The 88628-nt window shown below is 64.5% G+C and carries 87 protein-coding genes, 1 tRNA gene, 1 pseudogene and 1 riboswitch (1 of these 90 running past the window's edge); of the genes and pseudogenes, 46 read left to right on the top strand and 43 right to left on the bottom strand.

Going from position 1 to position 88628, the window contains the following annotated elements:
• On the top strand, positions 1 to 1024 hold the 3' portion of the coding sequence (locus tag EJ074_RS21505) for a M23 family metallopeptidase (protein WP_165349994.1). The gene continues 956 nt to the left of window position 1, outside the view; only the last 1024 of its 1980 coding nucleotides appear in the window; its start codon lies off the left edge, out of view; the stop codon is at positions 1022 to 1024.
• Positions 1025 to 1083: 59 nt separating this feature from the next.
• On the opposite strand, the gene EJ074_RS21500 is transcribed toward EJ074_RS21505, so the two are convergent.
• From EJ074_RS21500 to EJ074_RS21460, 9 genes are all read right to left on the bottom strand, one after another.
• Positions 1084 to 2631 carry an MFS transporter gene (locus EJ074_RS21500; RefSeq protein ID WP_129553744.1) on the bottom strand — a complete coding sequence of 516 codons (1548 nt, stop codon included), beginning with the start codon at positions 2629 to 2631 and terminating at the stop codon, positions 1084 to 1086.
• A gap of 226 nt (positions 2632 to 2857) precedes the next feature.
• A complete protein-coding gene (locus EJ074_RS21495; RefSeq protein ID WP_129553743.1) occupies positions 2858 to 4396 on the bottom strand; it encodes a L,D-transpeptidase family protein in 1539 nt (512 codons plus the stop codon).
• 121 nt (positions 4397 to 4517) lie between these two features.
• Positions 4518 to 4877, bottom strand: a complete 360-nt coding sequence (locus tag EJ074_RS21490) for an MmcQ/YjbR family DNA-binding protein (RefSeq protein ID WP_095804917.1) — start codon at positions 4875 to 4877, stop codon at positions 4518 to 4520.
• 122 nt (positions 4878 to 4999) lie between these two features.
• A complete protein-coding gene (gene clpB / locus EJ074_RS21485; protein ID WP_129553742.1) occupies positions 5000 to 7606 on the bottom strand; it encodes an ATP-dependent chaperone ClpB in 2607 nt (868 codons plus the stop codon).
• A 261-nt stretch (positions 7607 to 7867) separates the two neighbouring features.
• Positions 7868 to 8869 (bottom strand): DUF4167 domain-containing protein, encoded by a 1002-nt coding sequence (locus EJ074_RS21480; protein WP_129553741.1) that lies wholly within the window; start codon positions 8867 to 8869, stop codon positions 7868 to 7870.
• 310 nt (positions 8870 to 9179) lie between these two features.
• Positions 9180 to 10049 (bottom strand): peptide chain release factor N(5)-glutamine methyltransferase, encoded by an 870-nt coding sequence (gene prmC / locus EJ074_RS21475; RefSeq protein WP_129553740.1) that lies wholly within the window; start codon positions 10047 to 10049, stop codon positions 9180 to 9182.
• The gene (prfA, locus tag EJ074_RS21470; RefSeq protein WP_129553739.1) at positions 10042 to 11121 is read right to left on the bottom strand and encodes a peptide chain release factor 1; all 1080 of its coding nucleotides are present in this window, start codon (positions 11119 to 11121) and stop codon (positions 10042 to 10044) included. The genes prmC and prfA overlap by 8 nt, the downstream gene beginning before the upstream one ends.
• A 201-nt stretch (positions 11122 to 11322) precedes the next feature.
• Positions 11323 to 13593, bottom strand: a complete 2271-nt coding sequence (gene ptsP, locus EJ074_RS21465; RefSeq protein WP_095804439.1) for a phosphoenolpyruvate--protein phosphotransferase — start codon at positions 13591 to 13593, stop codon at positions 11323 to 11325.
• A gap of 82 nt (positions 13594 to 13675) precedes the next feature.
• A complete protein-coding gene (locus tag EJ074_RS21460) occupies positions 13676 to 14929 on the bottom strand; it encodes an aspartate kinase (protein ID WP_126089711.1) in 1254 nt (417 codons plus the stop codon).
• Positions 14930 to 15142: 213 nt separating this feature from the next.
• Between EJ074_RS21460 and EJ074_RS21455 the strand changes: the two genes are divergently transcribed.
• Together EJ074_RS21455 and ubiG are read left to right on the top strand one after the other, a co-directional pair.
• The gene (locus EJ074_RS21455) at positions 15143 to 15439 is read left to right on the top strand and encodes a hypothetical protein (protein ID WP_129553738.1); all 297 of its coding nucleotides are present in this window, start codon (positions 15143 to 15145) and stop codon (positions 15437 to 15439) included.
• A 132-nt stretch (positions 15440 to 15571) separates the two neighbouring features.
• Positions 15572 to 16321 (top strand): bifunctional 2-polyprenyl-6-hydroxyphenol methylase/3-demethylubiquinol 3-O-methyltransferase UbiG, encoded by a 750-nt coding sequence (gene ubiG, locus EJ074_RS21450; RefSeq protein ID WP_129553737.1) that lies wholly within the window; start codon positions 15572 to 15574, stop codon positions 16319 to 16321.
• A gap of 10 nt (positions 16322 to 16331) precedes the next feature.
• Here the strand turns inward: ubiG and EJ074_RS21445 are convergent, their stop codons facing one another.
• The gene (locus EJ074_RS21445) at positions 16332 to 17246 is read right to left on the bottom strand and encodes a DMT family transporter (protein WP_129553736.1); all 915 of its coding nucleotides are present in this window, start codon (positions 17244 to 17246) and stop codon (positions 16332 to 16334) included.
• A 92-nt stretch (positions 17247 to 17338) separates the two neighbouring features.
• Between EJ074_RS21445 and EJ074_RS21440 the strand changes: the two genes are divergently transcribed.
• On the top strand, positions 17339 to 17833 hold the full coding sequence (locus EJ074_RS21440; RefSeq protein ID WP_165349993.1) for a MarR family transcriptional regulator: 495 nt from the start codon (positions 17339 to 17341) through the stop codon (positions 17831 to 17833).
• Positions 17834 to 17875: 42 nt separating this feature from the next.
• Here the strand turns inward: EJ074_RS21440 and EJ074_RS21435 are convergent, their stop codons facing one another.
• From EJ074_RS21435 to EJ074_RS21420, 4 genes are all read right to left on the bottom strand, one after another.
• On the bottom strand, positions 17876 to 18301 hold the full coding sequence (locus tag EJ074_RS21435) for a DUF1178 family protein (RefSeq protein WP_129553735.1): 426 nt from the start codon (positions 18299 to 18301) through the stop codon (positions 17876 to 17878).
• Entirely contained in the window at positions 18298 to 19158 is an 861-nt protein-coding gene (locus EJ074_RS21430) for a carbon-nitrogen hydrolase family protein (RefSeq protein WP_129553734.1), read from the bottom strand. The genes EJ074_RS21435 and EJ074_RS21430 overlap by 4 nt, the downstream gene beginning before the upstream one ends.
• A 3-nt stretch (positions 19159 to 19161) precedes the next feature.
• The gene (gene grxC / locus EJ074_RS21425; RefSeq protein WP_095804446.1) at positions 19162 to 19431 is read right to left on the bottom strand and encodes a glutaredoxin 3; all 270 of its coding nucleotides are present in this window, start codon (positions 19429 to 19431) and stop codon (positions 19162 to 19164) included.
• Positions 19432 to 19514: 83 nt separating this feature from the next.
• The gene (locus EJ074_RS21420) at positions 19515 to 20315 is read right to left on the bottom strand and encodes a ComF family protein (protein ID WP_129554076.1); all 801 of its coding nucleotides are present in this window, start codon (positions 20313 to 20315) and stop codon (positions 19515 to 19517) included.
• A gap of 65 nt (positions 20316 to 20380) precedes the next feature.
• Between EJ074_RS21420 and EJ074_RS21415 the strand changes: the two genes are divergently transcribed.
• A complete protein-coding gene (locus tag EJ074_RS21415) occupies positions 20381 to 21253 on the top strand; it encodes a methyltransferase domain-containing protein (protein ID WP_129553733.1) in 873 nt (290 codons plus the stop codon).
• Positions 21254 to 21282: 29 nt separating this feature from the next.
• Here EJ074_RS21415 and EJ074_RS21410 read toward each other — a convergent pair whose 3' ends face one another.
• The 6 genes from EJ074_RS21410 to EJ074_RS29815 all read right to left on the bottom strand — a co-directional run bounded on the left by EJ074_RS21410 (position 21283) and on the right by EJ074_RS29815 (position 24947).
• The gene (locus EJ074_RS21410; RefSeq protein WP_095804449.1) at positions 21283 to 21471 is read right to left on the bottom strand and encodes a Flp family type IVb pilin; all 189 of its coding nucleotides are present in this window, start codon (positions 21469 to 21471) and stop codon (positions 21283 to 21285) included.
• A 105-nt stretch (positions 21472 to 21576) separates the two neighbouring features.
• Complete coding sequence (locus EJ074_RS21405; RefSeq protein WP_095804450.1) at positions 21577 to 21885, bottom strand: hypothetical protein; 309 nt, start codon at positions 21883 to 21885, stop codon at positions 21577 to 21579.
• Between the two features lie 225 nt (positions 21886 to 22110).
• Entirely contained in the window at positions 22111 to 22533 is a 423-nt protein-coding gene (locus EJ074_RS21400) for a (deoxy)nucleoside triphosphate pyrophosphohydrolase (protein ID WP_095804451.1), read from the bottom strand.
• On the bottom strand, positions 22530 to 23303 hold the full coding sequence (locus tag EJ074_RS21395; RefSeq protein WP_245454744.1) for a GNAT family N-acetyltransferase: 774 nt from the start codon (positions 23301 to 23303) through the stop codon (positions 22530 to 22532). Before EJ074_RS21395 ends, EJ074_RS21400 begins: the two co-directional genes overlap by 4 nt.
• A gap of 5 nt (positions 23304 to 23308) precedes the next feature.
• The gene (argJ, locus tag EJ074_RS21390) at positions 23309 to 24550 is read right to left on the bottom strand and encodes a bifunctional glutamate N-acetyltransferase/amino-acid acetyltransferase ArgJ (RefSeq protein ID WP_095804452.1); all 1242 of its coding nucleotides are present in this window, start codon (positions 24548 to 24550) and stop codon (positions 23309 to 23311) included.
• A 244-nt stretch (positions 24551 to 24794) separates the two neighbouring features.
• Positions 24795 to 24947 (bottom strand): hypothetical protein, encoded by a 153-nt coding sequence (locus EJ074_RS29815; protein WP_165349992.1) that lies wholly within the window; start codon positions 24945 to 24947, stop codon positions 24795 to 24797.
• 28 nt (positions 24948 to 24975) lie between these two features.
• Here EJ074_RS29815 and EJ074_RS21385 point away from each other — a divergent pair, with 28 nt between their 5' ends.
• Positions 24976 to 25539 carry an RHS repeat-associated core domain-containing protein gene (locus EJ074_RS21385; RefSeq protein WP_165349991.1) on the top strand — a complete coding sequence of 188 codons (564 nt, stop codon included), beginning with the start codon at positions 24976 to 24978 and terminating at the stop codon, positions 25537 to 25539.
• Between the two features lie 179 nt (positions 25540 to 25718).
• On the opposite strand, the gene EJ074_RS21380 is transcribed toward EJ074_RS21385, so the two are convergent.
• On the bottom strand, positions 25719 to 26801 hold the full coding sequence (locus tag EJ074_RS21380) for a transposase (RefSeq protein ID WP_129553731.1): 1083 nt from the start codon (positions 26799 to 26801) through the stop codon (positions 25719 to 25721).
• Between the two features lie 472 nt (positions 26802 to 27273).
• On the opposite strand from EJ074_RS21380, the gene EJ074_RS21375 reads away from it, so the two are divergent.
• Positions 27274 to 27672, top strand: a complete 399-nt coding sequence (locus EJ074_RS21375) for a hypothetical protein (protein ID WP_129553730.1) — start codon at positions 27274 to 27276, stop codon at positions 27670 to 27672.
• A gap of 107 nt (positions 27673 to 27779) precedes the next feature.
• The gene (locus EJ074_RS21370; RefSeq protein WP_095804456.1) at positions 27780 to 28715 is read left to right on the top strand and encodes a hypothetical protein; all 936 of its coding nucleotides are present in this window, start codon (positions 27780 to 27782) and stop codon (positions 28713 to 28715) included.
• A 68-nt stretch (positions 28716 to 28783) separates the two neighbouring features.
• Here EJ074_RS21370 and EJ074_RS21365 read toward each other — a convergent pair whose 3' ends face one another.
• Positions 28784 to 29701 (bottom strand): peptidylprolyl isomerase, encoded by a 918-nt coding sequence (locus EJ074_RS21365; protein ID WP_129553729.1) that lies wholly within the window; start codon positions 29699 to 29701, stop codon positions 28784 to 28786.
• Positions 29702 to 29965: 264 nt separating this feature from the next.
• Between EJ074_RS21365 and secA the strand changes: the two genes are divergently transcribed.
• The 3 genes from secA (at position 29966) to EJ074_RS21350 (ending at position 35507) form a co-directional block, all read left to right on the top strand.
• Positions 29966 to 32698 carry a preprotein translocase subunit SecA gene (gene secA / locus EJ074_RS21360; RefSeq protein WP_129553728.1) on the top strand — a complete coding sequence of 911 codons (2733 nt, stop codon included), beginning with the start codon at positions 29966 to 29968 and terminating at the stop codon, positions 32696 to 32698.
• Between the two features lie 125 nt (positions 32699 to 32823).
• Positions 32824 to 34227, top strand: coding sequence for a lipopolysaccharide biosynthesis protein (locus EJ074_RS21355; RefSeq protein WP_095804459.1), 1404 nt, complete (start codon positions 32824 to 32826; stop codon positions 34225 to 34227).
• Positions 34227 to 35507 (top strand): GNAT family N-acetyltransferase, encoded by a 1281-nt coding sequence (locus EJ074_RS21350; protein WP_129553727.1) that lies wholly within the window; start codon positions 34227 to 34229, stop codon positions 35505 to 35507. The genes EJ074_RS21355 and EJ074_RS21350 overlap by 1 nt, the downstream gene beginning before the upstream one ends.
• Positions 35508 to 35579: 72 nt before the next feature.
• On the opposite strand, the gene EJ074_RS21345 is transcribed toward EJ074_RS21350, so the two are convergent.
• On the bottom strand, positions 35580 to 35834 hold the full coding sequence (locus tag EJ074_RS21345) for a DUF1127 domain-containing protein (RefSeq protein WP_129553726.1): 255 nt from the start codon (positions 35832 to 35834) through the stop codon (positions 35580 to 35582).
• A 120-nt stretch (positions 35835 to 35954) separates the two neighbouring features.
• Between EJ074_RS21345 and EJ074_RS21340 the strand changes: the two genes are divergently transcribed.
• Positions 35955 to 37475, top strand: coding sequence for a winged helix-turn-helix domain-containing tetratricopeptide repeat protein (locus tag EJ074_RS21340; protein ID WP_245454743.1), 1521 nt, complete (start codon positions 35955 to 35957; stop codon positions 37473 to 37475).
• A 133-nt stretch (positions 37476 to 37608) separates the two neighbouring features.
• On the opposite strand, the gene EJ074_RS21335 is transcribed toward EJ074_RS21340, so the two are convergent.
• The gene (locus tag EJ074_RS21335; protein ID WP_129553724.1) at positions 37609 to 38001 is read right to left on the bottom strand and encodes a GFA family protein; all 393 of its coding nucleotides are present in this window, start codon (positions 37999 to 38001) and stop codon (positions 37609 to 37611) included.
• 209 nt (positions 38002 to 38210) lie between these two features.
• On the opposite strand from EJ074_RS21335, the gene EJ074_RS21330 reads away from it, so the two are divergent.
• The gene (locus EJ074_RS21330; protein ID WP_129553723.1) at positions 38211 to 38681 is read left to right on the top strand and encodes a nucleoside deaminase; all 471 of its coding nucleotides are present in this window, start codon (positions 38211 to 38213) and stop codon (positions 38679 to 38681) included.
• Between the two features lie 138 nt (positions 38682 to 38819).
• Here EJ074_RS21330 and EJ074_RS21325 read toward each other — a convergent pair.
• Positions 38820 to 38904 (bottom strand) — tRNA-Leu (locus tag EJ074_RS21325).
• 331 nt (positions 38905 to 39235) lie between these two features.
• On the opposite strand from EJ074_RS21325, the gene EJ074_RS21320 reads away from it, so the two are divergent.
• The gene (locus EJ074_RS21320; RefSeq protein WP_129553722.1) at positions 39236 to 39826 is read left to right on the top strand and encodes a YqaA family protein; all 591 of its coding nucleotides are present in this window, start codon (positions 39236 to 39238) and stop codon (positions 39824 to 39826) included.
• Positions 39827 to 39849: 23 nt separating this feature from the next.
• Positions 39850 to 40368 carry a disulfide bond formation protein B gene (locus tag EJ074_RS21315; RefSeq protein ID WP_129553721.1) on the top strand — a complete coding sequence of 173 codons (519 nt, stop codon included), beginning with the start codon at positions 39850 to 39852 and terminating at the stop codon, positions 40366 to 40368.
• 164 nt (positions 40369 to 40532) lie between these two features.
• On the opposite strand, the gene EJ074_RS21310 is transcribed toward EJ074_RS21315, so the two are convergent.
• Both EJ074_RS21310 and EJ074_RS21305 read right to left on the bottom strand, forming a co-directional pair.
• Entirely contained in the window at positions 40533 to 41090 is a 558-nt protein-coding gene (locus EJ074_RS21310; protein ID WP_095804476.1) for an HNH endonuclease, read from the bottom strand.
• A gap of 111 nt (positions 41091 to 41201) precedes the next feature.
• Entirely contained in the window at positions 41202 to 41861 is a 660-nt protein-coding gene (locus EJ074_RS21305; protein WP_129553720.1) for a DNA-3-methyladenine glycosylase, read from the bottom strand.
• Positions 41862 to 41967: 106 nt separating this feature from the next.
• Here EJ074_RS21305 and gluQRS point away from each other — a divergent pair, with 106 nt between their 5' ends.
• Entirely contained in the window at positions 41968 to 42843 is an 876-nt protein-coding gene (gene gluQRS / locus EJ074_RS21300) for a tRNA glutamyl-Q(34) synthetase GluQRS (RefSeq protein ID WP_129553719.1), read from the top strand.
• A 101-nt stretch (positions 42844 to 42944) separates the two neighbouring features.
• Here the strand turns inward: gluQRS and EJ074_RS21295 are convergent, their stop codons facing one another.
• The gene (locus EJ074_RS21295; protein ID WP_095804478.1) at positions 42945 to 43232 is read right to left on the bottom strand and encodes a hypothetical protein; all 288 of its coding nucleotides are present in this window, start codon (positions 43230 to 43232) and stop codon (positions 42945 to 42947) included.
• Positions 43233 to 43392: 160 nt separating this feature from the next.
• Between EJ074_RS21295 and EJ074_RS21290 the strand changes: the two genes are divergently transcribed.
• Positions 43393 to 44328: a DMT family transporter gene (locus EJ074_RS21290; protein ID WP_129553718.1), complete on the top strand. Its 936-nt coding sequence runs from the start codon at positions 43393 to 43395 to the stop codon at positions 44326 to 44328.
• 71 nt (positions 44329 to 44399) lie between these two features.
• Here EJ074_RS21290 and EJ074_RS21285 read toward each other — a convergent pair whose 3' ends face one another.
• Positions 44400 to 45251 (bottom strand): YihY/virulence factor BrkB family protein, encoded by an 852-nt coding sequence (locus EJ074_RS21285; RefSeq protein ID WP_095804480.1) that lies wholly within the window; start codon positions 45249 to 45251, stop codon positions 44400 to 44402.
• A 58-nt stretch (positions 45252 to 45309) separates the two neighbouring features.
• Between EJ074_RS21285 and EJ074_RS21280 the strand changes: the two are divergent.
• From EJ074_RS21280 to EJ074_RS21250, 7 genes and pseudogenes are all read left to right on the top strand, one after another.
• Positions 45310 to 46175: pseudogene (locus tag EJ074_RS21280) on the top strand (SDR family oxidoreductase).
• 24 nt (positions 46176 to 46199) lie between these two features.
• The gene (locus EJ074_RS21275) at positions 46200 to 46391 is read left to right on the top strand and encodes a twin transmembrane helix small protein (protein ID WP_095804482.1); all 192 of its coding nucleotides are present in this window, start codon (positions 46200 to 46202) and stop codon (positions 46389 to 46391) included.
• A 16-nt stretch (positions 46392 to 46407) separates the two neighbouring features.
• Positions 46408 to 46989 (top strand): cob(I)yrinic acid a,c-diamide adenosyltransferase, encoded by a 582-nt coding sequence (locus EJ074_RS21270; RefSeq protein ID WP_095804483.1) that lies wholly within the window; start codon positions 46408 to 46410, stop codon positions 46987 to 46989.
• A gap of 25 nt (positions 46990 to 47014) precedes the next feature.
• Complete coding sequence (locus EJ074_RS21265) at positions 47015 to 47824, top strand: rhomboid family intramembrane serine protease (protein ID WP_095804484.1); 810 nt, start codon at positions 47015 to 47017, stop codon at positions 47822 to 47824.
• A 161-nt stretch (positions 47825 to 47985) separates the two neighbouring features.
• Positions 47986 to 48735 carry an electron transfer flavoprotein subunit beta/FixA family protein gene (locus EJ074_RS21260; RefSeq protein WP_095804485.1) on the top strand — a complete coding sequence of 250 codons (750 nt, stop codon included), beginning with the start codon at positions 47986 to 47988 and terminating at the stop codon, positions 48733 to 48735.
• A 23-nt stretch (positions 48736 to 48758) separates the two neighbouring features.
• Entirely contained in the window at positions 48759 to 49688 is a 930-nt protein-coding gene (locus EJ074_RS21255; RefSeq protein WP_095804486.1) for an electron transfer flavoprotein subunit alpha/FixB family protein, read from the top strand.
• A 269-nt stretch (positions 49689 to 49957) separates the two neighbouring features.
• Entirely contained in the window at positions 49958 to 50836 is an 879-nt protein-coding gene (locus EJ074_RS21250) for a 3-hydroxybutyryl-CoA dehydrogenase (RefSeq protein WP_095804487.1), read from the top strand.
• An 18-nt stretch (positions 50837 to 50854) separates the two neighbouring features.
• On the opposite strand, the gene EJ074_RS21245 is transcribed toward EJ074_RS21250, so the two are convergent.
• The 3 genes from EJ074_RS21245 to EJ074_RS21235 all read right to left on the bottom strand — a co-directional run bounded on the left by EJ074_RS21245 (position 50855) and on the right by EJ074_RS21235 (position 54133).
• A complete protein-coding gene (locus EJ074_RS21245) occupies positions 50855 to 52816 on the bottom strand; it encodes a PAS domain S-box protein (protein WP_245454742.1) in 1962 nt (653 codons plus the stop codon).
• A gap of 139 nt (positions 52817 to 52955) precedes the next feature.
• Entirely contained in the window at positions 52956 to 53594 is a 639-nt protein-coding gene (locus tag EJ074_RS21240; protein ID WP_095804489.1) for an NrsF family protein, read from the bottom strand.
• Positions 53591 to 54133 (bottom strand): sigma-70 family RNA polymerase sigma factor, encoded by a 543-nt coding sequence (locus EJ074_RS21235; protein ID WP_095804490.1) that lies wholly within the window; start codon positions 54131 to 54133, stop codon positions 53591 to 53593. Before EJ074_RS21235 ends, EJ074_RS21240 begins: the two co-directional genes overlap by 4 nt.
• Positions 54134 to 54336: 203 nt before the next feature.
• On the opposite strand from EJ074_RS21235, the gene EJ074_RS21230 reads away from it, so the two are divergent.
• From EJ074_RS21230 to EJ074_RS21215, 4 genes are all read left to right on the top strand, one after another.
• The gene (locus tag EJ074_RS21230; protein ID WP_095804491.1) at positions 54337 to 55344 is read left to right on the top strand and encodes an iron ABC transporter substrate-binding protein; all 1008 of its coding nucleotides are present in this window, start codon (positions 54337 to 54339) and stop codon (positions 55342 to 55344) included.
• Between the two features lie 172 nt (positions 55345 to 55516).
• Entirely contained in the window at positions 55517 to 57094 is a 1578-nt protein-coding gene (locus EJ074_RS21225) for an iron ABC transporter permease (RefSeq protein WP_129553717.1), read from the top strand.
• Positions 57091 to 58173 (top strand): ABC transporter ATP-binding protein, encoded by a 1083-nt coding sequence (locus EJ074_RS21220; protein WP_095804493.1) that lies wholly within the window; start codon positions 57091 to 57093, stop codon positions 58171 to 58173. Before EJ074_RS21225 ends, EJ074_RS21220 begins: the two co-directional genes overlap by 4 nt.
• A gap of 178 nt (positions 58174 to 58351) precedes the next feature.
• Positions 58352 to 60790 (top strand): EAL domain-containing protein, encoded by a 2439-nt coding sequence (locus EJ074_RS21215; protein WP_129553716.1) that lies wholly within the window; start codon positions 58352 to 58354, stop codon positions 60788 to 60790.
• Between the two features lie 50 nt (positions 60791 to 60840).
• Here the strand turns inward: EJ074_RS21215 and EJ074_RS21210 are convergent, their stop codons facing one another.
• Positions 60841 to 61521: a TlpA disulfide reductase family protein gene (locus EJ074_RS21210; RefSeq protein WP_095804495.1), complete on the bottom strand. Its 681-nt coding sequence runs from the start codon at positions 61519 to 61521 to the stop codon at positions 60841 to 60843.
• A gap of 35 nt (positions 61522 to 61556) precedes the next feature.
• Here EJ074_RS21210 and argH point away from each other — a divergent pair, with 35 nt between their 5' ends.
• From argH to EJ074_RS21175, 7 genes are all read left to right on the top strand, one after another.
• Complete coding sequence (gene argH / locus EJ074_RS21205; RefSeq protein ID WP_095804496.1) at positions 61557 to 62957, top strand: argininosuccinate lyase; 1401 nt, start codon at positions 61557 to 61559, stop codon at positions 62955 to 62957.
• Between the two features lie 11 nt (positions 62958 to 62968).
• Positions 62969 to 63232 carry a hypothetical protein gene (locus EJ074_RS21200; RefSeq protein WP_095804497.1) on the top strand — a complete coding sequence of 88 codons (264 nt, stop codon included), beginning with the start codon at positions 62969 to 62971 and terminating at the stop codon, positions 63230 to 63232.
• An 87-nt stretch (positions 63233 to 63319) separates the two neighbouring features.
• A complete protein-coding gene (locus EJ074_RS21195; protein ID WP_095804498.1) occupies positions 63320 to 63526 on the top strand; it encodes a lipoprotein in 207 nt (68 codons plus the stop codon).
• 52 nt (positions 63527 to 63578) lie between these two features.
• The gene (lysA, locus tag EJ074_RS21190; RefSeq protein ID WP_095804499.1) at positions 63579 to 64847 is read left to right on the top strand and encodes a diaminopimelate decarboxylase; all 1269 of its coding nucleotides are present in this window, start codon (positions 63579 to 63581) and stop codon (positions 64845 to 64847) included.
• A gap of 57 nt (positions 64848 to 64904) precedes the next feature.
• Positions 64905 to 65843 carry a threonine/serine dehydratase gene (locus tag EJ074_RS21185; RefSeq protein ID WP_095804500.1) on the top strand — a complete coding sequence of 313 codons (939 nt, stop codon included), beginning with the start codon at positions 64905 to 64907 and terminating at the stop codon, positions 65841 to 65843.
• A 115-nt stretch (positions 65844 to 65958) separates the two neighbouring features.
• Entirely contained in the window at positions 65959 to 68547 is a 2589-nt protein-coding gene (locus tag EJ074_RS21180) for a TIGR02302 family protein (RefSeq protein WP_095804501.1), read from the top strand.
• 75 nt (positions 68548 to 68622) lie between these two features.
• Complete coding sequence (locus EJ074_RS21175; RefSeq protein WP_095804502.1) at positions 68623 to 69225, top strand: 2-hydroxychromene-2-carboxylate isomerase; 603 nt, start codon at positions 68623 to 68625, stop codon at positions 69223 to 69225.
• 26 nt (positions 69226 to 69251) lie between these two features.
• Here the strand turns inward: EJ074_RS21175 and EJ074_RS21170 are convergent, their stop codons facing one another.
• Positions 69252 to 70127, bottom strand: coding sequence for a LysR substrate-binding domain-containing protein (locus EJ074_RS21170; RefSeq protein ID WP_129553715.1), 876 nt, complete (start codon positions 70125 to 70127; stop codon positions 69252 to 69254).
• 226 nt (positions 70128 to 70353) lie between these two features.
• Here EJ074_RS21170 and EJ074_RS21165 point away from each other — a divergent pair, with 226 nt between their 5' ends.
• Positions 70354 to 71304: a DMT family transporter gene (locus EJ074_RS21165; RefSeq protein ID WP_095804504.1), complete on the top strand. Its 951-nt coding sequence runs from the start codon at positions 70354 to 70356 to the stop codon at positions 71302 to 71304.
• Positions 71305 to 71412: 108 nt separating this feature from the next.
• Here the strand turns inward: EJ074_RS21165 and EJ074_RS21160 are convergent, their stop codons facing one another.
• The 3 genes from EJ074_RS21160 to EJ074_RS21150 form a co-directional block, all read right to left on the bottom strand.
• A complete protein-coding gene (locus EJ074_RS21160) occupies positions 71413 to 71784 on the bottom strand; it encodes a response regulator (protein WP_095804924.1) in 372 nt (123 codons plus the stop codon).
• A 157-nt stretch (positions 71785 to 71941) separates the two neighbouring features.
• Entirely contained in the window at positions 71942 to 72484 is a 543-nt protein-coding gene (gene hpt, locus EJ074_RS21155) for a hypoxanthine phosphoribosyltransferase (RefSeq protein ID WP_095804505.1), read from the bottom strand.
• Between the two features lie 90 nt (positions 72485 to 72574).
• Positions 72575 to 73213: a hypothetical protein gene (locus EJ074_RS21150; protein ID WP_095804506.1), complete on the bottom strand. Its 639-nt coding sequence runs from the start codon at positions 73211 to 73213 to the stop codon at positions 72575 to 72577.
• Positions 73214 to 73394: 181 nt separating this feature from the next.
• Between EJ074_RS21150 and ftsE the strand changes: the two genes are divergently transcribed.
• From ftsE to EJ074_RS21130, 4 genes are all read left to right on the top strand, one after another.
• Positions 73395 to 74054: a cell division ATP-binding protein FtsE gene (gene ftsE, locus EJ074_RS21145; RefSeq protein ID WP_095804507.1), complete on the top strand. Its 660-nt coding sequence runs from the start codon at positions 73395 to 73397 to the stop codon at positions 74052 to 74054.
• A complete protein-coding gene (locus tag EJ074_RS21140) occupies positions 74047 to 75036 on the top strand; it encodes an ABC transporter permease (protein WP_095804508.1) in 990 nt (329 codons plus the stop codon). The genes ftsE and EJ074_RS21140 overlap by 8 nt, the downstream gene beginning before the upstream one ends.
• 77 nt (positions 75037 to 75113) lie before the next feature.
• Positions 75114 to 75863: a YdcF family protein gene (locus tag EJ074_RS21135; protein WP_129553714.1), complete on the top strand. Its 750-nt coding sequence runs from the start codon at positions 75114 to 75116 to the stop codon at positions 75861 to 75863.
• 165 nt (positions 75864 to 76028) lie between these two features.
• A complete protein-coding gene (locus EJ074_RS21130) occupies positions 76029 to 76823 on the top strand; it encodes a 1-acyl-sn-glycerol-3-phosphate acyltransferase (RefSeq protein ID WP_095804510.1) in 795 nt (264 codons plus the stop codon).
• 6 nt (positions 76824 to 76829) lie between these two features.
• Here the strand turns inward: EJ074_RS21130 and EJ074_RS21125 are convergent, their stop codons facing one another.
• From EJ074_RS21125 to EJ074_RS21115, 3 genes are all read right to left on the bottom strand, one after another.
• Positions 76830 to 77450: a LysE family translocator gene (locus EJ074_RS21125; RefSeq protein WP_095804511.1), complete on the bottom strand. Its 621-nt coding sequence runs from the start codon at positions 77448 to 77450 to the stop codon at positions 76830 to 76832.
• Positions 77451 to 77564: 114 nt separating this feature from the next.
• Positions 77565 to 78512, bottom strand: a complete 948-nt coding sequence (locus tag EJ074_RS21120; protein ID WP_095804512.1) for an aldo/keto reductase — start codon at positions 78510 to 78512, stop codon at positions 77565 to 77567.
• 225 nt (positions 78513 to 78737) lie between these two features.
• Positions 78738 to 79274 carry a gamma-glutamylcyclotransferase gene (locus tag EJ074_RS21115; protein ID WP_095804925.1) on the bottom strand — a complete coding sequence of 179 codons (537 nt, stop codon included), beginning with the start codon at positions 79272 to 79274 and terminating at the stop codon, positions 78738 to 78740.
• 123 nt (positions 79275 to 79397) lie between these two features.
• On the opposite strand from EJ074_RS21115, the gene EJ074_RS21110 reads away from it, so the two are divergent.
• On the top strand, positions 79398 to 80396 hold the full coding sequence (locus EJ074_RS21110; RefSeq protein WP_095804513.1) for a DUF2125 domain-containing protein: 999 nt from the start codon (positions 79398 to 79400) through the stop codon (positions 80394 to 80396).
• 8 nt (positions 80397 to 80404) lie between these two features.
• The gene (locus tag EJ074_RS21105; RefSeq protein ID WP_129553713.1) at positions 80405 to 81331 is read left to right on the top strand and encodes a sugar kinase; all 927 of its coding nucleotides are present in this window, start codon (positions 80405 to 80407) and stop codon (positions 81329 to 81331) included.
• Positions 81332 to 81346: 15 nt separating this feature from the next.
• On the opposite strand, the gene EJ074_RS21100 is transcribed toward EJ074_RS21105, so the two are convergent.
• A complete protein-coding gene (locus EJ074_RS21100; RefSeq protein ID WP_176478325.1) occupies positions 81347 to 82285 on the bottom strand; it encodes a prephenate/arogenate dehydrogenase family protein in 939 nt (312 codons plus the stop codon).
• Positions 82286 to 82290: 5 nt separating this feature from the next.
• Positions 82291 to 83394 carry a histidinol-phosphate transaminase gene (gene hisC, locus EJ074_RS21095; RefSeq protein ID WP_165349989.1) on the bottom strand — a complete coding sequence of 368 codons (1104 nt, stop codon included), beginning with the start codon at positions 83392 to 83394 and terminating at the stop codon, positions 82291 to 82293.
• Between the two features lie 152 nt (positions 83395 to 83546).
• Positions 83547 to 83624, top strand: a riboswitch (SAM riboswitch).
• Between the two features lie 96 nt (positions 83625 to 83720).
• On the opposite strand from hisC, the gene EJ074_RS21090 reads away from it, so the two are divergent.
• The 4 genes from EJ074_RS21090 to EJ074_RS21075 all read left to right on the top strand — a co-directional run bounded on the left by EJ074_RS21090 (position 83721) and on the right by EJ074_RS21075 (position 87804).
• The gene (locus EJ074_RS21090) at positions 83721 to 84890 is read left to right on the top strand and encodes a homoserine O-acetyltransferase (protein ID WP_095804517.1); all 1170 of its coding nucleotides are present in this window, start codon (positions 83721 to 83723) and stop codon (positions 84888 to 84890) included.
• Positions 84891 to 84981: 91 nt separating this feature from the next.
• Positions 84982 to 85596 (top strand): methionine biosynthesis protein MetW, encoded by a 615-nt coding sequence (gene metW / locus EJ074_RS21085; RefSeq protein WP_095804518.1) that lies wholly within the window; start codon positions 84982 to 84984, stop codon positions 85594 to 85596.
• Positions 85597 to 85643: 47 nt separating this feature from the next.
• Positions 85644 to 86636: a glycosyltransferase family 2 protein gene (locus EJ074_RS21080; RefSeq protein WP_095804519.1), complete on the top strand. Its 993-nt coding sequence runs from the start codon at positions 85644 to 85646 to the stop codon at positions 86634 to 86636.
• 232 nt (positions 86637 to 86868) lie between these two features.
• A complete protein-coding gene (locus tag EJ074_RS21075) occupies positions 86869 to 87804 on the top strand; it encodes a glycosyltransferase family 2 protein (RefSeq protein ID WP_095804520.1) in 936 nt (311 codons plus the stop codon).
• 13 nt (positions 87805 to 87817) lie between these two features.
• On the opposite strand, the gene EJ074_RS21070 is transcribed toward EJ074_RS21075, so the two are convergent.
• Positions 87818 to 88618 (bottom strand): DUF1194 domain-containing protein, encoded by an 801-nt coding sequence (locus EJ074_RS21070; RefSeq protein WP_095804926.1) that lies wholly within the window; start codon positions 88616 to 88618, stop codon positions 87818 to 87820.
• Between the last annotated feature and the right edge of the window lie 10 nt (positions 88619 to 88628).

Here is an 88628-nt window from a genome sequence, read left to right as displayed (position 1 = left end):
GCTGCGCGTCGGCCTGGAGGTCCGCGGCGATATCGCCAAGGTCGTCCGCACCAGCGTTTACGATCGCACGACCCACATCGTCACCATCGCGCTCGACGACCGTGGCCAGTATGTGCCGGCGCAGGAGCCGGAACCCAATCCCGAATTGCTGACCGCCTTCGACGATTCCCCGCCCGTGGTGGTGCGCGGCAACCTGCCCAATGTCTATGACGGCATCTACCGCGCGGCCTATTCCTACGGCATGTCGAAATCGATGACGCAGCGGCTGATCAAGCTGCTTGCTTCCGACGTCGATTTCCAGTCGCGGCTCTCACCGTCCGATCGCCTCGAAGTGCTGTTCTCGCAGCCCGACGGCGACGACCAGACCTCCGACAGTTCCGAGCTTCTTTATGTGTCGGCCACCTTCGGCGGGCAGACGCGCAATTTCTACCGCTTCCAGATGCAGGACGGCAGCACCGACTATTTCGACGAGAACGGTTCGAGCGCCCAGCAGTTCCTGCTGCGCAATCCGCTGCCCGCCGGCAAATTCCGCTCAGGCTTCGGCGCCCGCCGGCACCCGATTCTCGGCTATGTGCGCATGCATACCGGCGTCGACTGGGCAGCGCCCATCGGCACGCCGATCATTGCGGCCGGCAATGGCGTCGTCGAGAAGGTCGGCTGGGCAGGCGGCTACGGAAAGCAGATCATCATCCGCCACGCCAATGGCTACGAGACTTCCTACAATCACCAGAGCGCGTTCGCCAAAGGCATGCAGCCCGGCATGCGGGTGCGCCAGGGCCAGGTCATCGGCTACCTCGGCCAGACCGGCCTCGCCACCGGCCCGCATCTTCACTACGAGCTGATCGTCAACGGCACCAAGGTCGATCCGATGCGCGTGCGCCTGCCGGTGGGCAAGGTGCTGAGGGGCGACGACCTGGTCGCCTTCAAGCGCGAGCGCGACCGCATCGACGACCTGCTCAAGCAGGAAGACGGCAATTCGCTGAAGGTCGCCAGCGCCAAGACGGATTCGCAGGTTCCGAACTGAGCAGTTCCACGAAAGGCGAGAAACCGGCTTTGCCCGGCATAGCATAAGACGCGGACTGCCTATCCGCGCTCCGTTTGCTGCGGCCAGGGCGACGCCTGGCCGGGCACCGTGAACCAGGCGGTGATCGCGGACAGCAGGCAGAGCAGCGCCGTGACCGCCGCCACCGCGGCAAAGGCCGAATCGCTCGCGGCGATCCTCGACGCATCGAGATTGGCTGCCAGCCCGGACGCGGGCTCGCCGAAGCCGGGCATGCCGGCGGGATTGCCGGTCAATCGCGCATAGACGAAAGCCGCCAGGGAACCCATCGCCGCCACCGCGATCAGCCCGCCGATGCGCGAGACGGCGTTGTTGATGCCTGAGGCCGCACCCGTATCCCGGTCCTCGACGGAGGTCATGATCGCCGTCGACAGCGGCGACACGACCAGCGCCATGCCAAGCCCCATCAACGCCATCAGCGGAAAGATCCCGGTCCAGAACCGGTGGATGCCGGCATGGCTGAGCAGGGCGAGACCGGCAAAGGCGACGGCGACAATCAGGCTCCCCGCGGCAATCGGCAGGCGCGGACCGATTCGGTCGGACCAGTGGCCGACCGGCCCCGAAAGCAGCGCGATCAATGCCGAGAGCGGCACGAAGATGACGCCGACCTCGGCCGAGTTCAGGCCCCAGCCGGCGATCAGAACCATAGGCAGGTAGAAGAGGTTGGCCGAAAGCGCGAAATAGAGGAAGAAAGTTGCAAGGTTGGCGCCGGCGAAGGCGCGGTTGCGAAACAGGCCGAGATCGATCATCGGCTCGCGCTGCCAGCGCTCGTAGAGGACGAAGACGATCAGCAGGACGACACCGGCGCCGATCGCCGGCCCTGCCATCACGCCGCCGCCCTCGGCGTTCATCGCCGTCAGCCCGTAGGCCAGCGATCCGAAGGCGAGCGTGGCGAGCCCGGCACCGCCGAGATCGAGGCTGCGTTTCTCGGTCGGCTGGTCGGCCGGAATCTTGGCGAGCAGCAGATAGATCGAGACCAGTCCGAGCGGCAGGTTGACGGCGAAGATGGCGCGCCAGACGCCGTTGCCGAAGGTCGACAGCACCAGGCCGCCCAGCACCGGACCAAGCGCCGTCGTCAGCGCCGACGCCGCTGCCCAGATGCCGATCGCCCGGCCGCGCTCCTTTTTCGGATAGGCCTTGGCGATGATGGCAAGGCTGCCTGGCACCATGATCGCGGCGCCGATGCCCTGGACGGCGCGAACCGCGATCAGCACCGCCGGATTGGGCGCCAACGCGCAGGCGAGGGAAGAGACGATGAAAAGCGCGATGCCGGTGACGAAGGCGTGCCGCAGTCCGAATCGGTCGCCGGCGGCACCACCTGCGAGAATCAACGCCGAGAGCGTCAGCGCATAGGCATTGGAGATCCACTGCGCTTCCGCCAGGCTGGCGCCCAGGTCGACGCGCAGCGCCGGCATGGCGATGGCCAGCACAGAGCCGTCGATGAAGCCGAGCGCCGAGGCCAGGATCGCCGCGACCAGCACGAACTTGCGTCGCGCCTGAGGACAGAACGTGCCGTTCGCGCGCTGCGCGGTCGAAAGCGAATCGGCGGTGTGTTCGTCCGAAGCTGACATGACAGCCTGCTTAGCTCTGCGATGCACTCGCAACAACGAGCCACAGGATTGCGGTTCTTGAAACAGATTGTGCTGGCACACGGCCAGCGGGCGACAGTCATGAGACAAACGAACCGGCCTGCGTCAGGTTCCGGTCCCCCCGGGCGCTGTCCGTTCAGACCTGGCCCCAGGGTCGCCTTTATCGTGCGTGCTGGCGCGGCTTTTCTATGCCGCCGCGCCGCGCGCCTCACTGCTGCACAAAATCATCGGTTGCGGTCCCGCCGACGTCAGCGATTGTTGGTCCGCCGACGAATTCCACGGTAACGCCCGGCGACACGAGCTTGGCGAGTTCGCGTGCATCCCAGTTGGTCAGTCGCACGCAGCCATGGCTTTCGGTCTTGCCGATCTTGGAAGGGTCGGGCGTGCCGTGAATGCCATAGGTCGGCTTGTCCAGCGCGATCCAGACCGAGCCGACCGGACCGTTCGGCCCCGGCGGGATGGTCAGGATCTTGTCGTTCTGGCCTTGCTTGAAATTGATGTTGGGATTGTAGGTGTAGTTGGGGTCGAGCGCGATGCGGGACACAGTGTGGATGCCCGACGGAGAAGGCGTGTCGGACGAGCCGATGGTGGCCGGGTAAGCCGCGACCAGCTTGCCGCCGGCATCATAGGCGAAGACTTCCTTCTTGTCCTTGTCGGCAACGATGCGTGCAACCGGTGTCGACACCAGCTGTCCGAAATTGGCGACCTTGATGATCGTGCCCGGGCGATTGAAGTCGAGGCCCTTGTTGATCGACTTGAGGTAGTTCTCATCCATGTGGAAGCGCTCGGCGAGCGCCTCGGTGACGGAGGTGTAACCCATGCGATCGAGCTTGGCCTTCTGGCTGTAGTCTTCCGGGATCGACGCGACATAGGGGCCTGCCACGTCCTCGGGGGTGATCGTGTAAGAGGCGAAAGCGTCGCCGCCCGATTGAGCGAGGGCGGCCTCGATTCCGGCCGCATCGGTCGATTTCAGATTGCTGCCGGTGATCTGATTGTAGGCGGCCAAAGCCTTGTCGACATTCGAGCCGAAGCGCCCGTCGATGACCCCCGGCGAAGCGCCGCCGCGGTCGAGCAGCACCTGAAGCGCGGCAACGTCCTGGCGCACGCCGAGCGACAACGATGGATCGACGCTGGCCTTGCCGCCGGTGTCCGGCGGCAGCGAGGCCTGCGTTTCCGGATTGACCTGCAGCACTTCTCCCTGGCCAGGCTGCGCCGGCTCGATCGACGCCTCGTCCAATGGCTGGCGCTTGATCGTGTCCGAGTTTGGTGACTGCGGCAAAGTGGCGGTTTCGCCCTCATCGTTCGGCGCCGGCGGATAGGCATCGATGAAATTTTCGCCATACGGATCGTTTTCATCGACCGGCGGCGGAATCACCCTGCCCTCTTCTTCCAACTGCCTGCGGCGGAAGCGCGCCATGTCTTCGGGATCGTCGAGATAGTAGCGATCATCCTCGGCCGGAGCGCGGCCAAGTTCCTGCATGCGCAACTGACGGCGAAGCGCCCTGCGGTCGAGCCTGGTCCCGGGCGGCTGGATGGCGATCACCTTGCCGGTCTCGGCATCGACAAGCACCCGGTTGCCCCTGCCGTCATAGTAGATGTCGATATCGCCTTCCTGGGCGAGCATTAGCCCGCCGTGCTGCGCTGGCCGGGCGGCACTCTGCCCGCCGTCCACGCTCGGCGCCGCGAAGGCACTGGAAGTCACCAGCCCGGCCGCGAGTGCCGAAAGGGAAAGGATCGTGCGCAGCATGTAGGTCAAGCTCTCCGGTCGACGTGGTCTTGGCAGGCGAACCCTTCGCCAGCAAACCAGTTACCAAAACTAAGGTTCCAACATGAACCGGGCATGAAGATGGCGGATTCCCGGCGTTTCATCAGCCCAGCCCCAACTCGCTGCGCACCTGCCTGGTCAGCTTGAGGACAACCAGCCGATGGCTCTCGCGTACATAATCCTTCAGCGCGCCATCATCCACGCTCTGGCTTGTCTGGCGCTGGATCCATTTCATCCCGCGCGAGGCAAGATAGGGCGCGGGCCGGCAGCCCGGCTGCTCCTTCAGCACGTCATAGGCCAGGTCGGAACATTTGAAGGTGACGAAGACCTGCCCCTCCCGGTCATGCCCGCCGATCGCGAACACCTTGCCGCCGACCTTCCACACATGCGCGCCGCCCCACTGCACGACATGCGTCGCGGCCGGCAGCCCGGCGCAGAAGCCGTTGTAGTCCTCAAGCTTCATCCGAGCCACCTCCACGGCCTTCAAGTTCGGCCGCGGATTTGCAATGCGGTCGGATAAAAAAGCAAGAGCGCGCCGCATCCATGTGATGCGACGCGCTCCGGTTCATGCGCCCTGGTCCGGGCTCAGGCCGCGGCGTCGGTCGCCACAACCGAGGGCTTGGAGCGGAAGTTCAGGCGGTCGGAGCCGGCAGTGACCTTGACGGTCGAGCCGTCGAGGATCTCGCCCAGCAGTATCTGCTCCGCCAGCGGATCCTGCAGTTCCTTTTGCATCACCCGCTTCAGCGGCCTTGCGCCATAGGCCGGATCATAGCCCTTCGAGGCCAGCCACTCGATCGCCTCATGATCCAGCGACAGGCTGATCTTGCGATCGGTGAGCAGGTTCTCCAGCCGCTTGAACTGGATTTCGACGATGCGGTCCATATCGTGCCGACGCAGCCTGTGGAACAGGATCACTTCGTCGACGCGGTTGAGGAACTCCGGCCGGAACGAGGCTCTCACCACGCTCATCACTTCGTCGCGAACGGCATCGACATCCTGGTCTTCGCCAAGGTTGACCAGATATTCGGCGCCGAGGTTGGACGTCATGATGATCAGCGTGTTGCGGAAGTCGACCGTACGGCCCTGGCCGTCGGTCAGGCGGCCGTCGTCGAGCACCTGCAGCAGCACATTGAAGACGTCGGGATGCGCCTTCTCGATTTCGTCGAACAAGACGACCTGATAAGGCCGGCGCCGCACCGCTTCGGTCAGCGCGCCGCCTTCCTCATAGCCGACATAGCCGGGAGGCGCGCCGATCAGCCGGGCGACCGAGTGCTTTTCCATGAACTCCGACATGTCGATGCGCACCATGGCGCCCTCGTCATCGAACAGGAAGTTGGCCAGCGCCTTGGTGAGCTCGGTCTTGCCGACGCCGGTGGGCCCAAGGAACATGAACGAGCCGATCGGCCGGTTTGGATCCTGCAGGCCGGCGCGCGCGCGCCGCACGGCCTTGGAAACCGCCTGCACCGCCTCGCCCTGGCCGACGACCCGCTTGCCGATCTCGTCTTCCATGCGCAGCAGCTTCTCGCGTTCGCCTTCCAGCATCTTGTCGACCGGAATGCCCGTCCAGCGCGACACGATATGAGCGACGTGGTCGGGCGTGACCACCTCCTCCACCATGCCGCCCTTGCCGTCCTGCGCCTCGGCTTCGTTCAGCCTCTTTTCCAGTTCCGGGATCTTGCCATAGGCAAGCTCGCCGGCGCGCTGGAACTCGCCCTTGCGCTGGGCAATCGCCAGTTCGTTGCGCGCTTCGTCGAGCTGCTTTTTCAGGTCGGCGGCGAGGCCGAGCTTCTGCTTTTCGGCCTGCCACTTGGTGGTCAGTTCGGTCGACTGCTCCTCGAGGTCGGCGAGGTCCTTCTCCAGCCGTGCAAGCCTGTCCTTCGAGGCGTCGTCCTTTTCCACCTTCAGCGCCTCGCGCTCGATCTTGAGCTGCATGATGCGGCGGTCGATCTCGTCCAGCGCCTCCGGCTTCGAATCGACCTGCATCCTCAGCCGCGAGGCGGCCTCATCGACGAGGTCGATCGCCTTGTCCGGCAGGAAACGGTCGGCGATGTAGCGGTTGGAAAGCGTCGCAGCCGACACCAGGGCCGAATCGGAGATGCGCACCTTGTGGTGCTGCTCGTACTTCTCCTTCAATCCGCGCAGGATCGAGACGGTGTCCTCCACCGTCGGCTCGTCGATGAAGACAGGCTGGAAGCGGCGGGCAAGCGCGGGGTCCTTCTCGACATGCTTGCGATACTCGTCGAGCGTGGTCGCGCCGACGCAGTGCAGCTCTCCGCGCGCCAGCGCCGGCTTCAACAGGTTCGAGGCGTCCATGGCGCCATCCGCCTTGCCAGCGCCGACCAGCGTGTGCATCTCGTCGATGAACAGGATGATGTTGCCGCTGGCGGCCGTCACCTCGTTGAGCACGGCCTTCAGCCGCTCCTCGAACTCGCCGCGATATTTGGCCCCGGCGATCAGCGCGCCCATGTCGAGCGCCATCAGTTGCTTGTCCTTCAGCGATTCCGGCACATCGCCATTGACGATGCGCAGCGCCAGGCCTTCGGCGATCGCCGTCTTGCCGACGCCCGGCTCGCCGATCAGCACCGGATTGTTCTTGGTGCGGCGCGACAGCACCTGGATCGTGCGGCGGATCTCGTCGTCACGGCCGATGACCGGATCGAGCTTGCCGGAGCGGGCGTCCGCGGTGAGGTCGCGCGCATATTTCTTGAGCGCGTCATAGCCCTGCTCGGCATTGGCCGAATCGGCGGTGCGGCCCTTGCGGACGTCGTTGATGACCTGGTTCAGCGCCTGCGCGGTGACGCCGGCCTTGGCCAGTATGTCGGCGGTCTTGGCCGACTTTTCCATGGCGAGCGCCTGCAGCAGGCGCTCCACGGTGACGAAGCTGTCGCCGGACTTCTTCGCCAGTTCCTCGGCGGTCGAGAACACTTTGGCGAGCGGCTGGGCGAGGTAGAGCTGGCCGTTGCCGCCTTCGACCTTGGGCATGGCTTCCAGCGCCGCCTCGACGCCGAGCTTGACGTCGCGCGCACGACCGCCGGCGCGCTCGATCAGGGAAGCGGCCAAGCCCTCGTCGTCGTCGACGAGCACCTTGAGCATATGTTCGGGAGTGAATTGCTGGTGGTTGCGCGAGAGCGCCATCGTCTGCGCGGACTGGATGAAACCGCGCACGCGCTCCGAATATTTTTCGAGATTCATATCTGTCTCCTTCCGTCACCGGCCCGCTTTGCGGCACCGGATCAGATTGCGGTGACGGACCCGCTCATTCGAGCCGGGCCCTGTTCAGCCGAGATATGGTGTATGGGCCCAAGTCTCTCAAGACACGTTGATATTGGTCAACGCAGATTATTCCGATGCGGGTCGCCCATAAGTGTGCAGACACGGCGGCTTTTGGGCGCGCACAAACGAAAACGGCGGAGATGTCTCTCCGCCGGTCAATGTCTCATGATCAGGTCTGGATCAGTCGTTTGCTGCGACGACCGCAGGTTCGCTCGCCGGCTCGCCAGCACTGTTGTCGCCGGCGTTGTTTTCGGTCGACGGCGCGGCATTAGTCTCCTCGCGCGCAGTGGCTACGGCGTCGTTGCCCTGCCCTGCCGCCTCACGTTCATCGGCCGAGGCGTTCGCCTGGTCGCTGTTTCCCTGCTCGGCATTGCCGCGCTGGCGGCGCGGACGCCGCGGGCGGCGACCGCCACCATTGTCCATGGCGGCCTCGTTGAGTTCAGCCTGGGCAGCAAGAGCGGCCGGCGAAAAACTGCCGAACAAAGGCGCCTGCTCGGCCGGGAGACCAGCCTCGCTGGAGGCGGCCGCTTCCGGCTGCGCGGCCTGTGCCTCGCCGCGGCGGTTCTGGTCGAACTGCTGCCCGCCATGCTCGCCACGCTGGCCCTCGCCGCGCTGTCCATTATCGCGCTGGCCATACTGGCCATAGCCGCCATTGCGGCGGTCGCGGTGTCGGTCGCGGCCACTGTTGTCGCGCTGGTTGTTGTCGCGGCGATTGTTGTCGCGGCCGTTTTCCTGGTTGTAAGCCAGTTCGGCCGGCGTGCCCTCGATCACGGGCTGCGGACCGGACCCGGTCGCCGCGGCCGGCTGCTCGCCGGCATTGGTGTTGCCGATGCTCTCGAAATCGTCGCGATCCTCATCGACCTCGTCGTCGAAATCGTCGCGGTTCTGCTGGACGTTCTGGATCGGCATCTGCGCCTGCGCAGCGGCAATGATGCGATTGTAGTGTTCGGCGTGCTGGAGATAGTTCTCCGCCATCACCCGGTCCCCGGAGCTTTGCGCGTCACGGGCGAGTGCGGCATATTTTTCGGCGATCTGCTGAGCCGAGCCACGGATCTTCACGTCCGGACCGTTGCTCTCGTAGTTGCGCGTCAGGGGATTGGGCCCCTTGCGGTTGTTGTTGTTGCCACCGCCGCCATTGTTGTTGCGACCGCGCATGCGCCTGTTCTGCTGTTGTGGCCTCATTCGACTCTCTTCGATGTGAAAATATCAAATCTCTCGCGACCGGTGGCGCTCATGCAGCCAGCCGTTTCGCTTCTTCACCGGCGTTCGCCCGCATCGATTGCGTTGGCGCCACGTGCCATCCTGTTCCGGTTACATCACTTGCCGGACGATCCCCGCACGAAGCTTGGGCGTCGTTTTCGCAAGAAGGCAGCTATTTCCAAGGAAAACCGAATCGCTAGGAGCACTGCCTGCTTCGTCTCATCCGGTCAAGCTGGACCCTAGCTGTATTCCCTTGCATTGCCAAGCGTTTTTTCGCATTGCACCAAGGCTTTCAACGCTCGAACACCAGAACCCTGTCGTTTCCACCGAGATCGCGATACGCGCCTGCCGGGCTGTAGCCTTCTGTGGTGAATATCCCGGTAACCTCGTCTCGCTGCGTGTAGCCGATCTCGACAGCTACCTTGCCTTGCATTTCAAGAAATGGGCCCGCCTCGCGGGCAATGATCCTGTAGGGTGCCAGACCGTCCGCGCCGCCATCTAGGGCCAGTCGCGGATCGAAATCGCGGACCTCGTCCTGCAGATTTCCAATGTCTCGACTGCGTATATAGGGAGGGTTCGCGACAATTACATGGTATCGGCCGGAAACTTTTTCGAACCAGTTGGAATGCAAGGCTTTGAACCGGCCGTCGAGCCCGAGATCCACGGCGTTTTGCATGGCAGTGGCCAAGGCGCCGGGGGAGACGTCGACGCCGGTCGCGGTGGCGACGGCAACGGCGCTGAGCAGCGCCAGCGCGATGGCGCCGGTTCCGGTGCCGAGGTCGAGGATCCGGCACTCTCCAAGGCGCTCCGCCGTCGTCTTCACAAAGGGCAGGATCGCCTCGACCAGCGTTTCGGTGTCGGGCCGCGGCTCCAGCGTTTCCGGCGAGAGCGACAGTCGCAGGCCGTAGAATTCGCGATAGCCGAGGATGCGATGCACCGGCTCACCTGCGACGCGACGCCTCAGGGCGGCGTCAATGGCAGTGAGGGCAGTTGCGTCGACCGGATGACCTGGCTCGGCGATCGCCTGGACGCGGGTCGCGCCCGAGAAATGCTCGACGATCAGTCGGGAATCGAGCGCCGGATCGGCAATGCCGGCGGCAGCGAGCCGTTGCCTCGCCGCGCGCAGCAGCGAACCGAGCGCGGCGGGCAGCGCATCAGCCATCAGGGCTCATATCGGCAAGCAGCTTCGACTGATGGTCGGCGATCAGCGCGTCGATCACCTCGTCGAGCTCGCCCATCATCACTCGGTCGAGCTTGTAGAGCGTGAGGTTGATCCGGTGGTCGGTGACCCGGCCTTGCGGGAAATTATAGGTGCGGATGCGCTCCGACCGGTCGCCCGAACCGACCTGCGATTTGCGCGACTCCGAGCGTTCTTCGTCCGCGCGGCTGCGTTCGAGGTCGTAAAGCCGAGCCCGGAGGATCTGCATGGCCCGCGCCCGGTTCTGATGCTGCGACTTCTCTGCCTGCACCACCATGATGCCGGTCGGCAGATGGGTGATGCGCACCGCCGAGTCGGTGGTGTTCACATGCTGGCCGCCGGAACCCGAGGCGCGCATCGTGTCGATGCGGATGTCCTCGGGCCGGATCTCGATGTCGACCTCCTCGGCCGCCGGCAGCACAGCGACGGTCGCCGCCGAGGTATGGATGCGTCCGCCGGCCTCGGTTTCCGGCACGCGCTGCACGCGGTGCACGCCCGATTCGAACTTCAGATGCGCGAACACGCCCTTGCCCGACACCGAGGCGATGATTTCCTTGTAGCCGCCGACTTCGCCCTCGCTGGCCGAGACGACCTCGAAGCGCCAGCCGCGCGCGGCGGCGTAGCGCTCATACATGCGGAACAGGTCACCGGCGAACAAGGCCGCCTCGTCGCCGCCGGTGCCGGCGCGGATTTCAAGGATAGCGTTCCTGTCGTCGGCGGCGTCCTTGGGCAGCAGCAGGATCTGGATGTCCTTCTGCAGCGCCTCGATGCGGTTTTCCACCTCGGGCAGGTCGGCCTCGGCAAGCGACCGCATCTCGGCGTCGGTGCCCTTGTCGGCAAGCATCGCTTCCAGATCGGCCTGCTCCTGCTCGGCGGCGCGCAACGCCCGGATCTTGCCCACCATCTCCTGGATGTCGGCATATTCCGAAGCCATCTTTACATAGGCATCGGCCGCCGGCCCAGCCGACATCTGCGCTTCAAGCATGTCGAAACGCTTGACGACTTGGTCCATGCGGTCGCGGGGCAGGTTGATCATGGTCTTGGAACTTCGATGGAATTCACGCCAGAGCTAGTCGAAAATGGCCGGTTTCGAGACCGGAGTGTACATTTAGGTACATGAGCACCGGCCTACGCCGGCCATAGCCTTAATTCAACTGCCGCGCCACTCATGAATACTGCGGCCGGCTGAGGCCGGAAGCGCAGAAAATTGCCGTTTGCAGACCGCCCTCACGTGAAGCTAGAGCGGAATGGAGCGGTCGTCGGCAAAGGCCTGCAGCAGCGCCCGCATTGGGATTCCTTGCGCAGGCGCCATCAAATTGTCCTTGAAGAAGGCCTCCAGTTCCTGCAGCGGCAGTTCGGTCAGCATCGCCTTGACCGGTCCGATCGAGGCCGGCGACATCGAGATCGAGCGAAAGCCCAAGCCGATCAGCGCCATCGCAGAGATCGGCTTGCCGGCCAATTCGCCGCACAGCGTCACCGGCGTGTGGTTGCGCGCGCCGGCATCGGCGATCGACTTCAGCACGCGCAGGAACGGCACCGACAGCGTGTCGAAACGGTCGGCAAGCTGGGTGTTGCCGCGATCGACCGCCATCATGAACTGGAAGAGATCATTGGAGCCGACCGAAACGAAGTCGACCGCCTTCATCAATTCGTCGAGCTGGAACAGCAGCGACGGCACCTCCAGCATCGCGCCGAGCTTGAGGCTGGTCGGCAGATGATGGGCGAAGCGCGACAGATGCCGGACCTCGCGATCGATGATCTCGCGCGCCTGCGCAATCTCCGACAGCTCGGTCACCATGGGCAGCATCAGCTTCAGCTCACGGCCGCCGCAGGCCTTGAGCAAGGCGCGGATCTGAGTCCTCAGCAAGCCTGGACGGTCGAGGGTGAGCCGGATCGCCCGCCAGCCAAGCGCCGGGTTTTCTTCCTGAAGGGCGCCCTTGAAATAGGGCAGCACCTTGTCGCCGCCGATGTCGATGGTTCGGAACGTCACCGGCTTTCCGCGCGCGGCGTCCAGCACGTCGCGGTAGAGCCGCTCCTGCGCCTCGGCGCGCGGGAAGGTCGAGGCGACCATGAACTGCAATTCGGTGCGGAACAGGCCGATGCCGGCAGCGCCCGATTCGGCAAGCTGCGGCAGGTCGACCGCGAGCCCAGCATTCATCAGCAGATCGACATGGACGCCGTCCTTGGTCAGCGACGGCTTCTTGCGCAGTTCGCGGTAGACCTCCTGCCGCCGGGCGCGGAAGCGGACCTTCTCGGCATAGGCGGCTTCGAGATCAGCCTGCGGCCTGAGATGGATCGTGCCTTCGTCGCCGTCGACGATGATGGCATCGCCGTTCTCCGCCATGGAGACGGCGCCCTTCATCTGGCCGGCGACGGGTATGCCCATGGCCCGCGCGACGATGACGACATGGCTGGTGGCCGCGCCGTCCTCCAGCACCACGCCGCGCAATTTGTCCCTGGGGTAATCGAGCAGTTCGGCCGCACCCATCGAGCGGGCGACAAGGATGGCATCCTTGGGCAGCGAAGCGGCCACGTCCTCCGGACCGCGCCCCATGAGCTGGCGCAGGAGCCGGTTGGCGAGGTCATCGAAATCGCTCATCCGCTCGCGCAGGTAAGGATCGGTCATGTGCAGCATGCGGGCGCGCATGTCGCTCTGCACCTTTTCGACCGCCGCTTCCGCCGTCAGGCCGTTGCGGATCGCCTCTTCCAGCCGGCGCACCCAGCCGCGATCGTTGGCGAACATGCGATAGGCTTCCAGCACCTCGCGATGCTCGCCCTCGAAGGCGACGTCGCGCCGCTCCAGCATGTCGTCGATGGAGAGCCGCAGCGAACCGAGCGATCGGTCGAGGCGGCGCACCTCCTCCTCGCTGTCCTCGTTGAACAGGTTGGTAACGACGATGCGCGGCTCGTGCAGCACGACATGGCCGAGGCCGACGCCTTCGTTGAAGGAGAGGCCGGTGAAGCTTACCGGGCGACTGAGATCGAGCTCGAGCCCCGGCCGGGTCAGGCGGGCGAGATCGCCGGTAGCGATCATCTCGGCGATCACCATCGCCGTCGTTTCCAGCGCCTCGACCTCGTCGTCGCGATAATGGCGCATGGTCTTGTTCTGCACCACCAGCACGCCCAGCGTGCGCCCTGCCCTCAGCACCGGCACGCCGAGGAAGGAATTGTAGATCTCCTCGCCCGTCTCCGGCAGGTAGGCGAAGGCCGGATGCTCCTGCGCATTGGAAAGATTGAGCGGCCGCGCGCTGGCGGCAATCGTGCCGACGAGACCCTGTCCGAGCCGCAACTGGGCCAGGTGGACCGCGTTGGGGTTCAGACCCTCGGTGGCGTAGAGCTCGAGCACCGAATCGGCGCGCAGCACGTAGAGCGAGCACACTTCGGCGACCATGTTGGAGGCAATGTCGCGCACGATACGGTCGAGCCGCTCCTGCGGCTCCAGCGGCTCTTGCATGAGCTCGCGGAGCCGTTTCAGCAGAACGCGCGGGCCACTGGCCGTATCACGCATCGCGGCTTCTTCTCCAATAGAGTCCTTGCCGGCGCAGTTTCGGCTGCGCCCGGCTCTCACGCAACAACTGACTCAGTTCTAGCTATTGCTTATCGAGACCGTAGACGGAATGCAAAGTGCGAACCGCAAGTTCCGTATAGGGACCATCGATCAGTATCGAGATTTTGATTTCGGACGTCGTGATGGCGCGGATATTGATCGCCTTGTCGGCCAGCGCCTTGAAGGCGGTGGCGGCGACGCCGGCGTGGCTGCGCATGCCGATGCCGATGACCGAGACCTTCGACATGCCGGCTTCCGACTGCACCACGTCATAGCCGACATCGGCCTTCAACCGCTCGAGCACGGCCAGCGCCTTGTCGACGTCGCCCGAAGGCACGGTGAAGGTCATGTCGGTGAACTTGCCGTCCTCGGAGATGTTCTGGACGATCATGTCGACATTGATGTTGGCCTCGGCCAGCGGGCCGAAGATGCCAGCGGCCACGCCAGGGCGGTCGCCGACGCGGCGCAGCGAAATCTGCGCCTCGTCCTTGGCGTAGGCAATTCCGGTGACGACCTGCTGTTCCACGATCTCTTCCTCGTCGCAAATAAGCGTTCCGGGCGGATTGAGCAAATCCCCCATTCCGGGCGCATCGGGATCGTCGAAGGACGACCGCACGAAGGTACGCACCCTGTGCACCATGGCAAGCTCGACCGATCGCACCTGCAGCACCTTGGCGCCCAGCGAGGCCATTTCGAGCATTTCCTCGAACGAAATCTTGGCCAGCCGGCGGGCTTTCGGCTCGATGCGCGGATCGGTCGTGTAGACGCCGTCGACATCGGTGTAGATGTCGCAGCGGTCGGCCTTGACCGCCGCGGCGATGGCCACGGCGCTGGTGTCGGAGCCGCCGCGGCCGAGCGTCGCGATGCGGTTATCCGGGCCGATGCCCTGGAAGCCGGCGATCACCGCCACCTGGCCCTCGCCGAAGCGCTTGACCAGGAACGCGCCGTCGATGTCGAGGATCCGCGCCGCGCCATGCGCGTTGTCGGTCTTGATCGGGATCTGCCAGCCTTGCCAGGAGCGGGCGTGCACGCCCATGTTCTGCAGCGTGATCGCCAGCAGGCCTGCGGTGACCTGCTCGCCGGACGCGACGACGGCGTCGTATTCGCGCGCGTCGTGCATCGGCGAGGCTTCCCGGGTCCAGGCGACCAGCTCGTTGGTCTTGCCGGCCATGGCCGAAACCACCACGGCAACCTCGTGGCCTGCGTCGACCTCGCGTTTGACATGGCGCGCCACATTGCGGATGCGAGCGATGTCGGCGACCGAGGTTCCGCCGAATTTCATCACGATGCGCGCCATGGAAGCGAAATGCCTTTGACTGAAGCCGGCTCAAGGCCGGAGATGCGAAAGTTGCGCCCGGCAAGCCGAGCCGCGGAAATGCGCGGCCTCCTTAGCCAAATCGGCCAGGCTTCGCAAGCGATGGCCGACAAAGAAGGATCGTGCCAGGCATCCTGACAGCTTTCTTGCGGCCGGCATGCGATAGGATGGGAAATCAAACTCGCGGAGGAATTCATGACCGAGACCCTCGAAATCGTCAGCTTCCGTCTCAAGCCGGGAGCTGCGGCCGATTTTGTCGCCAGCAACGGCGTTGTCACCGACTGGCTTGCGCGGCAGCCCGGCTTTCTCAGCCGTCAGCTCGGCGAACGCGAAGATGGGGAGTGGATCGATGTCGTGCGCTGGCAAAGCCTCGAACAGGCGCAGTCCGCGGCTCAGCGCATTATGCCCGAGATCGGCGACTGCAAGGCGATGCAGGCGATCGAGCCGGCCAGCGTCACCATGAGCCATGTCGCTGTTGCGCTGTCGCGTTAGGCTCGATTGCCCTTTTGACCGAGAGGTTTGGCAGCGAGTGGCGGCAGCAGCGGAAAAACCTGCCTTGACTTTCGCTGCCGGGGACCCGACTTCCTAGCGTTCCCCGATTTCGTAGTGTTCGAGGAGTCCCCCATGCCAGAGCCCCGCCGATCGACCATCGACGCCGGAGAAGTCGAGCGCTTCTCCGCCCTTGCCGCCGAGTGGTGGAACCCGAATGGCAAGTTCCGCCCGCTGCACAAGTTCAATCCGGTACGGCTCGCCTATATCCGCGACCAGGTGGCAGCGCGCTTCGGCCGCGATCCGCGCGCCGCGCGGCCTTTCGAGGGCCTGCGCTTCCTCGACATCGGCTGCGGCGGAGGTTTGCTGTGCGAACCTATGGCGCGACTTGGCGCCGAGGTTGTCGGCGCCGATGCTTCCGCCACCAACATCGAAGTCGCCAAGCTCCATGCGGCCGAGGGCGGCGTCAGCATCGACTACCGCGCTACCACCGCCGAGGCGTTGGCGGACGCCGGCGAGACGTTCGACGTCATCCTCAACATGGAAGTGGTCGAGCATGTCGCCGACGTCGATCTGTTCGTCGCCAAATGCAGCGAGATGGTCCGGCCTGGCGGCATCATGTTCGTCGCCACCATCAACCGCACGCTGAAGGCGCTGGGACTCGCCATCATCGGCGCCGAATATGTGCTGCGCTGGCTGCCGCGCGGCACGCATCAGTTCGGCAAGCTGGTGCGGCCCGAGGAATTGGGAAAGGCGCTTGTCGCGGCCGGACTCACGATCATCGATCGAACCGGCGTGATCTATCATCCGCTGGCCGACCGCTGGCAGAAATCGAAGGACATGGACGTCAACTACATGGTGCTGGCCGAGAAAGCTTCGGTCTGACCCTTGCTTGTCAGGCCGGCTGGTTCTGCACCTTCATGCTCGTCTGGTTCTGCGCCTTGGTCGTGATGAAGACGCCGGCCGTGATGATGACCGCCCCCAGCCAGGTCAGCAGCTGATAGTGCTCGCCAAGGAAGATCGTGCCGGCAAACAAGCCGACCGCCGCCGCGACATAGCCGATCTGGCTGAGATAGACCGGCCCGCCGACCGACTGCAGCCGGAAGAAGAAAGCGAACATCGCCGAAGCCGAAGCGATCTGTCCGGCAGCCACCAGCGGCACGCCACGAAGCGGCGCAAACGCCTGCCAGCCGAACAGCGTCAGGATACCGATCAGCAGCAAGGTCGCCGAAGCGAGATGACTGCCGACCGCAAGCTCGATCGGGCCGGTGTTTTCCGGCCAATCGATTGTGCGGTAGATGTTGCCGACCGCGAGGCTTACCGGAATGAGCAGCCCCACAGCCACCCAGAAATAGTCGGCCGGCTGGCCGGCTTCGCCCCGCGTCAGGGCAACCATCGCCGCCCCGGCAAAGCCCACTGCGATGCCGATGACGCCGAGCAGGTTGGGCCGCCGCACGCCGAGCAGGATCGAGAAGACCAGCGTGATCACCGGGGACAGCGTGAACATGATGCCCGTGTAGCCGGCGCCCAGATGCGGGATGGCCGAGAACATCAGCAGGTTGGGAAAGGCGTAGGAAACGGCGGCGGTGACGAAGAAATAGCGCAGCTTGCGCGCAGTCAGCCGGATGCGCCGACCGCCGAGCAGCAACGCGCACAACAGCACGCCGCCGGCGCCGAACGAGATCACGAAAGCCCAGACCATCGCCGGCACTCCGGAGGCGGTCGCCAGCTTGCCGAAGGGCAGCGTCATGCCGAGCAATCCGCCGGTGACGATCAGGAGGCCGGCTGCCGAATCCCAAAGAAATTTCATCGAATGGGTCCATTCTTCACAGTCGGCGCTTGGCCGCCACGATATCTTGCGTTAATATACTGCCAAGATTCTTAACGTCAAGATACTTTTAAATGAGACACATCGATCGCGCGAGCAAGGCCATCGAGCAATGGCGGAAGGAACGGCCGGACCTCGACGTCTCGCCTATGGGCGTGATCGGGCGGTTGAATGAAGTGTCTTCGCTGATCGCACGCGACCACCTGGCGCCGGTCTTCGCCCGTTTCGGCCTGCAGCAGGGCGAATTCGACGTGCTGGCCACGCTTCGCCGCTCCGGCGCGCCTTACGCGCTGACGCCGACCGACCTCTATGAGGCGACGATGGTCACATCGGGCGCCATGACCGCCCGCCTCGACCGGCTGGAGAAGGCCGACCTGATCCGACGCGCGCCGCATCCCAGCGACCGGCGCGGGATTGTGGTGCAACTGACCACGAAAGGCCGCGAGCTTACTGACCAGGCGCTTAACGCCCATGTTGCCAATGAACACCAGATCCTCGCCGGCCTGACACGTGAGGAGCGGGAAATTCTGGCGAGTTTGCTGCAGAAACTGATTGGAAGCCTGGGCTAAGCAATTCCAGGAAATGCGAGCCGCTTTTGCCAAGGGGCATCCTTAGTGCCGGTCCTCCGGAAAGCTCGGGATCGGCATGAACTCGACCCCGTCCTCGGCGAGGCTCTTTGCCTCCTCGGGCGTCGCCTCCCCATAGATGCCGCGCGGATCGGTTTCGCCGAAATGGATCTTGCGCGCTTCCTCGGCGAACTTGTCGCCGACATAGTCGGCGTTCTCGCGCACCTTGTCGGCCAGCGTCTTGAGCTGCTCCAGCGCCTGCTTCTGCGCCTCGCCCATGGCAAGTGCGACCTTTTCCTGTTTGCGCGACGTCGAGACGGCCGGCGCCATCAGCGCCTTTTCGACCTTATGCGAACCACAGGTCGGGCAATCGACGAAGCCGCGCTTCTTCTGCGTGTCGAAATCGTCATTGCTGCGAAACCACGCCTCGAATTCGTGCTCGCGCTCGCAGATGAGGGAAAAGCGGATCAAGAGGCCGCACCCCTGAGGCGCGGTGCCTCGCCGGCACTGACGCTGAACTCGCGCGCGTTCTTGAGATTGGGGATTTTCCTGCGCGCGGCGAGCGACTGGGCCGGATCGATCTCGGCGACGATCACCGCCGGCTCGTCATGCGCGGCTTCGGCGATGACACGGCCCCACGGGTCGACGATCAGCGAATGGCCGTAGGTCTCGCGGCCGTCCTCGTGCAGGCCGCCTTGCGCGGCCGCCACGACATAGGCGCCGTTTTCGATCGCGCGCGCCCTCAACAGCACATGCCAATGCGCCTCGCCGGTTTGACGCGTGAAGGCGGCCGGCACCGACAGCACATCGGCACCCGCCAGCGCCTCGGCGCGGAACAGCTGCGGAAAGCGCAGGTCGTAGCAGACGGCAAAGCCGAGTGTTGCGCCGTCGATCCCGGTGACGACCGCCTCGGTGCCCGGCTCGTAGGCGGCGGACTCGCGCCAGCTTTCACCATTGTCGAGATCGACGTCGAACATGTGGATCTTGTCGTAGCTGGCGAGCGTTTCGCCGTCCGGCGACAACAGCAGCGCGCGGTTGGCGAGCTTGCCGTCGGCGCGCAGGATGGCGGTCGAGCCGATATGCAGGAAGATGCCGAGTTCCTTGGCAAGCCTGCGCGCCGTCGCGACGATGACGTCCTTGTCCTCCGAGGTGAAGGACGCGGCCCGCGCCTCCTTGTCGCGCACCAGCGCGCCGGTCATTTCCGGCGTCTGGATATAGGTCGCGCCTTGGCTCGCCGCCTCGCGCACCAGTCGCTCCAGGTCGACTGCGTTGCGTTCGGGGCTCGTGCCGGAACGCATCTGGACTGCCGCCGCTTTGAAAACACCCATTGATCAGGCCCTCGAACCGTTGGCGAGCAGCGTGTCCAACCGACCCTGAGCCTCCAACTCGTGGAGATCATCACAGCCGCCGACATGCGTGTCGCCGATGAAGATTTGCGGAAAGGTGGTGCGCCCATGCGCGCGGGAAATCATTTCCTGGCGCAACTCCGGCGAAAACGACGCGTCATGCTCGGTATAGGCCACGCCCTTGCGCTCGAGCAGCCGCTTGGCTGCCGTGCAATAGCCGCACATCATGCGCGTGTAGATCGTCACATCGATCATCAGCTCAACGGTCCTGCCTGTGCATGTCTTCCCAAAATGCGCAGCAATTGCTGGATACATGCACAAAAACAACGATTTCAACCCTATATAGTTGCGGACTCGTCGGCCCGGAAGTCCCCCGGCAGGACACGCGCGAAGGTAAGCACGTCGACGGCCCCCGCGCCGCCCCTCTTCAGCGCCTTGGCCGCCGCCCGCGCTGTAGCTCCGGTAGTGTAGACATCGTCGATCAACAGCACCCGACGCCCGGCGATCACGATCTCGGCCTCGGGAGGCACGCGGAACGCAGCGCGCACATTCTCCTCGCGTTCATGCCGCTCCAGCCCGACCTGCTGGCGGGTGAGCTTCACGCGTCGCAGCGCCGCGGGAGAGAAAGGCAGGCCGCTCAGTTTCGAGACCGCCCGCGCCAGCTCCGCCGATTGGTTGAACTGCCGCCGGAAGAAGCGGCGCCAGTGCAGCGGCACCGGCACGACGACGTCGGCTTCGGCAATCAGCTCGGCGCCGGCGCGCATCATCCAGCGCGCCATCCATGGCGCAAGGTCGGTTCGATCCTGGTACTTCAGCCCTTGTACCATCTGCCGCGCGACTCCCGAATAGACCACCGCCGCCCGTGCCCGCTCAAACGGCGGCGGATCGGCGATCGCCTCGGCGGAAAGAAACCCTTCGCCCATGTCGTGGGTGAATGGCGTGCCCATCACCGGGCACCAGGGCTTCTCCAGCAGCCTGAGCTTCGGCCAGCAGGCGCCGCACAGCGCGCCGGGCTGTGAGACGTGGCGCCGGCAGCCGGCGCAGACCGGCGGAAACAGGATGCGCGCCGGCCAGCCCAGCGCCTGCCGCGCCAGGCTGCTGATCGCCATGGTCTTGATCTTCCGCACCGGATCGGCCACGTGACTGAAACCCCCGCGCCACCATAGCATCACTCCACTATGCGCGGACAACAGGAACCCGCCCGTTGCAGCCCTTGATCGATCCGCAGCTCTGGCTCGCGCACAAGCGCCGGGCGCTCGCTCGCCCTGTCGGGGGTGCTGATTTTCTCATGCTGCGCGCGGCGGAAGACCTCGCCGACCGGCTCGGCGCCGTCGAGCGCCGCTTTGGCAAGGCGGCGGCGCTTTTCTGCCAGACGCCGGCCGCGGCCGAAGTTCTCGCCGGCAGTGGCAAGGTGTCCGACATCGTGCGCGTCGAGATGGACGCAGCCTTCCTGGCTGGCGGCGCCGGCATCGTCGCCCGGCCGGAAACCGTGCCCTTCGAGCCCGAAAGTCTCGATCTTGTCGTCTCGCTGCTGTCGCTGCAGGCGGTGAACGACATTCCCGGCGTGCTTGCCCAGGTCCGCCGCGCGCTGAAGCCCGATGGGCTTTTCCTTGGCGCCTTGGCCGGCGCCGGAACGCTCGCCGAATTGCGCGAAAGCCTGCTTGCCGCCGAGACCGAGCTTTATGGCGGCGCCAGCCCGCGCGTCCTTCCTTTTACCGATGTCCGCGATGCCGGCGCGCTCCTGCAGCGTGCCGGCCTGGCACTGCCGGTCGCCGATGTCGAGACGGTCACGGTACGCTACGATTCACTGTTCGGGCTGGCCGCCGATCTGCGCGCCATGGGCGAGACCAACCCGCTTTTCGACCGCAGCCGACGGCCTGGCGCCCGGCGCCTGTTCGCCCGCGCCGCCGAAATTTACGCCGAACGCTTTTCGGATCCCGACGGCAGGGTCAGGGCGAGCTTTTCGATTGTCTGGATGTCCGGTTGGGCCCCCGATGCCTCGCAGCAGAAACCGCTGAAGCCCGGATCAGCCAAGGTCTCGCTGAAGTCGGTGCTGGAGAAGCCCACGAGGCCCTAATCGCCCCACCTATTGCCTGACCAAGCCGGTCAGTGCTGGGCGAAGGCGTTGACGAGCCTGCTGTTGTTGTCGCTGAACAGCCACTGGATTGCGTTTGCGGCTTGGCCGACACCACCGATGATAGCAAGCGACAGCACCGCAGCGATCAGACCATATTCAATAGCCGTGGCACCGGTCTCGTCTCTGGCAAATTGCTGCAGCAGGTTTTTCATGGTCATCGATCCCTCTTGCCGGGAACCATAGTGCCTACCCGTTAAGAAAGGTTAATTTCAAAAGCTTAACAGGCGGTGAAACGGCCGCTTCTCGCTGAAATTATTAACCAATTAGCAATCGCCGTGACGGCTGCCATCGTTTCGTATGACGCAGATCGAACTTGGCAGCGGCTGCAGCACGCTGCGGCGCAGCGTATAGGTGTCGCGATGGCCGATCGAGCCGGTGCTCGCCATGTCGAGGCCGCCGTCGCGGGCGATTTGCTGCCGCGTCTGGCTGTCGAGGAACGGCGTTGCGACCAGCGCCAGCGCCACGGCCGCCGAGCCAAAGAGCAGCGTGATGCGTAGCATGCCCATGCCGGCATCCGCGACGCGAAAACTGCGCTCCGGGCGGATCGAATCCCAATCTCTGTCGAGGCTCATGGAATGGCTCCAAACAAATCGACGTGCCGCCGCGCGGACGATTCTGCCTCAATTTTCCACGCTGAGATAAATCTTCCATTAACGCTGCCTAAAACAGACGGGGAGCGGCCGGTTGGAGCGTTTCCAAGGAAGTGCGCAGTGGCTTTCCGTCCAGATCGCGCGAAACACAAATGGTCGGAGCGGAAGGCGCTTCCGTGCAAAGCTCAACTGTCTCTAGTTGTGTAGTCACAGAAGATCGATGAGAAACTGGATCAGCGGCGCGTCGGCCGGCGGCATCGGGTAGTCGCGCATCTGCCGCGGCCTGACCCATTTCAGGCCCTGCCCTTCCTTCGGCTGGGCAATGCCTCGAAAGCGGCGGCAGATATAGAGCGGCATCAGCAAATGAAAATCGTCGTAGCTGTGGCTGGCGAAGGTGAGCGGCGCCAGGCACGGTATTTCGGTCTCGATGCCGAGTTCCTCATGCAGTTCGCGGATCAGGCACTCTTCGGGCGTCTCGCCGGGTTCGACCTTGCCGCCGGGGAATTCCCACAGGCCGGCAAGCTGCTTGCCTTCCGGGCGCTGCGCCAAAAGCACCCGTCGGTCGGTGTCGACCAGCGCGCAGGCCGCGACCAGGAGCAGGCGCTTGCCAGGGGGCTTGAGCGCGCTCATGCGCCGGGCGGCCGGCGATAGTGGTAGCGATAGACCTCCTCGAAGCCGAGCGCGCGATAAAGCGACAGCGCAGGCAGATTGCCGGCCTCGACCTGCAGCCAGGCTTCGCGCGCGCCACGCAGCCGCGCCCATTTGAGTGCCGAGGAGATGAGATTGCGGCCATGCCCCTTGTTGCGTGCCGCCTTGTCGGTGGCGATCTCGAACAGGCCTGCCAAATCGCCGTCATGAACGCAGATCAGCGTCGCCAGCGGCTCGTTTCCGTCTTCAAGGGCGAACAATCCCGCTTCCGGCTGGATGGCGCCGATGATCTCCGATAGGCCGGGCCGCAGCGAGGCGTCCGAGCCGCTGACCTTGAGCGAGGCGCCGATGAAACGGCTGATGTCCTTGAGCGGGATCTGGTCCATGGCGGCATCGAGCCGCGCGTCGGCCAGCGGCAGCCGCATCACCAGCGACTCGTCGAAGCTGCTCCAGCCGGCGTCGTCGAGATGCCTGGACAGGACCTGCCCCGACAGCGGCGACACGCGGAAAGTGAGCGGCCGGCCATAGGCCTCGAAGCGGCGGCTGGCGCGGCCGATGCGCTCGGCAATGTTGAGCGTGTCGCCCGGATCGAGCGGATTGACCGAATTCAGCCGCTTTGCCGGGTGGCCGGCGGTAAGCCGCACCACCCAGGTTCCGTCATAATGCACGGCTGCCGCCGGCCAGGCGCGAAAGCCCGCCGCCTCGTATCGGCGAACGGTCGCGAGCACGCTTGCCGGATGTCCGGACACCAACGTTCTCAGCTCCGATAGTCGCCGTTGATGGCGACATATTCCTTGGTGAGGTCGCAGGTCCACACCGTCGCCTTGCCGCGGCCGATGCCGATATCGGCGCGGATGCGGATGTCGTCGCGCTTCATGTAGGCCGAGGTTGCTTCCTCGGAATAGCCCGGGTCGCGCTCACCCTCGAACGCCAGCCTGTTGTCGCCGAACCAGATCGACAGCCGGTCGCGGTCGGCCGGCTCGCCGGCCTTGCCGACGGCCATGACGACGCGGCCCCAATTGGCGTCCTCGCCGGCGACCGCCGTCTTGACCAGAGGCGAGTTGGCGATGGCGAGCGCGATGCGCTTGGCCGAGCGTGCCGACTTGGCGCCGGTGACGGTGACCTCCACCTGCTTGCGTGCGCCTTCGCCGTCGCGCACCACCTGCAGCGCCAGCGACTTCAATATCTTGGCCAGCGCACGGCGGAACGCGCCGAGCCTTGGGTCCTTGGCATCGCTGATTTCCGGCGCGCCGCGGGCGGCGGCCTTGCCGGTGGCGAACAGGAGCAGCGTGTCGCTGGTCGAAGTGTCGCTGTCGACGGTGACGGCGTTGAAGGTCTTGGCCGTGCCGCGCGACAGCAGTTCCTGCAGCACAGGCGCGGCGATCGGCGCGTCGGTGGCGATGAAGGACAGCATCGTCGCCATGTCGGGTGCGATCATGCCTGCGCCCTTGGCGATGCCATTGATGGTGACGTCTGCATCGCCGAGCTTCACCGTCTGCGTCGCCACCTTCGGATATGTGTCCGTGGTCATGATGGCCTTGGCCGCTTCGGTCCATTGATCCGGCTTGCCGTTCTTCACGAGGCCGCCGAGCAGATGGCTGAACTTGTTGGTGTCGAGCGGCTCGCCGATGACGCCGGTCGAGGCCAGGAACACTTCGCTTTCACCGCATCCCGCTGCCTTTGCCGCCGCCTCGCCGGTCAGAGCCGTCGAAGCCTTGCCCTTTTTGCCCGTGAAGGCATTGGCATTGCCGGAATTGACCACCAGCACGCGCGCCTTGCCGGCCGGCAGGTTCTGCCGGCAGTAGTCGACCGGTGCCGAAGGACATTTCGAGCGCGTGAAGACACCGGCGACGGCCGTGCCCGCATCGAAGACCATGGCGAGCAGGTCGGTGCGATTCTTGTATTTGATCCCGGCCTCGGCGGTAGCGATGCGCACGCCCTCGATGACCGGCATCTTCGGGTATTTCTTCGGCGCGAGCGGCGAGATCGTTGCGGACATGGGCACCCCGGAGCGGCAGGAACGCGAAAGGAAGGCCGGTTTGCCCGATAGCGCGCCCTGGCGCAAGGGCGTTCTGAGGATGTGGGCGACCCCTTCGCAATGACGGTTTCGTAGACCACCGATACATTTGGCCGCACCGCAACCTTCGCCTGATCCAAGTTCTGTCTCAAGCTTGCCGAACATCGCCGGGTCGTTACCGTTGCCGGAAGCGGTCCAAGAGATCACCTTCTGGATGGAACCAAGCTCATCTACACCTGCGATCGTCCGGAAAGCGTGGCCGCGCCGTCGTCACCTCGAGCGACGTCCACTCGCTGCAGCCGGGCTCGAACCGGCTGACCGGCATCGTCACCGACGGCACGCCGAGCCGCGGCTTCCAGTCGGACCTTTCCGGCAACATCAGCCAGGACGCCACCGTCACGCCGGCGGTGACCAAGGCCTACAGCTACAATGCCGCCGGCCAGCTTGCCGGCGCCACCAGCAACGGCGCGGCCAGCGGCGCCTATGTCTATGACTACCTGTCGCGGCTGGTCTCGCGCAGCATCAGCGCCACCTCGACGACGCTGCACATGGTGCACGATCTCGACGGCAATGTGATCGCCGAATATGACGCCTCGGGCGCGCTGGTCACCGAATACATCGCGGTCGACGGCCGGCCGCTGGCCATGATCGACGCCGCCGGCACGGCGCCGGTCCTCTACTATGTGCTCACCGACCATCTCGAACGCCCGATCATGATGACCGACGAGAGCCGCGCCATCGTCTGGCAGGCGAGCTATCTGCCCTATGGCGAGGTGCGCACCATCACCGGCAGCGCCACGCTCAACCAGCGCTTCCCCGGCCAGTGGTTCCAGATCGAGACAGGGCTTTCCTATAACTGGCATCGGCATTATGATCCAAGCACAGGCCGCTATCTGCAGCCCGACCCGCTTGGTATGCCCGATGGGCCGAGCAGGTTTGCCTATGTCAGAAACAGCCCCTTGATGGCATAGGCGCTAAGATAGCGTTGGCATGGACTGGAATTTGCGTTTTCGTGGTGGCTCGCGCCAACGATGTCGCAAGGCATGGAGATTTTGGCGCAGGGTTGCCAGGGGCGGTTGCGTAAAGATCGCTGCGATCAGGGAGGCGACGATCTGGCGGGTAGCGCGCCACAGCAGCGGGCGCCCGTCGCTCAAGGGGGAGAGACACCCAACTCCTGCGAGAGGGGTTCGGTCACAAGCGCGATGAGGAAGTGGGCAAGAATCCAAGGCTTTGCGATCCTTGGGTCTTTGGCGGGAGGCGCGCGCAGTCCGATCAGGCTCTTCAGACGCTTGAAGGCGAGCTCGATGCGCCAGCGCATGCGATAGAGCTTGAGAACCGTGCCGGGGGGAAACGCCTCCCGGTCAAGCGAAGTCACAAGGATGACGAAGCCGGCGGCAATCAGCGTCTGCGGTTGAACCTTGTTGCCCTTGGCCTTGGCTTCCTTGTTGATTTTGCGCCGCGCTTCCTGTGCCGCGGCCTCGGATTTGCGCAAGGCGATCAGGCGCATCTTCACAGGCTCGCCCTTCTTGAGACCTAGCCGGACAGGCGTTTCGAAGACCTCCTCCCGGCAGCTCTCCAGGTGGCCGATGAGATCGAACGCCTCGCCGTTGGCGTCGAGCCATCGCGCATTCTTCCACGACGCGCGCACGACAACGTCGCCGCCTTGCGCCATGACCTTTGCGATCCGCTCGGCCTGCAGATAGACGCGGTCGCCGATGCGGATCTCGCCCGCCACCACCGGCACCCGGTCGATCAGCTCGGCCTCGCTCTGGTCGGTGATCTCGAGGAAATCGAACTGCTCGCGCTCAAGCTCGAAGGCGCAGTGCATGCGCCAAAGGCCATTGTTCTTCTTCTCATGCGCACCGGCCTTGGCAACCGCCGTCGCATCGAGGATGCGGATCAGCCGGCCCTTGGCCAAGCCTGCCTCCTCGCGCTTCAAAAGATGTCCGATCAACTGCTGCAGCCATGGCCCTGCATTGCGCAGCCGGCCGAGCAAGGCCACGTCCGAGATGTCGGCTATCCCGCTCGCCGCCGCCCAGGCCACGACGCCCCGCATGCCCACCTTGCCGAGGCAGTAAGCCAGCGTCAGGCGCAGCAGATCGCTCGCCGACCGGATGCCGCGCGGGCGCAGGAACGCCTTCGTCTCGCGCGCGCTCCCGGCGATCAACTCTTCGCCGCCGAGAAGCTCAATCGTCTCGGCCCAGCCGTCATCAACAAGCGATTCGTGTGTCATCCTCAGCGTAGAATCACAACCGATTCCGCGCCGCAATACCTATCGTCGAGGGGTGTCGATCCGGAAGGGTTGGCATGGAAGCAGACTAGGTTGGGCAGAATGTGGTGCTATGGGCCATGGAGCTGCATACCGGCGCCCCCCAGTACCGCAGTCGTGCGATGCTGGCACCTATAACCCCAATGCGTACCCACCGCTGCTTCCTTTGCCGATGTCGCAAGGGCCGCCCGGTTCGACTTACGAAGATGAAGAAGGCAGCCGAAGATATGGACCTGATAGATATCCCGAGGTAGATCGCGATAGACCGCACCCCGGACATCCACCCGGATCATTGGGAACGGGAGATCATTCCCATGATTGGGGCAGGCCGGCAGACGGTACTCCGCCGACACACAAGGATCGTGGCCCTCATAGGTTACCAAAGCCAACGGACCCTCCGCCACCAAAAGCTAATAACGATAGGAGCGACTGACCAATGGAAAAACAGCACGATATTGAGTTTGTCGGCGATCCTAAGACAGTACGCGGCTACATTCACGATGCTGTCATTGTAGAGTTTCATTTGGAGCGCAAAGACCGTTTTACAGTATGGCTTGAATACGAGGGTGAAACCCGACGAATCTCATTTGTGGGTAACGTCAGGGTTGGAATTGTGAATTTCACTAGCCTTACAATCGTTGGCGATATGTACGTGTATTTTCCAAATGATGATATCCCAGACGAGGTTTTGAAAGTATTGTATGGTCTTGTTCACATAGGTAATGAAAGTATTCATATTTGTAAAGATAATATACGAAATAACAATCAGAAGATATGTTACATTAATTCGTCATATGGGGGTGAGATCGCAATTCAATTCTCGGATTTTGGATGATATGGTGCTTGTAGATAATACCGTTGCCAATATAATAGCACGGGTCCCTCGTTACTTCGGGTATCTGGAATTGCGGTGACGCTGCACTTTTATTCTTGGGATTCACTGTGATCGAGGCAAAGCCCGATAACTCAACGGCCTTGTGCGAGCCGCAATACTCCGGCTTCGCCCTCGTCGCCGTCCTCGTCTTCCTCCTCGTCGTCTCCGCCATCACCTCCACCTTCGCCCTGGCCGCCTGGACCCGCCGCACCGTCGCGGCGAACGAACTGCAGGTCCAAAGGTTCAGCTTGCTTGCCGAAGGCCTCACCAATGTGCTTGCCGCCCGCCTGGGCGAGGGCGCCGAAACAAAGCTGCCCTTGAATTTCGAACCTGTTGCCTGCAGGACAAACGATCTGGCGATCGTGACGCGGCTTCAGGGCCATGCCGGGCTGATCGATCTCAACGCTGCGGACCGCAACCTGCTGACGCTGGGATTTGCCTCGCTCGCGCTCAATGCGCAAACGTCCGGCGACCTGTCAATCGCGGTCGAATATTTCCGCAGCGGCGCCAGCATCTTTGCCGCCGCTGCCAAGGCGAACGTCGAGATCGCAGGCGGCTACAAATTCGCCCGCTTCGAATCGGTGGCCGAGTTGCAGGATTTTGCTCCGCTGCGCGCGGTACCCTTGGCCGCCCTCTACCGGACGTTCACCGTCAATTCGCGCAGCGGCGCCTTCGACCCGGCCGAGGCGCCGGCCGTGCTTGCCGCCGTGGCCAGCAACGGAATGCCGGAGAGGGCATCGATGGCGCACAGGGCAGCAGAGGCGGCCTTCACCATCCAGGTTGCGATCATGCGGCGCGGCTCTCCCATCGTCGGCTCCGCCGGCTACATTTTCGAAAACCGCTCCAATGCCGGCTTGCGCCGCAGCGCGATCGATCCGGCGGCCGTTCCGGACGAGTCGGCGTTTGCGGGCGTGTCGGCTTCGTGCGACGCGCTCTTTGCGGGCACGATGCTGCGATGGAGGCGAGGCGACGATCGGTCCGTCATATCACGCGCACAATGCTGATGCGCTGATCGCGAAATCAAAAGGGCACCCGACGGCGCCCTTTGCAACATACCTGGATCGGCAGCGAATCACTTGCCGCTTTCCATCGTCTCGACTGCGGCCTTCAGCTTCGCGTCGGCGATTTCGACCTTGGCCGCCGCGCGCAGCTCCTTGACCATGGCGAAATACTTGTCGCGGATCACTGCCTGCTTGGCCTGGTCCTTGACGTCGTCGAAGGCCGGCGGCTGCTTGGCGCGCTTGTCTTCGACCTTGATGACGTGCCAGCCGAACTGCGACTGCACCGGCTCCTTCGAATATTTGCCGACCTCCAGCGCAAACGCCGCCTTGTCGAACTCCGGCACCATCTGTCCGGGACCGAACCAGCCGAGGTCACCGCCGCTGGTCTTGCCGCTCGGGTCGCTGGTGTGCTCGTTGGCGAGCTTCTGGAAATCGGCGCCGCCGTCGAGCTGCTTGATGATCGCCTCGGCCTCTTCCTTCGTCTTCACGAGGATGTGACGGGCATGGATTTCGTTGACCGGGGGCGTGTTGGCGATTTCCTGGTCGTAGCGCGCGCGGATTTCGGCGTCCGTCACCTTGCCGACAACGTCCTTCTCGACCACTTCGCCGTGCAGCGCCCGCTGCTGCAAAAAGGCCATGCGGCGCTGGAAATCGGCATCCTTGTCGAGGCCGCTGTCGATCGCCTTCTTGGCCATGACGCGGATCTCGATAGCCGCCGAAAGGGCTGCCGCGCGGCGCTGTTCCGGCGGCAGCTGCGCGAATTGCTGCGACAGCTCGCCTTCGGCGAGGGCAAGATCCGCCTCGGTCAGCTTCTCGCCGTTGATGGTTGCGACCACCGCATTCGGATCGACCGGAGCGGCAGCGGGAGCGGCGGTGTCGGGCTGGGCCGGCTTCGTCTCCTGCGCCATCAGGGGCGAGAGTGAAAGAGCCGAAAGGCCGAAGGCCAGGCCGACGCTGGCGAGCGACACGCGGCGGAACGACAGGGACATCTAGATAAACTCCAATGGGGATTGCCAATACGGATCGCTTGCGCGGAAGGGTTCCAGATCAGCCGGATTGTGGCGGAATTTGGCGCTGCCCATAGGGCTAACGCGGCGTTGACATCAGTTGAGCCCCCTCTTATCTGTCCAACGACTTGGCGTCCAGAACCGTTTTCCGGGCGCTTTTTGCGTTTGTCCGCCTTCACGCGGATTTGATGGGCCCGCCAGGCGCCTGTCGCAAACGACCAAAATTGCTATCGAAAGGGCCATTGGATGGTCAGTCTCGGCGGTCTCGCCCGTAAGGTTTTCGGCTCTTCCAACGATCGCCGCGTCAAGGCGACCCGGCCCCGCGTCGAGGCCATCAACGCCATGGAAAACGAGATGCGGGCGCTCTCCGATGCCGAGCTGCAGGCCCGCACTGGAAAATTCCGCCAGGATCTCGCCAACGGCGCCTCGCTCGACGATCTGCTCGTGCCGGCCTTCGCCACCGTGCGCGAGGCGGCCCGCCGCGTGCTTGGCCTGCGTCCTTTTGATGTGCAGTTGATCGGCGGCATGGTGCTGCACAATGGCGGCATCGCCGAAATGCGCACCGGCGAGGGCAAGACGCTGGTCGCGACCCTTCCGGTCTATCTCAACGCCTTGGCCGGCAAGGGCGTTCACGTCGTCACCGTCAACGACTATCTGGCGACGCGCGACTCCGAATGGATGGGCCGCATCTACAAGTTCCTCGGCCTCACCGTCGGCGTCATCGTCCACGGCCTCTCCGACGAGGAGCGCCGCGCCGCTTACGGCGCCGACGTCACCTATGCCACCAACAACGAGCTCGGCTTCGACTATCTGCGCGACAACATGAAGTATGAGCGCTCGCAGATGGTGCAGCGCGGCCATGCCTACGCCATCGTCGACGAGGTCGATTCCATCCTGGTCGACGAGGCGCGCACGCCGCTGATCATTTCCGGTCCGCTCGAGGACCGTTCGGAAATGTACAACACCATCGACGCCTTCATGCTGAAGCTCGGCCCGGCCGACTACGAGGTCGACGAGAAGCAGAAGACCACCATCTTCACCGAGGACGGCACCGAGAAGCTGGAAAACATGCTGCGCGCGGCAGGCCTGCTGAAGGGCGAGTCGCTCTACGACGTCGAGAACGTCGCCATCGTCCACCACGTCAACAACGCGCTCAAGGCGCACCTGCTGTTCCAGAAGGACAGGGACTACATCGTGCGCAATGGCGAGATCGTCATCATCGACGAATTCACCGGCCGCATGATGCCCGGCCGCCGCTATTCCGAAGGGCTGCACCAGGCGCTCGAAGCCAAGGAGCATGTCACGATCCAGCCGGAGAACCAGACGCTGGCCTCCGTCACCTTCCAGAACTATTTCCGCCTCTACAAGAAGCTCGCCGGAATGACCGGCACGGCGCTCACCGAAGCGGAGGAATTCGCCAACATCTACAACCTCGAAGTCACCGAGGTTCCGACCAACCTGCCGGTCGCCCGCAAGGACGAGGACGACGAGGTCTACCGGACGGTGGACGAGAAATACAAGGCGATCATCAAGGAGATCCGCGACGCCCGCGAGCGCGGCCAGCCGATCCTGGTCGGCACCACCTCGATCGAGAAGTCCGAGCAGCTCGCCGAGCGCCTGCGCAAGGAAGGCTTGAAGAATTTCGAGGTACTGAATGCCCGCCACCACGAGCGCGAGGCGGCCATCGTCGCCCAGGCCGGCAAGCCGGGCGCCATCACCATCGCCACCAACATGGCCGGCCGGGGCACCGACATCCAGCTCGGCGGCAATGCTGACATGCGCATCGCCGAGGAGCTTGCGGACGTTCCGGCCGGACCGGAGCGCGACGCGCGGGAAAAGCAGATCCGCGACGACATCGCGCAATTGAAGGAAAAGGCGCTGGCCGCCGGCGGCCTCTACGTGCTCGCCACCGAGCGCCACGAGTCGCGCCGCATCGACAACCAGCTTCGCGGCCGTTCAGGACGCCAGGGCGACCCTGGCCGCTCGAAATTCTTCCTGTCGCTGCAGGACGATTTGATGCGCATCTTCGGCTCCGAGCGCATGGACGGCATGCTGCAGAAGCTCGGCCTCAAGGAAGACGAGGCGATCATCCACCCCTGGATCAACAAGGCGCTGGAAAAGGCGCAGAAGAAGGTCGAGGCGCGCAATTTCGACATCCGCAAGAACCTCCTGAAATATGACGACGTCTCGAACGACCAGCGCAAGGTCGTGTTCGAGCAGCGCATCGAGCTGATGGACGGCGAAGGCCTGTCGGAGACGATCGCCGAGATGCGCGAAGGCGTCATCGAGGAGATCGTCGCCAAGAACATCCCCGAAAACGCCTATGCCGAGCAGTGGAACGTCGCCGGCCTCAAGGAGGAAGTGGCGCAGTACCTCAATCTCGACCTGCCGGTCGAGGAGTGGGTCAAGGAAGAAGGCATCGCAGAGGACGACATCCGCGAGCGCATCTCCGCTGCCGCCGAGACCGCCGCCAAGGAGCGTGCCGAGCGCTTCGGCCCGGATGTGATGAACTATGTCGAGCGCTCCGTGGTGCTGCAGACGCTCGACCATCTGTGGCGCGAGCACATCGTCAACCTCGATCATCTGCGCTCGGTGGTGGGTTTCCGCGGCTATGCCCAGCGCGACCCGCTGCAGGAATACAAGGGCGAGGCCTTCGAGCTGTTCCAGGCCATGCTCGGCAATCTGCGCCAGGCCGTCACCGCGCAGCTGATGCGCGTCGAGCTGGTGCGCCAGGCCGCCGAAGCACCGCCGCCGGAGGCGCCCGACATGTTCGGCAGCCACATCGACGGCACCACGGGCGAGGACGATTTCCAGGGCGGCGAGACCGCGCTGCTGATCCGCCAGGACCAGAACGCCATCGTCGCGCCGGAAAACCGCGATCCGAAGAACCCGGCGACCTGGGGCAAGATCGGCCGCAACGAAGCCTGTCCCTGCGGCTCCGGCAAGAAATACAAGCACTGCCACGGCGCCTTCGCCTGACGCCTTCTTCCTTCTCCCCGTCTCTATGGCGTCGTCGCGGGAGAACGAAGCCTCACCCAACCGTTTCTTAAGGGGTTTTCGCTAGACCGGAACGCTGGAAAGAGGCGGAAAACGGAGAGTTTTGGGTGCGCTTTTCCGCGGCGACGACTGCCGGGCGGTTGCTGCCGCAGCGCTGGGCGCTGCGGATGCGACCACTGCTTGGCCGCATCGACGCCGTCCTCTTCACCGCCGACGAGCGCGGGCAAGCCGGCCGCATGTCGCTGATCGCGTTTTCGATCCGCATCGTCAGCGCCGTCATCGCCTTCGTCAGCCAGGTGCTGATGGCGCGCTGGATGGGCTCGTTCGAATACGGCATCTTCGTGCTGGTCTGGGTGACGATGGTGATCGTTGGCAACCTGGCCTGCCTCGGCTTCCACACTTCCGTCATCCGCTTCATCCCGGAATATCGCGAGCGCGGCATGCTGGCCGAGCTGCGCGGCATCGTGCTGGCGAGCCGCCTTTTCGTGATCGCCGCCTCGACGCTGATTGCCGGCCTCGGCGCGCTCGGCGTGTGGCTGTGCTCGGGCTGGATCGAGGCCTACTACGTCATCCCCTTCATCCTCGGCATGATCTGCCTGCCGATGATTGCGATGGGCGACCTGCTGCAGGGACTGGCGCGCGCCAATTCCTGGGCGCTGTTCGCGCTGTCGCCGACCTATCTGGTGCGGCCGGTGCTGATCCTGGTTTTCATGGCGGCAATGCTCGCCTTGAACTACGCGCCCGATGCCAAAACCGCCATTTTCGCCTCGATCGCCGCCACCTACGTGACAACGCTCGGCCAGCTGATTGGCGTCACCTCGCGCATGCAGCGCAAGGTTCCGGCCGGGCCGATGACCGTGCATTTCGGCCGGTGGTTCCTGGTGTCGCTACCGATCTTTCTGGTCGAGAGCTTCTTCTTCCTGCTCACCAATGCCGACGTGCTGATGGTCGGCGCCTATCTCGATCCCAATGACGTGGCCGTCTATTTCGCCACGGTGAAGACGCTTGCCCTGGTGCATTTCGTCTATTTCGCCGTCAAGGCCGGCGTTGCCCAGCGCTATGCGCAATTCACCCATGGCGAGCCCGAACGCCTCGCCGCTTTCGCCCGCGAGACGGTGTCCTGGACCTTCTGGCCCTCGCTGGCGATGGCGCTGCTGGTCCTGGTGCTCGGCGAGCCGATGCTGGTGCTGTTCGGCCCCGAATTCACGGCCGGCTATCGGCTGCTCTTCCTGCTCGTGCTCGGCGTGGTGGCGCGCGCCGCCGTCGGCCCGTGCGAGAGCCTGCTCACCATGAGCGGCAACCAGAACATCTGCGCCGCCGTCTATGCCATGACGCTCGCCCTCAACATCGGCCTCAACGTGATGCTGATCCCGTTCTTCGGCCTGTGGGGCGCCGCGATCGCCACCAGCCTGGCCATGGTCTTCGAGGCGAGCGCACTGTCCTTCACCGTCTGGCGCAAGCTCGGCATCGTCATGGCGGTCTTCGTGCCTGCAAAGAAGGAAACTGCCTGATGGCCGCCGTCCCGTTGCTCGAGGAGACCAGCGGCGGCCCCGCCGGCGCCATGGTGTCCGGCCTTGCCGGCCTGGCGCGCGAGGTCGATCCCGCCCATATCGAGCTCTTCGCCAACAACCGGCCCGAGCGTAAGCTCGCCATCTATCCGGCATCGGCCGGCTTCGATCTGGTCGACGAGCTCGATTATCTCTGTACCCGCACGATCGAGCCCAACGTCTTCTTCAACCCGCGCTTCCTGGCGCCCGCCATGCCGCGGCTGGAAGATCGCGAGGTGCGGCTGGCGGTGATCCGCGACGGCGACGAGTTCCGCAGCCGGCTGCGGCTTCTGGTGCCGTTCTCGGTCGAGCGCCCGGGCATCCCCCTCGGCGTCCCCGTCATGCGCACCTGGTCGAGCCCGTTCGGCCCGCTCGGCACGCCGCTCGTCGACCGCGACGACCCGGTGGAAGTCATCGAGGATTTCTTCGCGATGCTTTCGCGGCCGCATCTCAAGCTGCCGAAGGTCTTCGTGCTGCCGGACATCAGGCTGGACGGCCCGGTGGCGAGCCTGTTGACCTCCTTTGCCGACAGCCGCGGACTGACCCTGGTCACCACCGGCAGGATCGAGCGGCCGGTGCTCGAAAGCGACGCCGACGGCGAGGACTACCTCAAAGCCTCGCTGCGCTCGCACCATTACCGTGAGTTCCGCCGGCTGAAGCGCCGCCTTGCCGATCTCGGCAAGCTCGAGCACGAGGTGGCGCGCGGGCCGGAGGAGATCCGCCACGCCATCGAGAGCTTCCTGACCCTTGAGGCCGCCGGCTGGAAAGGGCGGGAACGCACGGCCATGGCGATCGACCGCTATCGCGCCGCCTTCGCCCGCGAAGCCGTGCACGGGCTGGCCGAGCAGGACATGTGCCGCATCCATTCGCTGACGCTCGACGGCCGCACCGTCGCCTGCCTCATCGTCTTCGTCGAGGCGGGTGTCGCATACACCTGGAAGACGGCCTATGACGAGACGTTGTCCGCCTATTCGCCCGGCACGCTGCTGATGATCGAGGTGACAAAGCAGCACCTCGACGATCCCAACATCGTGATGAGCGATTCCTGCGCGGTGCCCGACCACCCGGTGATGAGCCGCCTGTGGAGCGAGCGCAAGCCGTTCGGCACGCTGGTCGTCGGACTGACGCCCGACGCCGACCGCCAGACCCGCCAGGCCGCATCGCAACTGCATCTCTACCGCGAGACCCGCAACATGGCGCGTCTCCTGCGCAACCGCATGCGGAGCCTGCTGAAAAGGCGCTAGATGAGAAGCCTTGCGCAGGCGATGGCATCCGGCGCTGGCCTGCTTGCCATTTCCATGAAGCGGTGAACCGCTCTACCGCTGCCAGAAGGGCAGCTTGGCGATCTCCTCCTCGGCCTGCTCTCTCGTCAGGCCGATATCGTCGATCAGATGCGGATTGGTCTCCGACATCCGCTTGAGATCCCGGCGGAAATAGGCCCGCGCGCGCCAGGACGCGATGATGCTTCGCAGGGCGGCCAGGGTGTTGCGCCGGCGCGAGGGCCGTGCCGCGGGCGTTCCGGTCCGCGCTGCCTGATGCGGGGCTGACGCCAGGGTGCAGGTATCATTCATGGCAACCTCCATACGGGCCCGGAGGCCTCCGATCTGAAAGAGGTTGAATTCTGAAGCATGCAGACGGCGCCGTAATTAAGCGCTCCCAAATAGTTCTCAAAACTTCCAAATTGGCTATAGATGCCCCGTATGCAGGGATCGCGCTTTGCCTTTGGTCCGTTTGTGCTTGATCCGGATGCGGGAACGCTGCTTCGGAATGATGTTCCCGTTGCCGCCGGCTACCGGGGGCTGAAGTTGCTTTCGGCGCTGGTAGCGCGGCCCGGCGAAATCCTCGGCAAGGCCGAATTGATGGATGCCGCGTGGCCGGACACGGCCGTCGAGGAAGGCAACCTCACCGTTCAGATCGCGCAGCTCAGGAAGCTGCTTGGCCCGGCCGCCGATGGCGGTGAGTGGATCGCCACGGTTCCGCGCGTCGGTTACCGCTTCACGGGGGCGATCGAACAGCGCGACGGGGGCACGAAGCGAAAACCCTTGGCGCTGCCCGACAAGCCGTCGATAGCCGTGCTGCCCTTCGTTGCGTTCAGCAACGATCCCGAGCAGGAATCCTTCGCCGATGGCTTGACCGAGGACCTGATCACCGACCTGTCCAGAATCGGCGGCCTGTTCGTCATCGCCCGCAACTCGGCCTTTGCCTACAAAGGCAGGGCCATGGACGTGCGCAGGATAGCCGAGGACCTTGGCGTTCGCTACTTGCTGGAGGGGAGTGCCAGACGCGCCGCGGGGCGCGTGCGCATCAATGCCCAGCTGGTCGATGCGGTGAGCGGCGAACATCTGTGGGCCGAGCGCTTCGACCGCAGCCTCGAGGATATCTTCGCCGTCCAGGACGAGGTGACGGCCAAGATCGTGGAGGCGCTGCTTGGCCGGCTGCGCGCGCCGCCGCCGCGCAATCGGCCCAGGAATCTCGAAGCCTACGATCTCTGCGTGCGGGCCCGCAAGCTGATCGACGACTCGCCGCAGTCGGCCCGCGAAGCGCATCTGCTGCTGACGCGCGCGGTGTCGCTCGACCCGGACTACGCCGAGGCCTATCGCTGGCTTGCCATGAACCACTGGATGTCATGGGTGCACTGGGGGGAACCCGTTGAGCCGAACCGCAGTATCGCGCTGGAGCTGGCGCACAAGGCCGTGGCGATCGATCCCAACGATGCCGGCTGCCGCTGGGTGCTCGCCAACCTGCTTGCATATGAACGCCGCTTCGAGGAGTCGGATGCCGAGTTCGCCAGGGCGATCGAGCTCGACCCGAACGAGGCTGACATCTGGGCGACACTGTCCGACATCGTGGTCCTGGCCGGACATGTTGATGAAGGCCTCGAGCATATTCGCAAGGCGTTCCGGCTGAACCCCTATCCGGCCAGCTGGTATTATCTGACGCTCGGCGCGGCGCAATATGCGGCCCACGACTACGAAGCCGCCATCGAGACGCTGCGCACGGACGAGACTTATCGCACAAGCTCGCGCCGTTTCCTGGCGGCAAGCCTTGCCCAGCTCGGCCGGCTCGACGAGGCCCGCGCGGAGGTCGAGATGTTCCTCGTCGCCAACCCGCATTTCACCACCAGCCACTGGGTCTGGACCGAGCCGTTCCGCGATGCCGCCACGCAGCAGCATTTCGTCGACGGCTTCCGCAAGGCCGGCCTTCCGGAGTGACGCGCCGGCTCCGACGCGGAAAATGATGCGACCTAGGGCAATTCCAGGAAAAGTGCGTAGCGGTTTTCCGTCCGGAATTGCGCAAAATCAAGAACTTAGAGCGGTCAGCGATTCTGTGAAAAGCTGAACCGCACTAGGGCTCGAACGGACTCGCGGCGTCGCGGTCGCGCTCGTATTGCGTCGCGACCGGAAATGGCGGCAGCCACGACTCGCGACGGATGGTCCAGCTTTCATAGGTCGGCTTCAACTGGTCAGGGGCGTCCAGGGATCCCAGGTGCACTTCGATCTCGTTCGCCGTGCGTGCGAAAACAGACGAGCCGCAGCGCGGACAGAAGAACCGCCCGGCATAGTCGCGGGTCTCGCCTTCGACCGTCACCGCATCCTGCGGGAATACCGCGGCGGCATAAAAAAGCGCCCCATGATGCTTGCGGCAATCGAGACAGTGACAGATGCAGACCCGGTATGGGCGTCCCGACGCCACAATCCGCACATTGCCGCACAGGCAACCGCCAGTGAGCCGGTCCATGCAGCGCCTCCTCTGAAATCAAGCGACGAGGAATGTTTAGAACGAGCCGCAGGCAGGGTCCATGACGACTCTCAAATCGAACGTCGATCCTGCGACTGCGGCCTTGGCCGCGCAAGGCGTGGCGCCCGGCTATGGCCCCGAACAGATTCGTATCGAGATAACTTGCCCGCCCCTTCCCATGCGGCCTCACGCGCCTTAGGCTGGGCGATATGACGCGCGACCAGATGATCGCTCACCTTTTCGCGGCCGATGCCGTTGCCCGCGGCGTGGTCGCGCATGGCCATCACCCATTCGGTGCGGTGCTGGTCGGGCCCGACGGCGCGATCCTCATGCGCCAGGGTAATATCGACACGGTGCATCACGCCGAGACCGAACTCGCGCGGCGCGCGGCGGATGCCTATTCGCCGGAGTTTCTCTGGACCTGCACCCTGGTCTCGACCGGTGAACCCTGCGCGATGTGCACCGGAACGCTTTACTGGGCGAACATCGGCCGGCTGGTCTACGGCTACGAGGAGAGCAAGCTTCTCGCGCTGACCGGCGACCATCCCGAAAACCCGACGATGAGCCTGCCCTCGCGCGTCGTGCTTGGCTCTGGCCAGAAGAAGATCGAGGTTCACGGCCCCTTCCCCGAAATTGAGGACGAGCTTCTCGCTGCGCATCGCGACTTCTGGCGACGGTAAAGTGGCGACCAGGGCGCCGGCTTAGGATTGCTGATCCACGAACGTCGCTGGATCAAATCCGTCGACGGTCCTGCACCAAGGCATCGCAGTCTAACCATCTTTGAGTGGCCTGCCACCCGAAGCTCGGAGAGCGAAGGGTGGTGCCCCTAGCCGGGATCGAACCAGCACTCCTTGCGGAACTCGATTTTGAGTCGAGCGCGTCTACCAATTCCGCCATAGGGGCTCAGGCCGGGCGGCCTGGATGGGCGCGGACTATACGGTCGGACGGGTCTTCGTCAACTGGCCCGTTGCCGATTTGCCAGCGCCAATCGCACCGGATGCCCCGTCATTCGGTTTGAAAACGGCATCGCCATTGTCCGGCGCGGAGAATCTTTCTAGACAGGCGAGCTATTGGGCTGCCCCGGCGAAAGCCTGGCTGCGGCGCTTTGGGTGCTTGTTTCGTGCCTGCCGGTGGCCGAAAACCACGGCAGTGTTGTCGGGCGACCAGAGCAATTGCAGGAAAAGTGCGCGGCGGTTTTCCGTCCGGAATTGCGTCAACCGCATTAGGAGAGCCGATGCTTCGCGGACTTTACGACTGGACCCTGTCGCTGGCGGCGCGCAAATCGGCCGAATGGTGGCTGGCCGTCATCGCTTTCGTCGAAAGCTCCGTCTTCCTGGTGCCGGCCGACGTGCTCTATCTGCCGATGGCCCTGTCCAAGCCCGAGCGCGCCTATCGCTATGCGCTTGTCGCAACGGTCGCCTCGGTGCTCGGCGGCGTCGCCGGCTGGTTCATCGGCCACTATGCCTACGAGGCGGTCGCCAAGCCGATCCTGGAATTCTACGGCAAATATGATGAGTTCGAGCAGTTGCGGACCTCGTCGGGCGTCGGCTTCATCATCCTGATGCTGATCACTTCGGGCGCCGCCCACCTGCCGCCGATCAAGGTGGTGACGATCCTGTCGGGCGTCATCGGCGTCAATCTCCTGCTTTTCATCGGGCTGGCCATCGTGGCGCGCGGCGCCCGTTTCCTGCTGCTCGCGTGGCTGCTGCGCCGCTATGGCGAGTCGATCAAGGAGTTCATCGAAAAGCGTTTGGGATTGATTGTCGGCGCCGGCGCCGCTGCCCTTATTTTGCTCTATATGCTCGTCAGATACGCCCACGCGTAAGCGTAACGAACGGACCGAAACCGATGACAGCGACGATGACTGCCGACACCGCGAACCAGCAGACGCGCGCCGCACTGTTTCTTGCCGTCGCCATGGCGGCGACCGTCGGTTCGGCGCTCGCGTTCCAATATATCGGCGGCTACATCCCCTGCCATCTCTGCCTGGAGCAGCGCACGCCCTACTATATCGGCGCGCCGCTGATGGTGGTGGCGGTGATCGCGTCCGTGCTGCGCGCGCCGGCCTGGGTGACGCGCGGGCTGCTGGCCATCGGCGGCTTCTTGATGCTCTATGGCCTCTATCTCGGCGTCTATCACTCCGGCGTCGAATGGGCCTGGTGGCCGGGTCCAGCCGATTGCACCGCGGGCGCGGGCCCGGTCGACACTGGCGGCAAGGGCGTGCTCGATGCCCTCGACAAGTTCGTGCCGCCCTCCTGCGACAAGGCGGCCTTGCGCATCCTTGGCCTGTCGCTCGCCGGCTGGAATGCCATCGCCAGCTTCATCCTGGCCGCCGTCGCCTTCCGCAGCGCGCTGTCGCCCGATTGAGCCAATTCGATTGAGTGGCACGACGCAGAGTTCGGACAAAATTCGGCAGGCTGAGTCGGATGGCGCGGCTTTCGAGAACCGGAGCGGAGCGTACTTGAGTACGTGAGCACCGGAAGCGCAGAAAGCTGCGTCAGGCGGCCAGCATGGCGGATTTGTGCCGAACTCTACGGCTCCAGCTCGACATCCCAGTAGAGATAATCCATCCAGCTTTCATGCAGATGGTTGGGCGGGAACAGGCGACCGTTGTTGTGCAGGTCGTGCACCGTCGGCTGATACGGCTTCTGCAGCGGCCACATCTTGGCCTGCGCCGGCATCATGCCGCCTTTTCTAAGGTTGCAGGGCGAGCAGGCGGCGACGACGTTGTCCCAAGTCGTCGCCCCGCCGCGATGGCGCGGGACGACATGGTCGAAGGTCAGGTCCTCGGTCGTGCCGCAATACTGGCATTGGAAGCGGTCGCGCAGGAAGACATTGAAGCGGGTGAAGGCGGGATGCCGCGACGGCTTCACATAGGCCTTCAGGCTGACCACGCTCGGCAGCTTCATCGAGAAGGTCGGCGAGGAGACCGCATGCTCGTATTCGGCGACGATGTTGACCCTGTCGAGGAAGACCGCCTTGATGGCGTCCTGCCACGACCAGAGCGACAAGGGGTAATAGCTGAGCGGACGGTAGTCCGCATTCAGCACCAGTGCGGGAAGCCCATCCGGAGATACGGCAACCGTCACGTCGTTGGCCTCCTTCGCTCTAGAACCGAACGCCGCGGATACTGTAAGCCCGACATGACAGGGATGTGAAGCGGATTGTCACGCGCCCGAGATGTCCAAAAGGCGCGATTTTCAGGCTTTTTTGACGGTTTGTTCGACGGGTGCGGCGTCTTTGCCCTTCAATTCGCGGTAGTAGGCCCAGAAAAGCCGCGATGCGACCCCTCGCCAGGGGCTCCATGATTCGGCCAGCCGGATGAGCATTTTCTCCGGTGGACGCGGCTCGATGCCGAGCGCATGACCGACCGCTCTCTGCAGCGCGACGTCGCGCGCGGGGAAGACATCCGGATGGCCGGCGGCGAACAGGAGGTAGCATTCCGCCGTCCACGGGCCGATGCCGGGCACCGCTGTCATTGCCGAGATCGCCTCGCCGGCATCGACCGAGCAGAGGTGATCGAGATCGAGCCCGCCGGCCACCGCTTGCGCGACCGCGATCAGCCCGCGCTGTTTCGGCCGCGACAGGCCCGCCTCGCGAAATATGTCTTCGCCGGCGCACAGAATCCCTTCCGGCGTCAACGGATCGACCAGCTTGGTCAGCCGGCCGAAGATGGCGTCGGCGCTGGCGCGCGACACCTGTTGCGAGACGATGATCGAGGCGAGGCTGCCGAACCCCGGCTCCGACAGCCTGAGCGGCACTTCGCCCGCCCTGTCGCGCACCTGCTCCAGTCTCGGATCGATGCGGCAGAGCGCGTCCAGCCCTGCCGCAATGTCGTCGAGCGAGGCGATGCGTTGCACGTTGCTTGTTCCCAGGGCGCCCGCGAAGTGGCAATTGATGGCTGGAGACCGTTTCCAAAACTATCAACCGGCTGAAGCGCCTGACAACCCGAATGCCGCCTTGGACATGACACTGCTGACATTCCGCTTCGCGCCGAGCCCCAATGGCGAATTGCATCTCGGCCATGCCTATTCGGCGCTGCTCAACCAGCAGATGGCGGCGCGAGCGGGCGGGCGCCTGCTGCTGCGCGTCGAGGACATCGACGTCACCCGCTGCACGCCGGAATTCGAGGCCGGCATTTTTCGCGACCTGGAATGGCTGGGGCTGGCCTGGGAGAAGCCGGTTCGGCGCCAGTCGGAGCATTTCGCCGAATATGGCACCGTGCTCGACCGGCTGATCGCCGAAGAACTGGTCTATCCTGCCTTCATGAGCAGAGGCGAGATCCGCGCCTTCATTGCCGAGACCGAAAAGCAGGGCCGTGATTGGCCGCGCGACCCCGATGGCGTGCCGCTCTATCCTTCTTTGGACAAGGCTTTGCCGGTCAAGGAGCGCAAGCGCCGCATTGCCGAGAACATGCCATTCGCCTGGCGGCTGGACATCGAAGCGGCCGTGGCCCGCGCCTCACCTCACCTGTCGTGGACCGAATTCAACGACGAAACCATGAGCACGACGCAAATCGTCGAAGCGAGACCGCAAGTCTGGGGTGACGTCATCGTGGCCCGCCGCGACATCCCGACCAGCTATCACCTCGCCGTCGTTCTCGACGACGCGCTGCAGGGTGTCAGCCATGTCGTGCGCGGGCAGGACCTCTATTCCGCGACCGGCGTCCAGCGGCTGCTGCAGGAACTGCTCGGCCTGTGGCCGCCACGCTATTTCCATCACCGCCTGATCCTCGGGCCGGACGGCAGGAAGCTGGGCAAGAGTCTGAAGGATACCGGCCTTGCCGCGCTCCGGCAGGCGGGCGTGTCTGCGCAGGACGTCAAGCGGCTGGTCGGGCTTTGATTGGCGCAGTTCGCCGTTTCAGGAAACGGGAAACCGCTCTATCTCACTGTTTTGAGGCAATTCCGCACGGAAAACCGCTTCGCCCGTTTTCTGGAGTTGCCTTAGAGGCGCGCCAGCCCGGCCTTGATCAGCGCCGTCACGCTGATGAAGGCGAAGGCGCCGCTCAATCCCCAGGCAACCGCAAGTCTGAGGTCCCTCAGGCTGATGCCATGTTCATTGGCGACGATGACAGCAACGAAGAAGCCCAGCGTGAAGAGCAGCGTGTTGCCGGTCGAGCCGAAACCGTCTTCTTTCATGATGGCATCGAGCGCGGTGCCGAAGAAGAAGCCGAAGACGGCCACCGACGCAACCGCGAACAGCAACCAAGTCGAGTCGAGATGCAAAAGCATGCTTGCTCCATGGCGTTTCTCAACGCCATGCCCCCGTTGGCACCATCTGTTGAATTCTAATGAGCTTATGGATCAACCATTTCATTTTGCTTGCCGAAATGATCGGCATTAGAGCAATTGCCATCATCATCTCTTCACTGCGGCCAGGCCTATCCCGAAAATGCAAAGCATCAAGCGGTTCATCCCCGCCTCCTTCGTCGTCCTGTGGGCAACCGGCTTCATCGGCGCTCGCTATGCTATGCCATGGGCCGAGCCCTTCACTTTCCTCTCCATTCGTTTCGTGCTGGCGGCGATCCTGCTCGCCGCCCTGACGGTCGCGCTCGGTTCGCGCAGGGCGACCCGCGCCGAGGCCCTGCACGCCACCACCGCCGGCGTCCTCATGCATGGCGTCTATCTCGGCGCGGTGTTCTGGGCGATTCACCGCGGCATGCCGGCCGGGTTCTCGGCGCTGATCGTCGGCCTTCAGCCGCTGATCACGGCGGTGCTCGCCGGAAAATTCCTGGGTGAGGCGATCCTGCCCCGCCATTGGGCCGGCCTCGCGGTCGGGCTGGTCGGCGTGGTCATTGTGCTTTGGCCGAAGCTCGGCGCCATCGGCGGCGGCGTCACCGCCGCGACGCTGACGGCTTCGCTCGTCTCGGTGCTCGGCATGAGCGCCGGCACCATCTGGCAGAAGCGTTTTGCCTCAGGCGGCGACCTGGTGGCGGCCACGATGTGGCAATATGTCGGCGGCTCCGCCCTGATGATCCTGGGCTCGCTCGCCTTCGAAACGCGCACCATCACGCTCAACGGCGAGTTGATCTTTGCCATGGCATGGCTGGTGCTGGTGCTGTCGATCGGCGCCATCTTCCTGCTGATGGTGATGATCCGCGACGGCGAGATGTCCAAGGTGGCGTCCCTTTTCTACCTGGTTCCGGCGGTCACCGCCGTCATCGCCTGGGTCCTGTTCGGCGAACAGCTCAATCTGCTGCAGATCGTCGGCATGGCGATCGCCACGCTGGGCGTCGGCCTGGCGACGGCGGGGCAGGCGAGAGCAAAAGAGGAATTGAAGAACCGAGGAACTGAGGAACTGAGGAATTGGAGAAAAAGGCGACAATGACTGGCGCTTTGTTCTTCTTCAGTGCTTCAGTTCTTCAGTTCCTCAGTTCCTCAGTTCCTCAGCTCCTCAACTCAACCGACCCGCGCACGGGCCTCGAGATAGCGGCTGATGGCGGCATTGAGCTCGCCGCCGAGGATGAAGATGGCCGAGATGATATAGAGGAAAACCACCGCGATCATGATCGAGGCGAGCCCGGCATAAGTCGTCACATAGGATGAGAAATGGTCGAGATAGGTGGCGAAGATGGTCGAGCCGGCCAGCCAGGCGACCAGCGTGAACACGATGCCGGGAACGATCGAGACGAAGCGGCGCTTGCCGGCCGGCAGCCAGATATGCACCGAAAACAGGCCGATGATGATGACCGTCGAGGCGATCACGTAGCGCCATATGGTGATCGTGCCCATATAGGGCCTGATCCATTCGAAATGCGCTTCCGCCAGCCGCGCCAGCAGCGGCGCGAACACCAGGAGCACGCTGACGGCCAGGAAGCAGGCCGTCGCGATCAGCACGAAGATGATGCTCTGCACCCGCCGATGGATGATGCCGCGCGTCTCGGTCATTCGGTATGCGCGGTTGAGGGACGTCCGCAGCGCCTCGATGCCGTTCGAGGCGAAGTAGGCAGCAAGCAGCACGCCGAAAGTCAGAAGATCGGTGCGACGCACGGTGAGCACGTTCTGCACTTCGCGCGCGATGGGCTTGGCGATCTGCTCCGGCCAGGTGTCGAAGACCAGGTGCACGGCCGTGTCGGCGAAGGCGCGCGCGCCGAGAAAGCTTGCCAGGGTGGTCGCAAAGATCAGGAACGGAAACAGCGCCATCAGCGAGGTGATCGCCAGATGGCTGGCCATCGCCCAGCCGTCGTCAGTGTTGAAATGGCCGATCGCATCGTAGAGCACGCGCTTGACTGCTACGATATTCCTGAGCAAGGACCCGCGCTCCGCTCAATTGTGTCGACGCCGCGAATATGGGAAGTGATTGCGGCAAATGGCAACCCCAGGTGAAACCACGATTCCCTCCGCGAAAGAGTTGCGCACCATTATCGTCACCGGCGCCTCTTCCGGAATAGGCGCCTATTGCGCGCGCGCCTTGAAGGCGGAAGGCTGGCGCGTGTTCGCCACGGCGCGCAAGCCGGCCGACATTGCCGCCCTCGAGGGGACGGGATCGAGGGCTTCTATCTCGACTATCGCGAGGCTGATTCCATCGCCGCCTTCGTCGATGGCGTGCTGGAGCGCACCGGCGGCACGCTCGGCGCGCTTTTCAACAACGGCGCCTACGCGCAGCCGGGCGCGGTCGAGGACCTGCCGGTCGAGGCGCTGCGCGAGCAGTTCGAAGCGAACTTCTTCGGCTGGCACGACCTCACCCGCCGCATCGTGCCGATCATGCGCCGCCAGGGTCACGGGCGGCTCGTCCATTGCTCCTCGATCCTCGGCCTGGCCCCTGTGCGCTTTCGCGGTGCGTATTCGGCATCGAAACATGCCGTCGAAGGCCTGATGCTGTGCATGCGCCAGGAGCTTGAAGGCAGCGGTATCCACCTCTCGCTGATCGAGCCGGGTCCGGTGACATCGAAGATCGCCAGCAACGGCCTGGCCTGGTTCCTGAAGAACATCGATGTCGAGAACTCGGTCCACCACGCCGACTATCAGGCGCAGTTGGCCCGGCTGCGCGCCGGCGGCAGCGTCTCGCGGCTGAAGGCCGGACCGGAGGTGGTCCATGCCGCCTTGCGCCACGCGCTTCTGTCGCAGCGCCCTCGCCCACACTATGTGGTAACCGTGCCGGCCAGAATCGGCGTGCTGCTCAAGCGCATCCTGCCGGCTTCAGCGCTCTACCGCGTGCTCGCCAGGCGAGCCTGACCGAAACCGAACTGGAGCCCGCCCATGGCAACCGTCTTCAACATCCTGGCCATCGTCGTCATGGTCGCCGTTGTCATCGTGCTGATCCGGGGGCTCATCAACATGATGCGCGGCGGGTCCGGCATGACCTCGAACAAGCTGATGCAGGCCCGCGTGCTGCTGCAATTCGTAGCCTTGGTGCTGATCATGCTGACGGTGTATTTCAGCCGCAAATGACGCGAAAGAGGAAGGCGTGGTCAAGCTCAACAAGATCTACACGCGCACCGGCGACGACGGCACCACCGGACTTGGCAGCGGCGAGCGCCGGCTGAAATCCGACCTGCGGGTCGATGCTTACGGTACGGTGGACGAGGCCAATGCCTGCATCGGCATGGCGCGCCTGCACACCGGGGGGCAGCATCCGGTCATCGACGCCATGCTCGCGCGCATCCAGAACGATCTTTTCGATCTCGGCGCCGACCTTGCCGTGCCGGACCAAGGCAAGCCTCTGGACTATGAGCCGTTGCGCATCGTCGCCGCGCAGACCGAGCGCGTCGAAAACGATATCGACCTGCTCAACAAGGACCTGCAGCCGCTGAAATCCTTCGTGCTGAACGGCGGCGCGCCGGCCGCGGCGGCTCTTCACCTTGCCCGCACGGTGGCGCGGCGTGCGGAGCGCATCATGGTGGCGCTGGCGCAGGATCCGGCCGAGCACGTCAACCGCGAGGCGCTCAAATACATCAACCGCGTGTCGGACTTTCTGTTCGTCGCCGCCCGCGCGGTCAATGACAACGGAAATGCCGACGTGCTATGGGTTCCCGGCAAGAACCGCTGACAGTCCTGCGTGGCGGGAGGATCCGATGTTTATCCCGCTCTACGATACCAACAGGCTGCGCCACATCCGCCTGCAATATGTGACGATCGGCCTGATCGCGGCGAACGCGCTGATCTATCTGGCGACCGCGATCGGCGGCGAGAACTTCACCAATGCGGCGGTGCTTGGCCTTGGCTTCATTCCCTCCGTCGTCCACGACAAGGTCGAGCTCTCTCCCGAATTCGTCGTCATCCCGGAAAGCCTCAGCTATCTAACATACTCGTTCCTGCACGCCGACATCTTTCATCTCGGCGGCAACATGCTGTTTCTGTGGGTATTTGGAGACAATGTCGAGGATGCGCTCGGCCACATCCGCTACCTGATCTTCTATCTCGCTTGCGCGGTCGCCGGCGCCTTCTTCCAGGGCTTGGTGGCCTGGGATTCGCAGGTGCCCTTGATCGGCGCCTCGGGCGCCATTGCCGGCGTGGTCGCCGCCTACCTGATCCTCTATCCGAGGGTGAAGGTCTGGGTGTTGGCCTTTGCGCGCATCCCGCTGCGCATTCCCGCCTTCATTCCGCTCATCCTCTGGATCCTGTTCCAGATCGTGATGTTTGTCGCGGGCGGCGAGGACCGGGTTTCGTGGGCCTGCCACATCGGCGGCATCGTCGCCGGCTCCATCCTGGTGTTGGTGCTGCGCAGCCGCGGCGTGCCGCTGCTGGCCGGTGCCGACGGTGAGCCCGAGCCCACGCCGAAGATCCAGCAGGCCCCCGTTCCGACCGAACCCACCGCGAATGCCGGCAGTGCCGCGCAGCCGAAGCCGCAATGGGGCCGTGGATCAGTTTCCCCCCAGGACTGAACCGATTTGAGTGCGCTGTGGGATATTGACGCGCCGGATTGCCGCAACTACGGAAACGCCACCACCGGACGGATATTTCGCCCGCAATGTCGGCTTTCGACAACTCTGACCAGGCGCACGCTGCTATAGCGCGCCGACTATCTCAGGAGAGGTGACAGGAAATGAAGATCCTTGTGCCCGTGAAACGGGTTGTGGATGCGAACGTCAAGGTTCGGGTGAAGGCCGATGGCCTTGGCGTCGAACTTGCCAACGTCAAGATGGCGATGAACCCGTTCGACGAGATCGCCGTCGAGGAAGCGATCCGCCTGAAGGAAGCCGGCAAGGCCGAGGAGATCGTCGTCGTTTCGATCGGTCCGCAGCAAGCGCAGGAAACGCTGCGGACCGCGCTCGCCATGGGTGCCGACCGCGGCATCCTGGTCAAGACCGACGAGCAGGCCGAGCCGCTGGGCGTGGCCAAGGTCCTGAAGGGCGTGGTCGAGGCCGAGAAGCCCGGTCTCGTCATCCTCGGCAAGCAGGCGATCGACGACGACTCGAACCAGACCGGCCAGATGCTGGCGGCGCTGCTCGGCTGGGCGCAAGGTACCTTCGCTTCCAAGGTGGAACTCGCCGGCGACCATGCCAAGGTGACGCGCGAGGTCGATGGCGGTCTGCAGACGGTGCAGCTGAAGATGCCGGCGATCGTCACCGCCGACTTGCGCCTGAACCAGCCGCGCTATGCTTCGCTGCCCAATATCATGAAGGCCAAGAAGAAGCCCCTCGACGAAAAGAGCCCCGCCGACTACGGCGCCGACGTCAAGCCGCGCCTGAAGGTGATCAAGACCGAGGAGCCCGGCGGCCGCAAGGCGGGCGTCAAGGTCAAGAGCGTGGCCGAACTGGTCGAGAAGCTCAAGAACGAAGCCGGCGTGCTCTGAGCGATCGGGAAAGGAACAAGACAATGGCTATTCTTCTGATTGCCGAACACGACAATGCAAGCCTTTCCGACCAGACCGCCAAGGCGCTGTCGGCTGCGCTGCAGATCGGCTCGGATGTCGACGTGCTGGTTGCCGGCAAGGGCGCCAAGGCAGCAAGCGACGCCGCCGCCAAGCTGAAGGGCGTGCGCAAGGTGCTCTTGGCTGAGGCCGACGAGCTTGCCGAGCGTCTGGCCGAGCCGCTGGCGGCCCTCGTCGTCTCGCTCGCCGGCTCGTACGACACGATCATTGCCGCGGCGACCTCGTCGGGCAAGAACGTTGCGCCGCGCGTGGCCGCCTTGCTCGACGTCGCCCAGGTGTCGGAAATCATCGAGGTGGTCTCGCCCGATACCTTCAAGCGGCCGATCTATGCCGGCAACGCCATCCAGACCGTGCAGTCGACCGACGCCAAGAAGGTGATCACGGTGCGCACCGCCTCCTTCTCGGCCGCCCCGGAGGGTGGTTCGGCCTCGGTCGAAACGGTCGGCGCCGTCGCCAACCCCGGCCTCTCCTCCTTCGTCGAGAACAAGCTCTCCGAGAACGACCGTCCGGAGCTGACCTCGGCCAAGATCATCATCTCGGGCGGCCGTGCTCTCGGCTCCTCGGAGAAGTTCCAGGAAGTCATCTTGCCGGTCGCCGACAAGCTCGGCGCCGCCGTTGGCGCATCCCGCGCCGCGGTCGACGCCGGCTACGCCCCGAACGACTGGCAGGTCGGCCAGACCGGCAAGGTGGTGGCGCCCGACCTCTACATCGCCGTCGGCATCTCCGGTGCAATCCAGCACCTGGCCGGCATGAAGGACTCCAAGGTCATCGTGGCCATCAACAAGGACGAGGAGGCGCCGATCTTCCAGGTTGCCGACTACGGCCTCGTCGGCGATCTGTTCGTCATTCTGCCGGAACTGCAAAAGGCGCTTTGACGGCTTCTGCTCAGGCATATTAAAATCCAAAGGGTGGGGTAGACGAAGTCGCCCCGCCCTTTTAGTTTGCACTGCACAAAAAGAGGCCATGAAGGCACAAAGCAATTCCGGGAAAGATGCGTGGCGGTTTTCCGCCCGGAATTGCGACAGACAATGAATGCAATTTCAGCAAAACGGCGCAGCGGTTTTGCGTCTGGAATTGCGGGAAACAACAAGGCAGCGTTTCTTCGCTTCGAAGAAGCGGAAATGCTCCAGACGGGATCGGGGTAATGAGCAAGATCGAGACGATCGGCATTGTCGGTGCGGGCCAAATGGGGGGCGGCATCGCCCATGTTTCGGCGCTGGCCGGCTACAAGGTCCTCATTCACGACGTCTCATCCGACCGCATCGAGAAAGGCATTGCCACCATCAGCGGCAACATGGCGCGCCAGGTCGGGTCCGGAAAGCTGGAGGAGAAGGCCCGTAACGAGGCGATGGCGCGCATCTCGTCGGCCTCAACGATGGCCGACCTTGCCGCTGCCGATCTGGTGATCGAGGCGGCGACCGAGGATGAGACGATCAAGCGCAAGATCTACGCCCAGCTCTGCCCGCAGCTCAATCCGGAAGCGATCCTGGCGACCAACACCTCGTCGATCTCGATCACCCGCCTTGCCGCCCAGACCGACCGGCCCGAGCGCTTCATCGGCATCCATTTCATGAATCCGGTGCCGGTGATGAAGCTGGTCGAGCTGGTGCGCGGCATCGCCACCGAGGACCAGACCTTCGAGGCGGCCAAGACCTTCGTAAAGCAGCTGGACAAGACGATTACCGTTTCGGAGGATTTCCCGGCCTTCATCGTCAACCGCATCCTGCTGCCGATGATCAACGAGGCGATCTACACGCTTTACGAAGGCGTCGGCACGGTCGATGCCATCGACACGGCCATGAAGCTTGGCGCCAACCACCCGATGGGACCGCTGCAGCTCGCCGATTTCATCGGCCTGGACACCTGCCTGTCGATCATGCAGGTGCTGCATGAGGGCCTGTCGGATTCGAAATACCGCCCCTGTCCGCTGCTGGTCAAATACGTCGAGGCCGGCTGGCTCGGCCGCAAGACGGGTCGCGGCTTCTACGACTATCGCGGTGAACATCCGGTTCCGACGCGTTGATCTTCGCTCGGCTTCCCCTCAGGAGGCCACGGCAAGCGGTGTCGGCGCGAGGCTTTCGCTGATGGCCTCGTCCGGCGCCGCCGAGACGCATCCGCGTCCTGCCGCCTTGGCGACATAGCAGGCGGCATCCGCGCGGGCGATGATCTCGTCCACCTCGCCGCAGCCGGCGCGGATCGGCGCCAGCCCGATGCTGGCGCCGATCGAATGCGGGCGTCCGTCCCACTTGAAGTTCAAGTTGCGGATGGCGTCGATGATGGACCGCGCCGCGCTCTCGCCACCGGCGGACGATCCCGACTTCAGGATGACCGCGAACTCGTCGCCGCCAAGGCGTGCGACGATGTCCTCGGGGCCGAGCACGCTGCGCACTGCGTCGGCGACGCGCTTCAGCAGCGCATCGCCCGCGGCGTGGCCGCCGGTGTCGTTCACCGCCTTGAAATGGTCGAGGTCGATGAACATGAACTGATGGGCGCTGCCGTCTCGCAGGCTCTGATCGATCAGCCCTTCCATGGTTTGGATGAAGCTCGGGCGGTTGGCCAATCCGGTCAGCGCGTCGTGGGCCGCGGCATAGGCCAGCTGGCGCTGCAGCGCTCGCGCGTCGGTAAAATCCTGGAAGACGATGACCAGCCCGCAGAACTCGTGGCGGTCGTTCATGATCGGAGACACGACCTGGCGGATGCTGCAGCGCGTTTCGTCGCGACGGATCAGCACGGCGCGGCTGTTCTGGTCGATGGGGCCCAGGCTGCCGGCCGCGGGCCGTGCCATGCCGATCCGCTGCCCGGTTTCCTCGTCGACCGCCCAATAGATGTGGCCGAGAGTCTTGCCCAGCGCCTCGGCGGCGGCAACGCCCGTCAGCTTTTCGGCCACCGGATTCATGAAGGTGATGCGGTTGGCGGCATCCGTGCAGATCACCGCGTCGCCGATCGATTGCAGGGTGACCCTGAGACGCTCCTTCTCGTCGGCCAGCATCGCCGCCGAGACCATGAGACGCGCTTCGGCCTCCTTGCGCTGGGTGATGTCGGTCAGGCTGCCGATGGCCCTGATGAGCTTTCCCTCGCTGTCGCGCTCGATCGCCTTGCCGCGGTCGAGGATCCATATCCAGTGGCCATCCTTGTGACGCATCCGGAACTCCGCCTCGAAGTACGGCGTTTCGCCGGCTAGATGCGCCCGGTCCGCTTCGGCCACCAGGGCGCGGTCGTCGGGATGGATCATCGTCAGCCAGCGATCCGGGTCGCCGTCCATTTCGCCATCCGCATAGCCCAGCATGTTCGCCCAGGTCGTGGAATAGGTCGTGCCGCCCTTGCGCATGTCGAGGTCCCAGACGCCTTGCCCGGCGCTGGTCAGCGCGAAATTCCAGCGGGTCTCCGCTTCGGCGATGCGCGCCTCCGCCTGCTTGCGTGCGTCGATATCCTCGATCTGGGAGACAAGATAGAGCGGGCGATCGGTTTCCTCTTCGCGGATCACCGATCCGGCAAGCTGCGCCCACACGGGCGTTCCGTCCTTCTTGAGGTAGCGCTTTTCGAAATGGAAGGAATCGATCTTGCCATCCTTGAGAGCGAGCATCGTCTCCCTTCCGATCTGTAGATCCTCGGGATGGGTGATCTGGAAGAAGGTCAGCGCCTCGATTTCCGCGCGGCTGTAGCCGAGCATGGCGGCAAAGGCGGGATTGGTCTGCAGGATGCGGCCGTCGAGACCGACGATGGCGACGCCGATCGCCGAGTCTTCCATAGCCCGGCGGAAGCGCTGCTCGCTCTCGGCGATCTGACGGCGGTCGTCGGCGATCTGCCGGATGAACATTGCCGCGAGAAACACCGCGCCTGCCGCCATGGCAATCGAGAGCTGGAGGCAGAGTTTCAGCGTCTCGGCGCCAAGTTCCAGCCGCGGCGACAGGACGGCAGTGGCCGTGGCGATCACGCTGGCCGTCACCAGCCCCGGCGCGGCATACCTTTCCGCCCGAAGAGCCTTCCAGTTCAACCGCCTCACAATGCGTTCCACCCCTGCGTCTGCACGTTCCGATAGAACCTTCGCCGATCGATTTTAAGGAATGGTTGCACCCACGGCAGCGGCTGGCCGGTCAACCGGCAAACAATTTCCGACATGATTAAGGATCGGTTGCGCGGCCTTACCAGCGCACGAAGAACCGGCCTCCGATCGCGCCGAGCGCGGCCAGAAAGGCGATTGCGATCGTGTACCAGGTGGCGACGAACAGCGGCGAATCGTCGAAGCAATGCGCCGCATAGAAGGTCGCCGCCAGCCCGCCGGCGAGCAGGCCGGCGACCGCGCCGGCCAGCACGGGACGCGCCGGCGCGCCATAGCGCAGCATCCACAGGAAGATCGCCAGCGGGCCGACGCCGATCAGCGGGATGAACGCCATGCAGATCATCATGTTGGACCCGACAAGCCGCCTGCCCCATTCGGCCTCGGGCACCGCAAGAAGCTCCAGGACCACCGCAACCACGACGAGCAACGGCGCGGCGACCATCCAGGCCATCGCCCGTCGCGTGGAAGCACCAGGCGTGGACAGCGCGCGGCTCAGCGCGAAGGCGGCGGCGGCGAGCACGATCGTGAAGACGAATTTGGCGAGGAAGCGCATCGTGTGCGCGGCCGCCATGAAGTCGGGGCGCGGGCCGATGGTCATCCAGAATGCCGCCGCCGCGATTACGGCGGCCCCGGCAAGCGCCAACAGCCAGGCCGCGTTTAGCGGCATCGCCTTGCTGCGCGCATCGGCGTCGAGCGCCCTGATGAGATCCTCGGTCCTCATGTCGATTGTCGTCCGAACCTCTTCGCGATGGCGGCAAGGCCGCGGTGCAGCGAAACGCGCACTGCCGTCTCGCTGACCCCCAGCTTGGACGCTGTCTCTCCGATTGAGCGGCCTTCGACCGAGATCGCCGAGACCACCGAGCGTTGTGCCGGGGGCAAGCCGTCGAGGGCGCGGTTTATGTCGCGCTCGCTGACCGTCTCGCTTTCCGGCTCGGCGAATGTTTCCGCGATCTCGTCGATCTCGATCTCGATGCGGCGCCCGCGACGGCGGAACGCGTCGATGAGCTTGAAACGGGCGATCGCGTAGACCCACGGCAGAACCGCGGCGTCCTCGCGCCATGTATGCCGTTTCACGTGAATGGCCAGCAAGGTTTCCTGCACGACATCCTCGGGGTCGACCCCGCCCTGTACGATCTTGCGCCGGACAAAGCCGCGAATGAGAGCGGCTATCCGGTGCAGAAAGTCCGCGTAAGCCCTTTCGTCTCCCGCGATCGCGGCTCTGAGGAGCCGGGAGAGCTCGGCCTCGTCCTTGCCGGTCACAAGAGTTCACCCCCGAAATTCGCGCTGCGGCCCTGGTTTGTTACGTGGCCGGCGAAATAATGTCCAAGCCAAACTGCCGGGAAATCACGAAAGTTTGCGCCCCGGCGACCGAATGAAGCAGGGCCGCAATGTTGACTATTATATTCAGGTATAGGTAGGTGCAGCCGAGCCTGATCCATGTCTCCAAATTGAGGACGATGCCCATGAAACTATCGTTTTCCACCCTCGCCGGCGCGACCGTGCTGGCGCTCAGCCTGGCGGCGGGCCCGGCCCTTGCCGAGGACGCAGGCATCGTCGTCTACAATGCCCAGCATGAGAGCCTGGCCAAGGAATGGGTGAAAGGCTTCACCAAGGAAACCGGCATCAAGGTCACGTTGCGCAACGGTGGCGACAGCGATTTCTCCAACCAGATCGTTGCCGAAGGCGCGGCATCGCCTGCCGACGTCTTCCTGACCGAGAATTCGCCGGCCATGACGCTGGTCGAGGCGGCGGGGCTGTTCGCGCCGGTCGATGCAGACACACAGGCCCAGGTTCCGCAGGAGTACCAGCCCTCGAGCGGCAAATGGGTCGGCGTTGCCGCCCGCAGCACCGTCTTTGTCTACAACAAGGACAAGCTCAAGGAAGACCAATTGCCCAAGTCGCTGCTTGATCTTGCCGATCCGAGCTGGAAAGGCCGGTGGGCCGCCTCGCAGGCTGGCGCCGATTTCCAGGCTATCGTCAGCGCCTTGCTCGAACTCAAGGGAGAGGCCGCGACCGCCGACTGGCTGAAGGCGATGAAGACGAACTTTACCGCCTACAAGGGCAACAACACGGTCATGAAGGCCGTCAATGCCGGCGAGATCGATGGCGGCGTGATCTATCACTACTACTATTTCGGCGATCAGGCGAAGACCGGCGAGAACAGCAAGAACGTCGGCCTGCACTATTTCAAGAACCAGGATCCGGGTGCCTTCGTATCGGTCTCCGGCGGCGGCGTGCTGGCTTCCAGCAAGCATCCGAAGGAGGCGCAGGCGTTCCTGAAGTGGATCACCGGCAAGGGCGGCCAGGAGGTGCTGAAGAACGGCACGTCCTTCGAATATGCGGTCGGCAAGAGCGCCGCGTCCAACCCGAAGCTGGTGCCGCTCGCCGATCTGCAGGCGCCGAAGGTCGATCCGGCGAAGCTGAACTCGAAGAAGGTGACCGACCTGATGACGGCAGCCGGCTTGCTTTAGTTCGCGCAGGTCCTAAAAGGGCAGCCGACCGTGCTCCTGCGGGAATTCGCTTTCCGCGGGAGCGTCTTGTTTTGGAGGTAGCGTCGTCGATGACGAACAGCTGCGTTTGGAGCCGCTTCCGCGGCTCGCCCGATCGCTTCCGTCACTCGGCGACTGCCAGGCTGTCTGCCTGATGCATTCGGCGATCGGCGTCCCGCATGCAGGCCTGCCGGCTGCCGGACTGCGGCAGCGCCGGCGGTCCGTGTCCTGGACCCTGCTCGCGGCGGCGCTGGTGTCGATGATTGCCCTGCTGCCGCTTGCCTTTATCGTCTGGGTGGCGATCCAGACCGGCTGGGAGACGGTGGCGGCGCTGATCTTCCGTCCGCGTGTTGGCGAGCTTCTGGTCAATACCATCCTTCTCGTCGTGGTGGCGGTTCCGATCGCCATCGTGCTGTCGGTGGCGCTGGCCTGGCTGACCGAGCGCAGCGACCTGCCCGGCCGGCGCTGGTGGTCATGGCTGTCGGTCGCGCCATTGGCCATTCCGGCCTTCGTCCATAGCTATGCCTGGATCAGCCTGGTGCCGGGCCTGCACGGCCTGGGGGCTGGCGTGCTCATCTCCGTCATCGCCTATTTCCCGTTTCTATATCTGCCCATTTCCGCGGCGCTGCGCCGGCTGGATCCCGCGCTGGAAGACGCCGCCGCCGCTCTTGGCCTCGGGCCCTGGCGCGTCTTCGCACGCGTCGTGCTGCCGCAACTGAGGCTGGCCATCTGCGGCGGCGCGCTGCTGGTCGGCCTGCATCTGCTCGCCGAATATGGCCTTTACGTCTTCATCCGTTTCGACACCTTCACCACGGCGATCGTCGATCAGTTCCAGTCGACCTTCAACGGCCCGGCCGCCAACATGCTGGCCGCGGTGCTGGTCGCCTGCTGCTTCGTCATGCTCGGCCTCGAAGTGCTGGTGCGCGGCGAGGAGCGCTACGCCCGCGTCGGCTCGGGCGCCGCGCGCCAGCAGCAGCGCACCCGCCTCGGCCGGGCCGCGCTCCCTTGCCTGATGCTGCTTGCCGTCACCGCGCTGCTCTCGATCGGGGTGCCCTTCGTCACCGTCGGTCGCTGGCTGCTGGCCGGTGGGCTCGAGGTCTGGCGCTGGGATGAAATCGGCCTGGCGCTGGGCCAGACTCTCGTCCTGGCGCTCGCCGGCGCGCTGCTTGCCACCGTCGCTGCCATGCCGATGGCATGGGTCTCGATCCGCGCGCCGGGCCCTTTGCAGCGTCTTCTCGAAGGCTGCAACTACATCGTCGGATCGCTGCCGGGCGTGGTGATCGCGCTGGCGCTGGTGACCATTACCGTGCGCGTCGCCATGCCGCTCTACCAGACGCTGTTCACCATCCTGTTCGCCTATGCCCTGATGTTCCTGCCGCGTGCGCTCATCAGCCTGCGCGCTTCGATCGCCCAGGCGCCGGTGGAGCTCGAGCGCGCCGCCTCGAGCCTCGGCCGCCCGCCCCTCAAGGCGCTGTGGTCGACGACGATCCGCCTCTCGGCGCCTGGCGCGGCCGCCGGCATGGCGATGGTTGCGCTCGGCATCACCAACGAGCTCACCGCCACGCAGATGCTGGCGCCGAACGGCACCCGAACGCTGGCGATGGCCTTCTGGTCCTACAGCGGCGAGATCGACTATGCCTCCGCCGCGCCCTACGCTCTGATCATGGTGGCGATGTCGCTGCCGATGACCTGGCTGCTCTATGTCCAGTCGAAGCGGATGGCCGGACGATGAGCTTCCTCGAACTCAGCGGCGTCGCCAAGCAGTATGGCCGGGTTGCAGCGCTCGCCGGCGTCGATCTGAGCGTGCCGAGCGGCAGCCGCACCGCGATCGTCGGACCCTCCGGCTGCGGCAAGACGACCCTGCTCAGGCTGATCGCCGGCTTCGAGGCGCCGGATCGCGGCCGCATTTCGCTCGACGGCAAGGTGCTCGCCAATGGCGGTGCCGCCGTGCCGGCGCATCGCCGCGGCATCGGTGTCGTCGCGCAGGACGGTGCCCTGTTTCCGCATCTCACCATTGCCGACAATATCGGCTTCGGCATGGCGCGCGGCGAGGACAAGCGCGCCGAGCGCATCGTCGAGCTGGCCTATATCGTCGGGCTCGACAAGGCGATCCTGAAGCGGCGGCCGCATCAGCTCTCCGGCGGCCAGCAGCAGCGCGTCGCCCTTGCCCGCGCCATGGCCATGCGGCCGCGGCTGATGCTGCTCGACGAGCCGTTCTCGGCGCTCGACACCGGGCTGCGCGCCTCGATGCGCAAGGCGGTGGCCGAGCTGCTGGAGGAAGCCGGCATCACCACCATCCTCGTCACCCATGACCAGGCCGAGGCGCTGTCCTTCGCCAGCCAGGTGGCGGTGATGCGCGACGGATTGTTCTCGCAAGTCGGCACGCCGCGCGAGCTCTATTTCCAGCCCAAGGACAGGATGGTCGCCGAATTCCTCGGCGACGCCATCATCGTGCCGGCGAGGATCGCCGACGGTTTTGCCATTTCGCCGCTCGGCCGCATCGCCGTCGACACCGCCGAACGGCGTGACGTCGCCCGCATCATGCTCAGGCCCGAACAGGTCCTGCTCAAGCGCACCTCTCAGGAAGGCATGTCTGGCACGCCGGAAATGCTGTTCGGCGAGGTGACGGAATCGGAGTTTGCCGGCTCCATCTGCACGATTGCGGTCAGACTGCTCAACAGCCCCGATCCGCCCGATGCGGCCGCGATCGGCAACACGCCGCTCATCCTGCGCAAGCCGGGCATGGACGCGCCCGCCATCGGCGAGATCGTGCGACTCACCGTTTCGGGCAAGGCGCACGTTTTTCCCTGACCCAGCGCGGTCGCGGCTCTGCGCGCCTATTGCCGCTGACCAGAGCGGCCAGTTATTCTTATATACAACCTGAAAAGACACGCTGTGGTTGCAGATGAATTAATCGATTGTTCAGCCGTTGGGCACTATTGATAGTCGCATTGCCCTTGATTGAAGCGGGAAGATCAGGTGATGCAAGATGTTGACAGTCTATAACTGTATCGTGCTTGAGCATGATCTGAGACTGGTGGCACTTGCAGCGCTGATTTGTGGTATCTCATCTTTCTCCGCGGTTAACCTTCTTCGCCATGTAGAGCAATCGACGAACAGAAATCGCCATGCCTGGCTGATGATTGCCGCAGCTTCGACCGGATTCGGCATATGGGCGACGCACTTCATCGCCATGATCGCCTTCACGCCCGGGATACCAAACGCCTACAATGCGGAGCTTTCCGCGCTTTCCCTGGCCGCCGCCATTGTCCTGACTGCCGCCGGAATGTGGATAGCCACCGTGCGCGGCGGGATCGATCACTACCTTGTCGGCGGTGCCGTGCTCGGAGTCGGCATCGCGACCATGCATTATACCGGCATGGCGGCTTTCGAGGTGCAGGGCAGGATCGTCTGGAACCAGCTTCTGGTCGCGGTTTCGCTGGTCGCCGGCGTCACGCTTGCCGCGCTGGCGCTGTTCGTCGTGCTGCGCCGTCCCTCGACATTGGCGACGGCCGCGGCCGCCGTCCTGCTGACGTTGGCCATCTGCACGCTCCATTTCATCGCCATGGCTGCCGTCTCGATCTTCCCGGACAGCTCGATCGAGATTTCCAAATACACCATCGAGCCTATGTCTCAGGCCTTCGCCGCCGCAGCGGCAAGTCTGGTCATCCTGGTGCTCTCGGCCGCTGCACTCTGGATCGATCTGCGTTTCCGCCGCCACAGGGTCGAGGCCGAACGCATGCACGGGCTGGCCAATGCCGCCGTTGAGGGCCTGATCGTCTGCGACGGTGCACGCATCGTCAGCGCCAATGACAGCATCGCGGCTCTGAGCGGCATCGCCGACGAAACATTGAATACGATGAGCCTTGGCGACCTGTTCGGCGAGCGTATCGCCGCCAGCATCGCCGGCGGCAACGGCCAGGCGCAGGAGACCGAGTTGCGAGGCCATGACGGATGCCGCATCCCCGTCGAACTGATCGCCCGGACCATCGACTATTGCGGCAGGCCGCACAATGTTGTCGCCGTTCGCGACGTCCGCGAGCGCAGGAAGGCCGAGCAGGAGATCCTGCGGCTGGCGCACTACGATCCGCTGACCGGCCTCGCCAACCGCCGCAGCTTCACCAGCCGGCTCGAGGCCGAGATCGCTGCGGCAGGTCGCGGCGGCACGGGCAGCCAACTCGCGCTCATGCTGCTCGATCTCGACCGGTTCAAGGAAGTGAACGATCTCTTCGGCCACGCGGCCGGCGACGCGGTGCTGCAAAGAACCGCGCAATGCGCTTCGAGCGTGCTCCGTCCCGGCCAGATGCTGGCCCGCCTGGGCGGCGACGAGTTTGCCATCATTGCCCCGAACCTTTCCGATCCGCAGGCCGCCGGCCGCATCGCCGAGACGGTGCTTTCCGCCCTGCGCGAGGAAAGCCGGCTGTCGCCCGGCGCCGAGTTCGTGTCGGCCAGCATCGGCATTGCCCTTTTCCCGCTCGACGCCGATGAGCAGGCGGCGCTGGTCAGCCACGCCGACACCGCGCTTTATCGGGCAAAGGCCGAAGGCAAAGACACCTATCGTTATTTCGAGGCATCGATGGGCGCGGAGGCGCGCGACAAGCGCGTCATGGAACATGATCTGCGCCAGGCGGTGGCCCGCGACGAGTTTCGCCTCGTCTACCAGCCGCAGAAGGAGATCAGCAGCGGCAGGATGATCGGGTTCGAAGCCCTGCTCCGCTGGCACCATCCGCAGCGCGGCGACATCCCGCCGGCCGTCTTCATTCCGGTGGCCGAAGACAGTGGCTCCATCGCCCAGATCGGCGAATGGGTGCTGGCGACGGCTTGCGAGGAGGCTGCGCGCTGGAAGAATCCGCTGACGGTCGCCGTCAACATTTCGGCGGTTCAGCTCCACAACCCGAATTTCAGCCGCAAGGTGCACGAGATCCTGCTGCGATCGGGCCTTCCCGCCGGTAGGCTCGAGCTCGAAGTGACGGAAACGGCGCTGATCAAGGACATGCCGCGCGCCCTGGCGACCTTACGGCAGGTGAAGGCGCTGGGTGTCCGCGTGGCGATGGACGACTTCGGCACCGGCTATTCTTCGCTGTCCAACCTGCGCGCCTTTCCATTCGACAAGATCAAGATCGACGGTTCCTTCGTCAAATCCGTCGACAGCAACCGCCAGGTCGCGGCCATCGTGCGCGCCGTGCTCGGACTGGGGCGTGGTCTCGGCCTGCCGGTTCTGGCCGAGGGCGTCGAGACGCTGGGCGAACTGCGCTTTCTCGATGCCGAGGAGTGCGCGATCGGACAGGGATATTATCTGGGCAGGCCGGGCCCGATCGAAACCTTCGCAGAGTTGACCGGCACGCCGGCACCGGCAGGCGGTCACGCCGCGCCTCGCGGTGGCGGCATGCTCACGCTGCAGCCCGCCGCCGCCCTGCGCTCAAGCTGACTTTGTGGCGTGACGGACTACGAACAACCGACGGATTGCTTTTCCGATGTTCACCGTGCCAGCGCGGCTTCCACCAGTCGCCTGGCGTCGGGGCTCGACCATTCCGCCGGGCCGTTCATATGCGCGATCAGGCAGCCTTCGCCGTCGATCAGCATCGTCACCGGCAAGCCCAGCGCCAGTCCCCGCGCCTTGGTCTCGTTGAACAGGCCCATGGTCGAATCCCGGTAATAGCCGAGCGTTTCGACGCCGATCTCCTTGAGGAATTTTTTCGGCTTGGCGTCGTCGCCGGTGTCGACATTGACGGCGACGACCTCGAAGGCATCGCTGCCCTTTTCCTTCTGCAACGTGTCGAGCGCCGGCATTTCGGCGCGACAGGGCGCGCACCATGTCGCCCAAAGATTGAGCAGCATCGTCTTGCCAGCCCGGTCGGCGATCGTCATCGGCTTGCCGTCGGGACCATTGAAGGCGAGGCTCTTCAGCGACTGGGGCGGGTCCGCCGGCTGCAGCGCCGCCACCTGCCCGACCGCCTTCGCCGCGATTTCCTTGGCGCGGCCCGCCTTGGTCTTGCAGGCGGCATCGTCCTTGCCGTCGGCTGCTGCCGCCTGGGTCTGGGCGTTGTTGCCAGAACCGCTCTCGCTGACATATACCGCGACCGCGCCGGCCAGCACGCCCGCCACCAAAGCGGCGAGGATCAGGCGCGGGGCCGGGAAGAATCGATTACCGTCTGCCATTTTCTCAAAACTGTTCCGGAGCACGGGTTATAGCGATGAGCGACAAGAAGGCCAGCAACCAGATGTGGGGCGGACGTTTTGCCTCGGGTCCGGCCGCGATCATGGAAGCGATCAACGCGTCGATCGGGTTCGACCGCAAGCTCTATGCGCAGGACATCCGCGGATCGATCGCCCATAGCGAGATGCTAGCGCAGACGGGCATTATTTCCGCGGCCGATCAAGAAAAAATCGCTCACGGCCTGAACACGATCCTGAAAGAGATCGACGCCGGCCAATTCGAATTCTCGACCCGGCTCGAGGACATCCACATGAATGTCGAGGCGCGCCTCGCCGATCTGATCGGCCCGGCCGCCGGGCGCCTGCACACGGCTCGCTCGCGCAACGACCAGGTGGCGGTCGATCTCAGGCTCTGGGTCAAGGAAGAATGCCAGCGCGTCCTGCAGGCACTGAAGGACCTGATTGCCGCCTTCCTGGAGCGCGCCGAAGAACATGCGGCAACGGTGATGCCGGGCTTCACCCATATGCAGGCCGCGCAGCCGGTGACCTTCGGCCATCACTGCATGGCCTATGTCGAGATGTTCGGCCGCGATCTTTCGCGTGCCCGGGACGCCATCGAGCGCATGGACGAAAGCCCGCTCGGCGCGGCCGCCCTTGCCGGCACCAGCTTCGTCATCGACCGCCATATGACTGCCAAGGCGCTGGGCTTCCGCGAGCCGATGCGCAATTCCCTCGACAGCGTCTCGGACCGCGACTTCGCGCTCGAATTCCTGTCGCTCGCCGCGATCTGCGGCACCCACCTGTCGCGGCTTGCCGAGGAGATCATCATCTGGTCGACGCCGCAATTCGGCTTCATCAGGCTGTCGGACTCCTTCTCCACCGGCTCTTCGATCATGCCGCAGAAGAAGAACCCGGACGCCGCCGAACTGGTGCGCGGCAAGACCGGCCGCCTCAACGGCCACCTCGTCGGCCTGCTGACGGTGATGAAGGGCATGCCGCTCACCTACGGCAAGGACATGCAGGAAGACAAGGAATCGGTCTTCGACGCCGCCGAGACCCTCGACCTGATGCTGGCTGCAACAACCGGCATGGTGCGCGACATGACCGTGAACGCCGCCGCCATGAAGAAGGCGGCCGGCGCCGGCCATGCCACCGCCACCGACCTTGCCGACTGGCTGGTGCGCAATCTCGGCCTGCCGTTCCGCGAGGCCCATCACGTCACCGGTCGCGCCGTGGCGCTCGCCGAGGAGAAGAAGGTCGGCCTGGAGAAGCTCTCGCTGGAGGATCTGCAATCGATCCATCCCGGCATCACCGAGGGTATCTTTTCGGTGCTTGCCGTGCAGAATTCGGTGAAGAGCCGCGTCAGCTTCGGCGGCACCGCGCCGTCCGAAGTGAGGAAGCAGATTCGCTACTGGAAAAAGCGGCTGGCGAAGGCGTGAAGGGCTGAGGGATGCAAACCGACGAGATTTTCAAACGCTACAGCGGCCAAAAGTCCAACCTGAGTCTGGCCGTTCTCCCCGACACCGACGGTGGCGATACAAAGATCCTCATACAAGGGTCCGCGCGGGCGTTGCATCTTCTCGCAGAGCTTATCCTAGCGGTTGCTGATGAGAAGGCTAACGACGGCTTCGGCATAGGTCCCAAAAGCGCCGGGAGTTTTCACTTTTCCGCCACGTCTGAGTTTGGCGTGTACATTCACCGGCTGGATGAATAACGAGGCCTGATTTTGCCAGGATGCATTGCGCTCAGAACTCGGCTAAAAGCGGCAGCACAAGAAAGACAGTTTGGAACGGATGGATCGATGACCGGAAGCAGGATTTTGGTGACGCTCGCGTTGCTGGCAGCGGTTGTCACCGTCACGGCCTGCGGCAGGAAAAGCGGCCTCGACACCCCGTATGAAGCGGCCGAGCAGGCGCGCAAGGATGCGGAGCGGGAAAAGCAGCCGCTGCCGCCCGAGCCGGAAAAACCGGTCAAGGACAAGAAGTTCATCCTCGATCCCTTGCTCTAGAGCCGAGGAGATCGCTCGATCTCATCGCGCTCCAACTGACCGGAATACTCTCGTGAACCATTTCGACTACCGTGACGGCGTTCTGCACGCCGAAGATGTCGCGATCTCGGACATCGCGGTCGAGATCGGCACGCCCTTCTACTGCTATTCGACGGCGACGCTTACCAGGCATTTCCGCGTCTTCAAGCAGGCTTTTGCCGGCCTCGACGCGCTGGTCTGCTACGCCATGAAGGCCAACTCCAATCAGGCCGTGCTGAAGACGCTCGCCAGGCTGGGCGCCGGCGCCGACGTCGTCTCGGAAGGCGAATTGCGCCGCGCATTGGCCGCCGGCATCCCGGCAAGCAAGATCCTGTTTTCAGGCGTCGGCAAGACCGCGCGCGAAATGGACTTCGCACTCGCCGCCGGCATCCTCTGTTTCAACGTCGAGTCCGAGCCGGAGTTGGAGCTGCTTTCGGACCGCGCCGTAGCGCTCGGCAAGGTGGCGCCGGTCTCGCTGCGCATCAATCCGGATGTCGACGCCAAGACCCATAAGAAGATCTCCACCGGCAAGGCCGAGAACAAGTTCGGTATTCCCTGGCAGCGGGCACGGCAGGTCTATGCGCGTGCGGCCGAACTGCCGGGCATCAGGATCACCGGCATCGACACCCATATCGGCAGCCAGATCACCGAACTGCAGCCCTTCGACGATGCCTTCGCGCTGCTGGTCGAACTGGTCGGGACGCTGCGCGCCGACGGTCATGCGATCGAGCATGTCGACCTCGGCGGCGGCCTCGGCATCCCATACCGTGTCGACAACAGCCCGCCGCCGCTGCCCGACGCCTATGCCGAGATCGTGCGCAAGCACGTCGCCAAGCTCGGCCTGAAGGTGATGTTCGAGCCCGGCCGGCTGATTGTCGGCAATGCCGGCATCCTGGTCTCCGAGGTGATCTACCTCAAGGAAGGCGACGCCAAGAACTTCCTCGTCGTCGACGCCGCGATGAACGACCTGATCCGGCCGACCCTCTACGACGCCTTCCACGACATCCGCCCGGTGGTGCAGCAGCCCCCGGCCACGCCGCGCCTCACCGTCGATATCGTCGGCCCGGTCTGCGAGACCGGCGATTTCATCGGCCATGATCGCGACCTGCCGAGGCTGAAGTCCGGCGACCTGATCGCCATCGCCACCGCCGGCGCCTATGGCGCGGTGCAGGCGGGCACCTACAACTCCCGGCTCCTGGTGCCCGAAGTGCTGGTCGACGGCGACCGCTTCCATGTCGTGCGGCCGCGCCAGACCTATGACGAACTGATCGGACTGGATTCGCTGCCGGACTGGTTGAAATAGGTCATATTTGCCGGGCGGTCCCGTCCGTGCGGCGGACGTCCATCCGAGGAGCCATGCATGTCGAACAGCAAGATCACGCGCGAAGGGATCGCGGCCGTCGAACCGCGTATCCGGCCTTATGTGCGCCACACCCCGGTGATGCGCGTCGACATGGCGGATTTCAGCCGGCCGGCCTTCCCGGTCGCCCTCAAGCTCGAATGCCTGCAGCATTCCGGCTCGTTCAAGGCCCGCGGCGCTTTCACCAATCTGCTCGAGCGCCCGGTTCCGGCGGCCGGCGTCGTCGCGGCGTCCGGAGGTAATCATGGTGCAGCGGTCGCTTATGCAGCCATGAAGCTGGCGCACAAGGCCACCATCTTCGTGCCGGAAGTGAGCCCGCCGGCCAAGCGCGAGCGCATCCGCGGCTATGGCGCCGAACTGGTTGTCGGCGGCGCGCGCTATGCCGAGGCGCTCGTCGCCAGCGAGGCTTTCGCCGAAAAGACCGGTGCCTTGCAGATTCATGCCTTCAACCAGGAAGAAACACTGCTCGGCCAGGGCACGCTCGGCCTCGAGATCGAAGCTGACCTGCCCGAGATCGACACGCTGCTGGTCGCCGTCGGCGGCGGCGGCCTGATCGGCGGCATTGCCGCCTGGTTCTCCGGTCGCATCCGTATCGTCGCTATCGAGCCTGAGGGTGCGCCGACGCTTTATAAGGCCTTCGAGGCCGGCCGCCCGGTCGATGCCCCGGCCGAGGGCGTCGCCGCCGACTCGCTGGCAGCCAAGCGCGTCGGCGAGATGATGTTTCCGATCGCCGAGGCCTTCGTCGAACGGGCGATCCTGGTCAGCGACGACGACATCGTCGCAGCGCAGAAAGCGCTCTGGGATCGTGCGCGAATCATCGCCGAGCCCGGCGGTGCGGCGGCCTTCGCGGCGCTGCTTTCCGGGCGCTATGCGCCGGCGTCAGGTGAGAAAGTCGCCGTTCTGGTGTGCGGCTCCAACACCAACCCCGCGAATTTCTGACCACAGGCCGGGGTAAGCTCTTCACGAATTTTGGAACCCGCCTCGCCTTCGCCGTGTTTGGTGGTATCCTTCTGACCATGAGGTCCGGGCCATCTCGCCCGGCCAGGAAGGGCCGATGACGGAACGACCCATCTCCAGCGGCGAACGCGGCCTGGCCGGGCGTCTGGCGCTCAGCCGGCTGGCGACGCGGACCTCGATGATCTTCGAGCGCGGCTGGCCGCTGCTTCTGCCGCTGGCGATTGTCGCCGGCCTGTTCCTCAGCATTTCCTGGTTCGGCCTGTTTCCCCGCCTGCCCGACGCGGCGCGGCTCGCCCTCCTGGTTCTGTTCGGTGCGGCAGCTCTCGCGGCGCTTTTTCCGCTGCGTCTTTTCCGCCTGCCCTCCGCCCCCGAGATCGACCGCCGCATCGAGGTGGCAAACCAGTTGCAGCACAGCCCGGTTCAAGTGCAGACGGACCGGCCGAGCGGCGCCGGCAGCCTGTTTTCGCAGGCGCTGTGGCGCGAGCATCAAAGGCGCATGGCGGAGCGCCTGGGTAGCCTTGGCGCCGATAGTCCGCGCACCCGCGTGCCGGAATACGACCGTTGGGGTTTGCGCGCCTTGGCCGGGCTTCTGGTCGTCACCGCCTTTGCCTTCTCCTTCGGCCCATCCGGCGGCAGGCTGAGCGATGGCTTTGTGGCCCGCGCCGCGCATGATGCGGTGCCGCCGCGCATCGACGCCTGGGTGACGCCGCCTCCCTATACCGGCAAGGCGCCGCTGTTCCTGACCGCCGATGCCAATCAGGCCGCCTCCACCTTCGTCGTGCCGCAAGGCAGCGATGTCTCGCTGCGCGTCACCGGCGGCTCCGGCGAGGAGACGCTGAGCTATGCGGACACGAAGGGCAATGCCCGCGCCATCGAAGCGGCCGCGCCCAAGGCCTCTCAGCCGGTCGCCGGTCAGACGGCGCCCAAGATCCGCCAGTTCACCGGCAAGCTGGACTCGGACGGCACGCTGACGCTGAGTTCCGGTGAAAGCCATCTCGGCCACTGGGCCTTTGCGGTCACTCCGGACAAGCCTCCGACGATCCGCTTCGTCGGCGATCCGAAGCGCGCCGTGAACGGCGCTCTCGAGGTCAATTACCAGATCGACGACGATTATGGCGCGGCCTCCGCTCAGGCCATTTTCGAGCTGGCGGATTCGCCAACTGCCAAGGCCCATCCGCTCTATGGACCGCCGGACATGCCGCTGACGCTGCCTCGGCGCGGCGGCAAGGGCAATGCCGCCAAGACGACCAAGGACCTGACGGAGCACGTCTGGGCCGGCCGCACCGTCAAGCTGACGCTCACCGCCACCGATGATGCCGGCCACACCGCGACCAGCGAAACCAAGACTTTGGTGCTGCCGCAGCGGCCCTTCTCCAACCCGCTGGCGCGCGCGGTGATCGAGCAGCGCCAGCTGCTTGGGCTGGACGCCAACGCCAAGCCGCGGGTGCTCGACCTGATGGACGCCATCACGCTGCGTCCTGAAGACACCTTCGACAACATGTCGCACTATCTCGCCATCATGAGCGCGATGAGCCGCCTGAAGCTGTCGGAGACCGACGATCAGTTGCGCAACGAAGTGTCCTATCTCTGGGAAATCGCCCTCGGTATCGAGGAAGGCAACCTGTCCGCGGCCGAGCGGCGGCTGCGCCAGGCGCAGCAGGCGCTGCAGGACGCCATCAAGAACGGCGCCAGCGACGAAGAGCTCGAGAAGGCGATGAAGGAACTGCGCGAGGCGATGAACGAATTCCTGCAGGAGTTCGCCCAGCGCGCGCAGCAGAATCCGAACGCGCCGCAGATGCAGCAGAACGGCCGCGAGCTGCGCCAGAGCGACATCGACCGCATGATGGACGAGATCGAGAACCTGGCGAAATCCGGCGACCGCGACCGCGCCCAGCAGCTTCTGTCCGAGCTGCAGGACATGATGAACAATCTGCAGGCCGGCCGCCAGCAGCAAGGCGGCGAGCAGGACAGCGAGATGCGCCAGCAAATGGACAAGCTGGGCGAGATCATGCGGCGCCAGCAGGAGATGATGAACGACACCTTCCGTCTCGACCAGATGCAGCGCGGCCAGCGTGGCCAGAATGGCGAACAGCAGTTTGGTGAAGATGGCGAGCCGGGCCAGCAGCAGGATGGCCAGAGGCCTGGCCCCGGCGAGGACCGCGATCCGCTCGGCCGACCCGGCATGTCGCCGCAGGATCTGGCCGATGCCCTCAAGCAGTTGCAGGAGGGCCAGGGCCAGTTGCAGAGCGATCTCGAGCAGTTGAAGAAGGGCCTCGAAGGCTTGGGCATGCAGCCCAATGAAGGCTTCGGCGAGGCCGGCAAATCCATGGGCGATGCCGAGCAGTCGCTTGGCGAGGGCGACGGCGACCAGGCGGTCGGTCACCAGGGCCGGGCGCTGGAAGCGCTGCGTCGCGGCGCCAAGGACATGATGAAGCAGATGCAGGCCATGCAGGGCGACCAGGGCGGCAGCGAGCAGGGCGGACGCCAGCAGGACGCTGACCGCGATCCCCTGGGCCGGCCGCGCGCAACGAAGGGTCCGGACGACGGCAACTCGGTCAAGGTGCCGGACGAGATCGACGTGCAGCGCGCGCGCCAGATCCTCGAAGCGATCCGCAAGCGGCTCGGCAACGCGCTGAGCCCCGATATCGAGCGCAGCTATCTCGAACGGCTGCTGGAACTGAAGTAGCCGTCCGGACCGTTTCGCTGAAAGATTGCCGGCCAATCCCGGTGCCGCTATCTTCAGGTCGGAGGATCACGGGCGATGATCGACTTCTGGTTTTCCATCGGCAGCACCTACACCTATCTCTCGGTGATGCGGCTGGCAGAGGTCGGGGCGGAGGCGCATGTTCAGTTCCGCTGGCGCCCCTTCAACGTGCGCGCCATCATGATCGAGATGGACAACATCCCCTTCGCCACCAAACCGGCCAAGGCCGCCTATATGTGGCGGGATATCGAACGCCGTGCGGCGATGTACAGGATGGCGCCGCGCCTGCCGGCGCCCTATCCGCTGGCCGAGCTGGAGCGCGCCAATCGCGTCGCTCTCATTGCCGCGCGTGACGGCTGGTGCGAGGCCTATGCGCGGGAAAGCTACCGGCGCTGGTTCGAGATGGACGAACCGGCGGGCAGCGAGCCGAACATTTCGGCAAGCATCGAGAAGGCCGGCCAGAAGCCGGAGCCGATCCTTCGGCAAGCCGACAGCGATGCCGCCAAGGCCGATCTGGCGAGGGCGACCGAACAGGCCAAGGCGCTCGGCATTTTCGGATCGCCAAGCTTCGTCGTCGACGGCGAGCTGTTCTGGGGCGACGACCGGCTGGACGATGCCATACGCTGGCTGAAGCAGATGGAGAGCGGCCCGCCCGACTGAGCCGGGCCAGGCTTGCTCGTCAAAGATCATTCCGCACGCGCCTGCCGGGTCAGCATGAAGGCGTCGCGGATGGCGTACTCCATGCCGTCGATCGCTTCGCCGGTCGCCAGCGGATTGCGACGCAGCACGACGTTCGAGGAATCGATATCGCCGAAGCCGTCGGCGGATGTCAGCTCGCGGCATTCCGCGGGAATGTTGCTGCGCGAGATCGGCGCAATGGCGAGCCCCGAGGTGACTGCAAGCGCCAAGCCGCCGTTGGTGTCGCTGGTATAGGCCACGCGGTAATCCAGTCCGCGCTGCTGCAGCGATTTGATCGCGAAGTCCCGGCACCAGCCGTCACGGCTGTAGAGCGCGATCGGCACCGGCCGCTCCTCATGCATGTGATGCAGTGTCGAGGTCACCCACACCGTCGGATCGTGCATCAGCACCTCGCCGCCGGAAAAGCCTTCCCATTCGAACACGACCGCCAGATCGAGTTCGCCCGCCCCCAGGGCTTTCACCTGTGAGGCCGAGTGGGCGTAGCGCACCGTGACTTCCACGCGCGGATGCCGTTTGGCGAATTCGCCGAGCGCCCGCGACAGGATAGACCGCCCGTACTCGGCCGGGATTCCGATGCGCACCAGCCCGCCGAGAGGCGGCGCCACCAGAGATGCCGCCGTTTCGTCGAGCAGCGAGACGATCCGGCGGGCATTGGCAATCAGCTCGCCGCCGCGGCGCGTCAGCGCCACGCCGCGCGAGCCCCGCTCGAACAGGCTGTCGCCGACCAGGTCCTCCAGCTTCTTCATCTGCATGGAGACCGCCGACTGGGTGCGGCCTGCCTTTTCGGCGGCCCGGGTGAAATTGCCGGTCTCGGCCACCGCCACGAAGGTGCGGAGAAGGTCGCTGTCGAGGGTCGGCTTCATGAAGGATCATCATAAGGAAATTTGATTGCTGGTATAATTTCAATTCGTTTGCAACATGTCAAACCTCGCAGGATAGTCCTATCTCCCATTGGATATGCGACCGCGAAATCGGTCGCGGACCAATTGAAAGTCCTCACTCATACCCGCTGCCCGAAAACGGTAGCGGGTTCTTTTTACCCGGTATGCCAATGCCGGTAAGTTGGCGGCTCGCGGGGGGCCGAAGCAAATGCAGAACCGGACGATGCTTGGCATCCTGAGCCTCTGCCTGGGCGTTCTGGTGTTCTCGTTGCAGGACCCGCTCGTGAAGGCGGTGTCCGGCGGCTATCCGGTGACCGAGGTAATGGCTATCCGCGCGGTCGTCGCGCTGCCCATTCTGCTTGTTGTCGTCTACGCCGATGTCGGCCTGCGCGCGCTCTTGTCGAAGCGATTCGGCATGCTGACGCTGCGCGCCTTCATCCAGTTCTCATCCTATACGTCCTACTATCTGGCGATCGCCGCCTTGGCGCTGGCCGACGCGATAGCGCTTTATTTCATGGCGCCGCTGTTCATCATGGCAATGGCCGGTCCCTATCTCGGCGAGCGCGTCTCCTCGCGAACGCTCACCACCGTGCTGATCGGTCTGGTTGGGGTCGTCGTGATGCTGCGGCCGGGCACCGGATTGTTCGACTGGGCAGCGTTGCTCTCGCTCGGCTCAGCCCTTTTCTATGGCTTTTCGCAGGTGATGGCGCGCCGCATCGGCGACACCGAATCCTCAACGGTCATGGCTTTCTACCAGAACGGCGCCTATCTCACCGGCGCCATCGCCGTTGCCGCCGTGTTTCACCTGGCCGGCATCACCCACGCGGTGCACCCGAGCCTCGACTTTCTGGTGCGGCCCTGGGTTTGGCCGACACTCCCGGACTTCCTGAAGATGGCCGCCTGCGGCGTGGTGGCCTCGGCCGGCATGATTCTCTTGTCGCAGGCCTACCGGATGGCGCCGGCCAACCGTGTCGCCACCTTCGAATACACCGGCATAATCTGGTCGCCGCTCTGGGGTTTTCTGTTCTTCGCCGAGGTTCCGCGCGAAACGACCGTGCTGGGGGCGGCGCTGATCATCGGCGCGGGCCTGTTCGCCCTCAACGGCGAGCGGCGGCGGCGTGCCGCGCCAGCGGTCGCCGCGACGGGCGAAGCCGTATGACGAGTGCATGTCGCCCAGTGTGCATCGGTTCTGGGGCCACGACATGCATCAAAACAAAGATTTAGAACGCGTCGCCTGAAATTCGTTTCAGCGCGCCGCGCTTTAAGCTCAGGCGAAGCAACTCAACGCGCGTCCGACGCGGGCGCGGATCTCGGCAAGCGTGAACGGCTTCTGCATGACGTCGAGAATGATGCCGTTCAACTCCTCGGCCCGCTCGCGCTGGTCGGCATAGCCGGTCATCAGCATGATCTTCATCGCCGGGAACTGTCTTGCCGCCGCGGTCGCCATCTCGATGCCGTCCATCTCCGGCATGCGGATGTCCGAAACCACGAGATCATAACCGCCTCGCTCTGCCTCGATCAGCGCCAGTCCCTGTGCGCCGTCGGCGGCGACGGCGACGTTGTGCCCGTCGCGCTCCAGCGCGCGGGCGGCGAGGGTGCGGACGGACTCATCGTCCTCGACGATCAGAAGCTTTGCCATGGCGAGATACATGGCGGCGAAACGTTGACGTTTCCTGAACCGGAAAGCGCGCCCGCAAGAAATCCAGTGAGCCTTCGGATCCGACGCTCAAGGCTATGTTGAGGTACAGGTCAGGCCGGGTCGCAGTCCTGACGACATCCTGAATATCGACATTCCCTCAGGCGTCACCTTTCACCACTCCTACAAAAGGCAACTCGCGAAAGGCGTGCGCGACATCCATGCCGTAGCCGACGACGAAATAGTCGGGGCAGTCGAAGCCGACATAGTCGGCGTTGAGCGTGGTCTGTCGGCGCATCCGCTTGTCGAGCAGAACCGCGATGGCGCAGCTTTTGGCGCCGCGCGACAGCATGAGGTCGCGGGTGAAGGAAAGCGTCTTGCCGGATTCCAGTATGTCGTCGATCAGAAGCACGTCACGGCCGGCGACCTGATTGTCGATGTCGCGCAGCACCCTGACCTCGCCGCTGGTGGTGCCGGCGCCATAGCTGGAAATGAAGATGAACTCGACTTCCGGCGACAGGCCGACATCGTGCATGGCGCGGATGAGATCGGCGGCAAAGACGAACGAGCCCTTCAGGATCGAGATCACCAGAAGGTCATGATAGTCGCGGCCGGCGATCTCCTTGGCGAGCTCGAGATTGCGTCGTGCGATCGCCGACGCCGAAAACAGGACCTCGATGTCCTTGCCGCGCACAACAGGCATCAACTACCTTCCAAAGAAATCGCCCGAAGCAATTCGCCCAGGCGTGTCGAGATTCAGGTCAGGCCGGCCTCGCCTGAATATCAATACGCCTCAGCCGGCAAAGGTGACCGATACGGCCCTCACGCCGTTTCTAGGCACATCGAGGCGGCTCGAAAAGCCGAATCTTTCGCCGGGTGCCAGCGACCGATCGGATGTCCCCAGCCGGTAGCGGGTAATGCTGCTGTCATTGCCGGTGACCCGGATCTCGAGCGGCGGCAAGGATGCGGCCTGCATCCCGTCATTGGCGGCCTCGCCGTCGACGAACAGCACCGGCCTCGACCCCGAATCGTCGATCCGCGACGTCACGCCGGAGATGGTCAGCGCGCTTGCCGGCTGCGGGCTGGCCCAGAACGGGCTCTGCCGGACCAGCGCGTGTCCGCCCGACACCCAGAACGCGGCCAAGGCCATGCCGACACCGGCGATCCAAAAGATCGGGCCGCCACGCGAAGCCGCTCTTGCCGGCGCGATCTCGGGTTTGCGCAGCATGTCCATGCCTTCGATCGAAGGCGTGGCCGGCAGTGGCGGCGAAGCCACCGGTTCAGAACGGCCTGTAAAACGAGGCAGCACCACATAGTCGGCATCGACGATATCGGCCGGCGCATCGAACATGGCGCGCTCCAGCACGGCATCTGCGGCCGTGCCGGTCATGATTTCGCCGGAAACAGGGCGCGCGGTTCGATCGTCAGCCATTACGGCCCCAGTGCAATCTTCGTTTGTTTTGCGTAAACGGAATTGGTTAACGCTTCCCCACCGGAAATGCTGTGAAACGTCGAAAATGCGTTAGAATTAACTCACCATTAACCATGCCGGCCGATGGTCTGGACAGACAAAAGGCTGGCAAAGCGCCGCCGCGAGTTTCAGGTCGCCGAACGTGATCCGCTTCGAAAATGTCGGCCTCCGCTATGGCATGGGTCCGGAGATTCTCCGCGACATTTCCCTGCACATACCGGAGCGCTCCTTCCAGTTCTTGAGCGGTCCCTCTGGCGCCGGCAAGACCACCTTGCTGCGCCTTCTGTTCATGTCCTTGAAGCCGACGCGCGGGCTCATCACCATTTTCGGCAAGGATCGCTCGCGCATCTCGCGCAGCGAGTTGCCGCTTCTGCGCCGCCGCATCGGCGTGGTGTTCCAGGATTTCCGCCTGCTCGACCACATGACCACCTATGAGAACGTGGCCCTGCCCCTGCGCGTGCGCGGGCGCGAGGAAGCGAGCTACCGGACCGATGTCACCGAGCTCCTGAAATGGGTCGGCCTCGGCGACCGAATGCACGTGCTGCCGCCGGTGCTGTCCGGCGGCGAGAAGCAGCGCGCCGCGATCGCGCGCGCGCTGATCGAGCAGCCGGAGATACTGCTTGCCGACGAGCCGACCGGCAATGTCGATCCGCCGCTGGCGCGCCGGCTGCTGCGGCTCTTCATCGAGCTCAACCGCCTGGGCACTGCCGTGGTGATCGCCACCCACGATCTCGGCCTGATGGAACAGGTCGACGCGCGCCGCATGATTCTCGCCGGCGGAAGGCTGGACATCTATGACTGACCTTCCGGCTGAGCGGTTGCATGACGACGATGCCGAAGACAGGGCGCCCGCTCAGCGCGTCCAGCGCCGCATGGCGCCGATCGTGCCGGCGCACAACATCGCCGGCCGGGCGCTGGTGCTGGTCATCGCCATCATGACCTTCCTGTCCTGCCTGACCTTCGGCGCGGTGACGCTGGTGCGCGACACCGCTTCGGTGTGGGAGAACCAGATCTCGCGCGAGGCGACGATCCAGATCAAACCCGCCGACGGCCTCGACATGGAAGCGGCCCTTGCGCAAGCCTCCCAGATCGCCAGCGAGTTTCCAGGCGTGAAGGGCACCAAGATCATCGACCGCGACGCCACGGCGCGCCTGCTGGAGCCGTGGCTTGGCACCGGCCTCAACATCGATGAATTGCCGGTGCCGCGCCTCATCATAGTCACCATCGACGAGGCCAATCCGCCTGACTTTGCCGCCATGCGCGAAGCGATCACGCCGAAGTTTCCAAGCGCCGCGCTCGACGATCATCGCACCTGGGTCGACCGGCTGGTTGCCATGGCCCATACCACGGTGACGATCGGCATTGCCGTCCTGGCGCTGATGCTCTCGGCGACGGTGCTGACGGTGGTTTTCGCCACGCGTGGCGCCATGGCCGGCAACGGCCACATCATCGAGGTGCTGCATTTCGTCGGCGCCGAGGCGCGCTTCATAGCCCGCGAGTTCCGCTGGCATTTCCTGGTCACCGGCATGAAGGGCGCTGCTGCCGGCGGCGCGGCCGCCATCGTCGTCTTCATCGTCTTTTCCTGGTGGTCGTCGCGCAACATGGCAACGCCCGAGGCCGACCAGGCGACTGCGCTGTTCGGCAATTTTGCGATCGGCTCCGCCGGCTATCTGGGTGTCGGCCTGATGGTGCTGGTGATCGGCGCTCTGACGGCCGCGACGTCGCACGCGACCGTCGTCGCCTATCTCAGCGATATCGAGGTCCGCCAGCCCGACGGAGGATAATCACGCATGCGCCGATTCCGTAACGTAATGTGCGCCTTACCGGCTATCAAAGGCGGCATTTCAGGATTAGATTCAGGATGATGAACGCGCGGGACTCGACCGGGACGGCTGGACGGATGCCGGTGGTGCTGGCAAGCGCTGTCGTGCTCGCCAAAACCGGTCGCCTGAGGCTGGCGCTTCGAATCCTCGGTTTCTCGATGCTTGCCGTGCTGGCCCTGTTTGCCGGCGGCTTCGGCTGGTTTGCCGACAAAGTCAGCCACATGACGACGCCGCTCAATCCGGCGAAGGCCGACGCGATCATCGTGCTTACCGGCGGCCAGTCACGTCTGGACGCCGCGATGGAACTGTTGGCCACCGGCAAGGGCGAGAGGCTGCTGATCAGTGGCGTCCACCCCTCGGCCAGCCGCCGCCAGCTGCAAGCAGCCATGGGCGGCGACAAGCAACTGTTCTCCTGCTGCGTCGACATCGACCGCGCTGCGCTCGACACGATCGGCAATGCCAAGGAAAGCGCCAAATGGGTGGAGAGCCACGCCTATGGCAGCGTCATCCTCGTCACCAACAACTATCATATGCCGCGCAGCCTGCTCGAAATGGGCCGGCTGCTGCATGGCGCAAGGCTCGAGCCCTATCCCGTCGTCAACACCAATCTCGGCAATGGCGGCTGGCTGACCAAGCCGGAAGCGCTGCGCGTGCTGCTGACCGAATACAGCAAATATGTGTTGGCACTTGCGCGCGGCATCCTGCCCCTGCGGCCCTCCGCGGAAGGCATCACGCTCGCCGAAGCCTCGGTGGCCAAGGACGAGAAGCCCGGCCCCATCATCCCGTAGCGGAGATGCCGCGGACGGCGGAGGCCGTGGTGAAATTGCGCGCCTTTTCGCAATTTCGCCTGAAGGAGCGGCTGGCACGGCCGCCATGACGGCGGGCGCCCGCCCTTTCCTTTTTGCCCGCGCTTGGTGTAACGACACACACTTTCACACCGGGCCCCTTCCCGCATGCTCTATGTCCGCTCGCTGGCGTTCAATTTCGCCTTCTATCTCAGCCTGATCGTCCAGATGATCTTCTGGACGCCCTACTATTTCCTGTCGCCGCGCCACCGCGCCTGGTTCGTGCCGAAATTCTGGTCGCGCACCTCGATGTGGCTCTATGACAAGATCGCCGGCACCAGGAGTGAGATCACGGGGTTGGAATACCTGCCCGAAGGGTCCTTCATCCTGGCACCGAAGCACCAGTCGTTCTGGGACGCGATCGCCTTCTTTCCCTATCTCAACGATCCGCTCTACATCCTGAAGCGGGAGCTGACCTGGATTCCCTTTTTCGGCTGGTACATCATGAAGATGCGCATGATCCCGGTCGATCGCGGCAGCCGCTCGAAAGCGCTGAAGGCGGTGGTGGCCGCGACCAGGCAGGAGATGAACCGCAATCCCCGCCAGTTGATCATCTATCCCGAGGGCACACGCCGGGCGCCCGGCGACGAGCCGGCCTACAAATACGGCATCGTCGAACTCTACACCCAACTGGGGGTCCCGGTGGTGCCCGTCGCCCATGTCGCCGGCCTCTATTGGCCGCGCCGCAAGTTTCTACGCTTCCCCGGCACCATCAAGGCACGTTTCCTGGCGCCGATCCCGCCCGGCCTCGAGAAGGAGGAGTTCATGCGGCGGCTGATCGGCGAGACGGAAGCCGCCTGCGACGAGTTGCTGGTCGAAGCTGCGGGCACCGCCAACCCGCCGCCCATGCCGCCGACGGCGCAGAAGCGGCTGGCCGAGCTCGGTGCTGGCAAAGCAGCATAGGCCTGCTCAGGGCAGTGCCGCCGAGGCGGTCGTCAGCACCAGCGTTGCCGCGAAGACCAGGTTGATCGCCCGCGACGCCAGCGGATCGCGCAGCAAACGCGCGAAAACCGTTCCGGCGAGAAGCCAGAGCACATGGATGGCCACGATCATTGCCGCGAGCACCAGCAGCCTGGCCGGAAGACCGAGCACGTCTGTTTGCGACGCAACGCCGGCGAGCACGGCACCAATCGCCACATAGGCCTTCGGATTGGCGACGGCGAGCACGAAGCCGCCCAGAAAGCTGGGACGGGCTGCGGTAGTTCCGCGTTCGGTCAGCGGCGGGGCCGTTGCGATCTTGAAGGCGAGATAGAGGATGTAGCCGGCTGAAGCGACCGCCAGCATCGGGGCCAGCCTAGGTGTCGAGGCGAGCATGCCGAATATGCCGGCGGCGACGACGACAAGCACCGCGATCGTTCCAAGCACGACGCCCGAAGTGTAACGCAGCGACGGTCGCAGGCCAAAGGCGGCGCCGATGGCCGTGACGCTGATCGTCGCCGGACCGGGGCTTCCCATGACGACGGCCGCCGCGATGACCAGCGCCAGCACCTGCTGCCAGCGCTGCGCCTCAGACAGAACATCTCCGGACATGCCGAACCCCGTTTCCTCGCGTGATGCGAGAGGAAATTATCGCGAGCGATCCGCGGGGTCTTGGACGATCGTGCGCGATTCCCGGCGGGCCTCGCACACCTGTCTTGAGTGACGCTACGCGCTGGCTTGGTCGAGCGCGCCTATGTCTTCGGCGGAAAGCTCCAGCGATGCCGCGCGAATAAGACTGTCCATCTGCGCCAATGTCGTGGCGCTGGCGATGGGCGCGGTGATTCCCGGCCGCGCCATCACCCAGGCGAGCGCGACCTCGGCCTGCCTGGCCGCGTGGCGCTCGGCCACCGCGTCGAGCGCGGAAAGGATGCGCATGCCGCGTGGATTGAGGTAATCCCTGACGCCGCCGCCACGCGTGCTTTTGCCGAGGTCGGCCTCGCTGCGGTACTTGCCGCTCAGAAATCCCTTCGCGAGACCATAGTAGCTGATGACGCCGATGTCTTCGGCCAGGCAGAGATCGCGCAGCGGACCGTCGAAGGATGAGCGGTCGTAAAGATTATAGGCCGGCTGCAGCACCTCGTAGCGCGGCAGGTCGCGCAGGCTTGCGACGTTGAGTGCCGCGCGCAGTTGCGCCGCATCGAGATTGGAGCAGCCGGCATAGCGGATCTTGCCCTTCTCGAGCAGGCGCTGATAGGCGCCGAGTGTTTCCTCGTAAGGCGTGGCCGGATCCGGCCAATGCGACAGATAAAGATCGATGACATCGGTCTGCAGCCGTTTCAGCGACGCCTCGACCGCCTTCTCGATGTAGGCGGCGGAGAGGTCCTTCTTGCCCTGCCCCATATCGGAGCCGACCTTGGTGATGACGACGATCCTGTCGCGGTTGCCGCGGCGCTTCATCCAGTTGCCGATGATGGTCTCCGATTCGCCGCCCTTGTTGCCGGGGACCCAGCGCGAATAGGCATCGGCGGTGTCGACGGCGTTGAAGCCGGCCTCGGCAAAGCGGTCGAGCAGGTCGAAGGAGGTCTTTTCGTCGGCGGTCCAGCCGAATACGTTGCCGCCCAGAACCAGGGGCGCGATGGAAAGGTCGGTGCGACCGAGACGGCGTTTCTGCAAAACTGATCTCCGTGACGACTGTGAAGCCTGGAAGGCGTGCGGGTTGCCGCTAAGCTAGGTCTCGCTCTCGGGAGGTCAAAGGCATGGTTTTGCTTTTTGATCGGACCAGAGCAATTCCAGCAAAATGTGTAAGGTTAGGCTCGGCGGGTTCGCCGTAGCCTTGCGTCCGGGATTGCGTGAAAACAAAGAGATGGAGCGTTGGAGGCGATCTGCCGGAAATGCGCTTCACGAAGGCGCGACCCGTCGCCCCACCTCCTCGAGCCAATGGTCGCGTATCCCCAATGCCTTGAGATGCTCGAGCGTGCTGAGCACATAGTCCTCGTTGCGGCCCGATTGACCGACGGCGCCGCGAACGACCGCTGCCGCATGGCTGGCGTCGAGACCGCCGGCATATTGCACATGGGCGCGGTCGACGACATAGGCGACCGCCTCGACGGTTCCACCCGCACCCGTGCCATCCTTGTCGAGCCTGACGTCGAGCTTGCGTTCGAGGTAGACGCTGGTTACGAGCTCGCGCTCGCGCAGATAGGCCAGCGCCTCATCGCGCAGATCGCCCGGCACGCGGAAGGCGAGGCCCACGCAGGAGCCGCCACGATCGAGGCCGAGCACCAGTCCCGGCCGTTCGCGTGTGCCGCGGTGCACGAAGGAATAGACGCACAGCGAACGGCGATAGCCGTGGAGACGGGCGCGCCGCGTTTCCACATGGGCGAATCCTGGCCGCCAAATCAGCGATCCGTAGCCAAAAACCCAAAAATCGCCCATATCGCCAAGCCTGATCGATTCGAATGAAGCCATCGCAACGGTAGGTGTTCTTTCTGTCCCCACCTTGTTGTGCGTAGGACAACCAGCCTGCTCGCTGCATGAGGGGTTAACGAGAGCCGCAGCATGACGTCAAGTGACGAGCGATCGCCGAACCATCGCCGCCGGCTGCTCTGGTTTGCCGGAGCCATCGTGGTTCTGTTCGCGCTCTACAGCGCCGGCTGGTTCTACCTCGCCGACCGGGTCAAGACCGAGGCGGAGAGTGCCGTGGTCGAGCTTGGGGATAAAGGCATCAAGGCCGATTGCGCCAATCTCACGGTCAGCGGCTACCCGATGACCTTTGCCGTCTCCTGCGACAGCCTAGCCTATCAGGACGACGCCAAAAACATCGCCGCCTCCACCGGCACCTTCAATGCGGTCGCGCAGATCACCCAGCCTTTGTCGCCGGTCGCCGACGTCAGGGGTCCGCTGCGGACCTCGGCGCCGGGCATGACACCGTTGTGGATCGACTGGGAGAAGCTGCGCGCCACGGTCAAACTATCCTGGCCGTTGCCCCGGCGCGTGTCGCTGCAGGCGGAAGGATTGTCGGGCCAGACCGACCCGGCCGACGACTCCGATCCGGCCGAACTGTTCTACGCGGCAAAGGCGGTCGGACAGTTGGAACCAAATGGCCCGGATGTCACCTATGCCGGCAGCTTCAGCGATCTCGAAATCGATGCCGACGCCATCGGCGGACGCGTGCTGCCGGCCCTCGACGGCAGCGGCGAGGCGACACTGAAAAACGGCGTCGCGCTGATCGCGACCCCGCCGAAGAGCCTGCGCGGCCAGGCGGTCGACGTCAGCAAGCTCGATCTGTCGTCGGGAACGGCGCGCGTGACGGTGTCCGGTCCGCTCTCGGTCGACGCCGACGGCCTGATCGATGCCGATCTGACGATCAAGCTGAAGGATCCAAAGGCGGTGGCGGGCATCCTTGGCGGCGCCGTTCCCGAGCACAAAAACGAGATCGAGCAAGGTTTTGCCGGCCTGGCGATGCTCGGCAACGAACCGTCCATGCCGCTCAAGATCGTCAAGGGCAAGGCCTCGCTAGGGTTCATCCCACTGGGCAAGATCAAGCCGGTTGATTGAGGGCTGCGATGCCGCGATCCGTCAGACTTCTCAGCGTCGGCGCGTTCACCCTCGATACGATCCTGCGCGTCGAGACGCTTCCCGTGCACCAGGGCAAGTTCATCGCCGGCGACGGTGTCCAGATCGCCTCGGGCATGGCGACGAGCGCTGCCTGCGCGGCGCAGCGCCTCGGTGCCAGCGTGTCCCTTTGGGCGAGCGCGGGCGACGACGCGGTTGGCGACCGGATGGTTGCCGAGATCGCGGCCGAGGGAGTCGACTGCAGCCTGATCCGCCGCGTTGCCGGCGCCCGCTCGGCGCTGGCCGCGATCCTGGTCGATGCCCATGGCGAACGCATTATCGTGCCGTTCTACGACAGGCAGGCGCAGGCCGATCCCGAGACTTTGCCGCTTGCCGATCTTTCTGCCTTCGACGCCGTGCTGGTGGATGTGCGTTGGCCGGGTGCCGCGGCGCTGGCCCTCAAGGCAGCGCGGGATGCGGGCCGCCCGGCGATCCTCGATGCCGACACCGCGCCGGTCGAGGTTCTGGAGCAATTGCTGCCTTTGGCCTCGCACATCGTTGCCTCGGAGCCGGCGGCGCGCATTGTCTGCGGCCACGCGCTCGACCCCGAAAGCGCCTGCGCCGATCTCGCCTCGCGCACCGACGCCTTTGTCGCGGTCACCGCAGGCGCTGCCGGAACCTGGTGGCACGACCGCGAAAGCGGCAGCGTGCGCCACGTCGAGGCGCCGAAGGTCAAGGCGGTGGACACGCTCGGTGCCGGCGACGTCTTTCACGGCGCCTTCGCCGTTGGACTTGCCGAAGCAATGCCGCCTGAACAGGCACTGCGCTTTGCGAGCGCCGCCGCCGCGCTCAAATGCCTGCGCTTCGGCGGCCGGCTCGGCGCACCGGACAGGACCGAGACATTGGCAATGATGGCGGCGCACTGGCCGGCATCCTGACAGGCGCGAAGACTTTCAGGGCTTGGAAGCGGGATGCTCCACCACCTGGCGGCCGAAATCCGGCACGTCGATGTCTTGGCCGGCCTCGATGATCGAGCGGCGGATGGCACGCGTGCGCGTGAAGAGGTCAAACAGCTTCTCGCCGTCGCCCCAGCGGATCGCCCGCTGCAGCGAGGCGAGATCCTCGGAGAACCGCGCCAGCATTTCCAGGATCGCATCCTTGTTGTGCAGGCAGACGTCGCGCCACATGGTCGGGTCCGACGCCGCCAGGCGGGTGAAATCGCGAAAACCCGAAGCGGAGTATTTGATAACTTCCGTCTTGGTCACAGATTCAAGATCGTCGGCGGTGCCGACGATGTTGTAGGCGATGATGTGCGGCAGGTGCGAGACGATGGCCAAAGTCATGTCGTGATGCTGCGGGTCCATCGTGTCGATGTTGGAGCCGCAGCGCCGCCAGAACTCTGACAGCTTCTCCAGCGCTTCCGGATCGGTGTCCGGCAGCGGCGTGAAGATGCACCAACGGTTGTCGAAGAGATCGGCGAACCCGGCATCCGGACCGGATTTTTCGGTGCCCGCCAGCGGATGGCCAGGGATGAAGTGCACGCCTGCCGGCACATACGGCTGCATCTGGGCGATGACCGAGGCCTTGGTCGAGCCGACATCGGTCAGGATAGCGCCCTTCTTCAGCGCCGGCGCGATTTCGGCCGCAACCTCGCCCGAGGATCCGACCGGCACCGAGACGATGACAAGATCGGCATCGCGCACCACTTCGCTGGCGTCGGTCGAGTAGGAATCGCCTAGACTCAGCTCTTCGGCCCGCTTGAGCGTCGATCGGCTTCGCGTCGCTATGGCGATGTGGCGGGCCAACCCCTCCCGGCGGACGACGCGGGCAAGTGACGAGCCGATCAGGCCGATGCCGACCAGTGCGATCTTTTCGAACATCGGTGCTGCCATGTGCTCTAGCTTTTCAGGAAACTCGTCAACGCATCGACGACGCCGCGATTGGCTTCCTCGGTGCCGATGCTCATGCGCAGCGCGTTGGGGAAGCCGTAGCCGGTGACGCGGCGCAAGATGTAGCCGCGCTGGCTGAGATAGTCGTCGGCGGCGGCAGCCGAATGCTTCTTGTCGTCGGGGAAGTGGATCAGCACGAAATTGCCGACGCTGGGCGTGATGCGCAGCCCGAGCCCCGTCACCTGCTCGCTCACCCAGGCAAGCCATTTCTCGTTATGCGTCACGCTGCGCTCGACATGGGCGCGGTCGCTTATCGCCGCGATGCCGGCCTCGATCGCGGTGGCATTGACGTTGAATGGGCCGCGCACCCGGTTGATCGCGTCGACGATATGCGCCGGGCCGTACATCCAGCCAATGCGCGCGCCGCCGAGCCCGAGCTTGGAGAAGGTGCGGGTCATCACCACGTTGTCGGAGCTGCCGGCCAGTTCGACGCCGGCTTCGTAATCGTTGCGCCGCACATATTCGGCATAGGCCGCGTCGAGCACCAGAAGCACGTTTTTCGGCAGGCCGGCATGCAGCCGGCGCACTTCCTGGAACGGCACGTAGGTGCCGGTCGGGTTGTTCGGATTGGCAAGGAACACGATCCGGGTCGCCGGCGTCACCGCCGCGAGCATCGCATCGACATCGGCGCGCTCGTCGGTTTCCTTGACCGCTACCGGCTTGGCGCCGGCAGCCTGGATATAGATCTTGTAGACCATGAAGGCGTGTTCGGTGAAAACCGCCTCGTCTCCGGGCGCGAGATAGGTCTGCGCCAACAGGCCCAGGATCTCGTCCGAGCCGTTGGAGCAGATGATGTTCGCCGGGTTGAGGCCATGCACTTCGGCGATGGCCTCGCGCAGTCGGCGCGCCGTGCCGTCGGGATAGACGTCGAGCTTCGCCGCCACCTGTCGCGCAGCCTCGATCGCCTTCGGCGATGGACCGAGCGGGTTCTCGTTCGAGGACAGCTTATAGACCTTCGTCACGCCGGCTGGCGCCGTGCTCTTTCCCGGCACGTAGGCTTCGATGTCCATGATGCCCGCGCGGGGCGTCGGACGTGGCTGATCCTGCTTCATTGTCACAAATCCGTCGAAAGGCCTCTGTCCACAGGCCGCAGCGGAAATACAGGCCGTGGCCCGGAATGTCGAGGGCCGGCGCTTGCGTGGACCGGGCTGGATCCAAGATGCCGAATGTTGACGAAGCGCGGCGCTGGCCCTAGAAGAGCAGCCAGACTTCCCGTGGTGATTTGGCCGGTCGGCTTGCAGCCACGTTAAACAATTCGCTAAAGGGCCGTTTGCAACCTGTAACCGGCTTTGCGAAGGCAGGCCGGTTTTTTGTTGTCCGCTGCCGGCCGGACACTGCATCGGAAGAGATGCCGACGCGGGAACAATTGAGGGATGCAATGGCCGCTCAGCGCGCTGCAAGGACCAACAATGAGGTCGAGAACCCATCGAGCCCGGTGTTGCGCTTCGGCGCCGACAAGCCGCTGAAGCTCGATGCCGGCACGTTGCTGTCGCCCTTCCAGATCGCCTACCAGACCTATGGCACCCTCAACGAAGCCCGCTCCAACGCCATCCTCGTCTGCCACGCGCTGACCGGCGACCATCACGTCGCCAGCACCAATCCGGTCACCGGCAAGCCGGGCTGGTGGGAGGTGCTGATCGGCCCCGGCAAGATCATCGACACCAACCGCTTTTTCGTCATCTGCTCCAACGTCCTCGGCGGCTGCCTGGGCTCGACCGGTCCCGCATCGATGAATCCGGCAACGGGCAAGCCTTACGGGCTCGACCTGCCGATCATCACCATCCGCGACATGGTGCGCGCGCAACTGATGCTGGTCGACCATTTCGGCATCGAGAAACTGTTTTGCGTGCTTGGCGGCTCGATGGGCGGCATGCAGGTGTTGCAATGGGCAGCGAGCTATCCGGAGCGAGTCTTCGCGGCGCTGCCGATCGCGACGGGCGCCCGCCATTCCTCGCAGAACATCGCCTTCCACGAGGTCGGACGGCAGGCCGTCATGGCCGACCCCGACTGGCACGGGGGGAAATATTTCGATTTCGGCAAGCGGCCGGAAAAAGGCTTGGCTGTGGCGCGCATGGCCGCCCACATCACCTATCTGTCGGAGGCGGCCCTCCACCGCAAGTTCGGCCGCAACCTGCAGGACCGCGACGCGCTCACCTTCGGTTTCGATGCCGACTTCCAGATCGAAAGCTATCTGCGCCACCAGGGCATGACGTTCGTCGATCGCTTCGATGCCAATACCTATCTCTATCTGACCCGCGCGATGGATTATTTCGACCTCGTCGCCGACCATGGCGGGCGCCTCGCCGATGCCTTCGCCGGCACCAAGACGCGCTTCTGCCTGGTGTCATTCACCTCCGACTGGCTGTTCCCGACGGAGGAAAGCCGCTCGATCGTGCATGCGCTCAACGCGGCGGGCGCCTCCGTTTCGTTCGTCGAGATCGAGACCGATCGCGGCCACGACGCATTCCTCCTGGACGAGCCGGAGATGTTCGCCGCCATCAACGGCTTCATTGGCTCGGCCGCCCGCGCCCGGGGGCTCAACCTATGAGCAGTTCGCAATCCCCAACGCATGACCCCCAAGCATGCGCGGCGCTCTTGGGAGAGCGCCATGCGTCAAGAAAAAGATCGGAGGTGCGCTCATGAGCGTCAACCGCGCCCAGCGCGTCGATCTCGACGTCATCAACGATCTCATCCCGCCGCGCTCGCGCGTGCTCGATGTCGGCTCGGGCGATGGCTTGCTTCTGGAACTCCTGCAGGAGGCCAAGCAGGTCGATGGCCGCGGGATGGAGCTGTCGCAGCGAGGCGTCAACGAATGCGTGGCGCGCGGCCTCTCGGTCATTCAGGGCGACGCCGACAAGGATCTCGAGTTCTATGCCGACAAGGGCTTCGACTTTGTCGTCTTGTCGCAGACCCTGCAGGCGACCCGCAACCCGAAGCTTGTGCTCGACGAACTGCTCAGGATCGGCAATCGCGCCATCGTCTCCTTCCCTAATTTCGGCCATTGGCGGGTGCGCTTCTCGCTGCTGATCAAGGGCAGGATGCCGGTCACCAAGGATCTGCCCTACTCCTGGTACGACACGCCGAACATCCACTTCTGCACCATCCGCGATTTCGTCAATCTGTGCGAGGAGCTCGGCGCGACCGTCGAGAAGGCGACCGCGCTCGACGCCAACGGCCAGAAGATCGGGCTGTCCATGCCCTGGTGGTTCTGGAACTTCTTCGGCCAGCAGGCGGTGTTTCTGCTCAGGCGATGACGGTGGCTTCGATTCGCACATTGGCCATGGTTTGAGCCGGCGGGGACATGTCAGCCGAGCAGCCAACCTATTCAGTTGTCCTGGAGATGGAGAATGCCAGATCCATCGACTGGGACGAAATCGGCGCCGGGCTGAAAGCCTTGGCGCGCGACATTGCCGAGATTTCCGCTGCCGGATATGCAAGGCCGAAGCTTGTCGTCTCGCATGGCGGCCGGGAAGCGGACGCGGACGCGCTGCGCAGCAGCATCGAAGCTGAGGCGCCTCAGTTGGCGCAGGTTGCCGACCTGGCTTTCGCGGCCTGTCCGGCCGGCCGGTACTATGAGCTCAAGAACAACGGCATTGCCTCGACCGAGGGAAGCATCGTCGTCTTCCTCGATTCCGATACGGTTCCGGAACGGGGCTGGCTCTCGACCCTGCTGAAGCCCTTTCGTGACCCCGCAACCATCTGCGTGAACGGGCACACCTATCTTTCCTACGATGACTTCCTGTCGCGCACTTTTGCCTTGATCTGGTTCTTCCCGCTGGCCGAGGGAGACAAGCGCTTTGCCTCCAAGCGGGCGATCAATGCCAACAACATCGCCTTCCGGCGCGACTGGATATGCAGCCACCCGTTTCCCGCACATAACGGTTTCAAGGTCTCCTGCACGCTGCTGATGCACCAGCTTTGGCGCGAAGGCCGCAAAATCGTCAATGTCGACGCCCGCGTCAGTCACTACCCGCCGCGCGGATGGCGGTTCTTCTACTGGCGCGCCCTGGTCACCGGCCGAGATGCCGACAGAAAATTCGTCGAGCTCCATTCTCCCACTCGCACCCGGCGGGTGGTGAAGTCTTGCAGCCGATGGGGCACCATGTCGTGGCGCACCACACGACGCGTCATCCGTTTTGCGCGGCAAACAGGCATGCCGTTCTGGCAAATCCCGTTCTCGCTGACGGTCGGCCTGGCTTTCTATACCTTGGCCTTCCTTGGCCATTTCAGCCTGGCCGCGGGCCTCGTCCGTGACGAGGTCGAAACTGTCCCTGACTATGTCGGCCACAGTTGAGGTCTTGAGGCTGTATTGCCATCGGAATACCACCCTCAGGACCTGGTAAACTGTGGCAGTCAAATCGCATGATCTAAGGAATACGCGCCAAAACCTGCATCCGGAACGGCACTTTGGGTGACATGGCCGCTGGCTTTTTGTAACGCTTGGCGGAATCCAATCCGGGGGCGGCATGGAAGGCAAGCTGGAGGTCCGTCCGATCACCACCAGATCCGGCTGGTAGCGGAGACAGATGCCGACGTTACCGGACACCAGTCCGCTGATCACAGTGGTCACGCCGACCCATAACCGGCGTAGCCAGGTTGTGCGCGCAGTCGAAAGCGTTCTCGCGCAGACGCTTCCCCGCTTCGAGCACATCGTCGTCGATGACGGCTCGACGGACGGGACCGCCGCGGCGCTCGCCGATGTCCGCGACCCACGTCTGATCTATGTCGGGGCGAAATGGCGAGGCGCCAATGCCGCGCGCAACGCCGGTATCGAGCGCGCGCGGGCGCCGGTGGTCACCTTTCTCGATTCCGACGACGTCTATTTGCCGGATCGGCTGGAGCGCACGCTGGCGCGGTTCGACGAGGACCCTTCGCTCGAAGTTCTGATCAGCTCGTTCGTATCCGTCAAAGGCAATCGCAGCACCAAATGTATCAACCGCGAAGGCTTTCTCGGCCAGAACGCGCTGGAGCGGGCTTTGGTCTCGCAGACCATCTTCATCGCCGGCTCGGCGATCACCGCCCGCCACGCCTCGCTCCTGGAGATCGGCGGCTACGACAGCGACATCACACGCATGCAGGACCGCGAGCTTCTGCTGCGCTTTGCCCGGCGCAGCGGAGCCCTGCTGACCGGGGACATCGACTGGAAGAAATATAACTCCGAAAACTCGATCTCGGGCCGCCGCGACGGCTATGTCGCAGCCTACGCCGATCTCATCGAGAAGCACCCTTATATTCCCGATCGCTATCCCGACGTGCCGCCCTACATGATCGCGCGCCAGCTCATCGCCGATACTATCAAGGGCAGGCTGCCGCAGGCTTTGTCGGGCTATCTTGCCAACCGCTCGTCCAAGGCGCTGGGCTATTCGCTGCCGCATTTGCTGCGCGGCTATGTCGTCGGTCGACGCTGGCGCCGCACTTGCTATCAGGAATTCCGCTCCAACTATGGCGACCAGCCGGCCTGAAAAGCGGAAGCTTTCATCGGTCGAGTTCGGGAAAGTACGGGTCGGAATATTTCCGCCGATCGCGCTCGCCCTGCAGGCAATCGACAGGCGGCGCCGCCTCGATCCTGACCGTGGTCTCCCGGGTGATGCCGCTCACCTCCTGGATCAGCTTGCGGCGTATGGCCGTCGAGAACTCGGCAGCCGAGTAGATCGGCAGCACGAAGGAACCGGGTCCGCCCGTCACGCAGTCGGCATAGTAGGCATCGAGATGGCCGATGCTTGGCGATGGGCTGATCAGGATCGGCAGCCCGTTGATGACGATGCCCCTCGCCAGGACGGCATTGCGGATCATGGCGACAGGCAGCCCGGAATTGTTCGGTCCGTCGCCCGATATGTCGATCACGCGGCGCGGCGCCGAGAAGCCGGTTTTCTCCAGAAGCCCTGCGCCGAAGCCCAGCGCGCCGGAAATCGAGGTACCGCGAAAACTCCGGAACGGACGCTGGGCGATCTTGTCGGCGAAAGCGTCGGCACTCTCCTGGCCGTCGACGATCTGCCAGCCGATGACGCCGTCGTCGCGCACCACGCCCGCCCATTCGAAATAGGCGAGCGCAATCCGGCCGTTGCTGCCCGATCGCACCGCCCGGATGAAATCGGGATGGCGCAACGCATCGACATAGCCGGCGCGCTGCAGGACGAATTCGCCCTCGTCCATCGACTGCGAGATGTCGACGGCAAGCACGAGTTCGACGTCGACCGCCATATCCTGGCCAGGTGCCGGCAGCGGCGCCGCCTCGGCGCAGGCAAGACAGGCAAGCAGGCTGAACATCTCGAGCATGGCAGCAAGC

This window comes from Mesorhizobium sp. M3A.F.Ca.ET.080.04.2.1 (assembly GCF_003952525.1).
Taxonomy (GTDB): domain Bacteria; phylum Pseudomonadota; class Alphaproteobacteria; order Rhizobiales; family Rhizobiaceae; genus Mesorhizobium.
The sequence above is the reverse complement of the archived record's forward strand: the minus strand, read 5'-3'. Positions and strand labels throughout refer to the sequence as shown.

Excerpts from the sequence above, each read along its gene's own strand:
- EJ074_RS21225 (WP_129553717.1), top strand. The coding sequence starts at position 55,517 with ATGCATTCGGCGATCGGCGTCCCGCATGCAGGCCTGCCGGCTGCCGGA.
- EJ074_RS21440 (WP_165349993.1), top strand. The coding sequence starts at position 17,339 with ATGAGACACATCGATCGCGCGAGCAAGGCCATCGAGCAATGGCGGAAG.
- argJ (WP_095804452.1), bottom strand. The coding sequence starts at position 24,550 with ATGTCCGCAACGATCTCGCCGCTCGCGCCGAAGAAATACCCGAAGATG.
- EJ074_RS21410 (WP_095804449.1), bottom strand. The coding sequence starts at position 21,471 with ATGACCATGAAAAACCTGCTGCAGCAATTTGCCAGAGACGAGACCGGT.
- metW (WP_095804518.1), top strand. The coding sequence starts at position 84,982 with ATGAGCGTCAACCGCGCCCAGCGCGTCGATCTCGACGTCATCAACGAT.
- EJ074_RS21315 (WP_129553721.1), top strand. The coding sequence starts at position 39,850 with ATGACAGCGACGATGACTGCCGACACCGCGAACCAGCAGACGCGCGCC.
- hpt (WP_095804505.1), bottom strand. The coding sequence starts at position 72,484 with ATGCCTGTTGTGCGCGGCAAGGACATCGAGGTCCTGTTTTCGGCGTCG.
- EJ074_RS21105 (WP_129553713.1), top strand. The coding sequence starts at position 80,405 with ATGCCGCGATCCGTCAGACTTCTCAGCGTCGGCGCGTTCACCCTCGAT.
- grxC (WP_095804446.1), bottom strand. The coding sequence starts at position 19,431 with ATGATCGATGTGACGATCTACACGCGCATGATGTGCGGCTATTGCACG.
- EJ074_RS21490 (WP_095804917.1), bottom strand. The coding sequence starts at position 4,877 with ATGAAGCTTGAGGACTACAACGGCTTCTGCGCCGGGCTGCCGGCCGCG.
- EJ074_RS21275 (WP_095804482.1), top strand. The coding sequence starts at position 46,200 with ATGGCAACCGTCTTCAACATCCTGGCCATCGTCGTCATGGTCGCCGTT.
- EJ074_RS21150 (WP_095804506.1), bottom strand. The coding sequence starts at position 73,213 with ATGGCTGACGATCGAACCGCGCGCCCTGTTTCCGGCGAAATCATGACC.
- ubiG (WP_129553737.1), top strand. The coding sequence starts at position 15,572 with ATGCCAGAGCCCCGCCGATCGACCATCGACGCCGGAGAAGTCGAGCGC.
- EJ074_RS21170 (WP_129553715.1), bottom strand. The coding sequence starts at position 70,127 with ATGAAGCCGACCCTCGACAGCGACCTTCTCCGCACCTTCGTGGCGGTG.
- EJ074_RS21200 (WP_095804497.1), top strand. The coding sequence starts at position 62,969 with ATGCAAACCGACGAGATTTTCAAACGCTACAGCGGCCAAAAGTCCAAC.
- EJ074_RS29815 (WP_165349992.1), bottom strand. The coding sequence starts at position 24,947 with ATGTTGCCGGAAAGGTCCGACTGGAAGCCGCGGCTCGGCGTGCCGTCG.
- EJ074_RS21165 (WP_095804504.1), top strand. The coding sequence starts at position 70,354 with ATGCAGAACCGGACGATGCTTGGCATCCTGAGCCTCTGCCTGGGCGTT.
- EJ074_RS21115 (WP_095804925.1), bottom strand. The coding sequence starts at position 79,274 with ATGGGCGATTTTTGGGTTTTTGGCTACGGATCGCTGATTTGGCGGCCA.
- EJ074_RS21080 (WP_095804519.1), top strand. The coding sequence starts at position 85,644 with ATGTCAGCCGAGCAGCCAACCTATTCAGTTGTCCTGGAGATGGAGAAT.
- EJ074_RS21180 (WP_095804501.1), top strand. The coding sequence starts at position 65,959 with ATGACGGAACGACCCATCTCCAGCGGCGAACGCGGCCTGGCCGGGCGT.
- EJ074_RS21240 (WP_095804489.1), bottom strand. The coding sequence starts at position 53,594 with ATGAGGACCGAGGATCTCATCAGGGCGCTCGACGCCGATGCGCGCAGC.
- EJ074_RS21480 (WP_129553741.1), bottom strand. The coding sequence starts at position 8,869 with ATGAGGCCACAACAGCAGAACAGGCGCATGCGCGGTCGCAACAACAAT.
- EJ074_RS21075 (WP_095804520.1), top strand. The coding sequence starts at position 86,869 with ATGCCGACGTTACCGGACACCAGTCCGCTGATCACAGTGGTCACGCCG.
- EJ074_RS21110 (WP_095804513.1), top strand. The coding sequence starts at position 79,398 with ATGACGTCAAGTGACGAGCGATCGCCGAACCATCGCCGCCGGCTGCTC.
- EJ074_RS21265 (WP_095804484.1), top strand. The coding sequence starts at position 47,015 with ATGTTTATCCCGCTCTACGATACCAACAGGCTGCGCCACATCCGCCTG.
- EJ074_RS21250 (WP_095804487.1), top strand. The coding sequence starts at position 49,958 with ATGAGCAAGATCGAGACGATCGGCATTGTCGGTGCGGGCCAAATGGGG.
- gluQRS (WP_129553719.1), top strand. The coding sequence starts at position 41,968 with ATGACACTGCTGACATTCCGCTTCGCGCCGAGCCCCAATGGCGAATTG.
- EJ074_RS21255 (WP_095804486.1), top strand. The coding sequence starts at position 48,759 with ATGGCTATTCTTCTGATTGCCGAACACGACAATGCAAGCCTTTCCGAC.
- EJ074_RS21215 (WP_129553716.1), top strand. The coding sequence starts at position 58,352 with ATGTTGACAGTCTATAACTGTATCGTGCTTGAGCATGATCTGAGACTG.
- EJ074_RS21365 (WP_129553729.1), bottom strand. The coding sequence starts at position 29,701 with ATGTCCCTGTCGTTCCGCCGCGTGTCGCTCGCCAGCGTCGGCCTGGCC.
- EJ074_RS21295 (WP_095804478.1), bottom strand. The coding sequence starts at position 43,232 with ATGCTTTTGCATCTCGACTCGACTTGGTTGCTGTTCGCGGTTGCGTCG.
- EJ074_RS21220 (WP_095804493.1), top strand. The coding sequence starts at position 57,091 with ATGAGCTTCCTCGAACTCAGCGGCGTCGCCAAGCAGTATGGCCGGGTT.
- EJ074_RS21430 (WP_129553734.1), bottom strand. The coding sequence starts at position 19,158 with ATGGGTGTTTTCAAAGCGGCGGCAGTCCAGATGCGTTCCGGCACGAGC.
- EJ074_RS21210 (WP_095804495.1), bottom strand. The coding sequence starts at position 61,521 with ATGGCAGACGGTAATCGATTCTTCCCGGCCCCGCGCCTGATCCTCGCC.
- EJ074_RS21130 (WP_095804510.1), top strand. The coding sequence starts at position 76,029 with ATGCTCTATGTCCGCTCGCTGGCGTTCAATTTCGCCTTCTATCTCAGC.
- EJ074_RS21260 (WP_095804485.1), top strand. The coding sequence starts at position 47,986 with ATGAAGATCCTTGTGCCCGTGAAACGGGTTGTGGATGCGAACGTCAAG.
- EJ074_RS21090 (WP_095804517.1), top strand. The coding sequence starts at position 83,721 with ATGGCCGCTCAGCGCGCTGCAAGGACCAACAATGAGGTCGAGAACCCA.
- EJ074_RS21185 (WP_095804500.1), top strand. The coding sequence starts at position 64,905 with ATGTCGAACAGCAAGATCACGCGCGAAGGGATCGCGGCCGTCGAACCG.
- EJ074_RS21380 (WP_129553731.1), bottom strand. The coding sequence starts at position 26,801 with ATGACACACGAATCGCTTGTTGATGACGGCTGGGCCGAGACGATTGAG.
- EJ074_RS21445 (WP_129553736.1), bottom strand. The coding sequence starts at position 17,246 with ATGAAATTTCTTTGGGATTCGGCAGCCGGCCTCCTGATCGTCACCGGC.
- EJ074_RS21290 (WP_129553718.1), top strand. The coding sequence starts at position 43,393 with ATGCAAAGCATCAAGCGGTTCATCCCCGCCTCCTTCGTCGTCCTGTGG.
- ptsP (WP_095804439.1), bottom strand. The coding sequence starts at position 13,593 with ATGCGTGATACGGCCAGTGGCCCGCGCGTTCTGCTGAAACGGCTCCGC.
- EJ074_RS21160 (WP_095804924.1), bottom strand. The coding sequence starts at position 71,784 with ATGGCAAAGCTTCTGATCGTCGAGGACGATGAGTCCGTCCGCACCCTC.
- prfA (WP_129553739.1), bottom strand. The coding sequence starts at position 11,121 with ATGATCAACCTGCCCCGCGACCGCATGGACCAAGTCGTCAAGCGTTTC.
- EJ074_RS21125 (WP_095804511.1), bottom strand. The coding sequence starts at position 77,450 with ATGTCCGGAGATGTTCTGTCTGAGGCGCAGCGCTGGCAGCAGGTGCTG.
- EJ074_RS21070 (WP_095804926.1), bottom strand. The coding sequence starts at position 88,618 with ATGCTCGAGATGTTCAGCCTGCTTGCCTGTCTTGCCTGCGCCGAGGCG.
- EJ074_RS21500 (WP_129553744.1), bottom strand. The coding sequence starts at position 2,631 with ATGTCAGCTTCGGACGAACACACCGCCGATTCGCTTTCGACCGCGCAG.
- EJ074_RS21345 (WP_129553726.1), bottom strand. The coding sequence starts at position 35,834 with ATGAATGATACCTGCACCCTGGCGTCAGCCCCGCATCAGGCAGCGCGG.
- EJ074_RS21135 (WP_129553714.1), top strand. The coding sequence starts at position 75,114 with ATGATGAACGCGCGGGACTCGACCGGGACGGCTGGACGGATGCCGGTG.
- EJ074_RS21455 (WP_129553738.1), top strand. The coding sequence starts at position 15,143 with ATGACCGAGACCCTCGAAATCGTCAGCTTCCGTCTCAAGCCGGGAGCT.
- EJ074_RS21400 (WP_095804451.1), bottom strand. The coding sequence starts at position 22,533 with ATGAGCGCGCTCAAGCCCCCTGGCAAGCGCCTGCTCCTGGTCGCGGCC.
- EJ074_RS21460 (WP_126089711.1), bottom strand. The coding sequence starts at position 14,929 with ATGGCGCGCATCGTGATGAAATTCGGCGGAACCTCGGTCGCCGACATC.
- EJ074_RS21375 (WP_129553730.1), top strand. The coding sequence starts at position 27,274 with ATGGAAAAACAGCACGATATTGAGTTTGTCGGCGATCCTAAGACAGTA.
- EJ074_RS21320 (WP_129553722.1), top strand. The coding sequence starts at position 39,236 with ATGCTTCGCGGACTTTACGACTGGACCCTGTCGCTGGCGGCGCGCAAA.
- EJ074_RS21350 (WP_129553727.1), top strand. The coding sequence starts at position 34,227 with ATGGCCGCCGTCCCGTTGCTCGAGGAGACCAGCGGCGGCCCCGCCGGC.
- EJ074_RS21495 (WP_129553743.1), bottom strand. The coding sequence starts at position 4,396 with ATGCTGCGCACGATCCTTTCCCTTTCGGCACTCGCGGCCGGGCTGGTG.
- secA (WP_129553728.1), top strand. The coding sequence starts at position 29,966 with ATGGTCAGTCTCGGCGGTCTCGCCCGTAAGGTTTTCGGCTCTTCCAAC.
- EJ074_RS21140 (WP_095804508.1), top strand. The coding sequence starts at position 74,047 with ATGACTGACCTTCCGGCTGAGCGGTTGCATGACGACGATGCCGAAGAC.
- clpB (WP_129553742.1), bottom strand. The coding sequence starts at position 7,606 with ATGAATCTCGAAAAATATTCGGAGCGCGTGCGCGGTTTCATCCAGTCC.
- EJ074_RS21230 (WP_095804491.1), top strand. The coding sequence starts at position 54,337 with ATGAAACTATCGTTTTCCACCCTCGCCGGCGCGACCGTGCTGGCGCTC.
- EJ074_RS21340 (WP_245454743.1), top strand. The coding sequence starts at position 35,955 with ATGCCCCGTATGCAGGGATCGCGCTTTGCCTTTGGTCCGTTTGTGCTT.
- EJ074_RS21195 (WP_095804498.1), top strand. The coding sequence starts at position 63,320 with ATGACCGGAAGCAGGATTTTGGTGACGCTCGCGTTGCTGGCAGCGGTT.
- EJ074_RS21335 (WP_129553724.1), bottom strand. The coding sequence starts at position 38,001 with ATGGACCGGCTCACTGGCGGTTGCCTGTGCGGCAATGTGCGGATTGTG.
- EJ074_RS21100 (WP_176478325.1), bottom strand. The coding sequence starts at position 82,285 with ATGGCAGCACCGATGTTCGAAAAGATCGCACTGGTCGGCATCGGCCTG.
- EJ074_RS21330 (WP_129553723.1), top strand. The coding sequence starts at position 38,211 with ATGACGCGCGACCAGATGATCGCTCACCTTTTCGCGGCCGATGCCGTT.
- argH (WP_095804496.1), top strand. The coding sequence starts at position 61,557 with ATGAGCGACAAGAAGGCCAGCAACCAGATGTGGGGCGGACGTTTTGCC.
- hisC (WP_165349989.1), bottom strand. The coding sequence starts at position 83,394 with ATGAAGCAGGATCAGCCACGTCCGACGCCCCGCGCGGGCATCATGGAC.
- prmC (WP_129553740.1), bottom strand. The coding sequence starts at position 10,049 with ATGGCTGATGCGCTGCCCGCCGCGCTCGGTTCGCTGCTGCGCGCGGCG.
- EJ074_RS21175 (WP_095804502.1), top strand. The coding sequence starts at position 68,623 with ATGATCGACTTCTGGTTTTCCATCGGCAGCACCTACACCTATCTCTCG.
- EJ074_RS21405 (WP_095804450.1), bottom strand. The coding sequence starts at position 21,885 with ATGAGCCTCGACAGAGATTGGGATTCGATCCGCCCGGAGCGCAGTTTT.